Source organism: Microvirga massiliensis (genome assembly GCF_001006805.1).
Classification (GTDB): domain Bacteria; phylum Pseudomonadota; class Alphaproteobacteria; order Rhizobiales; family Beijerinckiaceae; genus Microvirga; species Microvirga massiliensis.
The window spans coordinates 103,357-205,057 of record NZ_LN811356.1; the positions used below are offsets into that span (position 1 = coordinate 103,357).

General features: G+C 62.8%; 82 protein-coding genes and 1 pseudogene. 51 read left to right on the top strand and 32 right to left on the bottom strand.

Going from position 1 to position 101,701, the window contains the following annotated elements:
* Positions 1-435 precede the first annotated feature (435 nt).
* Complete coding sequence (locus tag BN1233_RS20995) at positions 436-1,686, top strand: glycosyltransferase family 4 protein (protein WP_063776662.1); 1,251 nt, start codon at positions 436-438, stop codon at positions 1,684-1,686.
* Between the two features lie 72 nt (positions 1,687-1,758).
* Here BN1233_RS20995 and BN1233_RS21000 read toward each other — a convergent pair whose 3' ends face one another.
* Both BN1233_RS21000 and BN1233_RS21005 read right to left on the bottom strand, forming a co-directional pair.
* A complete protein-coding gene (locus tag BN1233_RS21000; RefSeq protein ID WP_046865578.1) occupies positions 1,759-2,520 on the bottom strand; it encodes an ABC transporter permease in 762 nt (253 codons plus the stop codon).
* The gene (locus BN1233_RS21005; protein WP_046865579.1) at positions 2,517-3,443 is read right to left on the bottom strand and encodes an ABC transporter ATP-binding protein; all 927 of its coding nucleotides are present in this window, start codon (positions 3,441-3,443) and stop codon (positions 2,517-2,519) included. The genes BN1233_RS21000 and BN1233_RS21005 overlap by 4 nt, the downstream gene beginning before the upstream one ends.
* Positions 3,444-3,859: 416 nt before the next feature.
* Here BN1233_RS21005 and BN1233_RS43130 point away from each other — a divergent pair, with 416 nt between their 5' ends.
* The 8 genes from BN1233_RS43130 to BN1233_RS21045 all read left to right on the top strand — a co-directional run bounded on the left by BN1233_RS43130 (position 3,860) and on the right by BN1233_RS21045 (position 10,581).
* Positions 3,860-4,687 (top strand): hypothetical protein, encoded by an 828-nt coding sequence (locus BN1233_RS43130; RefSeq protein ID WP_048708594.1) that lies wholly within the window; start codon positions 3,860-3,862, stop codon positions 4,685-4,687.
* A 368-nt stretch (positions 4,688-5,055) separates the two neighbouring features.
* Entirely contained in the window at positions 5,056-5,208 is a 153-nt protein-coding gene (locus BN1233_RS21020; RefSeq protein ID WP_154678282.1) for a hypothetical protein, read from the top strand.
* A 208-nt stretch (positions 5,209-5,416) separates the two neighbouring features.
* Complete coding sequence (locus BN1233_RS48490) at positions 5,417-5,590, top strand: hypothetical protein (RefSeq protein WP_187144335.1); 174 nt, start codon at positions 5,417-5,419, stop codon at positions 5,588-5,590.
* A 108-nt stretch (positions 5,591-5,698) separates the two neighbouring features.
* On the top strand, positions 5,699-6,295 hold the full coding sequence (locus tag BN1233_RS21025; RefSeq protein ID WP_046865582.1) for an SCO family protein: 597 nt from the start codon (positions 5,699-5,701) through the stop codon (positions 6,293-6,295).
* A gap of 76 nt (positions 6,296-6,371) precedes the next feature.
* The gene (locus tag BN1233_RS21030; RefSeq protein WP_046865583.1) at positions 6,372-7,244 is read left to right on the top strand and encodes a transporter substrate-binding domain-containing protein; all 873 of its coding nucleotides are present in this window, start codon (positions 6,372-6,374) and stop codon (positions 7,242-7,244) included.
* A gap of 177 nt (positions 7,245-7,421) precedes the next feature.
* Positions 7,422-9,155, top strand: a complete 1,734-nt coding sequence (locus BN1233_RS21035; RefSeq protein WP_046865821.1) for a lysine--tRNA ligase — start codon at positions 7,422-7,424, stop codon at positions 9,153-9,155.
* On the top strand, positions 9,152-9,496 hold the full coding sequence (locus BN1233_RS21040; RefSeq protein WP_046865584.1) for a DUF952 domain-containing protein: 345 nt from the start codon (positions 9,152-9,154) through the stop codon (positions 9,494-9,496). The genes BN1233_RS21035 and BN1233_RS21040 overlap by 4 nt, the downstream gene beginning before the upstream one ends.
* Positions 9,493-10,581: a quinone-dependent dihydroorotate dehydrogenase gene (locus tag BN1233_RS21045; RefSeq protein ID WP_046865585.1), complete on the top strand. Its 1,089-nt coding sequence runs from the start codon at positions 9,493-9,495 to the stop codon at positions 10,579-10,581. The genes BN1233_RS21040 and BN1233_RS21045 overlap by 4 nt, the downstream gene beginning before the upstream one ends.
* A 19-nt stretch (positions 10,582-10,600) precedes the next feature.
* Here the strand turns inward: BN1233_RS21045 and BN1233_RS21050 are convergent, their stop codons facing one another.
* Positions 10,601-11,950: an MATE family efflux transporter gene (locus BN1233_RS21050; RefSeq protein WP_046865586.1), complete on the bottom strand. Its 1,350-nt coding sequence runs from the start codon at positions 11,948-11,950 to the stop codon at positions 10,601-10,603.
* 89 nt (positions 11,951-12,039) lie between these two features.
* Complete coding sequence (locus BN1233_RS21055; protein ID WP_052763868.1) at positions 12,040-12,300, bottom strand: DUF6460 domain-containing protein; 261 nt, start codon at positions 12,298-12,300, stop codon at positions 12,040-12,042.
* An 83-nt stretch (positions 12,301-12,383) separates the two neighbouring features.
* Between BN1233_RS21055 and BN1233_RS21060 the strand changes: the two genes are divergently transcribed.
* Positions 12,384-13,373 carry an alpha/beta hydrolase gene (locus BN1233_RS21060; RefSeq protein WP_046865822.1) on the top strand — a complete coding sequence of 330 codons (990 nt, stop codon included), beginning with the start codon at positions 12,384-12,386 and terminating at the stop codon, positions 13,371-13,373.
* A gap of 128 nt (positions 13,374-13,501) precedes the next feature.
* Here the strand turns inward: BN1233_RS21060 and BN1233_RS21065 are convergent, their stop codons facing one another.
* The 7 genes from BN1233_RS21065 to BN1233_RS21095 all read right to left on the bottom strand — a co-directional run bounded on the left by BN1233_RS21065 (position 13,502) and on the right by BN1233_RS21095 (position 20,025).
* Positions 13,502-14,542, bottom strand: a complete 1,041-nt coding sequence (locus tag BN1233_RS21065; RefSeq protein WP_046865588.1) for a C45 family autoproteolytic acyltransferase/hydrolase — start codon at positions 14,540-14,542, stop codon at positions 13,502-13,504.
* Positions 14,532-15,260 carry a glutamine ABC transporter ATP-binding protein GlnQ gene (glnQ, locus tag BN1233_RS21070; RefSeq protein WP_046865589.1) on the bottom strand — a complete coding sequence of 243 codons (729 nt, stop codon included), beginning with the start codon at positions 15,258-15,260 and terminating at the stop codon, positions 14,532-14,534. The genes BN1233_RS21065 and glnQ overlap by 11 nt, the downstream gene beginning before the upstream one ends.
* A 66-nt stretch (positions 15,261-15,326) precedes the next feature.
* Positions 15,327-15,983, bottom strand: coding sequence for a glutamine ABC transporter permease GlnP (gene glnP / locus BN1233_RS21075; RefSeq protein WP_046865590.1), 657 nt, complete (start codon positions 15,981-15,983; stop codon positions 15,327-15,329).
* Between the two features lie 151 nt (positions 15,984-16,134).
* Positions 16,135-16,881: a glutamine ABC transporter substrate-binding protein GlnH gene (gene glnH / locus BN1233_RS21080; RefSeq protein WP_046865591.1), complete on the bottom strand. Its 747-nt coding sequence runs from the start codon at positions 16,879-16,881 to the stop codon at positions 16,135-16,137.
* Between the two features lie 56 nt (positions 16,882-16,937).
* The gene (locus tag BN1233_RS21085) at positions 16,938-18,269 is read right to left on the bottom strand and encodes an aspartate aminotransferase family protein (protein WP_046865592.1); all 1,332 of its coding nucleotides are present in this window, start codon (positions 18,267-18,269) and stop codon (positions 16,938-16,940) included.
* On the bottom strand, positions 18,266-19,156 hold the full coding sequence (locus BN1233_RS21090) for a MurR/RpiR family transcriptional regulator (RefSeq protein WP_046865593.1): 891 nt from the start codon (positions 19,154-19,156) through the stop codon (positions 18,266-18,268). Before BN1233_RS21090 ends, BN1233_RS21085 begins: the two co-directional genes overlap by 4 nt.
* A gap of 203 nt (positions 19,157-19,359) precedes the next feature.
* Positions 19,360-20,025, bottom strand: coding sequence for a response regulator (locus BN1233_RS21095; RefSeq protein WP_046865594.1), 666 nt, complete (start codon positions 20,023-20,025; stop codon positions 19,360-19,362).
* A 213-nt stretch (positions 20,026-20,238) separates the two neighbouring features.
* Here BN1233_RS21095 and BN1233_RS21100 point away from each other — a divergent pair, with 213 nt between their 5' ends.
* Together BN1233_RS21100 and BN1233_RS21105 are read left to right on the top strand one after the other, a co-directional pair.
* Complete coding sequence (locus BN1233_RS21100; protein ID WP_244470796.1) at positions 20,239-21,936, top strand: MFS transporter; 1,698 nt, start codon at positions 20,239-20,241, stop codon at positions 21,934-21,936.
* A 427-nt stretch (positions 21,937-22,363) separates the two neighbouring features.
* Positions 22,364-22,723 carry a hypothetical protein gene (locus BN1233_RS21105; protein ID WP_046865595.1) on the top strand — a complete coding sequence of 120 codons (360 nt, stop codon included), beginning with the start codon at positions 22,364-22,366 and terminating at the stop codon, positions 22,721-22,723.
* Between the two features lie 24 nt (positions 22,724-22,747).
* Here the strand turns inward: BN1233_RS21105 and BN1233_RS21110 are convergent, their stop codons facing one another.
* From BN1233_RS21110 to BN1233_RS21120, 3 genes are read right to left on the bottom strand one after another with little or no spacing between them, the layout of a single operon-like run.
* Positions 22,748-23,203 (bottom strand): secondary thiamine-phosphate synthase enzyme YjbQ, encoded by a 456-nt coding sequence (locus tag BN1233_RS21110; protein WP_046865596.1) that lies wholly within the window; start codon positions 23,201-23,203, stop codon positions 22,748-22,750.
* Positions 23,200-24,903, bottom strand: a complete 1,704-nt coding sequence (locus tag BN1233_RS21115; RefSeq protein WP_046865597.1) for a cisplatin damage response ATP-dependent DNA ligase — start codon at positions 24,901-24,903, stop codon at positions 23,200-23,202. Before BN1233_RS21115 ends, BN1233_RS21110 begins: the two co-directional genes overlap by 4 nt.
* Positions 24,900-25,946: a ligase-associated DNA damage response exonuclease gene (locus BN1233_RS21120; RefSeq protein ID WP_046865598.1), complete on the bottom strand. Its 1,047-nt coding sequence runs from the start codon at positions 25,944-25,946 to the stop codon at positions 24,900-24,902. Before BN1233_RS21120 ends, BN1233_RS21115 begins: the two co-directional genes overlap by 4 nt.
* Before the next feature lie 222 nt (positions 25,947-26,168).
* On the opposite strand from BN1233_RS21120, the gene BN1233_RS21125 reads away from it, so the two are divergent.
* Genes BN1233_RS21125 through pdeM form a run of 3 tightly spaced genes read left to right on the top strand, consistent with a single transcriptional unit; the run spans position 26,169 to position 30,025 of the window.
* Positions 26,169-26,747, top strand: a complete 579-nt coding sequence (locus BN1233_RS21125; protein WP_046865599.1) for a pyridoxamine 5'-phosphate oxidase family protein — start codon at positions 26,169-26,171, stop codon at positions 26,745-26,747.
* Positions 26,748-26,792: 45 nt separating this feature from the next.
* Positions 26,793-29,327, top strand: coding sequence for a ligase-associated DNA damage response DEXH box helicase (locus BN1233_RS21130; protein WP_046865824.1), 2,535 nt, complete (start codon positions 26,793-26,795; stop codon positions 29,325-29,327).
* Entirely contained in the window at positions 29,324-30,025 is a 702-nt protein-coding gene (pdeM, locus tag BN1233_RS21135) for a ligase-associated DNA damage response endonuclease PdeM (protein ID WP_046865600.1), read from the top strand. Before BN1233_RS21130 ends, pdeM begins: the two co-directional genes overlap by 4 nt.
* 405 nt (positions 30,026-30,430) lie before the next feature.
* Here the strand turns inward: pdeM and BN1233_RS21140 are convergent, their stop codons facing one another.
* Positions 30,431-31,255 (bottom strand): SapC family protein, encoded by an 825-nt coding sequence (locus BN1233_RS21140; RefSeq protein ID WP_046865601.1) that lies wholly within the window; start codon positions 31,253-31,255, stop codon positions 30,431-30,433.
* Complete coding sequence (locus tag BN1233_RS21145; RefSeq protein WP_046865602.1) at positions 31,252-31,989, bottom strand: SapC family protein; 738 nt, start codon at positions 31,987-31,989, stop codon at positions 31,252-31,254. The genes BN1233_RS21140 and BN1233_RS21145 overlap by 4 nt, the downstream gene beginning before the upstream one ends.
* Before the next feature lie 310 nt (positions 31,990-32,299).
* On the opposite strand from BN1233_RS21145, the gene BN1233_RS21150 reads away from it, so the two are divergent.
* From BN1233_RS21150 to BN1233_RS47130, 5 genes are all read left to right on the top strand, one after another.
* The gene (locus BN1233_RS21150; RefSeq protein ID WP_046865603.1) at positions 32,300-34,027 is read left to right on the top strand and encodes a type I secretion system permease/ATPase; all 1,728 of its coding nucleotides are present in this window, start codon (positions 32,300-32,302) and stop codon (positions 34,025-34,027) included.
* A 1-nt stretch (position 34,028) separates the two neighbouring features.
* Positions 34,029-35,348 (top strand): HlyD family type I secretion periplasmic adaptor subunit, encoded by a 1,320-nt coding sequence (locus BN1233_RS21155; RefSeq protein ID WP_046865604.1) that lies wholly within the window; start codon positions 34,029-34,031, stop codon positions 35,346-35,348.
* A 340-nt stretch (positions 35,349-35,688) separates the two neighbouring features.
* A complete protein-coding gene (locus tag BN1233_RS21160; protein ID WP_046865605.1) occupies positions 35,689-36,555 on the top strand; it encodes a hypothetical protein in 867 nt (288 codons plus the stop codon).
* A gap of 39 nt (positions 36,556-36,594) precedes the next feature.
* Positions 36,595-37,683 (top strand): calcium-binding protein, encoded by a 1,089-nt coding sequence (locus BN1233_RS50580; protein WP_052763869.1) that lies wholly within the window; start codon positions 36,595-36,597, stop codon positions 37,681-37,683.
* Positions 37,684-37,743: 60 nt separating this feature from the next.
* Entirely contained in the window at positions 37,744-38,844 is a 1,101-nt protein-coding gene (locus tag BN1233_RS47130) for a Hint domain-containing protein (RefSeq protein ID WP_048708592.1), read from the top strand.
* Positions 38,845-39,031: 187 nt separating this feature from the next.
* On the opposite strand, the gene BN1233_RS21175 is transcribed toward BN1233_RS47130, so the two are convergent.
* On the bottom strand, positions 39,032-42,352 hold the full coding sequence (locus tag BN1233_RS21175; protein WP_082145568.1) for a glycosyltransferase: 3,321 nt from the start codon (positions 42,350-42,352) through the stop codon (positions 39,032-39,034).
* Between the two features lie 257 nt (positions 42,353-42,609).
* On the opposite strand from BN1233_RS21175, the gene BN1233_RS21185 reads away from it, so the two are divergent.
* The 10 genes from BN1233_RS21185 to rfbA all read left to right on the top strand — a co-directional run bounded on the left by BN1233_RS21185 (position 42,610) and on the right by rfbA (position 58,079).
* On the top strand, positions 42,610-43,698 hold the full coding sequence (locus BN1233_RS21185) for a hypothetical protein (protein WP_046865608.1): 1,089 nt from the start codon (positions 42,610-42,612) through the stop codon (positions 43,696-43,698).
* A gap of 55 nt (positions 43,699-43,753) precedes the next feature.
* Positions 43,754-45,013, top strand: coding sequence for a polysaccharide pyruvyl transferase family protein (locus BN1233_RS21190; protein ID WP_187144337.1), 1,260 nt, complete (start codon positions 43,754-43,756; stop codon positions 45,011-45,013).
* 52 nt (positions 45,014-45,065) lie between these two features.
* Positions 45,066-48,794, top strand: coding sequence for a glycoside hydrolase family 99-like domain-containing protein (locus BN1233_RS21195; protein WP_048708584.1), 3,729 nt, complete (start codon positions 45,066-45,068; stop codon positions 48,792-48,794).
* Positions 48,795-48,834: 40 nt separating this feature from the next.
* Positions 48,835-49,617, top strand: coding sequence for a class I SAM-dependent methyltransferase (locus BN1233_RS21200; protein ID WP_082145569.1), 783 nt, complete (start codon positions 48,835-48,837; stop codon positions 49,615-49,617).
* Positions 49,614-52,205 carry a glycosyltransferase gene (locus BN1233_RS43140; protein WP_048708582.1) on the top strand — a complete coding sequence of 864 codons (2,592 nt, stop codon included), beginning with the start codon at positions 49,614-49,616 and terminating at the stop codon, positions 52,203-52,205. Before BN1233_RS21200 ends, BN1233_RS43140 begins: the two co-directional genes overlap by 4 nt.
* Positions 52,202-54,523 carry a glycosyltransferase family 2 protein gene (locus BN1233_RS21210; protein WP_048708580.1) on the top strand — a complete coding sequence of 774 codons (2,322 nt, stop codon included), beginning with the start codon at positions 52,202-52,204 and terminating at the stop codon, positions 54,521-54,523. Before BN1233_RS43140 ends, BN1233_RS21210 begins: the two co-directional genes overlap by 4 nt.
* A gap of 106 nt (positions 54,524-54,629) precedes the next feature.
* The gene (gene rfbB, locus BN1233_RS21215) at positions 54,630-55,691 is read left to right on the top strand and encodes a dTDP-glucose 4,6-dehydratase (RefSeq protein WP_046865610.1); all 1,062 of its coding nucleotides are present in this window, start codon (positions 54,630-54,632) and stop codon (positions 55,689-55,691) included.
* Between the two features lie 32 nt (positions 55,692-55,723).
* Positions 55,724-56,299 carry a dTDP-4-dehydrorhamnose 3,5-epimerase gene (gene rfbC, locus BN1233_RS21220; RefSeq protein ID WP_046865611.1) on the top strand — a complete coding sequence of 192 codons (576 nt, stop codon included), beginning with the start codon at positions 55,724-55,726 and terminating at the stop codon, positions 56,297-56,299.
* Positions 56,296-57,198 (top strand): dTDP-4-dehydrorhamnose reductase, encoded by a 903-nt coding sequence (gene rfbD, locus BN1233_RS21225; protein ID WP_046865612.1) that lies wholly within the window; start codon positions 56,296-56,298, stop codon positions 57,196-57,198. Before rfbC ends, rfbD begins: the two co-directional genes overlap by 4 nt.
* Positions 57,198-58,079 (top strand): glucose-1-phosphate thymidylyltransferase RfbA, encoded by an 882-nt coding sequence (gene rfbA / locus BN1233_RS21230; RefSeq protein WP_046865613.1) that lies wholly within the window; start codon positions 57,198-57,200, stop codon positions 58,077-58,079. The genes rfbD and rfbA overlap by 1 nt, the downstream gene beginning before the upstream one ends.
* Before the next feature lie 15 nt (positions 58,080-58,094).
* On the opposite strand, the gene BN1233_RS21235 is transcribed toward rfbA, so the two are convergent.
* From BN1233_RS21235 to BN1233_RS21250, 4 genes are all read right to left on the bottom strand, one after another.
* Positions 58,095-58,601 carry a helix-turn-helix domain-containing protein gene (locus BN1233_RS21235; protein WP_046865614.1) on the bottom strand — a complete coding sequence of 169 codons (507 nt, stop codon included), beginning with the start codon at positions 58,599-58,601 and terminating at the stop codon, positions 58,095-58,097.
* A 678-nt stretch (positions 58,602-59,279) separates the two neighbouring features.
* On the bottom strand, positions 59,280-60,119 hold the full coding sequence (locus BN1233_RS21240; RefSeq protein ID WP_082145570.1) for a TIGR02186 family protein: 840 nt from the start codon (positions 60,117-60,119) through the stop codon (positions 59,280-59,282).
* Positions 60,116-61,042, bottom strand: coding sequence for a sulfite exporter TauE/SafE family protein (locus BN1233_RS21245; RefSeq protein WP_046865615.1), 927 nt, complete (start codon positions 61,040-61,042; stop codon positions 60,116-60,118). Before BN1233_RS21245 ends, BN1233_RS21240 begins: the two co-directional genes overlap by 4 nt.
* A 389-nt stretch (positions 61,043-61,431) precedes the next feature.
* Complete coding sequence (locus BN1233_RS21250; RefSeq protein ID WP_046865616.1) at positions 61,432-65,160, bottom strand: SEL1-like repeat protein; 3,729 nt, start codon at positions 65,158-65,160, stop codon at positions 61,432-61,434.
* Positions 65,161-65,539: 379 nt separating this feature from the next.
* On the opposite strand from BN1233_RS21250, the gene BN1233_RS21255 reads away from it, so the two are divergent.
* From BN1233_RS21255 to BN1233_RS21290, 8 genes are all read left to right on the top strand, one after another.
* Positions 65,540-65,941: a MerR family transcriptional regulator gene (locus BN1233_RS21255; protein ID WP_046865831.1), complete on the top strand. Its 402-nt coding sequence runs from the start codon at positions 65,540-65,542 to the stop codon at positions 65,939-65,941.
* A 173-nt stretch (positions 65,942-66,114) separates the two neighbouring features.
* Complete coding sequence (locus BN1233_RS21260; RefSeq protein ID WP_046865617.1) at positions 66,115-67,908, top strand: acyl-CoA dehydrogenase C-terminal domain-containing protein; 1,794 nt, start codon at positions 66,115-66,117, stop codon at positions 67,906-67,908.
* Positions 67,909-67,995: 87 nt separating this feature from the next.
* Entirely contained in the window at positions 67,996-69,204 is a 1,209-nt protein-coding gene (locus tag BN1233_RS21265; RefSeq protein WP_046865618.1) for an acetyl-CoA C-acetyltransferase, read from the top strand.
* A 31-nt stretch (positions 69,205-69,235) separates the two neighbouring features.
* A complete protein-coding gene (locus BN1233_RS21270; protein WP_046865619.1) occupies positions 69,236-71,446 on the top strand; it encodes an FAD-dependent oxidoreductase in 2,211 nt (736 codons plus the stop codon).
* 83 nt (positions 71,447-71,529) lie between these two features.
* Entirely contained in the window at positions 71,530-71,994 is a 465-nt protein-coding gene (locus tag BN1233_RS21275; RefSeq protein ID WP_046865832.1) for a DinB family protein, read from the top strand.
* A gap of 219 nt (positions 71,995-72,213) precedes the next feature.
* Positions 72,214-72,738, top strand: a complete 525-nt coding sequence (locus BN1233_RS43145) for a hypothetical protein (protein WP_048708577.1) — start codon at positions 72,214-72,216, stop codon at positions 72,736-72,738.
* 174 nt (positions 72,739-72,912) lie between these two features.
* Positions 72,913-73,536, top strand: a complete 624-nt coding sequence (locus BN1233_RS21285) for a 2-hydroxychromene-2-carboxylate isomerase (RefSeq protein ID WP_046865620.1) — start codon at positions 72,913-72,915, stop codon at positions 73,534-73,536.
* A 221-nt stretch (positions 73,537-73,757) separates the two neighbouring features.
* Positions 73,758-74,477, top strand: a complete 720-nt coding sequence (locus tag BN1233_RS21290) for a Crp/Fnr family transcriptional regulator (protein WP_046865621.1) — start codon at positions 73,758-73,760, stop codon at positions 74,475-74,477.
* 19 nt (positions 74,478-74,496) lie between these two features.
* Here the strand turns inward: BN1233_RS21290 and BN1233_RS21295 are convergent, their stop codons facing one another.
* The 7 genes from BN1233_RS21295 to BN1233_RS21325 form a co-directional block, all read right to left on the bottom strand.
* On the bottom strand, positions 74,497-74,727 hold the full coding sequence (locus BN1233_RS21295; protein WP_046865622.1) for a DUF6894 family protein: 231 nt from the start codon (positions 74,725-74,727) through the stop codon (positions 74,497-74,499).
* A 200-nt stretch (positions 74,728-74,927) separates the two neighbouring features.
* Positions 74,928-75,137, bottom strand: a complete 210-nt coding sequence (locus BN1233_RS21300; protein WP_048708573.1) for a type 2 periplasmic-binding domain-containing protein — start codon at positions 75,135-75,137, stop codon at positions 74,928-74,930.
* A 136-nt stretch (positions 75,138-75,273) separates the two neighbouring features.
* Positions 75,274-76,368: an ABC transporter ATP-binding protein gene (locus tag BN1233_RS21305; protein ID WP_046865624.1), complete on the bottom strand. Its 1,095-nt coding sequence runs from the start codon at positions 76,366-76,368 to the stop codon at positions 75,274-75,276.
* A gap of 9 nt (positions 76,369-76,377) precedes the next feature.
* Positions 76,378-77,280 (bottom strand): ABC transporter permease, encoded by a 903-nt coding sequence (locus BN1233_RS21310; RefSeq protein ID WP_187144338.1) that lies wholly within the window; start codon positions 77,278-77,280, stop codon positions 76,378-76,380.
* Positions 77,277-78,119 (bottom strand): ABC transporter permease, encoded by an 843-nt coding sequence (locus BN1233_RS21315; protein ID WP_147707412.1) that lies wholly within the window; start codon positions 78,117-78,119, stop codon positions 77,277-77,279. The genes BN1233_RS21310 and BN1233_RS21315 overlap by 4 nt, the downstream gene beginning before the upstream one ends.
* Positions 78,120-78,243: 124 nt before the next feature.
* Positions 78,244-79,386: an extracellular solute-binding protein gene (locus tag BN1233_RS21320; RefSeq protein WP_046865625.1), complete on the bottom strand. Its 1,143-nt coding sequence runs from the start codon at positions 79,384-79,386 to the stop codon at positions 78,244-78,246.
* A 117-nt stretch (positions 79,387-79,503) separates the two neighbouring features.
* Positions 79,504-80,421, bottom strand: coding sequence for a LysR substrate-binding domain-containing protein (locus BN1233_RS21325; protein ID WP_046865626.1), 918 nt, complete (start codon positions 80,419-80,421; stop codon positions 79,504-79,506).
* A gap of 102 nt (positions 80,422-80,523) precedes the next feature.
* Here BN1233_RS21325 and BN1233_RS21330 point away from each other — a divergent pair, with 102 nt between their 5' ends.
* From BN1233_RS21330 to BN1233_RS21360, 6 genes are all read left to right on the top strand, one after another.
* Positions 80,524-81,300, top strand: a complete 777-nt coding sequence (locus tag BN1233_RS21330; RefSeq protein ID WP_046865627.1) for a creatininase — start codon at positions 80,524-80,526, stop codon at positions 81,298-81,300.
* A gap of 133 nt (positions 81,301-81,433) precedes the next feature.
* Complete coding sequence (locus BN1233_RS21335; protein ID WP_046865836.1) at positions 81,434-82,654, top strand: M24 family metallopeptidase; 1,221 nt, start codon at positions 81,434-81,436, stop codon at positions 82,652-82,654.
* Positions 82,655-82,987: 333 nt separating this feature from the next.
* Positions 82,988-84,034 carry an ABC transporter substrate-binding protein gene (locus BN1233_RS21345; RefSeq protein WP_244470795.1) on the top strand — a complete coding sequence of 349 codons (1,047 nt, stop codon included), beginning with the start codon at positions 82,988-82,990 and terminating at the stop codon, positions 84,032-84,034.
* Positions 84,035-84,058: 24 nt separating this feature from the next.
* Positions 84,059-85,201 carry an ABC transporter ATP-binding protein gene (locus BN1233_RS21350; RefSeq protein WP_046865629.1) on the top strand — a complete coding sequence of 381 codons (1,143 nt, stop codon included), beginning with the start codon at positions 84,059-84,061 and terminating at the stop codon, positions 85,199-85,201.
* 3 nt (positions 85,202-85,204) lie between these two features.
* Entirely contained in the window at positions 85,205-86,434 is a 1,230-nt protein-coding gene (locus tag BN1233_RS21355) for an ABC transporter permease (RefSeq protein WP_046865630.1), read from the top strand.
* 5 nt (positions 86,435-86,439) lie between these two features.
* Complete coding sequence (locus BN1233_RS21360; protein ID WP_046865838.1) at positions 86,440-87,255, top strand: ABC transporter permease; 816 nt, start codon at positions 86,440-86,442, stop codon at positions 87,253-87,255.
* A 110-nt stretch (positions 87,256-87,365) separates the two neighbouring features.
* On the opposite strand, the gene BN1233_RS21365 is transcribed toward BN1233_RS21360, so the two are convergent.
* The gene (locus BN1233_RS21365; protein ID WP_046865631.1) at positions 87,366-88,412 is read right to left on the bottom strand and encodes a GlxA family transcriptional regulator; all 1,047 of its coding nucleotides are present in this window, start codon (positions 88,410-88,412) and stop codon (positions 87,366-87,368) included.
* A gap of 109 nt (positions 88,413-88,521) precedes the next feature.
* Here BN1233_RS21365 and BN1233_RS21370 point away from each other — a divergent pair, with 109 nt between their 5' ends.
* The 7 genes and pseudogenes from BN1233_RS21370 (at position 88,522) to purU (ending at position 97,281) form a co-directional block, all read left to right on the top strand.
* Complete coding sequence (locus BN1233_RS21370; RefSeq protein WP_046865632.1) at positions 88,522-89,775, top strand: sarcosine oxidase subunit beta family protein; 1,254 nt, start codon at positions 88,522-88,524, stop codon at positions 89,773-89,775.
* 8 nt (positions 89,776-89,783) lie between these two features.
* Complete coding sequence (locus BN1233_RS21375) at positions 89,784-90,080, top strand: sarcosine oxidase subunit delta (RefSeq protein ID WP_046865633.1); 297 nt, start codon at positions 89,784-89,786, stop codon at positions 90,078-90,080.
* Positions 90,080-93,067: a sarcosine oxidase subunit alpha family protein gene (locus tag BN1233_RS21380; protein WP_046865634.1), complete on the top strand. Its 2,988-nt coding sequence runs from the start codon at positions 90,080-90,082 to the stop codon at positions 93,065-93,067. The genes BN1233_RS21375 and BN1233_RS21380 overlap by 1 nt, the downstream gene beginning before the upstream one ends.
* A complete protein-coding gene (locus BN1233_RS21385; RefSeq protein ID WP_046865635.1) occupies positions 93,060-93,644 on the top strand; it encodes a sarcosine oxidase subunit gamma in 585 nt (194 codons plus the stop codon). Before BN1233_RS21380 ends, BN1233_RS21385 begins: the two co-directional genes overlap by 8 nt.
* A gap of 21 nt (positions 93,645-93,665) precedes the next feature.
* Positions 93,666-95,027, top strand: coding sequence for an L-serine ammonia-lyase (locus BN1233_RS21390; RefSeq protein ID WP_046865636.1), 1,362 nt, complete (start codon positions 93,666-93,668; stop codon positions 95,025-95,027).
* Positions 95,028-95,097: 70 nt separating this feature from the next.
* A pseudogene (glyA, locus tag BN1233_RS21395) lies at positions 95,098-96,345 on the top strand (serine hydroxymethyltransferase); the annotation flags it as partial.
* 72 nt (positions 96,346-96,417) lie between these two features.
* Positions 96,418-97,281, top strand: coding sequence for a formyltetrahydrofolate deformylase (purU, locus tag BN1233_RS21400; protein WP_046865638.1), 864 nt, complete (start codon positions 96,418-96,420; stop codon positions 97,279-97,281).
* A 170-nt stretch (positions 97,282-97,451) separates the two neighbouring features.
* On the opposite strand, the gene BN1233_RS21405 is transcribed toward purU, so the two are convergent.
* From BN1233_RS21405 to BN1233_RS21420, 3 genes are all read right to left on the bottom strand, one after another.
* A complete protein-coding gene (locus tag BN1233_RS21405; RefSeq protein ID WP_046865639.1) occupies positions 97,452-98,540 on the bottom strand; it encodes an FAD-binding oxidoreductase in 1,089 nt (362 codons plus the stop codon).
* A 15-nt stretch (positions 98,541-98,555) separates the two neighbouring features.
* A complete protein-coding gene (locus BN1233_RS21410) occupies positions 98,556-99,821 on the bottom strand; it encodes an aromatic ring-hydroxylating oxygenase subunit alpha (RefSeq protein ID WP_046865839.1) in 1,266 nt (421 codons plus the stop codon).
* A 543-nt stretch (positions 99,822-100,364) separates the two neighbouring features.
* Positions 100,365-101,390: a GlxA family transcriptional regulator gene (locus tag BN1233_RS21420; RefSeq protein WP_046865641.1), complete on the bottom strand. Its 1,026-nt coding sequence runs from the start codon at positions 101,388-101,390 to the stop codon at positions 100,365-100,367.
* Between the last annotated feature and the right edge of the window lie 311 nt (positions 101,391-101,701).

The window sequence follows — 101,701 nt, forward strand, 5'->3', positions numbered from 1 at the left end:
ACCCCACATACCCAGATCCAATCATCGCAATACGCATTCTGACCCTCCGCCGAAGAAGCGGGGCTGGATGCGCCCCACCTCTCCAAAATCTCTCGCCCGAGCTTCGCCATAAAGCTTGGCTGGCCCGGATGGTTCCATGCCGGTGTGGTGAAGAAGATCGAGCCGGCTATCGACCCGAGCCTGGAGCCCGAAGAGTTCCTCGCCGCGCGAGGGCCCGATCACGATTTGTTGTAAGTGAAATCGAATTCGGGCCTCGGCCTATCACCTCGCTATGGGAAGGACCGCTGTGGTGTGCGCATCCAGTGCGCATGCTTGTCGCAGCGGTGCGACCGACGGTTGCAGCCACCGTATTGAACGATCCGAAGGGGGAGCTAGTTAGATCGTAGTGCGCAATCCGCTGGATTGCACCCAGTCACTGCGAGGCGTTTTTCCCGCATGCCGTCATGTCTGATTATCGTTGAGAATTTGCCTGTCCCCCTCGATCGACGTGTATGGCAGGAGGCGCGCGCTCTGAAGGCGGCAGGCTGGGACGTAACGATCATCTGCCCGCGCACCGAGTGGCATCCCGAGACCGAAATGGTTCTCGATGACATCCAGATCTATCGGCACAGCATGCCGATCGAGGCCCGTGGCGCATCAGGATACTTGCTAGAATATGGCGCCGCGCTGTTCCACGAACTCCGCCTAACCCTGAAGGCTTGGCGGCGGCATGGATTCGACGTCATTCACATCTGCAATCCACCGGATCTTCTCTTTCTCGTTGCCGCTCCCTTCAGGCTCCTTGGTAAGCGCGTGATCTTCGACCATCACGATATCTGCCCGGAACTCTATGTATCGAAATACGGGCGCAAGGACTTTCTCCACCGAGTGCTCGGATGGGTAGAGCGCCTCACGTTCCAATCGGCGAACGTGGTGATCTCGGCAAACGAGACCTTTCGTTCGCTCGCGATCTCCCGGGGCGGCAAGCGTCCCGAGGACGTATTCACCGTCTACAGCATTCCGGATACCTCTCGCTTCTATCGCATCTCGGAAGCACGGGACCAGGAAACGGATCTGGTGCTGGGTTATGTCGGAATCCTGGGTAAGCAGGATGGAGTGGATCACCTGATCCGGGCCGTCGCCGATCTCAGGGACCGGCACGCCTTGTCGCAATTCAAATGTCGCATCGTCGGTGACGGCCCGGAAATGCCGTTCCTGCACTCGCTTGCGAGCGAGTTGTCGGTGGACGACATCGTCGAGTTCACGGGGTTCATGACGGGCGAAGATCTGCTGAGAGCGATTTCAGCCTTCGACATCGGCATCATTCCCGATCCATACGACGAGTACAACGACAAGATCAGCATGAACAAGGTCTTCGAATATGCGACCCTCGGGATCCCGATGGTCTCCTATCGCTTGACCGAGACCATGCGTCTGATGGGCGAGGCCGGCACCTACGCGTCCGAGAACACCGTCGAGGCTCTGGCGGACGCGATCCATCATCTCGCCGTCGACCCATCCTTGCGCGAGGAACGCGGCGCGGCCGCTCTCGCTCACGCGAGACGGCGCTTCCACTGGACGGGCGAGGTGGAAAAGCTCATTGCCGCCTATGATCATGCTCTCGGCATCGCGAGGGAGACGCAAAGGGCCGACGCGGATCTCCCGATCGGGGACAGCAGGACGGTCGTCTCGAATTCCCGAGAGTGACCGAATCGGCCGATTTATTCTGCGACCGATCCTGCCTCACCGCAGGCTGGGCGGTGCCTTGCTGAATTTGGTTCAGGTCTTCAGGCGGTAGCCGGTCCGGAAGATCCATCCGATGATCGAGAGGCAGGCCGCGAGAAACACGATCGTCATTCCGAGGCTGACGCCGACGCTCACGTCGGCGAATCCATAGAAGCTCCAGCGAAATCCGCTGATCAGGTAGACCACGGGATTGAACAGCGACACCTTTTGCCAGAAGGGCGGCAGCATCTCGATGGAATAGAAGCTGCCGCCGAGAAAGGTGAGGGGCGTCACGACGAGGAGCGGCACGAGTTGCAGCTTTTCGAAACCGTCGGCCCAGATCCCGATGATGAACCCGAAGAGGCTGAACGTCACGGCCGTGAGCACGAGGAACAGAAGCATCCAGAACGGGTGCTCGATCGTGAGAGGCACGAACAGGCTTGCGGTAGCGAGTATGATCAGTCCGAGCAGGATAGCCTTCGATGCCGCTGCGCCGACATAGCCGAGCACGATCTCCAGCGCAGAGACGGGCGCCGACAGCACTTCGTAGATGGTGCCCGTGAATCTCGGGAAGTAGATCCCGAAAGAGGCGTTCGCAATGCTCTGCGTGAGAAGCGACAGCATGATCAGGCCCGGGACGATGAACGCGCCGTAGCTCACGCCGCCGACCTCGTCCATGCGTGAGCCGATCGCCGCCCCGAACACGACGAAATACAACGAGGTTGAGATCACGGGGGAAACGATGCTCTGCAGGAGCGTGCGAAACGCTCGCGCCATCTCGAAAAGATAGATGGCCCGGACTGCACGGAAATTCATGCTCGCCCCCTCACCAGGTTCACGAAAATCTCTTCGAGGGAGCTCTGGTCCGTGTGCAGATCCTTGAACCTGATTCCCGCATTGGCAAGATCTTTGAACAGAGCCGTGATGCCCGTCCGTTCTGCTTGCGTGTCATAGGTGTAGATCACCTCGGTTCCGCCTGCGGAGAGGTCCAGCCGGTAGGGGGCCAGGGCTTCCGGGATGGCATCGAGCTTCGCCAGCAGATGGAGGGTCAAGCGCTTCTTGCCGAGCTTGCGCATGAGCTCGGCCTTCTCTTCGACGAGGATGATTTCACCCTTGTTGATCACACCGATCCGGTCGGCCATCTCTTCGGCTTCCTCGATGTAATGTGTCGTCAGGATGATCGTGACGCCGGAATCCCGGAGGGCTCTGACGACCTGCCACATGTCCCTCCTGAGCTCGACATCGACGCCGGCCGTCGGCTCGTCGAGGAACAGGATCTGCGGCTCGTGCGATAGCGCCTTCGCGATCAGCACGCGGCGCTTCATGCCGCCGGACAGCGTCATGATCTTGCTGTCCCTCTTGTCCCAGAGTGACAGATCCTTGAGTACCTTCTCGATATGATCCTCGTTCGCGCGCTTGCCGAACAGCCCTCGGCTGAAGCGCACCGTTGCGAGAACCGTCTCGAAGGCGTCGGCCGTCAATTCCTGCGGGACGAGTCCGATCTTCGAGCGTGCAGCACGGTAATCCTTGACGATATCGTGACCGTCGACTTGGACGCTCCCCTTGCTCGCCTTCACGAGGCCGCAGATGATGCTGATCAGCGTCGTCTTTCCGGCCCCGTTCGGGCCAAGGAGCGCAAAGATCTCGCCCCTGCGGATCTCCAGATCGATAGTCCGGAGAGCCTCGAAGCCGGAGGCATAGGCTTTCGACAGTCGCGAGATGGAGATGACGGGTGGCATGGAGCAAGCAACCACAGTGCATGTGTCCTGGATGCGGCGTATCGCGAGCCCGATAGCACGTCTCGAGCATGCGGTCCTCATCGGCTTCAGGACGGTCGTCATGAACGATTGCGGGTTCGAATCGTCTCGCTCGGATCGCGTATCCTTTTCGGGAACTCCGCTCGCCGCATCAATTCCGGGTCGGTGTCCCCTGACCGGTTGAAGCGCGGTCGAGGGTTCAGGGCTGTTTCCCGCCGGCCGGCAGGCTCGATGAGGTCACGGGATCGCTCTGATGAGCAGGTCCCGACGAGTTCTATCTGTCGATCCATGCGACGAGAGTGCTCGACGTTAACGATTTATTAACCATTCTGTCACGCACTGAAACAGTATTGGGATGGCTGACGATACGATTCGTACACGAGTCTTTGGGGGCTGATATGCAGCGGATCATCGGTCCGGCGCGCGGGTTCCTCGCGCAGACCGGAGGGAAGCTGGCCGGTTTAATCCTCCAGCTTTCAGGTTGGGCCGGCCCGACTCGCTCGGGGCGGCGGATCAATTCTTTCGTGATTCCGGCCAATTTTTCATCCGGCAACTCGGTTCTTTCGCTCAGTCTTGCCATCATCGCGATCCTCGCGTGCTCCGTAGCGGCAATGGGTGGATATCTGGCATCGATCTCGGCCAGTTCGCACGAGGATGCTCCTGCGCCCGTCACGGTGATGCTGGCCACGACACAACCAGTGCCCGAGCCCTCCCGGGTTGAACCGGCAGCCAAGGAGAGAGTCGCCATCGGAGAGGCGCATGGCACCACTCCGGAGGGGAGCGAGGCGCTGGCTTCGATTCGAGGCACGCCGTCGATGCTGCTGCAGGCACCCATGGACTGGGCATCGAGCGCTCCGGAAACCCCGGTAAATCCGCCGGACAGTCTTGCAGCGGCGTCGGTTGAGGATTCCTATGAGGGAATCTGGGCACCCGAGCGCCGGGCCTGTTCGCCCCGTCTCAATCGCAAGCGGCTTCTCCCGGCTGTAATCAACAGCGACGGGGCCTGGGCCGGAGACACGTCCTGCTCTTTCACGAGCAACAAGCGGACAGGCAATACATGGTCGTTCGCAGCCATGTGCTCGAATTCGCGCACGAACTGGAAGACGACAGTCAATCTTACGGTTACCGGCAACCGCCTGACGTGGAAGAGCGCACGGGGAATACAGATATATGTGCGCTGCGAGGAGAACCTTCAGCAGGCGGACGGGATGCCGCCGCGGGTTTGATCTCGCGAGAGTCCTGGTCGGGTAACAGTCCGGGTCTCTATCCGCTTGGCGACAGGATCGTGCACGGCAGTGCCGTGTCGTCGGTCACTCACCGTCATCTCTGCGCGATCGTCAGGAAGCGAATGCGGTCGCGCCCGCTCCGCGATCGACGCAGACGGATGACCGCTTACGCTCGAGCGTTCCTGGAAGTGTTGTAGAGAAGACTCACTCGCCGACCATCCGCATGTCGTGCACCGATTTTGATTTGCGACGCGAGTGCTCCTGCGTAGCTTCTGCTCGGGGCAAATAACGGGGCAATCATGAAAACCGGCGAACGGGAAGGTTTGTCGTCCGACACCGAGCTACTTCGTGCAATACAGGATGGGCTCGTGGCGACATACCGCGATGTGTTGCGACAACCCATTCCCGATAGCGTCAGGATTCTGCTCGCACGTCTCGACATGAACTGTTCCGAATTGTCCTTGCGGCTTTCGACGGATCGCGACGGTGGAACGCCCGTCGACGATTCTGCGCGCATCTGATCGAGCGCGCACTCGGCGCAGGGGCGGCGCGATCAGACAGACGGCGCTTCCGGTTGCGAACCTCTCTGGCCAGGATGGAAGAAGCGGGCTCCATGCATCCCGATACTCCGCATCGTCTTGGCGATCCCGTCGCGGCGGGGGCACTGGAGCCAACCGGTCGCGTTGACGCAGGCTGGTTGTCTCTCTAGCTCAGAGGCGGGAGACACGAATGGGCACCGAGGTTCACACGGAAAGGACGGAGAGCGGGCGGGCATTTGCCGCGGCCGCCCTGACCGGTGCAGCGCTTCTCCTGCTGGTCGCTGTCGGCGGGTTCCTGTGGGCCCACCAGGGAAGCGCGGTCTTCACCGACCTCGTCACCTCTGCGCTGGCCTGGTGCTTCTAGAGCGGTCTCGTCTCGGGTCGATGCCGCTCCTAGCTCGTCGTTGAGCATGATCCTGTTGGAAAACCAGTCTCTCCTTTTCCGGATCGTGCTCCAGGTCCGGAGTGTTCGATGGCCTTGTCGCAACGCGCACGGCAGCTAGCCGTACCCCTGGCTGCTCTCGTTTTCTCCGTCGCAGTGACTGCGGTAGCCCTCGTTCTCGTGCTGGCGCCGCCAAAGAACTCGGGCGCACCGGCCGTCGGAGGTCCGTTCTCGCTCGTGAGCCAGGAGGGGAAGCCCGTCACCGAGCGGGATTTCGCCGGGCGACCGTATCTCGTCTTTTTCGGCTTCACGCATTGCCCGGATGTCTGCCCGACGACCTTGTTCCAGATGTCGGAGATGCTCGGGAAAATGGGGGAGAAGGGACGCGACCTGCGAGCCCTGTTCATCACCGTCGACCCGGAGCGTGATACGCCCGAGGTCCTGAAGGACTATCTCTCTTCGTTCGATGACCGCATCATCGGTCTCACCGGAGACCAGGCCTCCGTCGAGGCGGCGATCCGCAGCTTCCGCGGTTTCGCCCGCAAGGTTCCCGGTCAGGACGGCGATTACACCATGGAGCACACCTCCTTCGTCTACCTCATGGGGGCGGACGGCAGCTTCCTCGGCACGGTGAACATGACCCGTCCGCCCGAGGAAACCGCCAAGGACGTGCTCGCGAAGCTCTGACGGCTCCCGATAAGGGACCCCGATCGCCTTGCCTCGCCGCCTTGACCCTCCGGTGCCGTCAGGCATAGCACCGCGCATGATCGTACGCTCGTTGCGTCTCTCCATCGTGCCCGTGAAGCTGGCAGCGCTGCTCCTTGGAGCCCTTGTGGCGCTGCCGCTTCTTGCCTCCCTTTCATGGGCCCAAGGGGTCATGATCCCAAATTTCTGGGATCCGAAGGCGCGGTTCGAGCGCCCGGATCTGACCGGGCTGCGGCCGATCCGCTTCCTCGTCGACGACGAGTTCCCACCTCTGCATTTCACGGGCTTCGATGGTATTCCGACCGGTTTTTCCGTGGAACTCGCCCGTGCCGCATGTGAGCGTCTCGCGATTACCTGTACGGTCCAGGTGAGACGCTTCGATACGCTCCTGGATTCTCTCGCCGAGCGGGGCGGCGACGTCGTCGCTGCCGCGATCCCGACCACCGCCAGCCTGCGCCAGCGCTTCACGATCACGAACCCCTATTTCAAGATTCCGGCCCGTTTCGTGGTCCGGAAAGACAAAGGCTTCTCCGAACCGCGCGGGCAAGCGCTGACGGGACGGAGCGTGGCCGTGGTGCGCGAAACAGCCCACGAAGCCTTCCTGAAGCTGCTCGCTCCTGGCGCCGAGCTCCGGAGTTTCGCCGATCTCGGCGCCGCCGAGGCGGCTCTGCGCGCCGGCGAGGTCGATTACCTCTTTGGTGATGGGCTTTCCCTTGCGCTCTGGCTCGGCGGGCCGGCCGGGAGCACCTGCTGCGCCTTCATCGGAGGCCCTTTTCTCGAGAACCGATTCTTCGGGGAGGGGATCGGCTTCATCGTCCGGCGGGATGACGTCATCCTGCGCCGGGCGCTCGACCATGCCCTGCAGCGGCTCTGGGACGAAGGAAAATACGCCGAGCTCTATCTCCGCTTCTTCCCGGTAAGTCCGTTCTGAAGGAGCGGGCTCCCGCTCCAGTCCTGCAGTAGCTCGAGGGTCCTGTCCGCGAGTCATGCCATGCGATAGGGAACCACGCGCAGGGTGCCGCACGTGGATGCTGCGCCGCAAGCGCAGGGTTGACCGTCCGGGCCCACCTTCCTACAGCCTGTGCTCCCCTTTCGACCAGCGATCATCATGCCCACAGGACCCTTCGATCCGGCTCTCGTCGAGGCCGCCCAGACTGCCACCGCCTGGCCCTTCGAGGAGGCGCGCAAACTGATCGAACGGCTGAAAAGGACGGGCAAGAAGGAAATTGTCTTCGAGACGGGCTACGGACCGTCCGGCCTTCCCCATATCGGCACGTTCGGGGAGGTCGCGCGCACGAGCATGGTGCGCCATGCCTTCAGGATTCTCACGAACGACGCGGTTCCGACCCGTCTCGTCGCCTTCTCGGACGATCTCGACGGTCTCAGGAAGGTCCCCGAGAACATCCCGAACAAGGAACTCGTCGCCGGCGCGCTCAACAAGCCGCTCACGGAGGTTCCGGATCCGTTCGGCACGCATGAGAGCTTCGGGCATCACAACAACGCCCGGCTGCGCGCCTTCCTGGATGCCTTCGGGTTCGATTACGAATTCCTGTCCGCAACCGAGTGCTACAGGGCGGGCCACTTCGACCGCACGCTCCTCACGGTCCTGGAGCGCTACGATGCCGTGATGGCGATCATGCTGCCCTCGCTACGGTCCGAGCGGCAGCAGACCTATTCCCCCTTCCTTCCGATCCATCCCCGCACCGGGCACGTGATGCAGGTGCCGATCGAGGAGCGCAAGCTCGATGGGGGCACGATCGTCTGGCGCGATCCCGAGAGTAGGGAGCTTTTCGAAACACCGGTCACCGGCGGGCACGCCAAGCTGCAGTGGAAGCCGGATTGGGCCATGCGCTGGGTGGCGCTTGGCGTCGACTACGAGATGGCCGGCAAGGACCTCATCGATTCTGTGAAGCTTTCGGGCGAGATCGCCCGTGCCCTCGGGGGCATGCCCCCGGAGGGGTTCAACTACGAGCTCTTCCTCGACGAGCACGGCTCCAAGATCTCCAAGTCGAAAGGAAACGGACTCACGATCGAGGAGTGGCTCGACTACGGAACCCAGGAAAGCCTCGCGCTTTTCATGTTCTCGAAGCCGCGCGAGGCGAAGCGCCTGTACTTCGACGTGATCCCACGGCAGGTCGACGACTATCTGACGTTTCTGGAGAAATTCCCGGGCCAGGATGTCAAGGCGCGCCTCGCAAACCCTGTTTGGCACATCCATGCCGGTGCGCCGCCTGCGCCCGAACTCATCTCCTCGGGCAGCGGTGGTCAGCCGGGCACCTCGATCTCGTATTCGATGCTGCTCAACCTCGCGGCCGTCGCAAATTCGGAAGATCCCGCGGTGCTCTGGGGATTCTTCCGGCGCTATGCGCCGGGTGTGTCGCCCGAAACCCATCCGCGCCTGGACCAGCTCGTGCACCGCGCGATCCGCTACTATCAGGATTTCGTAAAGCCGCAGAAATCCTATCGGCTTCCGGACGAGGTGGAGGCTACCTCCCTCAAGCGTCTCTCGGATGCGCTTGCGGTCTTTGAAACCGGGCAACGCGAGGCAACGCCCGAGGCGATCCAGGAGGAGATCTATAATGTCGGGCGCACCGAGTCCCGATATCAGGACCTCAAGGCGAAGGGCGCGACGCCGGAACGCCCGGGCGTCTCGATCGAATGGTTCAACACGATCTATCAGGTCCTCCTGGGAGAGCCGCGCGGGCCGCGCTTCGGGTCCTTCATCGCGCTTTATGGCGTGCCCGAGACTCGGCGCCTGATCGAGCAGGCCCTCGCGGGCGATCTCGTGCGCGAGCATGAGGCGTTCCGCGCCGAGCGCCTCGCAGGAGGCCGACGGGCATGATGCTGATCTACAAGATCTGCTCCCGCGCGTTGTGGGACGACGCGGAGGCGGCTGGCGTCTTCACCGGCGCGCCTGTCGATCACAGCGACGGGTTCATCCATTTCTCCACGGCGAAGCAGGTCGGGGAGACGGCCCGGCGTCACTTCGCGGGAGAACGGGACCTCGTCCTTGTTGCGGTGGCCTGCGAGGATCTCGGCGACGCCCTGCGCTTCGAGCCCTCGCGCGGCGGCGATCTTTTCCCGCATCTCTATGGCTCCTTGCCGCTTTCCGCCGTGCGATCGGTCCGTGAACTGCCGCTCGGGCCGGGCGGGGAGCATGTCTTTCCCAGGCTCCCGGCGTGATCGGCCGGCTTTTTCCGTTCGCCAAGCCCGTGCTGAACGGGTTGGACCCTGAGACTGCCCATGCTCTGACGATCCGCGGCTTGTCGTTTCTGCCGGCGCTGTCCCCGCCGCCCGACGATCCGCGTCTTCATATGGATGTGCTCGGCCGGCGGTTTCCCAACCCGGTCGGCTTGGCCGCCGGCTACGACAAGCAGTGCGAAGTTCCGGATCAGTTGTTCGCTCTGGGATTCGGGTTCGTGGAACTCGGAGGGGTGGTCCCCGAGCCGCAGCCGGGCAATCTGCGGCCACGGGTGTTCCGCCTGCTGCGCGACGAGGCCGTGATCAACCGCATGGGCCTCAACAGCGATGGCCTTTCAGTCGTCCGGCAGCGACTGGAACGGCGCCGGGGGCGCACCGGGATCGTCGGCGTGAACATCGGCGCCAACAAGGACTCGACGGACCGAATCAGGGATTATGTGATGTGTATCGAGGCTCTTTGCGGCCTCGTGGATTTCCTGACCGTCAACGTCTCGTCGCCGAATACACCGGGACTCCGGGATCTCCAGGGCGAGGCGTTTCTGGATGAAATCCTGGCGCGCGCCGTCGAAGCGCGCGCCCGGCGTGAAGCCTCTGCGGGCAGGACTGCGCTTCTCCTGAAGATCTCCCCCGATCTCGCCCTCGATGCGCTCGATGGGATCGTCGCGACGGTCCTGCGTCGCGGCCTCGATGGCCTGATCGTGTCGAACACGACGGTGACCCGTCCCGTGACTCTGCGGGAGCATGATCTCGCGACGGAGGCCGGGGGGCTTTCCGGACACCCTCTGTTCCGGCTCTCGACGAGGATCCTGGCCGAAACCGCGCTGCGCGTTGAAGGCCGCGTGCCGATCATCGGAGTCGGCGGCATCGACTCCGCGGAGGCAGCCTGGACCAAGATCCTGGCCGGGGCGAGCCTCGTGCAGCTCTATACCGCCCTTGTCTATCGGGGACCGGACCTGATTTCCACGATCAAGGAAGGTCTTGTCCGACAGATCGAGCGGGAGCACCTTCCGGGCCTTGCTGCGGCGGTTGGCCGTGACGCGATGATCATCGCGCGCGAGTTCGCCTGACCTCGAACCGGAGCGTCGCTCAGGCCTGCTGCGCGACAGGATCTCGCGGGAACTCGGCGTGCATGGCACGGAAAGTCCGGCGCGTCAGTCGCTGATAAAGGAAGGCCTGACCCAGCCCCCGTGCGCTCAGGAAAACCAGAAAGGCGATCCACAGGCCGGTATTATTCAGGGACGCGCCGAAGTAGAGCACGGCCGCATAGAGTCCGAAGGCGATGAGCATGAGGTCCCGCGTCGCGCGGGTCCAGGTAGCTCCGATATAGATGCCGTCGAATGCGAAGGCTGCGGCTCCGAGGATCGGAGTCAGCGCGGCGTAGACGAGGAAATCCCGAGCCGCTTTGCGCACCTCGGGGCTCGTGGTGACGAAATCGATGAAGTGTTCGCCCCCGGCGAGGAACAGAGCCGATACGACAAGGCCTGATGCCAGGCTCCAGAGCAGGCTCAGACGGACGGCCTTGCGGAAGCCGCGCTCGTCGCGGGCGCCGACCGCCTGGCCGCAGAGAGTCTCCGCGGCGGTCGCGAAGCCATCGAGACAATAGCCGCCGATCAGGAACAGGTTGTAGAGCACGGCATTTGCCGCGAGAGTGACATCCCCCGCTCTGGCCCCGGCGGAACTGAACAGGACGAAGGCGAGCACGAGCGCGATCGTGCGGATCATGATATCCCGATTGACGGCGAGCATGCGCAGCAACGCCGTTCGATCCACCACCTCGGCAATAGGCATGGCAAACGGATTCGAGCCGAGTCGGCGCAGGATGATGATTCCCAGGATGACGCCGACCATCTCGGCGATGGTAGTCCCGATTGCTGCACCGGCGACTCCGAGTTGCGCGAACACCACCAGCGCGATCGTCAGGACCACGTTGGTGAGATTGATGCTCACCTGGAGCACGAGGCCCAGATCGGTCCGGCCGCGCCCGAGTGTCGACCCGAGGATCGCATAATTCGCCAGCGTGAAGGGCGCGGACCAGATCCGGATGTAGAAATAGAGTGCGAGCGGTTCCTGGACCGCGGCGCTCGCGCCGCTGATGGCGAAGGCCACGCTGCCGATCGGAACCTGCAGCACCAGCAGCACGAAGCCAATGGCGGCGCCGACACACAAGGCGCGCACCAATGTGCGATCGATCTCCGCCCGATCTCCTGCACCGGTTGCCTGCGCGGTGAGACCTGCGGTCGCCATCCTGAGGGAACCAAAGCTCCAGAACAGGAAATCGAAGATGACGGCGCCGAGGGCTACCGCACCGAGCAGATGTGCTTCGCCGAGGCGACCGATCACTGTCGCGTCCACGAGCCCGAGCAGGGGCGTCGTGACGTGCGACAGCATCATCGGGACCGCAAGGGTCAGGATCCGGCGGTTGTTCACCTCGAGCATCGATCTGGACTCTATACGGCCGGCGGGCCGGGGCCCTCACGCTGAGACGGGGGTGACGCGGAGAAAAGCGAACGGTGCCGGCGTGCCTCTCACCTGCGCCCGAAGAGACGTGACAGGAGCCAGAGCGGGACGACGACGACGGCCCCGTAGAGGATCCAGCGCAGGACGTCCCGGACACTCTCGAAGCTGATGTCCAGGATGGAGCGGAGCCAATTGAAGAGCCCCTCGAACAGTGCAAAGGGCGTCAGGTCGAGATACGCCATGAAGGCGCCGACGAGGAGTGACAGGAACAGGAGCTTGACGAGGACCGAGCCGGGCGAGCCGCCCATAAAACGGTTCAGGTTCGACATGCTCCTCCTCCACCCCGTGCCTCGATGGCGTGATATGGGGGTCTTTGCAGGCTGCCGCCATGAAGGCAACCCTCGGGAAGTGCATGGCTCTTCTCAGCCTGCGGAAGAGCCGAAGAGGATTGGAAGTCTTGAACCTGAACCCCGCCCTGTTCGATCCGGCTGCCATTGACGAGGAGATCGCCGCGCAGAACGCCGAGATCGTCGCCAAGCTTTCGGCCCTGCCGGACCAGTGGTCCGTGCCGCCCGCCGTCATTCGCGAGCGGCGGCGCCAGGGACTCGGACCATTCCCACCGATGCCCAAGAGTGCACGAGCCGAGATCTTGACGATCCCGGGTCCGGCTGCGCCGCTGGACCTGCGCATCATCGCGCCGGAGGAGCCGCGGGGTGTCTATCTCCACATTCACGGCGGCGGATGGACCTTCGGCACCTCGGAGGAGCAGGATCCCTGGCTCGATCGGATCGCGAGCAATGGCTTCGTGTGCATCTCCGTCGAATACAGGCTCGCTCCGGAACATCCCTATCCTGCGGCGCCGGACGATTGCGAGGCGGCCGCTCTCTGGCTCCTGCGGGAAGGAAAGAAGCGGTTCGGGACGACATTGTTCACGATCGGCGGCGAATCCGCCGGAGCGCACCTCTCCGTCGTGACCTTGCTGCGGCTCCGGGATCGTCACGGCATTCGGCCCTTCGCGGGCGCCAACCTGTTTGCAGGATGTTACGACCTCTCGCTGACGCCGAGCGCAGCGCGCTGGGGCACCGAGAAGCTCATCCTGAACACCCGCGATATCCAGACTTTCGCGGACAATTTCCTGAGTCCCGACGTGGATCGCAGAAATCCCGACGTGTCGCCGCTCCATGCAGATCTTGAAGGAATGCCGCCGGCCTCGTTCAGTGTCGGAACGCGGGATCCGCTCGTGGACGACACGCTTTTCATGCAGGCGCGCTGGATTGCGGCCGGGAATGCGGCCGAACTCGCTCTCTGGCCCGGCGGATGTCACGTGTTTCCGCGCTTCGAGAGTGCTCTTACGGAGCGTGCGCTCGCCCGAATTGACGCATTCATGAGCGGTTTGGTCTGAAGGCGATGAGCAAATATGCCATCGTGTGCGGGATGGAGCTCATGCGCTTTCAGTTGCGCATTTCCGGAGAGTGCAGCGGTTCACCCCTCACCCGCCGCCCGCAAGGGCGGCAGCGCTAACGTCCAGGATTAATATTCGCTCTTCGCCCATCTTTCGCGGATGTGGAACCGCGCCGGCTCGTCGGCACGGTCGTACACAAACCAATTCAACCTGTCCGCCTCGATGAAGAAGACCGCACTCGCGAGCGTGTTCTCGTTGTCCGGATCCTCGGGATCATCGCGTCGGATCGGAAGACCGGGACCAGCCGTATCCCGGAGGATCGCGAGCGGATCACATCCCTCAGCTACGAGAGCGTCACCCCGCTTCTGGCGCGATCCGGAAGAATCCGTAATGACCTGGGGAACGCTCGCCGCCTCCTCGTGAACGAGATGGTTGGCGTGGAGAGCGGGCGCTGAAATTTCGCGGACCGAGCAGATCCCGGACGTGAACTCGACGCTGAGCAGTCGAGGATCGCCGACCTGTGCAAGCGTGAGATGAAACGCGCCCGAACGCTTCGCTGAACGGATCAGCTCCGTGGCGGAATCGAGGGTAGGGCAGTCGAGCACCGCACGTGTCAGGACCATGCGGGGAAGGCCCTCGGCGGCATCCCGCACCCGGATGTTGTTGACCGTCTGCACCAGGCCATGATCCGTCGCCGCGAAAGTGTGTCCCGGGATCGAGCCCGGATAGACGAAGGCCGTGAAGGGAACGCCGCCGCTCGAGTCGATGCGGGCGAGGGCGCAGAACCCATTGAGGCCCGGATCCCCGTCCTCGTTATGGGCGACCACGCGGCGCTCGCCCGGAATCTGGACCGTGGTGCAGCCATCGGGCGCCATGGCCCAGAGGTCGCCGCGGCAGTTCCAGGCGAAGACCTCGTCGAACGGCAGTTCGAGACCGTCGGCGAGCCCGCGCAACTCGGCGAAGTAGCGCGGGAATTTAGCCTCCACCTCACGAGCCATGGCGAGGAGCCGTGCATTCGAGCGATGGGCAGCGACGCTCGCCCAAGCGGGTGTCGACTTGAGATACTGATGAACGATATGCGCTCCGAAACGGCCGAGCGCTGCGCCGGCCTCGTATGGTTCTCCCGAAATCTCGAGGAGCTCGAGGTGGGCGCGTGTGTCAGTGGACATGCTGAAGAAAGTCCCGGAGGCGGGGATTGTCGGGATTGTCGAGGAGGCCGGAGGGTGGGCCGTCGACGGTGATCTTGCCCTTCTCCATGAAGATGAGCCGCGTGCCGACCTTGCGCGCGAAGGCCATTTCATGAGTCACGACGATCATCGTCATGCCCTCATCCGCGAGACCCTGCATCACGCGGAGCACTTCGTGGCGTAGTTCCGGGTCGAGGGCGGAGGTAGGCTCGTCGAACAGCATGAGCTTCGGCTTGACGGCGAGTGCCCGGGCAATCGCCACCCGCTGCTGCTGGCCGCCGGACAGCTCGCTCGGCAGATGGCCGGCGCGATCCGCGAGTCCGACCTTGGCGAGAAGCTCCCGCGCGAGTTCCTCGGCCTCCTGCTTGGAGGCCCCACGCACACGTCGAGGCCCGAAGGCGACATTCTGCAGTGCCGTCATCTGCGGAAACAGGTTGAACTGCTGGAAGACCATGCCGGCTTCCTGGCGGATCAGACGGACCTGCCGTGCACCATCGCGGACGCTCAGACCATCGACGATCAGATCACCGCCATCGATCGCCTCGAGCGCATTGATGCAGCGCAGGAGCGTGGATTTGCCCGAGCCCGATGGACCGATGAGAACCACCTTCTCGCCGACATCGATCGACAGGTCGACTTCGTCGAGGATGGTCGTCGAGCCGAATCTCTTGGTGACCTGCTTGAATTCCACGATGCTCATGGATTGCGCATCCTCTCTTGGATCAGCCCAAGGACCGGGATTGCAGAACACGACATGCTGAAGTGCTCACAGGATACGCATTCTCTTCTCGGTCATCCTGAGGATCAGCGTCAGCGTACCCGTCATGATGAGATAAAAAACGGCCACCGCGGACCAGATCTCGACGGCCCTGAAGTTGGCCGCCATGATCTCCTGGCCCTGGCGGGTCAGCTCTCCGACCCCGATGACGATGAAGAGCGACGTGTCCTTCAAGCTGACGATGAATTGATTGCCGAGCGCCGGGATCATCCGGCGGAACGCGAGCGGACCTATGATGTAGAGCAGGACCTTCCAGAACGGCAGGCCGAGGGCGAGGCCTGCCTCGCGCAGGCCGCGATGCACGGAGAGAAACGAGCCGCGGACGATCTCGGCAATATAGGCACCGGAATTCACGACAATCGCCGTGATCGCGGCCGAGAGGGGATTAATGCGGATCTCCGCCAGCAGCGGCAGGGCGAAGTAGATGAACATCACCTGAACGACGATCGGCGTGCCGCGGATCACTTCGATATAGACGAACGCGATCGCATTCAGGATGGCGTTCCCGTAGGCGCGCATCAGGCCAGCCAGCACCCCGATGACGAAACCTCCCACCAGCCCTGCGAGCGCGATCAGAACCGTCAGCTGAGCGCCCTGCAGCAGCGCGGGAATCGCATCCCAGACAACCGACCACTCGAAATCCATCGTTCTCATCCTTCGCCCGCGCCGGTGCTATGCCAGACACGTGGGTGGGCTAGAGGCGGCCCATCGGCAGGTCGCCTCTTTTGGTGGTTTCGAACGCGTGCCTCGCAGTGAGGCAGCCTGTCTCACTGCGAAGAATTGCGACCCTCTGCGCTCAGCTCTGCGGCGGCTCTGTTCCGAACCACTTCTTGTAGAGCTCGACGTAGCGCCCATCGGCTTTGATCTTCGCCAAAGCCGCGTTCACCTTGGGAACGAGCTCGCTGCCCTTCGGAAATCCGAAGCCGTACTGATGAGCCATCATCTGGCTGCCGACGGCCTTGACTCTGCCTTTTCCGGCATTTGCAACGTAATAGAGAACATTGGGCGTGTCGTGCATGGCGGCGTCGACCCGGCCGGTCTGAAGCTCGAGATAGGCGTTGTCGATATTCGGGAACTGACGCAACTCGGTCTGCTTGAAGTTCGCCTTTGCGTAATCGGTCGCCGAGGTACCGGTCTTGACCGCAAGCGTCTTGCCGGCAAGGTCATCGGCTCCCTTGATCGGGCTGTCGACAGGAACCATGATCAGGAAGCCGCTGTCATAATATCCGTCCGAGAAGTCGATGGCCTTCTTTCGCTCGTCCTTGATCGTGATGCCGGCGAGCGCAACATCGACCTGCCTGGTCTGAAGCGCGGGAATGATGCCGTTGAAGTCCATGGGCTGCAGCGTGTAGGTGACGCCGATATCCTTGGCGATCATGTCCCACAGGTCGATATCGAAACCGACATACTTGTCGCCCTGCTTGAACTCGAAAGGAACGAAGGCCGTATCGGTCGCGACGACGAGGTCCTTCGCCTGCCCGGGCTGAGCGAAGAGCAGCGTGGAGGCGAGCGCTGCAAAGGCCAGTGTTCGAAACTTCAGCATAGTCTTGTACCCTCTGTCTGGTGACGCACCTTTGGGACGACGTTGCAGCGTCACCCTCATCTCATCGATGCAATTGCGGCATCGACGGCATCGCCAAGGCGCTCGACGATGGTATCGATTTGCTCCCCATTCACGATGAAGGGCGGGGCGAGCAGCACGTGATCCCCGCGCACGCCGTCGATGGTTCCTCCCATGGGATAGACCATCAATCCGCGCTGCATCGCCTCGCGCTTGATGCGGGCATTCAGCTTGAGCTCGGGTGCGAAAGGTTCCTTGCTCGAGCGGTCGGCAACGAACTCGAGTCCGCGGAAGAGGCCGCGGCCCCGAACGTCGCCGACGTGATGATGGTTGCCGAAGCGATCCTCGAGGCGTCGCTGGAGGTGGTCCCCCATTGCGACGACATTGGCGAGGAGATTGTCGCGCCGGATGATCTCCTGCACAGCAAGGCCGGCGGCTGCAGCCATCGGGTGGCCCATATAAGTGTGGCCGTGCTGGAAGAAGCCCGAGCCCTTCGAAAACGCTTCGAAGATGTGGCGCCCGAGAAGAACGGCGCCGATCGGCTGGTAGCCGCCGCCGAGCCCCTTCGCGATCGTCATGAGATCGGGAATGACGCCATCCTGCTCGCAGGCATGCAGCGTGCCGGTGCGGCCCATGCCGCACATCACCTCGTCGAGGATCAGGAGGACACCGTAGCGGTCGCAGATTGCGCGGATGCGCTTCAGATAATCCGCAACGGGTGGTACGGCGCCGGCCGTTGCACCGACGACGGTTTCGGCCACGAAGGCGATAACCTGATCCTCGCCGAGTTCCAGGATCTTGTCCTCGAGGGCCTGTGCGGCGCGCGCCGCATAGGCTTCGTCGCTTTCGCCCGCCTTCTGGAGCCGGTAGGCATAGCAGGGATCGATGTGATGCGTTTCGATCAGCAGGGGGCGAAACTGCGCCCGACGCCACTCGTTGCCGCCGGTTGCGAGCGCGCCGAGGGTGTTGCCGTGATAGCTCTGCCGGCGCGCAATGATGTGCCGGCGCTGGGGCTGTCCCGTCTCGACGAAATATTGCCGCGCCATCTTGAGCGCCGCTTCGATCGCCTCCGATCCGCCGCTCACGAGATAGACATGGTCGAGGACCGCAGGAGCATCCGCGACGAGACGGTCGGCCAGTTGCTCCGCGACTTCGGTCGTGAAGAAGCTCGTATGGGCGTAGGCGAGCTTGTCGAGCTGCGCGTGCAGAGCCGCGATCACGTCCGGATGACCGTGGCCGAGGCAGGAGACAGCGGCTCCCCCAGATGCATCGATGTAGCTTTTCCCCGTCGAGTCGAACAGCTCGATCCCTTTGCCGCCGACGGCGACGGGAAGTGTCGAGTTGGCCTGGCGGTGGAGAATGTGCGTCATGATGATTTCTTTGCGGAGCGGGGTTTGAGATGAGTGTTGAGCACGGACATGTGCCGGTCGGCATGGCGGAGCGCCGCGAGCGCATCGTCGCCGGCGCGGCCGGCAACGAGGGCGCTGAGGACTTCGGCTACCGCGAATGCGGGCGACATGGCGTGGAAGAAGGAGGGGCTGTCGGTCGGCACGAAGACCACCCGCTCGGCGACCTGGGCGAGGGGAGCGACCTCGCTGTCGGTGATCGCCACCACAGGGATGCCGCGCTCCGATGCATATTCGGCGAGTTCGATGGTCTGGCGCGTATAGGGAAAGACGCTCGCAACCAAGAGAACGTCCCGCTCCGTCGCATTCCGCAGCGGGTCCGCACCCGTGCCGGCGATTCCGTCGAGATGGATCGCGCGTTCGCTCATCAGGCTGAGAACGTAGTGTAGATGCCAGGCGACGGAATGGCTCGATCGCAGGCCAAGGCTGTAGATCCGACGCGCGGATGCGAGCAGTTCCGCTGCGGCGGTCAGGCGATCTAGCCCGTCCTCGCTCGCCAGACGCTCGATCTGATGGCCGATCGACCTGAGCATGTCGGCCGCGAGCGCCTTCTCGCCCTTGAGCTTCTGGCTGACGACCTGGACGCCGGCCTTGACGGCAAAGCCGAGATCACCTCCACGCACCGCCTCCGCATGAATTTCCCGGACTTCCTCGTAACCCGACAGCCCGAGGTGCTTGGCGAAACGGGTCATGGTCGCAGGTTGAACGCCAGCCTGGCGGGCCTGCTCGCGCATCGACAGCAAAGCCACCTCGCGCGGATGATCCAGGACATATCGCGCCGCCGTCTGAAGCTGCGCCGACATGGTCTCGTAGGCCGCGACGATCCGTTCGGTCAGAGGGCTGGCGTCCATGGCCCCTGGTAGTTCGTTTTTGCCGCCTCTGCAACATATGTTTCACAATCGGATGGTTTGGTTCTAGTGTTTCAAAATGTGCCCATACCCGTCATGGGGAGCCGCAGTGAAGCGACCCAAGTCTGCGAGGCCAGTCTGGATTGCCTTGCCTGCGGCTCCCCATGACGCGGCGGAAAATCCGAAACGAGCCGGGCAGACGGTACTCAGTCGGCCCCGGTCGGTGACCGCTGCGTCGCGCCGATCCGGCTGGCGACGATGACGGCCTGGGTTCGGCTGTCGACACCGAGCTTGTCGAGGATCGCAGAGACGTGCGCCTTGACGGTCGCCTCGGACACGCCGAGCTCGTAAGCGATTTGTTTGTTGAGGAGACCCTCGGAGAGCATCATCAGGACGCGCACCTGTTGGGGGGTCAGGGTTGCGAGGCGGCGGATCAGGTCTGCGGACTCGGCGTCCTCGCTGCCGGAGAGATCGATGTCCGGTGGAATCCAGGTATCGCCGGCGAGCACGGCCTGGATGGCCGCCCCGATCTGATCCACGTCGAGAGACTTCGGGATGAATCCGGATGCGCCGAATTCCAGGGCGCGCCGGATCACGGTCGGCTCTTCGCTCGCCGAGACGATGACGACCGGGAGCTCGGGATGCTGGGCGCGAAGGTAGATCAGCCCCGAGAAACCTTGAACGCCGGGCATGGTGAGGTCGAGCAGGATCAGGTCGACCTCCTTGGATGCGGCAAGAAGCGAACCCACTTCGTCCATACCGCTCGCCTCCATGACACGGGCCTCCGGCATCAAGGTTCCGATGGCCTGACCGAGCGCCCCGCGAAAGAGCGGGTGGTCATCCGCGATGAGGATCGTGGTCTGGGCCTGCAATATTACATCCTCCCGGGTCCCGATGGACACGTCTCTGGGCATAGCACGATGCGTCCGGAGCGAAGAGAGGGCGGCTCCGGCCCTTTCGTCTACGACTAACTTCTAGGATGCCATCGGGCCATGTCTGCTGCACTTTGCCGGGCGATAGAGAGAGCCTTGCGCCTCCGGGGCATATTGCACTCGGGAAAGGACAGGCATCGCGGAGGAAACTTCATGAGTACGATGACAGCAGTGTCGTCGACGGGAACTGCCGCCCGTCCGATGAGCCCGGAAGAGAAGAAAGTCATCTTCGCCTCATCCCTGGGCACAGTCTTCGAATGGTATGACTTCTATCTGTATGGTTCGCTGTCTGCCATCATTGCGGCACAGTTCTTTTCAGGTGTGAACCCGACGGCTGCCTTCATCTTTGCCCTGATGGCGTTTGCGGCCGGCTTTGCCGTTCGCCCATTCGGCGCGCTGCTGTTCGGTCGCCTCGGAGACCTCGTAGGTCGCAAATACACATTCCTCATCACCATCATGCTCATGGGCGTGTCGACGTTCGTCGTCGGTCTTCTGCCTTCCTACGCTTCGGCCGGCATCATCGCCCCGGTGATCCTGATCGTCCTGCGCCTCGTCCAGGGTCTCGCCCTCGGAGGCGAATATGGCGGCGCAGCGACCTACGTGGCGGAGCACGCTCCACAGGGGCGTCGCGGATTTTACACCAGCTTCATCCAGACGACGGCGACGCTCGGCCTGTTCCTGTCGCTCCTCGTGATCCTCGGTGTGCGCACCTATCTCGGTGAGGCCGAGTTCGCAGCCTGGGGATGGCGTATTCCGTTCCTGCTCTCGATCGTGCTGCTCGGGATTTCCGTCTGGATCCGTCTCCAGCTGCAGGAATCTCCGGCATTCAAGCGCATGAAGGAGGAGGGCACTGGTTCCAAGGCTCCGCTCCGGGAGGCTTTCGGTACGTGGCGTAATGCCAAGATTGCGATCTTCGCCCTCTTTGGCAGCACCGCCGGCCAGGCTGTCGTCTGGTACACGGGTCAGTTCTATGCCCTGTTCTTCCTGACGCAGACATTGAAGATGAACGCGACGACGGCGAACATCCTCATCGCCGTCTCTCTCGCGATCGGCACGCCCTTCTTCATCTTCTTCGGTTGGCTGTCCGACAAGATCGGTCGCAAGCCGATCATCCTCGGTGGCTGCCTGCTGGCCGCGCTCACCTACTTCCCGCTGTTCTCGGCCCTGACGCAGGCCGTGAACCCGGATCTAGCCGCTGCTCAAACGGCCGCGCCGGTCACGGTCGTCGCGGATCCGGCGAGCTGTTCGTTCCAGTTCAACCCCGTCGGCACCTCGCAGTTCACGTCGTCCTGCGACATCGCCAAGGGTTTCCTGGCCCGCAACTCGGTGAACTATCACAACGTGGCCGCTCCGGCAGGAACCGTTGCGAAGGTGAAGCTCGGGGACAAGGAGTTCGCCTCCTTCGAGGGCACCGGTCTACCCGCAGACGCTCTGAAGGCCCAGACCGCTGCGTTCAACAAGTCGATGACGGAAGCGATCCGCGCTGCCGGATATCCGGCAGCGGCCGACCCTACCAAGGTGAACACGGTCCTGGCCGTGGCGATCCTGACTTTGCTCGTGATCTACGTCACGATGGTCTACGGCCCAATCGCCGCGCAGCTCGTCGAGCTGTTCCCGACCCGGATCCGGTATTCCGGCATGTCGCTGCCCTACCACATTGGCAACGGCTGGTTCGGAGGCTTCCTGCCGACGACCGCCTTCGCCATGGTGGCCGCGACGGGCGATATCTACTACGGGCTCTGGTACCCGATCGTGGTCGCGCTTGGGACCTTCGTGATCGGTCTCCTGTTCATTCCGGAGACGAAGGACCGCGATATCTTCACCTATACCGGAGAAGAAAAGCTCGGCTGAGCCGACACGAATGCGGGAGGCCCGATCCTCATGTGATCGGGCCCTTGCAAGGCCGGTCGCCACAGTCGGCAAGATCAGGCAAGGCGCTTCCATCTCGAAGGGTGGCGGCGCCTTCACCATTTCTGGGTCACTGACATGCAATCCTGCCGGATGGTAGTGACGCGTCTCGGCTCGTTCTCCACAAGGAAGCGGCTCGGCGGGACCACTCGCTTTCTTCGGGCCAGTCGCGTCCGAAGCGCTCGAGGGGCGACCATCATCCCTGTGCGCCAGAACTGGTGTGGCGCTGCCGGACTGGCCTATCGGAAGCGCGTGTAGGGCGTGACAAGGTCGGCGCGTCATCACGCCCGCCGTTGCCTCCGTGACAGCGGCAGGGCGAATCCTTAACTTTGACGCAACAACACTTAACTTACTCGTGGGGGTCCCCGGCATGTCGGAGCAGAGCGAGGCGGCCGTTCAGCAAGCAGTCGGCCGCAGCTGTGGTTTTGCGGCGCTTGTCATCGGGAGCGTCGTGAACGCGCTGGCATTCATGCCGATTCCGGCCATCAAGGCTGGCGGATATCTGTCGCTGATCACGGCGTTGTTCCTCGTGCTGCAAGCCAGTCGGGCCGAGCAGGCCTTACGGCCCGCAGCTCCGGCGCGACGCACCGGCAGGGTCCGGTCCGAACCGATGCTCGGTGCGGTCAAGCGCAAGGCCCTTCTGCGGTACGCCTATCTGTTCGCCTTGGCTGCGGCGGTGTGCCTTTCAATCGGCCTCGCCGGCGATCTGAACCTGACCCTTCGCTCGTAGGGCTGGCGCAGCGCGGCACGTGCCTCACGTGCCCGTCAGGTGGAGCAGGATCTCCCGCCGGTGTGGCGCATCGCGGTGCTCGACGAAGTAGAGTCCCTGCCAAGTGCCGAGAGCCGGCCGCCCGTCCTGCACCGGGATCTGGACTGAGACATCGGTCAGCATCGTGCGAATATGGGCCGGCATGTCGTCCGGTCCCTCGAGATGGTGCCGATAGGGCGCAGCACGCGGCGCGAGCCGGTCGAGCGCCGTCATCAGATCCCGGCGTACATCCGGATCGGCATTCTCCTGAATTGTCAGGGAGGCCGAGGTATGGCGGCAGAACGCGACGAGGAGCCCGGTTCGGCAGTTTGCTTGCGCGACCCATCGCGCGACGGGAGCCGTGATGTCGGTAAAGCCGGGTCCCGGCGTATCGACAATGAGATGGCCCTGAACCTGCAGGGTCACCGGACCTTTCGCGAGAGTTTCGACAGCGCCGCTCATTTCCCGGTCTCCCGCATGGGGAAGATCTCCTTCTCGCCCCGTTCTAGAATCTTTTCGAGGGTCTCGATCCGATCGGCCTCGGCAGATGGCTTGTCCCAGCGGATCCGGTTAATGCGGGGAAAACGCATGGCCACGCCGGACTTGTGCCGCGTCGAGCGCTGCAGTCCTTCGAACGCGACTTCGAGCACGAGTCCTCTCGTTATGCCGTGCTCGACCTCACGGACCGGACCGAAGCGCTTCACGGTGTGATTGCGGACATAGCGGTCGAGCTGCACGAGCTCCTCGTCCGTGAAACCATGATAGGCCTTCCCGACCGGCACGAGCTCGTCGCCATGCGCTCCCGCACGCCAGACCCCGAAGGTGTAGTCCGAGTAGAAGGACGAGCGTTTCCCATGGCCGCGCTGCGCATACATCATCACGGCATCGACGAGGTAGGGATCACGTTTCCATTTGAACCAGTGCCCCTTGGGCCGGCCTGGCAGATAGGGGCTATCGGCGCGCTTCACCATGCACCCCTCGATCGCGCCGGCATCGGGGCCGGCACCGACCGAGGCTGGATCCGCGCGCGCCGCCGCAAGCTCGTCCCAGCTCGTGAATGAAATGAGCGGCGACAGGTCGATCCGGGGATCGTCGAGCCTCATGATGAAGCGTTCAAGGCGCTGGCGCCGCTCCCGGAAGGGCAGGTCACGCAGATCTGCTCCCTCTTCGGTGAGAATATCGTAGACCCGCAAGTGAGCCGGAAACTCGGCCAGGAGTTTCGGCGTGACGGTCTTTCGATTGAGGCGCTGCTGAAGCACGTTGAAGCTCTGCACACGCCCATCGCGGACGATCAGCAATTCGCCGTCGAGCGCGGCATCGAATGTGAGGGCCTCGACCAGATCCGGGAATGCGCGCGACACATCCTCACCGGTGCGGGAATAGATGCGGCTGTCCGCACGGCCATTGTCCGTTCGCCCGGACACGGCCTGGAGCCGGATTCCATCCCATTTCCATTCGGCCAGGAACTCGGATGGGTCGAGCTTCTCGAAATCCTCGTCTTCCAGCGGGTGCGAGAGCATCGGTGGACGGAAGGGAGCCGGGTTTTCCGAGGAGGGTTTCTGGCCACGCCCTTCGACCCAGGCGAACAGATCCAGATAAGGCGGAGCAAGCCCATGCCAGACGAGTTCGATCTCGTCCGGCTCATACCCGCCCAGCTGGGCAACGGCCGTCTTGGCGAGCCGGGCCGAGACGCCGACCCTCAACTCTCCGGTGATCAGCTTCAGGAGCGCCCAGCGCCCGGATTCGTCGAGTGCATCGAGCCAGCCGGCGAGCCGGGCCGGGAGGTCGGCCTTGCCGGTCCGAGCGAGACCCTCGACGACCTCCGTGATCGTCGGAGCCGAGAGGGGAGGCCGGTTGTGGCCGATCACTCCCGGGCTCGCGGATGATCCGGGTGCAGGCCAGATCAATGCGGTTGCTTCCGCGAGATCGCCCACATAGTGATACGACATGCGAAACAGCACCGGATCGACCCGCTCCTCGGCGAGACCCCGGATGACGTTGGGCTTCGCCTCACGGAAGCTCAGCGCGCCCGTCATAGCGGCGAGCGCGAAACCCCGGTCCGGGTCGGGCGTATGGCTGAAATAGTCGGCGAGGAGCCGCAGCTTCGCGTTGCGGCGCGGCTCGTAGACCAAGCGATCGAGGAGGGCCGCAAAGCGGTTCACGGCGTCGGTCCTGTATGGGGCGCCTGCTCCTCGATCTCACCCTCGTCCCCGTATCCAAGCATATGCAGAGGCCGTGCGGCGATTCTGCGGGTCGAGCACCAATGCACCAGCGCATCCTCCTGGCCGTGGGTCACCCACACTTCACCGGCGCCCGTCTCGAGAATGGTGCGGCACAGATCGTCCCAATCCGCGTGATCGGAGATGATGAGCGGAAGCTCGACGCCCTTCTGCCGTGCGCGGGCCCGGACGCGCATCCATCCGGAGGCGAAGCAGGTCACCGGATCGGGGAAGCGCCGGGACCAGAGGTCCTGGATCGCGCTGGGGGGGCAAATCACGATCGCGCCGCCGAGCCGGCCGCGCTCGGCTGCGATCACCTTCGGGGTCTCGCCGAGAGGGATGCCTTCGCTCTTGTAGAGCGCAGTGAGCCGCTCCATCGCACCGTGCAGGTAGATCGGCGCCTCATAGCCCGCCTCGCGAAGCAGGGCGATGAGTCGCTGCGCCTTGCCGAGGGCGTAGGCGCCCACGATATGCGTGCGCTCCGGAAACAGTGCGGCGGATTGCAGGAGCTTGCGTACCTCGCTTCGGCTGTCCGGATGACGGAAGACGGGCAACCCGAAGGTCGCCTCGGTGATGAAGACATCGCAGGGGACGACCTCGTAGGGCAGGCAGGTCGGATCCTCGGTGCGCTTGTAGTCGCCCGAGATCACGACCCGTGTGCCACCGGCCTCGATGACGATCTGGGCGGAGCCCAGAACATGTCCGGCCGGTGTGAAGCGCACCTCGACATCGCCGATCTTCTGCCTGAGGCCGAGCCGCGCTTCCTGCATCACTCCTGCGAACCCCTCGCCATAGCGCGCCGCCATGATCCGGAGCGTCTCGCCGGTCGCCATGACCGCACCGTGGCCGGCCCGGGCGTGATCGGAATGCCCGTGCGTGATCAGCGCCCGGTTCGTCGGGCGTGTCGGATCGATGTGGAAGTCGCCGAGCGGGCAGTAGAGGCCCTGGGGCGTCTGGGTGAGGATATCCGTGGAACGCAACGCCATCGGATCCGATATAGGGCCGAAAGGGCAGCGTCGGCAGAGCCAATGCGCCGGGCTCATGGCTGGATCGCGGTCCAGTGTTGCCTTGTCCGACCAGAGATTTCCGCAGATTCGGTGCCGTTGACCGGGAATGCGCCGAACGTTGATGGTTGCCCCGCAGAACCGCTACAGATCGTTCGCGACACGGCCCGATATTGCCGGCGACAGAGAGAAAGTGAGGACCGTTTGGCCAAGCAGTTTCAGTCCATAGAGCCGGCGCTGCGCGAATTCATCGAGCGGCAGCACGTCTTCTTCGTCGCCTCTGCGACTCCCGACAGCCGCGTGAACGTATCCCCGAAGGCGCTGAATGCCCTGCGTGTTCTCGGGCCGAACACGGTCGCCTATCTCGACCTGACCGGGAGCGGAAACGAGACCGCTGCGCATATGCTGGCGAATGGACGCCTCACGATCATGTTCTGCGCCTTCGAAGGACCGCCGATGATCCTGCGTCTCTATGGTCGTGGCCGGGTGCTGAGGCGATCGAGCCCGGAATACACCAATCTGCTCGCCGAGGCCTTCGAGGGGCACGGGCCCCTCGGCTCCCGTCACATCGTGGTGCTCGACATCGACCTCGTCCAGACTTCCTGCGGCTTCGGGGTGCCGTCGTTCGAGTATAGGGGTGAGCGGCCGAGCCTCCCGCGTTGGGCCGAGGCCAAGGGGGAGGCTGGTCTCGAGGCCTACTGGCTCGAAAAGAACGCGCGCAGCATCGACGGTCTTCCGACCGGACTCGTGGATGAGACCGCTGCCGCGGAGGCCCTCGACTGAATGCCTGGACCGGACGGGTGGCGGCGCTAGACTCGGCTTGTGCAGGTGTCCCCCGTCTCTCTCCTTCCTCCACCATTCGAGGCCTGGTTCGCGAGCCGCGGATGGTCGCCTCGCCAGCATCAGCTCGATCTCGTCGAAAAGGCTCGCCAAGGCCGTTCGGTTCTGCTCGTCGCGCCGACCGGGGCCGGCAAGACGCTGGCGGGCTTTCTCCCGAGCCTCGTCGAGTTGACGGAGAGGGACCGCACCGCTGAGGGCTCGCCACCGGCCGGATCGCGCCGGCGATCGGAAGGAGGGGCCCTGCACACGCTCTACGTCTCGCCCCTGAAGGCTCTTGCGGTCGACATTGCCCGAAATCTCGAGGCGCCGATCCGCGAGATGGCGCTCAATGTGCGGGTCGAGACCCGTACCGGAGATACCTCTGCGCACAAGCGGGCGCGGCAGATCGAAAAGCCGCCGGACATTCTCCTGACGACACCGGAGCAACTCGCGCTTCTTCTCGCTCATCCCGATGCTCGGGAACTCTTCTCCGGGCTGCGCCGGGTGATCCTGGACGAACTGCATGCCCTCGTCACGTCGAAGCGGGGTGATCTGCTCTCCCTCGGCCTGGCACGCCTGTGGGCGATGGCGCCGGATCTCACCACGATCGGGCTATCCGCTACCGTCCGGGAGCCGGGCGATCTGCGCCGCTATCTGGTGCCGCAACGGAGCGGTACTAACGCACTCGCCGATCTCGTCGTCGTGGAGGGAGGCGCGCGACCGATGATCCGCCTGCTTGATGTCGATGCTCCGCTTCCACTGGCCGGGCATACGGCGTCCCATGCGATGTGCGCGATCTACGAGTTGATCCGCAAACACAGGATGTCGCTCGTCTTCGTCAATACGCGGATGCAGGCGGAGTTCGTGTTCCAAGCGCTGTGGTCGCTGAACGAGGATGTGCTTCCGATTGCACTTCATCACAGCTCGCTCGATGTCTCGCAGCGCCGGCGCGTCGAGGAGGCGATGGCGTCGGGTCGTCTCAAGGCCGTCGTGTGTACGGCGACGCTCGATCTCGGGATCGACTGGGGAGATGTCGACCTCGTGATCAATGTCGGCGCTCCCAAAGGAGCGTCCCGCATCATGCAGCGGATCGGGCGATCGAACCATCGCATGGACGAACCGTCCGAGGCCTATCTCGTGCCGGCAAACCGCTTCGAGCTCCTGGAATGCCGGGCCGCTCTCGATGCCGTGGAGGCGGCCGCACAGGACACGCCCGATGCCAGGATCGGCGCGCTCGACGTGCTCTGCCAGCACGTTCTCGGTGTCGCCTGCGGCGAGCCCTTTCGGCTGGAGGACCTTTACGACGAGGTCCGGTCCGCCGCGCCTTATTCGAACCTCGCCTGGGAGGATTTCGAGGCCTGCGTGGCTTTCGTGGCGACCGGCGGCTACGCGCTTCGGTCCTACGAACGCTTCGCGAAGATCGTCAAAGGCAAGGACGGACTCTGGCGCGTGCGCGACGGGCGTGTCGCCCAGCAATACCGTCTGAACGTCGGAACGATCGTCGAGGCGACCATGCTGAAGGTGCGCCTCGGGCGCAGCGCACGCACGAAGCCCGGGTCGGTGCTCCCGCGCGGCGGCCGCGTGCTCGGCGAGATCGAGGAGTATTTTGCCGAGACGATGTCGGTCGGCGATACCTTTCTGTTCGCCGGAGAGGTGCTGCGTTTCGAGGGCATCGTCGAGGATTCGGTGCTCGTGACCCGGACGAGCGCGGGCACGGATCCGAAGATCCCGTCCTATGCGGGCGGCAAGTTTCCGCTCTCGTCGTTCCTCGCCGCGCGGGTCCGCGAGATCCTCGCCGATCCCTTCGAATGGGACCGCCTCCCGCGTCAGCTTACCGAATGGCTTCTCCAGCAGCGGCGGCGCTCGATCGTGCCGGGCGCGCGGGATCTGCTCGTCGAGACCTTTCCGCGGTCCGGGCGCCACTACCTGACCTGCTTTCCGTTCGAGGGGCGGCTGGCCCATCAGACACTCGGCATGCTCCTGACCCGCCGTCTCGAGCGCGCCAGGATGCGGCCCCTCGGCTTCGTGGCGAACGATTACGGCTTGGCGATCTGGGGCCTTGGCGATCTGACCGCCGCCGCAGGCCGCGAGCCAGGTTTCATGGATCGGCTGTTCGACCAGGATATGCTCGGCGACGATCTCGAGGATTGGCTCGCCGAGTCGGCCCTGATGAAGCGCACCTTCCGGACCTGTGCGATCATCGCCGGCCTGATCGAGCGGCGATTCCCGGGACAGGAGAAGACGCGACGCCAGGTCACGATCTCGACGGATCTGGTCTACGACGTGCTGCGCAAGCACGAGCCGGATCACGTCCTGCTCCGGGCTGCACGGGCCGATGCGGCAACGGGACTCCTCGACGTGAGGCGCCTCGGCATGATGCTCCAGCGCATCCGCGGGCGAATCATTCACAAGCCCCTGGATCGTGTGTCTCCTCTGGGCGTCTCCGTCATGCTCGAGATCGGGCGGGAGCGGGTCTATGGCGAAGGGGCGGACGAGATCCTGGCCGAAGCGGAAGCGGTGCTGCTCGAAGAGGCTCTGGCGTGACGGCTTTGCTGAAGACCAAGAGAACGACCGACGAGACCGAGATCGCGGGCGTTCATGCCCAGCTCGATCTCTCGGGGGCTCTCTATCTCCCGGAGGAGCGGGTCCTGCTCGTCGCCGACCTGCACCTCGAGAAAGGCTCCTCTCTCGCGCGGCGCGGCATGTTTCTGCCGCCGTACGATACCCGCGAGACGCTCATGACCTTACGGGAGGTCGTGGCCCGCTTCGATCCGCATACCGTCATGGCTCTAGGCGACAGCTTCCATGACATCGACGGGCCGGAGCGTCTCGGCACGGAAGAGCGGGACATGCTCGCTGCTCTGCAAGCCGGGCGCGATTGGCTCTGGGTCACCGGCAATCACGACAACGAGCTGCCGCCGTCGATCGGCGGATCCGTCGTGACCGAACTGAAGCTCGGAAACCTTGTATTGCGGCATGAGCCGCTTGCGGGCGCGGCAGGAGAGATCGCCGGTCATCTGCATCCGGTCGGCAAGGTCGCGATGCGAGGGCGTTCCGTTCGCCGGCGCTGCTTCGTTGTCGACGGGAACCGCTGTGTCATGCCGGCATTCGGTGCTCTGGCGAGCGGCTTGAATGCATGCGACGTGGCCTTCAAGCCGCTCTTCCCGAACGGCTTCACCGCGCATTTGATCGGCACAGGCCGCATTTACGCAATCGGTCGTGGCATGCTCTGCCGCGATTGAAGGCAGTCGGAAAGCGAATGCACGGCGTAGAGTGCATGGATTCGGATCCCGCGAGTGCGCGGGATCGCAACGAAACTACCGATTTGCGCAAAGAACTCGCAAACTTCTGTCAGGAGCCAATTATGGTCTACTTGACGGCTGGATCATCGCGCAATGAGTTTGCTGTGTCCAGCGCTCTTCGGTGAATCAGGTCTTGCGATGGCACTGAGGTGTTCTACGCTGTTTCACACACTTGCAGCGCCGGTTGGAGATCCTACCGTTTATGCTTTCGTTCACCAGTCAAAGTGGATATGAGCGCAGGCATCACTCATTGAATCGATGACCTGGAGCCCTCGCGTAGGGATACAGGAAAAGCCGGCACCGATCGGCAATCGCCAACCGATTATGCACCCGCGGTGATGTGCATCAATTGAATGCATCGATCGAGAACAACTCGCTGTCGTCGATCCGCATGTCCACGTCATTCACGTGTCGAAGCAGATCATTCACCTCGGTGGCAATAGTGCTGCGATCAGCTGGGTCTGTGCGCTTCGGTGCGGAGGTGAGGCGTGCGACAGCATCAGTCAATAAGCGACGCGAAAATAGGCACGCTGCGACAAGATCCAACGGCAGAAAGTGATCCCGAGCCAGGAACGCACAGTGTTCCGGCGCGAGGCTCTCGAATGCCTCGGGGTCGACCGTAAGGTATCGGCCCTTGTCCGTCGGGATCCCTTCGAGCTTGGCGAGAGCGCCCGCCAGGAAGAGACGCTCCGCCGCAAGGTTGAGACGCCTGTGCCCCGCTTCGAGTCGTGTCAGAAGAGATGCCAGCGGTTGCAGATCGGCCTGAAGGGAATCCGCCGTCGTCATGAGTGGCGCACCCTGAGCATCGGGGGGCGCGATCCCGAGTTCTGGAGCAATCTCGAGCTTCGGAACTGCTCCCAGTGGTAACGCCAAGCGGAACGGCAGACAGCGAAGCGCGATCGGCATGTAGCTGCGCCGCCAGCGGCCATCCTCGTCGACTGCAGGCACCCGAGTCAGTCCGGCCTGCAGCAATGTCACGACGTGAAGTCCATCCTCTGTCTCCGCGATGACAATCGGCAGGTGGTGCGAACTCTGGAGCAGTTCCGAATCGGCAAGAGGAAGATGTGTCAGGGCCGACGCGAAAGCGAAGGACGGCGGGCGCCTCCAGTTCTGGCCCGAGACACTCTCCAGGGGAACGAACCGGAAGGCGGAAAATGGGTTGAGGCTCATTGTGCGGTGCTCGTCAAACGACCGGCTTCGTTTGCGGCGCGCACCAAGCCGGCGATGCGGAACAGCGAAATACGATGCGCACCCAGAAATATCCCGCTGATAGAGCCGAGCCGCCTCAGGACTTGGTAGAGCCGATCGGACACCTTTTCCACGGGGCCGACGACCAGCATGTCGGGTACGTGGGCCCCAGGCGGCAAGGCTTTGGGGTCTACGACCCACGGGACGAGGCAGTCCACCTCGACAAGGGCTTCAGTAATTCTTTCCGTCTGTGGAAGATCGGTGCGGAAGAAGGCGGCTGCGCGCAGGCGTGTTTCAGCCCCACGTGTCAGTCCGCCCTGGGTGGTGAGGATAGGTGATCCTATGTCGGTCGGCTCGTCCGCGATGACATTGTCGATCAGGATCGGGCTTTCGCCCCCTTGTTCGACAGGCGCATCGGCGACGAAGGGATAGGCCTGAAGCGACAGCGGCAAGGCAGAGGGAATGCGAGCGAACTCGCGCAGATGCCCATGCCCGTCCGGCATGAGGCTCCTCAAGGCGACCAGCGTGGGCCGTGCGCCGCCTGCGATCCAGCAGATCGGATAGAAGGCTGCGAGGTTCAGGGCCTCCGTATGGACCACCGGGCAGGTCTGTGCCTCCCGCACCGCGCGGTAGGATTCTGGCGCGAAGATGCGGGTGCCGCTATGGACTGCGCTCGGCGAAACAGGATTCTCATAGAGCGACGCGCCAACTGTCATTAAGTTTTCACCAGTCATGCTGACATCTCGCGGCCGACTCACTAGCCCTTTCGAGCGTTGCCCTTAGGGAACCGAGGTGCGTCACCCCGCCGCTTATCCGTGCCGCAAGACAGCCCGAGGTTGTGGCACCATTAAGTCCGCGCCTGGACCCTCGTCAATTTCTCAGGCTTCTGGTAGTTGTCAGTGATGCTGAATTTTTCCGAACTCAGGATTACCCGCATAACGCATATGTTTTTGGGGCCGCTTCCAGGTCCGTTCTGCTGCCGCGGCCCCATCATGGCACCGGCCCATCTTTAAAGAGGCAGTGCCGATGAACGCGGCCCGGAACATTTTGCGACTCGAGCTCAGGTCCTTCTATCCCGCCTTCGGGTCGCTGTTTCTCTTCAGTTTTTTCACGACACTCCTCGGCCTGGTTCCGACGGTCTTCATGCTGCAGCTCTCCGAGCGCGTGCTGGCAAGCCGCAACGAACTGACATTGCTGTTCCTGGTGATCATCGCGGCCTTCCTGATCGCCGTCGGCGGGCTTCTCGACAGCCTTCGACAGCAGAGCCTCACGCGCATCAGCCTCAGCCTCGACGAGCGGATCAGCGGGTCCGTCTTCGACGCAATGAACCGGCGCGCCAACACGCTCTCTGCCAAGATGCGTAGCCTCGTGCTCAACGATCTAAACATCGTGCGCGACTTTCTCGGCGGTCCGATGCTTCTGCAGATGTTTGATCTGCTCTGGACCCCTCTTCTGCTGCTGGCTCTGTTCATCCTTCATCCGGTGCTTGGGCTCACGATGGTGGCGCTCCTCACCCTCAACGTCGTGCTGACTGCCATTAACCAGATGATCACGCGGTCCGTTTCGCGGGCAGCCGCGGAGGCTTACAGCGAGTCACAGCAGTTCGCTGCCGCCGTGAACCGGACGGCGGATGCAACACGCGCGATGGGCATGCTGCCCGATGTCGGTCACCGTTGGGCGCAGCTCCACCGGGCCATGCTTGGGTGGCAGTCGGCGGCCTATCGGCGGGCCGGAATCGTGTCAGGAGTCCTCAAATTTTTCCGGACGGGCCAGCAGGTCATTATCCTGTCCGTCGGTTCATTGCTCTATCTGGAGCAGTCGATCAGCATGGGCTCGATGTTCGCGGCGATGATCGTGGGGATGCGAGCCCTTCAGCCCGTCGATGCGGTTGCCGCCGGGTGGCGCAGCATCTGGAATTTCTCGGCGTCCGCGGATCGACTCGGCCAGCTTCTTGCCGGTGATCAGGACGAGAGCAGCCGCATGCAACTGCCCCGTCCGAGCGGTGCCTTGTCGGTCGACCGCGTCGTCCTGACCCCTCCGGATCAGGACACGGTTCTTCTGAACGACGTCTCCTTCGACCTCATGGCCGGGCGCGTGCTCGGTGTCGTCGGGCCTTCGGGCGCCGGCAAATCGTGCCTGGCGCGCCTTCTCGTTGGCGTCTGGGCGCCGCGGCGCGGATCAGTGGCGCTGGACGGCCATGACCTGCCCCACTGGAACCCCGACCAACTCGGCCGCTTCGTCGGTTACGTGCCCCAGGAGGTTGAGCTTCTGCCCGGCACCGTTGCAGAGAACATTGCTCGCTTCCGCAGTGATGCGGACCATGAATCGATCATCCGCGCAGCGGAGGTGGCAGGCATCGAGGATCTGATCCAAAGCCTGCCCCAGGGCTACAACACGCGGCTCGGTCCCGATGGACATGTCCTGTCGGGTGGCCAGAAGCAGCGCATCGCGCTCGCACGGGCCGTCTATGGTGATCCCCGCCTTCTGGTGCTGGACGAGCCGAATTCTAATCTCGATGCTATCGGCGAACAACGACTTGCGGCCGCCCTGTCGGCCATGCGCGACCAGGGCGCGAGCGTCGTCATCATCACGCATCGTCTCAACATGCTGATCTATTGCGACGACGTGCTCGTGATGAACGCCGGAACGGTCCATGCCTTCGGCCCGCGTGACCGGATCATGAACCGTCTCTCGCCGAATCGGCTGACCCCACAGCCCATCCTTGAAGCCGGGCTCGACAGGAAGGCTTCGTGACATGCAGAAGGCGCTGACTCAGAAGGCTCCCGAGCCGAGCACCGATTGGCGTACAACGCTCAGACTCGGCTACCTGACGCTCATCGTTGCCTTCGGGGGCTTCTTGGCGTGGTCCATGACCGCCCGGCTCGACGGGGCAGCCGTTGCGGCTGGCGTGGTGGCGGTCGAATCCAACCGAAAGACGGTTCAGCATCTCGAGGGCGGCATTGTCCGGGAAATCCTCGTGCGAGAAGGGGACAGGGTCCAGAAAGGGCAGGTGCTCCTCCGCCTCGACCCGACGCGGGTCGAGGCCGTCGGGGATCTTCAGCGCAATCAGTTGGCCATTCTTCTTGCTCAGGAAGCCCGGCTCCTCGCCGAGCGGGAATGGGCCGAGACGGTCACCTTTCCGGCCGAAGCAATCGAGCGCAGCACAGCGCCGATCGTTGCCCGCGCCATTAGTGATCAGAGACAGCAGTTCGAGGTCAGGCGCGGCACCCTGAAGCGCACCCTCGAGGTTGCCGACGCCCAGATCGCACAGGCCCAGAGGGAGATCGAGCAGGCCAGAAACGAGGGGCAGACCGCCCGCGATACCCTGAAGAACATCTCCCGCGAGCTCGATTCGTTGATGCCGCTCTACGAGAAGAAACTCGTTCCCATGACGCGAATCACCACCCTGCAAAGGGAGAAATTGCGGCTCGAAGGACAGATCTCCAATTCGGAGATCTCGATCACCAAGTTGACCGAGCGCGTCCAGGAGTTGACGCTTCGTCGCGAGCAGGCCCGCCAGGATTATCGCCAGGAGGCGTCTGCCAGCCTTGCGGAACTTCAGAAGTCCCTGAACGAGATTAGGCAGAACGTGATCGTTGCCGAAGATACACAGAGGCGGAGCGAAGTGCTTTCGCCAACCGAGGGTGTGGTTCAGCAGATGCGCATCTTCACGGTCGGAGGTGTCGTCGGCGCGGGTGACCCGATTCTCGATGTCGCGCCCACCAGCGAGGACCTTGTCGTGCGAGCGAAGGTCTCTCCGCTCGATATCGACCGCGTCTATCCCGGCATGAAGGCGGAGATCCGCTTTCCCTCACTTCGCAGCTTCGGGGCCAAGATTACCATGGGTAAGCTTCGCTCCGTCTCTCGAGATCGCTTGCTGGACGAGGTCACCCGAGATCCGTATTTCGCTGCAGAGGTCGAGGTGCATCGGGACAGCGTTCCGCCCGAATTTGCCGAAAAGCTTTCGGCCGGCATGCCAGCCAACGTAGTAATTCCCACCGGTGAACGCACCGCGCTGAACTATCTTCTGACACCGGTCTTCGAGCGGTATCACTCTGCGATGCGGGAGCGCTAGAGCTACCTCGGTGCCAGTGAAACGAATGGCGGGTTCCGCACTTCCTGAGATTACGCTTCTCCCTCGATATTTCGACCGAAATCACAGCGACGGCGGCCGAAGCTCGGACCGCCGACCTGCCGGAACGGCAACGACCTGACTGTCCTGAAATTAAGCGTCAGAGATGATTTGTGCGGCCACGTGCCGGGCGTTCGTGCTGTCACGCTGCTTTCATAATATTTGGGCACTGACAGATTGCAACGCCAATTGACAAGCTTTCGGTCGGCGGCTTATCAAATGTCAGCAAATCTGTCAGCACTAATGTCAGTGCATTGAGCCTCGACGAGCGGGAGTTTCGGAGATGTCCGATCCAACATCAGGATTCTCGGGGCGTGAGGGCCGGCGAATCGTCAGCGCTTCTCCAGGCGTCTACATCCTGCGCTACACGTCGACTGCTTCGAGCCAGGGCGCTCCCTCGGCGCGCGTCGCTGCGTTGGCGACGGCGGATCAGGCCGTGAACATCGTTGCAGCCCCGGGAATGCGGGACGCGACGCTGCGCGGACCCGGGGATTACATCCTTGTCCGCGTCGAGCGGTCTACGCGACTCGAAATGGTCCTGACCCCGCACCGTGCCGGCGGTTCACTCGACGCACAGTTCGAACTGGAACTCATTGCGCCGCCGGTCACCTGGCGCGAGGAGAGATTGTTGACCGACCTGAGTGTTGGGTGCGAGACGGCTATCGATGTTCTCGCGCACGTGGCGCGTCGTGGCGATGTACACGTGGTTTCAGGACAATGGGTTTGCGGCCCGGATGCTCCGGCGGCTATCGAGGGTATCGAGGTGCGGTGGCCCGGCAGGCCGCCCGCGGTCTCGCTGGCCTACAGTGTCATCATCGGCCAAGCGCGCCGCTCCCTGCCGGAATGCATGGAGGGCGAATTCGCCGGGACGCGCGGTCAGGCAACGCCCGTCGTCGGGCTGAGGATGCGCTTGCACGGTCCCGGTGCGAGCCAATTCGAAATCCACGCGAAGGCGCTGTTCCGCGGGTCACGGATCACCTTGGAGAGAGGCAAGGATGTCGAGCTGTCCGGCCCCACGGGTCGCGAACCGCTCGTCGGGCTTCGGCTCTCGGTCGAGCCAGTCGAGATCCCGAAGGCAATCCCCCGCTCCCGGCGGGGAAAACACGTCCAAGTCTTCCGCAACGGAGGTTTTCAGCCAGCAGTGTCGTGAGTTCCATAAGCACGGTGGAAGCTAAGGAGAGCCTTTTTCATGAGCTATAATTTATCACGAAGCGATTTGAACGCAGAACTGCGAAATGATGGTTTCACGGCGCAGTATCGCCAGGAAATCCTGAATGGCATCGAGAGCGTCGGTGTCTTCAACGACGGCGTCGCAGAAACCGAGTTTGTTGGCCCGGATGATGCCCTGCCGGGCGAGGGTGCAGCTTTCTCGGACGATTCCTCGGCAAACAGGATCGCCGCGCTCGCGGAGGCTCCCTCCAATTCTGGGGCGGAACTCTACTACTACCGCGACATCGAGGGATCCGTGACGGTTCCGGCCGATGCGCATGGAGCTATCTTCGCGACCGATGCGGACATCGAGGTCACAATCGACGGGGCGGGACAGAATTTTGTCGCGACTCATGTCGGTGATGACTCGGTCATCTCAGTGGGCTCGAGTTCCGACTACATCCTGACCGGCGAAGGCGACGACTACGTCGAAGCCGGGGCGGGGGCGGACACGGTCTACGGTGGCGCCGGGGACGACGAGATCTCCGGCCAGGGCGGCAACGACCTGCTCTTCGGGGAGGCCGGCGACGACCTTCTGCGGGGCGGCGCGGGCAACGATACGCTGTATGGCGGTACCGGAGACGACGTTCTCCGCGGCGGGCTCGGCAGCGACACCCTGTATGGCGGTGCCGGAAACGATACGCTCTACGGCGGGGTTGGTAACGATCTTCTCGAGGGCGGATCCGGCGACGACCTTCTACGGGGCGGCGCGGGCAACGATACGCTGTATGGGGGCGGCGGCGACGATGTCCTGTATGGCGGCGTGGGCAACGACACGCTTTACGGCGGCGGCGGCGATGATACGCTCTACGGTGGCGCCGGCGACGACGTCCTGTATGGCGGTAGTGGCGCCGACATGTTCTTCGTGGGCGGCGGCAACGACACCGTCTTCGGCGGCGGCGGCAACGACATCCTCGACCTCAGCGACCGTGCTTCGAGCGACTTCGATAGCGCGATCAAGGCGACGCAGGGCAATGTCACGACCATCCAGTTCACGGATGGCCAGACGCTCACGATCCAGAGCATCGAGAAGATCATCTTCAGCGATAAGGACGTCACGAGCTGGTAACGTTCGGGGCGGCTTGAAACAGGTAGCGTGACCGCACCTATTCAGTTCAGAGGTGAAAGCGTGGCTCTCAGGTCAGGAACAAGTGACGATGACATTCTCCACGGAACAAGCGAGGGGGACGTCATCGTCGGTGGGAGCGGTGACGACAGACTGTTCGGCCACCGCGGAGACGATTGGCTCGAAGGCGGGGATGACAATGACGTCCTGCGCGGCGGGCAAGGCTCGGACACGCTGCTCGGCGGATCCGGTGATGATCGGCTCAGCGGTCATGGCGGCAACGACGTCCTCGACGGCGGCGCTGGCGACGATCTTATAAGAACGGGATCCGGTTTCGACCGGGTCCTCTTTTCCGGCGATGATATCGGTGACGATCGCATTGTCGATTTTGATGTGAATTCTGACAAGATCGACCTGACCGAACTCACCGGTGTCGAGAGTCTGTCCGACCTCGCGTTTGCCGAGGTCGGACAGGACGTCGTCATCACGAGCAAGAACGGGACTTTCTCGGGGTCGATCACCGTGAAGGGCGTTACCACGCAGCAATTGCTCGACAACAATGCGATCGATGTGGCGTGCTTCGTGCGCGGCACGCTGATCCGCACGACTCGGGGTGAAATGCCCGTCGAAAGCCTGATGATGGGTGACGAAGTCGTCACGCTCGACGGATCGGCTCATACCATCAAATGGATCGGCCGCCGGACGTTTTCGACGCGGTTCGTCAAGGCGGCGTCCCGCGTAGTGCCCGTGCTCATCAGGGCAGGGGCCATCGCGCCGGGCGTACCCTGCCGGGACCTGCGCGTCTCACCTGAACATGCGCTCTGGGTCGACGGTGTCCTCGTCCCGGCGGTGAATCTCGTGAATGGCCGGACGATCGTCCGTGACCTGAACGGGGAGACGATCGACTACTACCATATCGAACTTGATGAGCAGAACCTCATCTTGGCCGATGGTGCTCCGGCTGAAACCTACGTGAACCATGACAGCCGCAAGATGTTTGCGAACTGGCGTGACTACGTTGCACTCTACGGTGAAGACGCGCCGGCTATCGATGAGGCGGGCCGTCACGTTCGCGCCTATCCCGTTGCTACTGCGGCACAATGCGCGGCAATCCGCCGCCGACTGGATGAGCGCGCAGGCGTGAACAGCGCATTTGCGGCTTGAGCCCTAACAACGTCGGCGACGAACCGAAGTTCTGACGAGGAAGACCGCCGTTGCATCAGCAACGGCGGTCTTCGCGTTCTCCGGAGCCTGTCCGGCGGTGAATTTACCTCAACCCGCCGAAGGAGCGTCGGCGGCGCAGTGGTAGTTACGAACCGGCTCCGGCTTGGCCAATGGCGCCCGAAATCCTTTATGCAAGAGGGGGGATGACGCTTCTGCAGGCGAGCGCGGTCCCTTCCCGGGGTGCGAAAATGTCGACACGCTCCAGTGCGGCCCTCATGGCGTGGAGAGCCTCCGGGAAGGAATAAGAGTCTCGCACGAGGTTCAAGGCTGAATTGGAGAGACTCGTCCAGAGCTTCTCGTTTCCATATGCATCCACGATCGCATCGACCCATTGAGCCGGGCTTTCGGCCAGAAGGAAATCGGTTCGCGGCTTCGCGGCGATTCCCTCGACGGCGATCGGGGACAGGATCGTCGGGATTCCCGCGGCCATGGCGGCGAGGACCTTGCCCTTGATCCCGGCTCCCGATCGGAGCGGCGCGATGAAGAGACGGGCTCGGTCGAATACCTCGCGGAGATCCTCTACATGTCCATGGACTACGAGACCGTCCTGCTCCAGCTCCGCGACTTCCGCGCTCATCTGGCTGCCGAAGATATTCACCTGAATGCCAGGCATCCTGCGTCGTAGAACCGGGAGCACCTCGGCGGCGAAGAACTTCACGGCCTCGACGTTGGGACGGTGACCGAAACTCCCCAGGAATGCGATATCGCGGCGATTTTCAAAAGCAGGTACGTCGCTGGTGGGCTCGACAATCCAAGAAACCCGTGCGACGTTCGCGTCACCCAATTGGTGACTGAGGATGATCGCCTGCTCGGTGTCGCTATAGCTGAGCGTAAGATCGACCTGCCGGATGACTTCGAACTCGGCGTCACGAGTCAGTCGGCTGCGACGGATCTGATCGTCACGCTTCTCGGCAATTCCCGCCCGCAATTCGCGAAGGAAGTGGAGGTCAGCAACGTTGAAAACGATTTTGGTATCAGGCTGATAGCGCCGCACCAGGGGAATTACGCTCTGCGCGACGTTGTAGCGCGTGATGTAGACGACATCAAACTGACCTGCCCGTGCAGCGAGGGCCTGTTCCAACGAGGTGCAGAACGGCGCGTGCAACGCCTCGACGCCCATGCGCAGCAACGCTTCCGTGTAGGCTCCGAGGTGAAGGAGGTTCAGGGGCAGAAAGCTCACCCTGAAGTTCAGAGCCTGGAACAGCCTCATCTCCTGGATGGCCGCATAGCTCCCGGCATCGATGTCGATGCGAGGCAACTGCTGGTCGATGAACAGGACACGACGGGAGCCGTCCGGATCGGGGCGCCTAATACCATTGCCAGTGCGGCTCGGCGCTTCCCTAAGCAGGCCCGCCCACTTTCGCTTGAACCAGTTGTCATCGCCGAATGGAAGAGGCTCGGACGCGGCCCATGACGCCGAGAGAATCGAAATGGAGGATAGCGGCGCGACGCAGATCCTCAGCCCGGCCGCTCGCACTTTCAGGCAGAGATCCGCGTCGATCTGGTTATCCGTTGCAAATGCCTCGGAGAAGCCACCAACCTGTTCCCAGACGGATCTTGCTATGAGGAGCCCGGACCGGGACACGGCGTCGATCTGACGAGTATGAGAGAACTCGGGCGAGTTCGGATTTCCGCTGCCTGTGATCGCCTCGAGCCGACCATCAACGAGAAAGCGCGCGCCCGTCTCCCGGAGGCGGCCATTCCCGTCGAGGACCTGCGCGCTGACTGCACCAATGCGATCGAAGAGTTCGACCGGATATATCAGCTCATCGAGCCATCGACTGGCCGGTTCGCTCTGTCTGCCGAGAAAGGCGATGAAGCGGCCCTTGCTCGTGAAAGCCGCGCGATTGAGCGCCGCAGAGCGAGGTTCTCCGGGTAATACCTCGAGGAAGGTAAGCCCGTCCAGGAGCGGCTGTAATCGATCGCGGTCCTCTTGCAACAGCGAATGGACGAGAGTGATGTCGAAAGTGGCCCGGTTGAACGCGAACAGGATTGCGGCAACCGAACGATAGGCATCGGTCGCGCTTTCACCTGCATCCACCACGATCGAAACGTCAGGTTGAGCAGACTCCGGGACCCTCAGCGGGAGGAGGTCACTGAGCTGAAAATTGCTCTGCCGAAGGACAGAATGGCACTGCTGCAACTGAACGAGAGCATCGTTTCCCCCGTGCTCATCGGCGGCTTCTATGTGCAAAGCCAGCGAGCGGTAGCGCTCCCGCGCCAACGGATTGTGTCCACTGAGCCATGGCGCCCATCCCTGCTCCCCAAGCATCGCCCAGTCGGTGGTTAGCGGCTTCAGGACCTCTGCGACCTGATAGAGGATCTGTCCAGTCTCGCGCTCCGACACTTCTACGAGGCGGGGAGAGCCGTCGAGGAATCGATCGGCAATGCGAAGCGCAATTTTTTGCGCTCCCATGTCAGTGGGTGACGGAACGGCCAAGGTGGCGGCGGGCTCCGAATCGACGAGAAGGTCTAATACCTCGCCCCCGGCCGCACCCGACAACGCGCCCGATAGCGTTACTCCGTCAAATCCGTAGGGGTGGAATGAGAGGCCGGGTGAGCCGCGCAACAGGATCGGTGTGGGCGTCAGCGGCTTTCCGGTATGACGATCGACAGCATTGACCTCCACGTCCTTCCCGAATTCGCCACTCGTCATGCGGGGAAGGCGGAACTGGACGACATGGGCCCCATGCCGCACGCGCTCGACGGCGTCCCTGTTCAGGAGATAATTGCGCCAGGAAACCGGGCTCTGCTCGCATGCGCCAAAGGCCAGTCCCGTCATGAACAGGACGGCGGGTTCGGCACTTCTGATCTGTGCTTCCTCATCCCGACGGATGGTCAGGCCGATGCGGACCGACGCGGCGCCCCGAGGGGCACGGAAGCTGAAATTCACCTTGGCATAGCCGCTCGGAACGTTGCCTCCAGGCTTTTTCTCGATCGACCGCCGATGATCTGCAATGACATCGCCGTCAACGTCGAAAACGGTCAGCCGCAGATCGGCTCTGCACCGGTGCGAGCCGAACAGGCCTTCGAAAGCGTAACGCTCTCCGGCAGCGATAGAAAGATCACCCGGAGCACTCGAGTCTGAGTAGAGGACCTCGATACTTTCGACATGGCTGGGGACGGACACGAAACCGGTGTGTCCACCCGAGAGCGTCCATTGTGGTGCAATATCACGACCCGTCTGCACGAGTGTGTCGGCCACACCGATGGGATGCCAGTCCGAGCACTCGTCGTCGAAACGGCCGTTCCGCAGCAGATTGAGCTGACGGAGAAAGTCGCGCGAGTGAAGGTGTACTATGGAGGCCGCTACCGGTTGACCATCAATATCGAAAGCAACCCGTTCAGTAGGTGGATCGACCGTATCGATGAGTACCAGAGCATTGCGCCCCTCGACTTGAAGTAACTGGGGACCGAACCGATCCGGTGGTGGATGAAGAAGCTGCATGACGGAAGCTATTCAGGTGCCGATGCGTCAGGTGTCGACGCGTAACTTACTGTTAGGACGCCAAGTCGCACGGGTAAAGTCACCAAATTCAGTGCGACTGTCTGGAAATTGTCAGGATTCTGCCGCAGAAAGCTCCCACCGAGGCAAATGGTCGAGCCTGTGCCCAAACGGCGGAAAGGCAGCGAACAAGCATGAAACCCGCGACAGGAGCTGTGCTGCTGGCGTTTACGTCAGCAATGCCGAACGGAGCAAGTGCGATGCCGGACACGCCGATGCTGGCGATCGAGAATGTCTCGCAGGAGGAAGTGATCTTCGACAGCCGCAGGGTGCCCTGCGGTCTGGAGCAGTTTCCAGATTCCCCGGCGCGAGCCATCAGGGAGGCGGGAGGCGAGATCATCCTGTTCGCGACATTCGAGACGAACTGGTTCATGGCTGGCCCTGATTGGGCTAGCCTCCGGCCGACCTGCGTCTCGGCCGGGCGGGGCGCCGAGAACTCGGATCCGGAGGCCACGGACGACAAGTTCTGGATCCAGGCTCTATACTCGAAGGACGGGCGCGACGTTCTGGCCCTCGGGAGCCATGAGTATCTCGGGACACGTCACCCAGGGCAGTGCGTGGTGACGGAGCCGGAGGGACAGCGGCCTCCATGCTGGTTCAGTTCTATCACGCAATACGTCTCGAGGGGAGATGCTCGGCACTTCAAACCCGCTGCGGCTGCGCCAATTGTCGCCGCACCGCAGGAGTCCTACTCTCCCAGGAGCGCTCGTAGGGTAGGCTTCTTCACGGCTTCCAATATCATTGCGGATCGCGATCACCTCTACGTGCTCGTTTACGGCGAGGGCATGGCAGGGCAGCCCCAAGGGAACTGCCTGTTTCGAACCGAACGATCCGGGGGCGCTTCGCGCTGGCTCGGCTGGGATGGCACCGACTTCACGGCCGACCTCTCCAAGCTCGGCGCCGCTCCGAATAAAGCCTGCAGACCGGTCGAGGGCCTTCACCATGAAGCGCGCAGCCTTGTGCGGCATCGAGAGAGCGGCAAATTCGTGACCATCTTCACGAGCCGGGACAGGTCTACGACGGGTGTTTTCTATTCCGTATCGGACGACATGAAACACTGGGGGCCGCAGAAATTGCTGCTCGAGGCGCCGCTGACACGCCAGGAACCCGGTTGTGAGCCCGTCTACCGCTATCCCTCGCTGATCGACCACGACGCACCCGAGCAGGCCTTCGAGAGTGTTGGAAACCGTGCGTTCCTCTATTCCGTCAAGATCATTCTGGATGGCTGCCGCCAGTCGGGCCGGCTGATTACGCGCATTCCGGTCACGATCACAACCAGCGGTACCTGAGGCTCGGCGGCTGACTACCAAAGTGCGAATTGCAACGGGCAACGGAAGCTGACATTTGGCCGGCGAGTCTGAATTTTGGAGATCCGACACCCTTGCGTGGGTGTCATATTGCTGTAACCAGGATCATGTTCAGGAAGCGATCGGAGCAGAAATTTTCATGAGAAAACAGCGTGTTCTCTACATCGGCGCTCCCTACAGGCTCAGTAATCCGTCTCGGGCTGACATGATGGACGTTTTTGAGCAGAGTGGTCGAAATTCAGGCAATTTGCTGATCGGACACTCACTCCGGAGTCAGCTTAATGCCGATGTGACATCAATCTCGCCGGAATATCCCCCGCGCGACGGCGGATATGACTACATCGCGGTAGCTGCCGCGAATTTCCTGTTTTCCGGTTTCGACTTCGGCGCTTTCGCCGATCTGATCGAAAAGATTGATCTGCCCTGCGTCATGGTCGGTCTCGGAGCTCAGGCTCCGAAATCGGGCCACATGCCCGATATTGCTCCCGGCACGAAGCGATTCGTGCAGGCGATAGCTGATCGGACCTACCGGATCGGCGTGCGCGGCGCCTATACCGCGGAGGTGCTGGAGAAGCTCGGTATCCGAAATGTGCAGATCACCGGGTGCCCTTCATTTTATCTCTACTCGCCCGAAACCATTGCTGAGCGCCACGCCGGCAAGCGCGAGACGGGCAGGGTCTCGTTCAACGGGTCGAGGAATGTCATGTCGCATTCAGGCGATCCGGCGCGAATGCAGAGACTCGAGGCTGCCGTCTATCAGGCTTGCCGAGAAACCGACTCCCAATTCATCCTGCAGAGCGAACTCGAGGAACTCGCCATACTCACCTCCTCTGATCCAGCGCAGGATTTGCAGAACGCTGCGCGGATTAGAGAGAGCCTCGCGCTGGAACTGTCGGACGAAGAGGTTCGCGATTTGGTGAGGTCCAAGTTCAAGATCTACTTCGATATCGAGCACTGGGCCGAGGGGCTGAGCGATGTTGACTTTTCTCTCGGCACCCGCTTTCACGGGAATCTGATAGCACTCCTGAGCGGCGTTGCGGCACATGTGATCTGCCACGATTCCCGTACGCAGGAACTGTGCGAGTTTAGTGGGATTCCCCATTCAACGCTCGGCGAAGTGGACCTGGACACCGATATCCTTGGTCTCAGGAAGCAATCCGATGTCGGGCCGTTTCTTGCACGTCAGTCGGCGAACTACGAGGCTTACCGGACCTTCCTCGAGAAGAACGGTGTCTCGCATACTCTTCAGCCTACTCGCGTCGGGTCCGAAGCTGAACACGCGATAATGCCTGCGTAGTTTCAACTGTTTTTTCTAGTCAAGATTATTGTTTCCGTCGTCGGGATTGAACATGACCAATGAGGATTGGATCGAACTGATTCGCGCGTCCGGATTGTTCGATTTGGATTGGTACCTCGAGCGAAATCCCGACATCCGCGCTGCCGGGATAGATCCGGTCCAACACTGGTACTACAGTGCGTCCGCGGAGAAGCGGGACCCCAACTTCCTGTTCTCGGTCTCCTATTACCAGGCGCAGAACGGGGATGCCCTCTCGAGAGACATCAATCCGCTCGTGCACTACATCACGGTCGGTGAAAAGGAAGGGCTTAATCCCTCTCTGTATTTCGATGCACAGTGGTATCGGAGTGCTTACGGGACCGAGATCGACGGCAGCATTCATGCCACGGCACTTGGCCACTACCTTTCCTATGCTCGGAACGTCGAATTCTCCCCAAATCCGTATTTCTCTGGAAAATTCTATCTAGAGACCTATCCTGATATCGCTGCGGCTGGCCTGCGTCCTTATGAGCATTTCCTGCAAAACGGCGGAAGCGAAGGTCGGAACCCCAGCGATCGGTTCGTTACGACCTTCTATCGTCAGCGGCACAGGATCGGCCCGGCGACGGATGCGTTTACGCACTTCCTCAGGGAGGGGCTGAAGAACGGTCTCGTCACTCATCCGGATGACGAAAAGACGGTTTTCAGCGAGGCGGCGAAGTGGACGGCACCCGGGCCGCAGTTCAAGCGCGAACTGCAGCCGTTACCCAGGCGGGAGACGAAGACTGCGTCGACGGTCGATGTCTTCGCCTACTACCTTCCGCAGTTTCATCCAATCCCGGAGAATGATGCCGCTTGGGGAAAGGGCTTCACGGAATGGCGCAACATCGCACGCGGCCTGCCAAGATTCGAAGGGCATTTCCAGCCGCGCATTCCGCGCGATCTCGGGTTCTATGACCTTCGTGCCCCGGCCTCGCTGGATGACCAGATCGCCCTCGCGGAAGCGGCTGGGCTGCGCGGCTTCGGGTTCTACTACTACAATTTCGACGGCGACCGCGTCCTGGACCTCCCCATCGAGATTTTCATGGAGGCGCAGACCAGTCTCGACTTCTTCCTGATCTGGGCCAACGAGAACTGGACCAAGACCTGGGACGGGTTCGACCGAGACGTCATCAAGGAGCAGCATTTCAGCCTCGATTCGCTGGATGTCATTGCGGCCGATATCGGCCGGCACATGCGGCACGAGAACTATTACCGCATCGATGGACGACCGTTCTTCGTGCTTTATCGACCAGGCATCATTCCGGAGCCGAAACGATACATTGCACGATTGCGCGAGGCCATCGCGCGAGCCTGCGGCCAAGCACCTTTGATGTTCATGGTGCAAGGGTTCGGGGATACCGATCCGCGTGTTTTCGGGCTCGATGGCGCGATCGAGTTCCCGCCTCACAAGATCGGCCAGGGACTGCAGCCGATCAACGACAAGGTCACGATGCTCGATCCGGGATATCGAGGCATGATCTTCTCGTACGCCGACTACATCGCGCGGTCGAAGGAGGTCGGCCGCGAGCCGTTTCCGCTCGTGCGGACCGCCATGCCCATGTGGGACAACGAGGCGCGCCGGCCTGGCCGCGGGACCGTCATTCACGGCTCGACGCCGGACAAGTATCGGGATTGGCTTGCGCATCTCATCCGATATGCGAAGCGCTATCCGGTCTTCGGCCGGTCAGTCGTGGCAATCAATGCCTGGAACGAGTGGTGCGAGGGCACCTATCTCGAGCCCGATGTCCATTATGGCATGGCCTACTTGCAGGCGACGAGCGAAGCCATACACCTCGCACATGCTAAGCGCCCGAGTGGCTCGGTCCTGCTCGTGGGGCACGATGCCTACCGGCACGGTGCGCAGTTGCTGCTCCTGAACGTCGCGCGGCAGCTTAGAAGCTTCGGTTTCAGAGTGGCGATCCTGCTTTTGCGAGGCGGGCCCATGGAGGACCAGTATCGGGCCGTCAGCGACTACTTCCGGATCATCGATGGCCCCCGGATGCTCGAGGAAACGCTGGGTAGCCCTGAACTCTCGGCCTATCAGGTGGCGATCACCAACACGGTCGTCTCAGGGCGTGTCGTCCCCGCGCTCAAGGCGCGATCCTACAAGGTCGTCTCTCTCGTCCACGAGATGGCGAATCTCGTTCGAGAGCGGAACCTTGAGGAAAACTGCAATGACATCGCGAGGTTCTCCGACGCCGTCGTATTTGCCGCGGACCGCGTGAAGCGCGACTTCGAGGCTGTCGTTGGCAAACCCGTCGCAAGCGGGAGGGTATTCCCGCAGGGCATCTACAAGCCGCCGGTCGAAACCGCGGCGGCACCCGCGAAGGCGCCGCGCCGGAAGGCGCCCGTCATCACAAATCTTGGCTATGCGGACATGCGAAAAGGCTACGATCTTTTCGTGTCTCTGGCGGATTATTTTGCGGCCAATGGAATTCCAGGCGAATTCGTCTGGATCGGCAATGTCGATCCGAGCCTGAAGGAATGGGTCAAGCCCGCCGGGGCGAACTTCAAGCATGTGCCGTTCACGGATGACGTTTACGGTCATCTGCGCCATGCGGACGTCTTTTTTCTGACCTCACGCGAGGACCCTTTCCCGACGGTGGCCCTTGAGGCGCTTGCGGTCGGTGTGCCGGTGGTCTGCTACGCCGGAACAGGGGGGATCGCCGACCTGGTCGGGAGCAATGAAATCCTGGGGGCCTGCGCCCGCCCGTTCTCGCTAGAGTCCGCCGCTCTCGAGTTGCAGCGCCAGATCGCCTTGGACACGGCTGCGAGCCGCTCCGAGAGAGCCGATCTCATGCGCCGAGATTTCTCTTTCTCGCATTACGTCTACACCCTTCTCGAAGCGCTCGACGCGGCCGGGCCGGCTGTTTCGGCAATCGTGCCCAACTACAATTATGAGGCATATCTAACTTCACGGGTGGAAAGCGTCCTCGACCAGACGTACAAGCCGTCGCAGGTTCTGCTTCTCGACGACCGCTCGAAGGACGGGAGCGCAGCAATCATTGCGGAGCTCTGCGAAACCCATCGACCCTGGATCGTGCCGCGGCTGAATACTCAGAATTCAGGCTCACCGTTTGCACAGTGGAGCGCCGGCGTCCGTCTGGCACGCGGCAAGTATGTCTGGATCGCGGAGGCCGACGACCTCTCGGAGCCGACATTCCTGGAGGAGACGATCGCCTTCATGGAGGCGAATGACTGCCTCCTCTGCTTCACGGATTCGAAACAGATCGATACCGACGGGAAGCTCCTGGCAGACAGCTATAACTACTACTTCAAGACGGTTCATGGAGAGGCCTTCGACAAGCCCTTCGCGATGGAAGGTCAGCAATTCCTCGCGGAGTTGCTGAGCACCAAGAATCTCATCCTCAACGTCAGCTCGGTCCTGTGGCGGCGTGACGCTCTGGAAGACGCGCTCGCCGCGCTGGAGGCAGAGCTCCCCAAATACAAGGTTGCCGGCGACTGGAGAATTTACGCGCATGTGAGCGCTCGGGAGGGGGCGCGGATCGGCTTCATTCCCAAAAGCCTGAATGTCCATCGGCGCCATGCGGCGAGCGCGACGCACTCACAGGCGCGCAATGCTCAGCTCAACGAGATCGGGCAAATCCATGCAGTCATCAAATCGCTGATCAAGGTCCCCTCGCGCGACGTGCAGACGAAGCAGCAGGCCTATATTAGGGAGCTCAGGGATCAGTTCGGGCTCACGGTCCCGCAGGCGGAGAGCGCCCCGCAGCGAGTTCTCGCGAATATGAACCAATAGACTGCATGAGATCGCCTGGTCGGAACTACAGAGGGCAAGAATGAAGGTTGATTCGTCCTCCCTGGAAGGGAGAGTTCGGCCGTTCCGTTCCAACAGGACAGCGCGCGCGACCGATGAGTCGTCCGGCCTGTCTCGACCGGAAGGTGCCGCTTTGAAGAACCCAAGCATCCGGGGCCCATCGGGAGCGACTCGGCGGCGGGTTCTCCATGTCGGCTCGGGCGCTGCCTCGGACGGCCGACTGCACGCGATCTTCCGCAGCGACCAATGGGCGGAGGTTCGCCTCGACGTCGATGTTGCGACCGATCCCGATCTGGTCTGCTCGGTGACGGACATGTCGGCGGCGGTGGAAAATGCCGCCTTCGACGGGATCTGGAGTTCGCACAATCTCGAGCACGTCAGAGGGCACGAGGTTCTCCCGGCCCTGCGGGAGTTCGTTAGGGTTCTCAGGCCCGACGGCTTTGCCCTGATCCGTTCGCCCGATCTTGAATCGGTCGCCGAACTGATCCTGCGGGACGGAATCGATTCAGTCGTCTATCAGTCGCCGGCCGGTCCAATCACCCCGCTCGACATGCTGTACGGCCATCAACGCTCGATCGAGCAGGGCAACGAGTTCATGCGGCATGGTACCGGCTTCACCCAGGACCGGCTCGGGCGTCTGCTGATCGAGGCCGGCTTCGAGGAGGCACGAACCACGCGGACGCCGCAACTCGAGGTCTGGGCCGTCGCATTCATGCCGGCGGCTGACGTAGGGGGCATCGTCGACGTGCTCGCGCGAAGCGGTCTCAACTTCTCGCTCGACGAGGAGACGAGGAAGGCATCGTGACCACGGAGTTCGAGGTCGGCGGTCCGCTTTTTGCGCCGGCCCTGTCCCTGGATCCGGTCCAGCATGCGGGATCTCTCGAGCGGGAGGCCCTTTCGGCCTTGCGCCAGTCGCGTTTCGTCGATGCCTATGCGCTGGCAGATCGCCGGTGCCGGATCAGACCCCTTGCCTCCATCGAAGCATTTCTGCTGCGCGCCTCGGCCTTGGCCGGGCTTGGGGAGAGCGATGCCGCGCGCGAGGACCTTCGGCTGGCTTTGTCCATCGATCCGGACAATCTTGCCGCCAACCGTCTGCTCTTGAGATCCGGTGAGATTGGCGAGCGCCTCGAGGCAGCCCGGAGGATTCTTGCTCGTGAGACGGACTGGAACAATCTCCAGCAGGTTCTGCGATTCCTGAACCGTACGGGTCAGGGCCCCGTCGGATCGTGCAGGCCGGGTATCGAGGCCATCGAGGGCTGGGTCGCTTGGGTGGATGGCGATGAGCCTACGCTGATCGTCGAGGGAGATATCTGGTCGGGTCAGATTTGCCTTCAGCGGGACGAAGGGCATCCCCTCACCGACCCGCAATACGCTGCCGCCATGGTCAGGATCCCGTGGTCACAGGTCGGGGACCATGTCACCCTGCACTTTGCGGGGAGGCGGGGTGCTCTCGTCGGAGCGCAGCACACGAGAGCGCGGCGTACGCCGCGCGTCGTGCCCCCCTTGACCACCTGGACCGAAGGTGTGCGGCAATATACGAGGCGGCGCGTCGCCGTGATCGTTCCGGTCTATGATGACTTCGAGGCGACACGTCAGTGTTTCGACGGTCTCTTGGCCGATCGTCCGATGCTCGTCGAGCGTCGCATCGTGGTCATCGACGATGCTACTCCGGACTTGCGTATCGCAGCCTATCTCGACAACCTGCATGAGCAGGGTGCGATCGAGCTCTTCCGCCATCGCCGGAATCTCGGATTCGCGGCGAGCGTCAACACTGCGCTCGATACCGTCGGTGACGAGGACGTATGTCTCCTGAATGCGGATACGCTCGTGCCGCCGGGCTTCCTCGACGCTCTCAGTCGGTCCGCAAACGTGGCTCCGGACATCGGAACGGCGACCCCCCTTTCCAATAACGGCGAGTATACGAGCTTCCCGGCTGCGTTCCGGAGCAACGACTTGCCGGACGCCACTATGGTCGAGCGACTGCACCGGGCCGCCGCGAGGGCTAACGCCGGATTGAGCATCGAACTGCCGAACGGCATCGGCTTCTGCCTCTACATTACGCGTTCGTGCCTGCGCGACGTGGGGAAGTTCAGCTACCACTTTGGACGCGGCTACTACGAGGATGTGGAATTCTGCTTGCGTGCAAAGGTAGTCGGCTGGCGGAGCATCTGCGCTGCGGATGTATTCGTTGGACATGCCGGAAGCAGGTCCTTCAAAACCGAGAAGGCGCCGCTCGTCCATCGCAACGCCAAGGCGATCGCGGCAGCCTATCGCGGCTTTGACGCCGCCGTAGCGGCCTTCGTCGACCAGGATCCCCTGAAAGGGGCGCGGCAGGCACTGGAACGAGATCTCCTTCCCGGCTCCGAACCCTTCATTCTGCTGGCTGTGCCGGAAGACACGGACCGTTCGTCCGTGGAGGAGCTGGTCGCATCCGAAGAGGCGGCCGGCGAACCCGTTGTGGTCGCGCGTGTCGGAACAGGGGCTGGGCGGATATCTGTGCGCTTGCGCAACAGCAAAGGGCAGGTTCCGCAGAACTTGACCTTCTCATACGCATGGCAGGACGCGACACGGGGCTTCGGGCAGGATCTCGCGACAATTCCCGTGAGCCGTTGTGTTGTGTGCGATCCGTCGCGAATCCCATCGGAGGTCCTGACAATCCTGCCGTCCGCAGGAAAAGCTCTGACGGTGCATGTGCATGATCGGGGATTGCTGTGCACGATCGCGCGCACCGAGCGCGGCTGTCCGGTCTGCCAGGGGCCATGTATCTGCGACATCGAGGGTCTTCATCGGGCTCGTCGCCCCGCCGACGCCAAGTCCGATCAAATCGCGCTGGTGACACTCCTGCGGTGCGCCGAATCGATCATCGTTCCCGACCGTCGCGTGAAATTCGCGCTCGAACGCCGGATCCCTGGCCTCGCGAATGCGATCAGGGTCGTGGAACCGGCGCCGGTTCCTCCGACCGTCCGCGAGCATTCGACGCTGCCCCGCGTTGGCGTCTGGGGCGACGGAGCCCAACCCGCCGTGGTCGACCTCGTTATCGAGATTGCGAACGTCTTCCAGCAGGAGGACGATGGCGCGAGCCTGATCTGCTTCGGCGAGACGCTGCGAGATCTCGTGCTGAAGGCCGCCGGCCCGGTGTTCGTAACGGGCGAGGCGGAGTGCGGCGACGCGCTCCATCTGGCGCGCCGGCTTTCGGTCAAGAAGATGTTCTTTCCATCGCGCCGTCTCGAGCCGCCCGCTGCGATGACGCGGCTGTGCAGCAGTCTCTCACTCCCCGTCGCACGCTTCGGCGAACCCGAGAACAGAAGAGACCGGGACAATCTCTATTTGCCACGCTCCATGAAGGCACGTGAGGTTGCGCGGGCGCTCCATGCCTGGGCTCATGCCGCATGAGCAACCGGGCCGGACAGCGTGCCATGCAGGCTTATGGGACGATTCCGCTTCTCGACATGGTTCGGGCGAGTGAGCGCTACTTTACGGGGCATGTCTTCGACCCGGTCAATCCCGACTCGCGGTACGTTGTGGAAATCTGCGCCGACGGAGAACCACTGGCGCTCGTTCGCGCAGACCGCTTCGTGCGGACCCTTTTGGACCGGGGCTGCGGCGACGGGTGCTACGGATTCGTATTCGAGCCGACAGCAAGGCAGCTCGAGGGACGCACGCTACTCCACGCCCGTCTGGCCAACTCGGATGTCGCCGTTGGGGAGCCCATCGACCTGCAGCTCGATCCTGCCCAACTCAGCACACCGACTCTCGGCCGTGTCGAGTGGGTGGGCGGACTTCGTCTCGTGGGGCAGGTGCGCGCTCAGCAAGATCGGTTTCCACCCGTCGTCAGAGTCTATGAGGGTCTCGATCTCCTGGCCGAAGTCTTGCCACAACAGTGGACTTCGTCGGAACGTGCCCGGAACCCGACCGAGCAGCCGTTCGACGTGACATTGCCGACCGATCTTGCAGACGGGCGCGTCCACGAACTGCGCATTGAGACCACGTTCGGTGATGAGCTAGAAGGCAGCCCACTCTTCGTTCTCGCCTTCGAGGACGGGCTCGTCCGATACCTGGAGTCGCATGGCGGGCCCGTCTGTGAAATGCAGCGCGCCCGATGGTTCGAGCGCCTCTTCCCGATGTCGCTGCCTTTCTCTTCCTATGACGAGTGGTGCGGTCGGTTTCCGCCCAATCTGACGGAACCAATGCCCGAGACGCCCGTGCGTGTCGTGATCATCGGTGGTGAAGACGACGGCTCCGAAGCCTTTGAGAGACTCGCTGAGCAAACCCATTCCGCATGGAGCGGAGCGCTCGTGATCTCGCCGGGATCCGATGGAGAATTCGGGTGGGCCGACGTAGGAGAGGCGCTGAAGGCCGACCGTGAGGGCGAAGAAATCGCGATCCTGACCACGAGCGATGTGCACCTCTATCCGGATGCGATCGCCAAGCTGGCCAGGACCCTGCGAGACGCACCGCAGGCGAGAGCCGCCTATTGCGATCTCGTCGCCGACGATGGTGATGGCGAAAAGCCGCTCTTCTTCGGCTCCTTCGACTACGAGCGGATGTTGGAGCAGGGCTACGCGGCCCGTCTCTTCGCCGTCAGGATCGACGATCTGAACTTAGGTTCTACCGAGAGCCTGTCGCTTCCGCGGCTTCTGCTTTCACTGTTCGACCAGTCCGGTTCCGATATTCAGGGCAAGGTCGTCCATGTGCCGGAATGCCTCGCTCGGGTGCCGCGCAGGATGCTATGGGACGGAGATACGCTGAAACGCGCGGTGGCGGATCACCTCACGGTGCGAGAGGTTCCAGCTAAACTCTCGCTCGGGACGGAGGCCTTGTTCTCGCAGGTCCGCGTGAGCCGCTCATGGGAGGCATCCGAGAGGGTCTCCATCGTCATCCCGACTCGGGACCGGCCAGGGTTGCTCAAAGCGTGTGTGGAATCCATCCGAGCGCAGACACGCCATGTCCAGTACGAGATCGTCCTGGTGGATAATGGATCGGTCGATCCGGAAGCACAGGCTTTCCTCGATGAGCTTGCAGCAGCGGAGCACGGTGTCGTGATCCATGCGCCCGGGCCGTTCAACTACTCCCGTCTCAACAATCTCGGAGTGGCAGCCGCCAGTGGATCGTTCGTCTGTTTCCTGAACAACGATACGGAGATTCAGGATCCTGATTGGCTTCTGGAGCTTGCCTCCCGGCTGGTCGAGCCTTCGACGGGAGCGGTGGCTCCCGTGCTGACCTGGCCAAACGGGATGGTTCAGCACGGCGGGGTGGTGCTCGGTCCGAATTTCTCGGTCGCGCATGCCTTCAATGATTGTTCCCGGGAGGATGCCGGCTACGGCGACCTGCTGCGATCCGCTCACGAAACCAGCGCCGTGACCGGTGCTTGTCTCATGATGCGCCGCGCCGATTTTCTATCCCTCGGAGGGTTCGACGAGACGGCGTTTCCTGTCCTGTTCAACGACGTCGATCTCTGTCTGCGCTTGCGCGCGCAGAACAAGCGAATCGTGGTGACGCCGCATACCCGGTTGCTGCATCACGAGGCTGCTTCGCGCAGCCAGGATGAAAGTAAACAGCAGGTGAGCCGCTTCCGACGGGAAAGCAATCTGCTTCGCCAGCGCTGGGGAGCGGTGCTGGCAGATGATCCCTACTACAATCCCAATCTTGCTCTCGACATCTACCCGTTCTCGGGCCTTGCTTGGCCCCCGCGTGCTCGGTCAGCACGATGAGCGAGATCTCCAAAGCCGTGCCAGCAATCCTGTAACGTGCAGGACGATTTCGCCCCGCGCGTCGGCAGTTCGACGCGTTCCTTATTCATTGCGAGGTTATACTGGAATGTCGAAAAAGTTCATCGTAACCGGTGGGGCCGGGTTCATCGGCTCTGCCGTGGTCCGCAAGCTCATTGCCGAGACACCCCATCGCGTCCTAGTCATCGATAAGCTGACCTATGCGGGTAACATGGAATCCCTGCATCCGGTCAGTCAAAGCGATCGGTTCAGCTTTCATCGCGTGGACGTCGCCGATGCACGGCGTATCCAGCAGCTGGTGGGGTCGTTCGAGCCCGACGTGATCATGCACTTGGCTGCAGAGAGTCATGTCGACCGCTCGATTGATGCGCCTGGAGAGTTCGTTCAGACCAATGTGGTTGGCACCTTCACGATGCTGCAGGCGGCGCTCGCCTATTGGCGCGGGCTCGATGCAGAGCGCCGCTCGACTTTTCGCTTTCATCATATCTCCACGGATGAGGTGTTCGGGAGCCTCGGTCCGGAAGGATTTTTCCATGAAACTTATCCTTACCAGCCGAACTCTCCCTATTCCGCATCGAAAGCGGCCTCCGATCATTTCGTGCGTGCGTGGCATCACACCTTCGGATTGCCCACGCTGGTGACGAACTGCTCCAACAATTACGGTCCATATCATTTCCCCGAGAAGCTCATTCCGCTGATGATCATCAACGCGCTCGAAGGGAAGGCATTGCCGGTCTACGGACGTGGAGAGAATGTCCGGGACTGGCTCTATGTCGAGGATCATGCGGATGCACTCATCCTGGTAGCGGAGCGTGGGCGTGCCGGAGAGAACTACAATATCGGAGGATGGAACGAGCGCAGGAATATCGACGTCGTATCGGAGATCTGCACTTTGCTCGACGAACTGGCCCCCAGTTCATCGATCGGACCTCGCCACCAGCTCATCGAGTATGTCACCGACCGGCCGGGGCATGATCTGCGCTACGCGATCGACGCCAGCAAGATCGAGCGGGAGCTGGGCTGGCGCCCTGCCGAAACTTTCCAATCCGGCCTTCGCAAGACAGTCGAATGGTATCTGGAAAACCGGGGCTGGTGGCAGCGGGTCCGGTCCGGCGTTTATCGCGGAGAGCGTCTCGGCATCGCCGTTTGAGACGGAACAGACATAGCTGAAAGGAGATCCCAGTGCTCGAGGTCGAAGAGACGGCAATTCCCGACGTCAAAATACTGACGCCAAAGCGGTTCGGTGACGAACGGGGCTTTTTTTCCGAGACTTACAATCAAGATCGTTTTGCTCAGGCGGGCATTTCGATTGCCTTTGTTCAGGACAATCATTCCTGGTCCGCCAAGGCAGGCGTTGTTCGTGGACTGCATTTCCAGTCACCACCCTTTGCCCAGGACAAACTGGTGCGCGTGGTTCGTGGCCGTGTGCTCGACGTGGCGGTTGATATCCGCCGCTCCTCGCCGACATTCGGCCGGCACGTGGCCGTTGAACTCTCGAGCGAGAATTGGCGGCAATTGCTGGTGCCAGTCGGCTTTGCCCACGGGTTCTGCACGCTCGAGCCTGACTGCGAGGTCGTCTACAAGGTATCGGGCTATTATTCCGCGGCCCACGATCACGGCCTGGCGTGGGACGATCCTGCGCTGGCGATCGACTGGCCCGTTGCTGCTGATGCGGCCATCCTCAATGACAAGGACCGGAAGCATCCGCGGCTTGTTGATCTCGAATCTCCCTTTTCCCAAAGACGGGTGGCGCAATGAGAATGCTTGTAACGGGCGTCGCCGGGCAGGTCGCACGGGCGCTCGCGGAGCGCGGTCCAGAGCACGGCATCGCGGTGAGCACGATTGGTCGTCCCGTGCTCAACTTGGCCGACCCGGACAGCGTGATGGATGCGCTCAGGCCGATCGAGACGGACATCATCGTGAACGCGGCAGCCTATACAGCCGTCGACGGGGCTGAGACGGACCCGAAGACCGCCTACGCCGTAAACGAGATTGGCGCCGGAGCGGTGGCCGCCGCGGCACGCCACAAGAGCGTGCCCATCATCCATCTGTCTACCGACTACGTCTTCAATGGCCAGAGCGACGAGCCATATCGTGAGGATGATCCCGTCAGCCCGCTCGGCATCTACGGTCGGTCCAAGCTGGCCGGCGAATACGCAGTGGCGGATGCGCAGCCCGACCACGCCATCCTTCGCACCGCCTGGGTGTTCAGCCCATTTGGCAAGAACTTCGTCAGGACGATGCTCCGTCTCGCCGAGGAGCGGGACGAGGTCGCCGTGGTTGCAGACCAGCATGGCTCGCCCACGGGCGCTTACGATATCGTAGACGGCATCATCGCAGTTGCCCGCAACCTTCTAGCTTGGCCGGATGATCCTCGTCTGCGAGGCGTGTTCCACATGACGGGAACAGGCCACACCACATGGGCCGAATTCGCGCGCTTCATCTTCAAGGTCTCCGCAGAATCCGACGGACCGAGTGCACGGGTACGATCGATCACGACGGCTGAATATCCGACTCCAGCGGTCAGGCCCGCGAATTCGTGCCTCGACTGTTCCAAGCTCGCGGCGAACCATGCGGTCGTGCTACCGCGGTGGGAAATTGCCGTTTTTCAATGCGTCCAACGGCTCCTCCGGGAGCGCCTCGAGGAGACTGTATAATGAAGGGCATTATCCTGGCCGGGGGCTCCGGCACGCGGCTGCATCCGATGACGCATGTCACCTCGAAGCAGCTGTTGCCGATCTACGACAAGCCGATGATCTACTACCCCCTGACGACGCTGATGCTCGCAGGCATTAGGGAGATCCTGATCATCTCCACGCCGGATGACCTGCCGCGGTTCAGGCAGCTCCTCGGCAGCGGTGATCAGTGGGGCATTCGGCTATCCTATGCTGAGCAGCCCAAACCGGAGGGGCTCGCGCAGGCCTACATCATCGGCGCCGAGTTCGTCGCCGGCGGGCCGTCCGTTCTCATTCTGGGCGACAATGTCTATTACGGTCACGGCCTGACCGACCTGCTTCGCTCTGCTTCGGGACGTCGGACCGGAGCCTCAGTCTTTGCCTATCATGTAAACGATCCGAAACGGTATGGCGTCGTCGAGTTCGACTCCCAGGGGCGCGCGATCTCGATCGAGGAGAAGCCGTCAAGTCCGCGCTCGAATTGGGCCGTGACGGGCCTGTATTTCTACGACGAGCAGGTGGTGGACATCGCAGAGGGCTTGCGTCCGTCGGCACGCGGCGAACTCGAGATTACCGACGTGAACCGTGCCTATCTCGAGCGAGGACAGCTACAGGTTGAACTCATGGGACGTGGCTATGCCTGGCTCGACACTGGTACGCCGGACAGTCTCGTCGAAGCTGCGGAGTTCGTCCGGGCTCTCGAGAAGCGGCAGGGATTCCGGATCGCCTGTCCCGAGGAAATTGCCTTCACAGCCGGCTGGATCGACCGGACACAACTCGCCAGTTTGGGAGCCGAACTCGCCAAAAGCTCCTATGGCCAATATCTGCTTCGGATCGCCGCGGAGGCGGCGACTAGGGCCTGACAACAGGAGAGAGCGTTATGGCGTTGCTGCATGCGGGTCCTTCAACAACTGAAGGATTCGCATCGCGACCGGCCAGGGCACGAACTGCTCGATCCGCAGAAGAACGTTCTCTCCATAATCTTCCATGGCCTGAATCATTGGGGCAGCGTGCTTGGCTTCAATATTCTCAGGCTGAGGCGAATGCCTGAGGCGAGCCACGGTCCCCCTCTGCTTAGCACCACTGAGTTTGGCGCTCATCTCGGTACCCAGGAGGTCGGACGCAGATACTCCCAAGGCGCGGCCGAGCGCCTCGAGATGGCCTGGACGCGGTAATGAACGCCCCTGACGATAATGGATCAGGTTTGTATCGTCGAATCCCTCGCCGTTCGGCAATTGCTGCCGGACGCGCCGAGCTGTTTCTGCGATCGTCAAGCCCTGGTGTTCCATGATTGCCCGCAGGCGCTCGGCAAATTGAGCCTTCTGGAGCTTGCTGCGCGCTTCTCGCGGCAACGCAATCTCAGAAGCGCTGTTGCTTGCCATCATCGAGTTTCCTCTCCGTCACCAACTCAATAATTCTACTTCAAGCTCTTAGGGTCAATCGTGAAATCTGGCTGCTCCCACTCGGGACAACAGGATGATTGCCTGAAAGCTCGCACCCGTGCCTTGCATCGGCCGTAAACCGCGACTACGAACCGCGTTTCAGTCCAACACTCAGTCGTGTCTCGCAGATTCTGCGGTCATGCCCATCTTTGATCCTGAGATCCTGAGTTTGGTCTCAAGGCCGCCAAAGAATTGTCACGATTTGTCAGGGATTGAAATCAGCCGATTGGCCTATCGATGTAACTGTTCAGGATGGGAAAACTCGGCCAAATGGCCTATATCATGGATGGCCCGTGGTAAGGCTGAGGTTCTCACGGGCTTGGGGCGTATCCTGCAGAATGGAAGTGCGTGAACTGAATGGATCGCCCCGGCATGACGTGCCCATGAAGCCAACCACGAGCTTGCCCAGCCGCGGAAAGTCAAAAATCTCCTGACACTGCGGAAACCGCACGGTCGATCCCGTGTCTGCATGCCTCCGGGCAGGGTTGCTCAGGTTGAACCGTGAGTCCTGACTGGGTCAGCTCGAGAGCACAGAGCGCGTGATTTTGGAGGCCAACAGAATTCTACTCAGAAGAATCGCCAATGCCGTGAAGGTAAGCACGGATATTGCGCTATTCCGTCTCAATCCCGCCGGAACACCATGTTGGCCAGATACCCGAAGAGCAGGGCGACAAAGGCCGTTGAAACGCCGTAGATCAGCGAGTTGTCGCGCGCGATTTCGCCGACCCGCTGTTCGAAGCCGGTCTTCACGAGCTCGAAATGCGTCTGTGTTCTAGTCAGGACGACGGAGTCGGCGAACAGGACGATCTCGATATCGTAGTTCCCCGGCGGGGCGATGGCCGGCAGGGGGATGCTCGCGCGAAAGATCGTGGGCGTCAGGAAGGCGACGCCGCGCTCTTCCTCGACATAGAGCCCGTCCTCTGACTTGAGGCGCAGAAGGGCCTCCCGGAACGGCTCGTCGAGGGTCCCGCGATCATTCGTGAAATCGGGGGCGCGAACGATGGCTTGGAGCCCGATGCGCTGGCGCATCTGGATTTCGGGGCTCGCGATCTCCGCGAGCGGGCGGGACGTGAAGACGCCCAGATAGGACGGCGCCTCCGGGAACTTCTGCTGGTCGCTGTTGATCCAGACCGGCCCCATCCGCTCCTTCTCGCGGACAACGAGATACTGGCGGGGGCCGCGCACGGTGATGACGAGGTCGTATTCCGCGGCCCGCGGGACTGTCTGGGCGTCGCGCTCGATCGCGCCGAAGATCGCGATCGCCGCCCCCGTGTAATTCGACGTGATCGCCACGCGGTGGCTCGAGAGCGAGGTCACGAGGTTCTCCGCCTCGGCCCCGGGTGCACCGAGCAGGGCGGCCGCAAGCAGAAGCGCTCCGATGATCCAGCCGGTGAACAAGCCGCGATGCCTCTCGGAACGGAGAGGGTTCCCCGCCAAGAGCTTCCTGACCCCGCGGATCATGTGCGGCTCTCCTGGACGGTTAGCGCGAATGGCTCGTTGGGCTGCAAGATCAGCTCGACGGCGAAGCGCAGGCCGACGCCGAGGAGCAGAATGGCGAGCAGGAAGCGGAAGAGCTCTGCCCGCAGGTTGCGGCCTGCCCGGGCGCCGAACTGGGCGCCGAAGACACCGCCCACGATGAGAAGGATCGCAAGGACGATATCGACCGCCTGGTTGGCCACGGCGTGCAGGATGAGCGCAACGATGGTCGTGCAAAGGATCTGGAAGTGCGAGGTTCCGACGACGACTGCCGTCGGAACACGAAATACATAGAGAAGCGCCGGGACCATGATGAAGCCGCCGCCGATGCCGAGCAGCGCGCCGGCAAACCCGACGAACAAAGCCGTGCCCAGAATCGGGATTACGCTGGCGTAAAGCCGTGAGCGGGGGAAGCGCATCCGGATCGGCCACCCCAGAAAGGACGCATGGCTTCCGGCCCGGCGCCGCGGCAGCCTGACGCCGCGGCGGGATGACCAGAACTCCCGGATGCTCTCCTTCAGCATCAGCGAGCCGACGACCGTGAAGAGGCTGACATAGGAGATGACGATGACGAGGTCGAGCTGTCCGGCGCGCCGCGCCGCGGCGAAGAACCAGACGCCGAGTGCCGATCCGACAAAGCCGCCGACCACGAGCATCATGCCGAGCTTCACGTCGAGCGCCTTACGGCGCACCGCGGACAATGCATTCGTCATCGAGGACGCAACGATCTGTGCGGACTGAGTTGCGACCGCGACGGCCGGTGGGATGCCGAGGAAGATCAGGAGCGGCGTCATCAGGAAGCCGCCACCGATTCCGAACAATCCCGAAACGAACCCGACCGCAGCGCCGAGCCCAAGGATCAGGAGCACACTGACCGGCATCTCGGCGATGGGCAGATAGACTTGCACCCCAGGGCTCCTCGCGGGTGACAGAGGAATGTCAGGACCCGACCACGCGATCCGGAATCCCCCTGTACTCCCATCAACACACGATCCCGACCTCCGGGCAGGGATCGCCCAGGTGGGGCCGTATAGAACGGAATGGAGCCGGCAATTCACCAAGCCGTGAGGTCCGGGAAAATACCCCTGGCCACACGAACGGATGAATTCCGGCCATGGCTGGTCTTTTGCCTCATCGACCCAACAGGCGCGAATCGGCGTTTCGAAGCATGGAGAATCGAGTGTGAACGGCGGTTGACTGCCGCTCGGGATCAGAAGCAAGGCGACATTCTGCTCCGGGGAGCAAGTCTCCCCGTCAACGTCTCTCGCTCAGCCCGCGGCGAGTGTGCCCGAGAGGATCATACGCCAGCGCCCAGGACTTCCTGAGAGCGGGCCGGAGCCTTCGCCTGCAGAGATCCCTCGTTGGCGTCCGGCTCGGCGGGTTTCGGATGCCAGGTTTCGGCCTGACTGCGAGCGGTCGCGAGTTCGGCAGGCTGAAGGCGGGTGGCGACCTCATCGCGCTTGCGAGCGGCCTCCTCATCGCCCTGAGCTGCCGCCAGGGCGAACCAGAGATACGACTCGGCGAAATCCGGCGAGGTGCCGAGGCCGCGCGCCAGAAGAACACCGAGGTTGAACTGGCTGTCGCGCAGGCCGTGCTCGGCGGCGCTGCGGAACCAGTGAAGGGCCGCCGAATAGTCTGGCTTCCCGTCGATCCCTTCAGCCAGGAGCACGGCCAGATTGTGCATGGCGCGGGTGTTTCCGCCTTCTGCGGCCTGCTCGTACCAGTGGCGGGCGAGTGCGACGTCACGCCCGACCCCCGTTCCCTTTTCGAAGAGGTTGCCGAGGCGGAACTGGGCGGGGGCGTAACCGATCTGAGCAACTCGTTCGAACAGACGAGCGGCGAGCGCTGGGTCCCGCGTCATCCCGCGGCCGTCGAAGAGTCGCGATGCGAGGTCGTGGACGGCGTCGGGCTCTCCCCTGAGGACCGCGTCCCGGCTCGATTCCGGAAGAGGGCTCGGGAGCTCGACCGCGGCGAGGTCGGCCAGCCTGGCAGGCGGCTCGACGAGCGTGCCAGTCGCGGCCGGAGACTCCTTGGAAGGGATGGTCCGCACTTCGGAGCTGTCATCCGATATGGCCGGGCGGGACGCCAGCGTCGCCGCTGCCGGAGTGCCCTCCGGCACGGCATCGGCGGTCGTGCTTTCGCCGGTCGGGTCGGCTTTCAGCCCGTTCGTGATCTGCACCGCGCCGCCGGCGAGCGCCGCCGCAACGAGGCCGAGGACGAGGGGCTTGCGGCCATGATCGAAGGTCTGGCGGATGCGCTCGATCAGGGTCTGGTTGGGAATCAGCGGTTCCCGGGGCGCATCTACATTCGGCTCGGCAGGGGGCGCCTCCTGCGTCCGCTCCGGGCTGTTCCGGCGCGATCGCCGGGCGGCCGCAATCAGGCCGGCGCGCAGGGTGCTGGGGCCGGCATCATCCGGGACCGCGACCGCCGAACTCGGGATGGGCCGTTCACCCGGCTCGAGCAGAACATCGCCCGGATCGTCCGCCCGAGGTGTCGAATCACGCAATGATTCCGCCTGCGCCATGGCTGCTGCGTGGAGTCGGCGGACGGCAGTCTCGAGACGGACCGCTGGCGGCGCATCGGCTCCGGCCAGCTCGCCGGGCAGGCCGGCTGTGCCGAGGCCGGGTTGGCTGCGCAGGACCAGCGTCTCGAGCGCGTTGTGCACCGCCTTGAGCGTATGCTGCGTGCGCTGCTCGGATTCGGCATGAAGGGCCTTGAGGGCTGCGAGCTCGGACCGGATGGTCTCGAACTCGGGCGGCAGGCCTCCCGTGCCGAGAGCGGTCTCCTGGATCGCAGTGCGCGCGGCCCGTTCGGCGATCGCAACGGCGTCCTCGTGCATCCGGCGGGACGCATCGGTAATCTCGGCCACGGCGCCCTGGAGCGATTCTCCCGTCGGGGTGCGGGCGAGATAGGCCGTCATGGCACCGATCTGCTGAGACATGTGGTCGAGAGCTGCCCGGGCCTGGGCCGGATCGAACTTCTCGTCCAGGCTGCGCAGCGCCTGCTCGACGGAGGCCAGGGCATCGCGGCCGACGCGCTCGCCGAATTCCCGTAGAAGATGTTCGACAGCCTCCGCGTCGAGCCTCTCGCTGATGCGTTCTCCGATGCTCCTGAGCATCAATTCGAGTGCGGCCGTATCGGCCTGCTGACCCGCACGGGCGACATCGTCCGCGATTCGGTCGAGCCGCTCGAGCAGTCGTGACGACGGACTCGTCAGCTCGCTCGCGATCTGATCGATATGAGACGTGAGGCCGTCGAGGGCCGCCGCAGGCGGTTGAGCCTCGAGCGTGGAAAGGATCCGGTCGGCCTTCGCAGGAAGGGATGCGAGCTGATTCAGGCTTTCGAGAACCGGGCGGGAGGTCGCCTCTACCTGTGCCGCGACCTGGTCTATTCCGGACGACAGGCCGGCGAGGCCGGCATTGAGGGCTGCGCCCTGCTGGTCGAGCTTCTCCAGAACCGGGCGTGAGGCCGCCTTGACCTCCGAGAGGATCCGATCGGCCTTCGATGAGACGCCGGCAAAGCCGATTTCGAGAGCTGCTCCGTGCTCGTCGAGACGCTCCAGCAACGGCCCGGGGGCAGCTGCCACCTCGGCCAGGATCCTGTCGGTCTTCGACGAGAGTCCGGCGAAGCCGACATCGAGGGCCGCGTCGTGCTGAACCTGCCCGGATGCCAGACCTGCCACGCCCTGTTCGAGCCTGGCGAGCGTCGCGAGCAACCCTTCCGGGACCTTCACGTCCGGGCGGGCGAGGAGTTCTTGGATGCCGTTTCGGAGGCCGTCGAGGCGGGCCGGCAGGCCGGCCGACATGGCGCCGACGCGCTGCTCCAAGCGCCCGAGGCCAGCTTCGAGGGAGGCGGTGTCGGAAGGGCGTTCGAGCAGTTCCTTGACGGAAGCCTGGACCTGGTCGAGCCGGCCGGGCAGGTCGGCCGTGCCGAGGGCCTTGATCGAGACCTGAACCTGATCGAGCCGCGCCGGGAGGTTGGCCCCGTTCAGCGTCTTCACGGCATCGAGGCGGGAGAAGATCTCCTCCAGGCCCTTTGCGAGCCCTGCAAACTCCTTGCGTCCGACCTGATTCAGCCGGAGCTCGGCTAGGTGCCGGCCGATCGTCGCGACTTCCTGGGAGAGGGCATCGATCCGGCCGGGTTCGGCGAGCTGAGCAATCTGTGCCCGCAATGCGAGCAGGCTGGCGTGCAGGTCGGAGAGCCCGGTGTCGTTACCGGCCGGGGCAGCGAGCTCTTCGATCCGGGTCTGCAATGCACCGAGTTCGGCTGTGAGATGCTCGCGGAGGCCTGCGCCGCTCTGCTCCGCCAAGATGGCGAGTTCCCGCTTCAGGTCCTCGGTCTTCTGCGTGAGGGCAAAAAGGTCCCCTGATCGTGAGGCGATGAGGTCGGACGTGATCTGGCGCAGGCCGGCCTCGAGTTCCTGGAGGGCGTCGTGGGTCGCGAGACCCTCGATGCTCGCGCGCAAAACCTCAACGTCGGACCGTAACGTCGCGACGGCATTGGCCCAAGCCTTGTCGCGGCCGGGATCGAGCTTCGCAGACAACGAGGAAAGGTCGTCCCTCACCGTTTCGAGCGCGACGCTGACGCCATGATTCTCCTGGAAGGCTCGTGCCGCCGTTTCCGACGACCGTTCGAGGCCGGTCTCGACCGCTTCCAGGCGGTCGCCGATGACCGAAAGCACTGCGGCGAGGCTCGTGGCCAGCCGATCCTGCTGCTCGACGGCCGTCACCGAGAATTCCCGGGCCTGATTCTCCGCGGAGGCAAGCCGATCCATGACCGCGTCGAGGGCTGCGGCGAGACGGTCGAGATTCGGGCCACCCTGGCGCACGGGGTCCGGAGCGGCACCGGGCATGGAGGCCGGCCGGGTCATGCGGGCGACGATGGCCTCGAGCGGAGATGGCGCCTCGTGAGCGCTCTCGCGGGATGGCATCTCGGCCCATTCGTCCCGACTCGCCCCCGGTCGGCGTGCGGCTGGCCGCAAGGCCGGATCGAGGTGTTCGATGTTTGGGGGGGCGTTGCGTCTCATGCCGCCGCTCGGACTGACCTGACCTGCGCAGCGTCGGATGACCTGCGCCCGTGCCCAGCAGATCCACCGAAAGCGGGGAGATCCGGCGCCGGGTCGACAGGGGAGGTTTCGCGGATTGTGGTAAACGCGAGGTTAAGCTCGGCCATTTGGCCGTACGAGTTTTGCCCTCGAGGGCTTTATTTTGGGTCCATATTACCGTTAGTAACATGCCCCAATGGTCGTCTTACTCCCGCTGCGGCATCCGTTGCGTCAGGTATCGGCCCGTTGCGGCGGCTACCTCGAATCATCCGAATGACCAAAGCACAGATGACTGAACAGGCCGGAAAAACCCGGCGATTTGAAACACGGAACCATTAAGGTGGGCAGAATGAACCTTGAGATGATCGAGAACACCGAACCCGTAGCATCTCCTTCCCGGGACCGGATCCGGACCTATACCATCGGCGACCTCGCCCGCGAGTTCGGCGTAACGCTTCGCACCTTGCGCTTCTACGAGGATCGTGGCCTCCTCTCGCCGCGCCGCGAGGGGCTTGCGCGTATCTACGATGCTCAGGACCGCTCGCGACTCGCGGTCATCCTGAAGGGCAAGCGTCTCGGATTTACCCTCACGGAGATCCGCGCGATGCTTGCCGAGGAGGAGCAGGCCGACCAGAGCGCCGCGAATCTGAAGCTCTCCCTGAGCCAGATCGAGGACCAGATCACTCATCTCGAGCAGCAGAAGCTGGAGATCGAGGAGGCCCTGGTTGAGCTTCGGGCCCGGCGCGAGGCGCTCGCCGCCTGATCGAACGTTTTCGGGGGCTGATCCGGCATTCGTCCGGGTCCGGTGTGAGGCGGACGCCCGCAGGGTGCGTCCGCCTCTTTCGTTTTGGGCCTGAAAACACCATGCCCTTCCGTTCGGCGGCGCGATAGTTTATATATGAACTATCTGGCGGAGCGTATCGATGGAGGAAGGGGATGCCGGCCTACAAGGCTCCAGTGGAAGATGTCCTGTTTCTCCTCAATGACGTCTTCCAACTCGAACGCTACAACAACCTGCCGGGCTTTGCGGACGCGACGCCGGACACGATCGAGGCTGTCCTGGCGGAAGGCGCAAGGCTTTGCGAGGAAGTCTTCGCTCCCCTGAACCTGACCGGCGACCAGGAAGGATGCCGGCGTAACCCGGATGGCTCGGTGAGCACGCCGAAGGGATTCCGCGAGGCCTATCGGGCCTATGCCGAAGCGGGCTGGATGGGATTGTCGGTCCCGGCCGAATGGGGCGGGCAGGGGCTCCCGACGGTCCTGAACTCGGCCATCCAGGAATTCATTTCGTCGTCCAACCTCGCTTTGGGGATGTATCCCGGCCTGACGCAGGGCGCCATCGCGGCGCTCATCGTCCATGGCAGCGAGGAGCAGAAGCGGCTCTATCTGCCGAAAATGGTGGAGGGTAGCTGGTCCGGGACCATGAACCTCACGGAGCCCCATTGCGGGACGGATCTCGGGCTCCTGAAAACCAAGGCCGTTCCCAACAGTGATGGCTCCTATGCGATCACTGGCACCAAGATCTTCATCTCGGCCGGTGAGCACGATCTGACTGAGAACATCGTTCACCTCGTGCTGGCGCGCATCGAGGGCGCTCCGGCCGGAACGAAGGGAATCTCGCTTTTCGTCGTGCCCAAGGTCCTCGTGAAGCCCGACGGCTCGCTGGGCGAGCGAAATGGCGTCACCTGCGGCTCGATCGAGCACAAGATGGGAATTCACGGCAACGCGACCTGCGTCATGAATTATGACGGAACTACGGGCTGGCTCGTCGGCGAGGAGAACCGCGGGCTCGCCGCGATGTTCGTCATGATGAACGAGGCGCGGTTGGCCGTCGGCGTGCAGGGCCTCGCCCAGGCCGAGGTCGCCTACCAGAATGCCGTTGCCTATGCCCGCGAGAGGCTACAGGGGCGCTCTCTGACGGGCCCGAAGGAACCCGACAAGCCCGCCGATCCGATCATCGTCCATCCCGACGTCAGGCGAAACCTACTCTCGATCAAGGCTTTCAACGAGGCTGCCCGGGCGCTCGTCCTCTGGACCGCCCTGCAGAGCGACATCGCCCACCGGTCTGGCGACGCCGCCGAGCGCCAGGCTGCAGACGATCACATGGGTCTGCTGACGCCGATCGTGAAAGCCCTCCTCACGGATCTCGGCTTCGAGAGCACGGTCAAGGCTCAGCAGATCTTTGGCGGGCACGGCTACATCGAGGAATCGGGCATGTCGCAATTCGTCCGCGACGCCCGGATCACCATGATCTACGAAGGCGCCAACGGTATCCAGGCGATGGACCTCGTCGGCCGCAAGCTCGGGAAGAACGGCGGCCGCGCCGTGATGGCCTTCTTCAACGAGGTCTCGGCCTTCTGCAAAGAGAATGCCTCCGATGCGGCCCTCGCACCGTTCGTCGCTCCGTTGGGCCAGGCTCTGCAGCATCTCCAGCAGGCCACGATGTGGTTCATGAACAATGCCATGGCGAAGCCCGACAACGCCGGCGCCGGGGCCTACGACTACATGAATCTCTTTGGGCTCGTGGCGCTGGGCTACATGTGGGCCAGGATGGCAAAGGCAGCCGAGGTCCGGAAGGCCTCAGCCAACGGGATCGCCGCCCGCATGGATGCGAAGCTCGTGACCGGCCGCTTCTTCATGGAGCGGATGCTCCCCGAGACCGGGACGCTCGTGGCTCGGGTAGCGGCTGGTGCCGACACCGTGATGGCTCTGCCCGCCGAGGCGTTCTAGCATTCCTCTGACGAGCGCGGTTCCGCGCTCGCTCGGTCAATCCCCCGGCAGCCATGCCGGCGCAAAACAACGAATCGGGAGGTCGCGATGTCCGATGCCTTCATCCTCGATGCCGTACGGACCCCGCGGGGGCGGGGCAAGCCCGACGGCTCCCTCCACGAGGTGCCGACCGTCGATCTCGCCGTCACGACCCTGAACGCCCTGCGCGAGAGGAACGATCTCGATCCGACGCTGGTCGAGGACGTGGTGCTCGGCTGCGTCGATCCCGTCGGAGAGGCCGGCGGGGACATTGCCCGGGCGGCCGTTCTGAAGGCCGGGTTCGGCAAAGAGGTCCCCGGCGTCCAGATCAACCGCTTCTGCGCCTCGGGGCTCGATGCCGTGAATCTCGCCGCGGCCCAGGTGATGACCGGCATGAAGGACATCACGATCGGCGGCGGCGTCGAATCCATGAGCCGGGTCGGAATGGGAGCCTCGGGCGGAGCCTGGCCCGTCGATCCCGGCATCGCGATCCCGAACTATTTCCTGCCCCAGGGGATCTCCGCAGATCTCATCGCGACGAAATACGGCTTCAGCCGTGACGACGTGGATGCCTACGCGGTCGAATCGCAGAAGCGCGCTGCCCGATCCTGGGAGGAGGGGCGGTTCGCGTGCTCCGTCGTGCCTGTGCGCGACGTCAACGGCCTGATCATCCTCGATCGCGACGAGCATATGCGTCCCAGCACCGACATGCAGTCGCTCGGACAGCTGAAGCCCTCCTTCGTGCAGATGGGGGAGATGGGCGGCTTCGATGCGGTGGCGATCGCGGCACATCCGGATGTCGAGGCCATCAATCACGTCCACCACGCCGGCAACTCCTCCGGGATCGTCGATGGGGCGTCGGCGATCCTCATCGGCTCACGGGAAGGTGCCGATCGCGCCGGCCTGAAGCCGCGCGCCCGCATCAGGGCCTTCGCATCGATCGGCTCCGATCTCGCCCTCATGCTGACCGGGCCGGTTGATGTAACCGAACTCGTCCTGCGCAAGGCCGGCATGACGAAGGATGACATCGATCTCTTCGAAATCAACGAGGCCTTTTCGGCCGTCGTGCTCCGCTACATGCAGGCCCTCGATCTCGATCCCGCCCGGGTCAACGTCAATGGCGGGGCGATCGCGATGGGCCATCCGCTCGGCGCGACCGGCGCGATGGTCCTCGGCACCGTGCTCGACGAGCTGGAGCGGACCGGAAAGGAGATCGCGCTCGTCACCCTGTGCGTGGCGGCCGGCATGGGCACAGCCACCATCATCGAACGCGTCTGAGTAAGGCCGTAGCGGCTCGGGAGGAGCTTTCATGTCGGATTTCAGGAATTTCGGTTTCGAAGTCGATGGTGACGGCATTGCGCTCGCAACCTGGGACATGGCCGGGCGCTCCATGAACGTGATCACCGTCGAGGTCATGGAGGACCTGTCCCGGCTGATCGACAGGGTCGTCGAGGACCCGATCATCAAGGGATGCGTGATCACGTCGGGGAAGAAGGATTCCTTCTCCGGCGGCGCGGACCTGACGATGCTGCAAAGCCTCTCGGCCGCCTATGAAAGCCTCAAGAAGGCCAAAGGCGAAGAAGAGGCCATGCGGGTCTTCTTCGAGGAGTCGCAGCGTCTGTCGCTTCTCTACCGGCGCCTCGAAACCTGCGGCAAGCCGTTCGCCGCCGCCATCCATGGCGTCTGCCTCGGTGGCGCCTTCGAACTCGCGCTCGCCTGCCATTTCCGTGTGGCCTCCGATGCGGCGGTCACGCGGGTGGGGCTGCCGGAGATCAAGGTCGGGCTTTTTCCCGGCGCGGGAGGCACGCAGCGCGTCGCGCGCCTGATGCCGACCGGGGACGCCCTGCAGATGCTCTTCAAGGGCGAACAGATCCGGCCCCTCATGGCGCGCAACATGGGGCTCCTGCATGCCGTCGCCCCCGAGGGCGAGATCGTGCAGACCGCGAAAAGCTGGATCCTGAACGGCGGATCGGCAACGTCGCCCTGGGACCAGAAGGGCTACAAGCTCCCGTCCAATAAGGTCTATTCGGCAGCAGGGATGCAGATCTGGCCTGCGGCCAACGCGATCTACCGGCGCGAAACGCAGGACAATTACCCGGCCGCCTATGCGATCCTCGAGGCGGTCTATCAGGGGCTGCAGCTCCCGATGGACTTGGCGCTGCGCGTCGAGTCGCGCTGGTTCGCGAAGATCCTGCGCTCGAAAGAGGCGGCAGCGATGATCCGCACGCTCTTCATCTCGATGCAGGATCTCAACAAGGGAGCCCGCCGCCCGAAGAGCGAACCGGCGACGTCCCTCAAGCGGATCGGCGTCGTCGGTGCCGGCTTCATGGGAGCGGGCATCGCTTATGTGAGCGCTCTCGCCGGACTCGACGTCGTGCTCATCGACCGCGATACCGAGTCGGCCGAGCGCGGCAAAGCCCATTCGCACAAGCTCATGTCCGACCAGATCATGAAAGGGCGCGCGAAAAGCGCCGATCGCGATGCCCTGCTCGCGCGGATCACGGCGAGTGCCGAGTACCGCTCCCTCTCCGATTGCGATCTCGTGATCGAGGCGGTCTTCGAGGATCCGAGCGTGAAGGCCGATGTGATCGCGAAGATCCAGGAGGCGGTTCGCCCCGGAACGATCATCGCCTCGAACACATCGACGCTGCCGATCAGCGGGCTTGCCCGCCATGCCGCCGATCCTGCCGGTTTCATCGGCATCCATTTCTTCTCGCCCGTCGAGAAGATGATGCTCGTCGAGATCATCAAGGGCGCCGAGACGGGTGATCGGGCGCTCGCGACGGCTCTCGATTTCGTGCGGGCGATCAAGAAGACGCCGATCGTCGTAAACGATGCGCGCGGCTTCTTCGCCAATCGCTGCGTTGGTGCCTATATCCTCGAAGGGCACCTGATGCTTGTCGAGGGCGTGCCCGCGGCGATGATCGAGAATGCCGGCAAGCAGGCCGGCATGCCGGTCGGCCCGCTCTCGCTAAACGACGAAGTCGCGCTCGACCTGGCGCTGAGGATCGTCAGGGCAACGAAGGCGCAGGTTGGGCCAAACGCCATCAACCCGTCCCAGGAGGAACTGCTCACGCGGCTCGTGGAGCAGGAGGGACGCCTCGGTCGGAAGAACCGCAAGGGCTTCTACGATTATCCGGAATCCGGCCCGAAGCGCCTCTGGCCTGGGCTCGCCAATCTCCAGAAGCAGCACCTTCTGGGTGAAACAATCGACATGGAGGAACTGAAGCAGCGGCTCCTCATCTCCCAGGCGCTCGAGGGCGCGCGGACGGTCGAGGAGGGCGTCATCACGGATCCGCGCGAGGCCGATGTCGGATCTATCCTCGGCTTCGGTTTTGCGCCGTATACGGGCGGTGTGCTGAGCTACATCGATATGATGGGCGCGAAATCCTTCGTTGCGCTCGCTGATGGCCTGCGCGACAGGCACGGGGAAAGGTTCGTGGCTCCAGCGCTCCTTCGCGAGATGGCCGCTGAGGGAAAACGCTTCTATAACGGCGAGACCAGCCGGGCTGCCGCCTGAGGTTGGTGGACAACCACCCCTCGAAAGGGTCGAGAGACGCTCGTACGTAAAAGGGCAGACCGGTGACGAAAGCCTATTTCTCGATGATGGCAGGCTATAATGCCTGGGCGAACAAGCGGGTCTACGATGCCGCGGCAAGCCTAACCGATTCCGACTACCGGGCCGATCGCGGCGCGTTCTTCAAATCCGTGCACGGCACGCTCAACCATCTGCTCGTCACCGATCGCATCTGGATGCGGCGGTTTACCGGCACCGGTGACGCTCCGACCCGTCTGGATGCCATTCTCTTCGATGATCTATCGGACCTGCGTGCCGCGCGTCGAGCCGAGGATCAGCGGATCGAATCTTACGTCGCGGAACTGGACGAGACTCGGCTGAACGGCCTGCTGCGCTACTGCACCATTTCGAATCCGACCGATTTCGAGCAGCCGCTGGCATCGACTCTGATCCATTTCTTCAACCACCAGACCCATCATCGCGGACAGGTTCACGCTCTGCTGACGGGTCTCACCGGGACTGCACCGTCGCTGGACCTCATTGTGTTCTAAAGGCAGACTGGCATCGGCTTGGCATAGTTTCCGGCCCATACCGGCCCCAACACAGCCTCGCAAGCGGAAGCGTCCGGAGCCGGCGCTCCAGACACACCCCTGTGCCCGATCGCTCCCAAATCGCGAGCCCATTCGGCCGGTCGAAGGGATGGCCCTGGTCTTTCCTCGGAACTTCGCCGTTGTCCGGGAATTGCTCCTACCCGGTCCATGGAGGCACTGATGGCAAAGAACACGACCTTGGCTTGGGCATCGTTCCCGACGCGGGAGGAGGCTGAACAGGCCCGCATCCGCCTCGAGGAGAACGGCTTTGCCCGCAACAGCATCGACCTCGATCGCCGTGACGACGGTTCTTACACGGTCGAGGTGCATACGCGCGAAGAGAATCTCCCTCGCGTGGAGGACCTGCTCCACACGTCGGCGTCCATGTATGCGGCACGGCGATTCACGTCGAATCTGATGACGACAGCGACCGCAAATCCGCTGGTCATTGCCGGCGCTGCGGCGCTTGGCGCCCTGGTGATCTACAATCTCCTGCCGCGGAACCGTCGACCCACGGTCTATTCCATCCGCGAATTCCCGAGCAGAATGCGCGAGACGATGCGGGATCTCCCGGAAACCGCGCGTGAAGCCATGCAATCCGTGCAGCAGGCGGCGCGCGATCTTCCGGGCGCCGTCACGGAGACCATGTCCGGTCTGGCGGGTGGAAATCAGGATCAATCATCGCAGCAGTCACGGCAGCACTGACGGACGCTTCATTCTACGGTTGGCTACCGCCCCGCACGGCACGGCCCGTGCGGGAGCTCCTGCATGACGCAGGAGGCGGCTCGATTTCGGAAGAGATGAGGTGCCGAAGGCAGGTTGGCATCTGCGCCGCGAGGCTTTAGTCCTGACAGTCGCGGACTCTCGAGGACTGCTTCCATGTCGCGTGCCATCGACTATTATTTTTCCCTCGTCAGCCCCTGGGCGTTCATCGGCCATGCGACCTTCATGGAGATCGCCCGGCGGCACGAACTCGACATCAACTACAAGCCCGTCTTTCTCGGCCGCGTCTTTGCGGAAACCGGCGGGCTTCCTCTCGACAAGCGCCACCCCGTCCGTCAACGCTACCGCTTGGTCGAGTTGCAGCGATGGCGCGAGAAGCGCGGGCTGTCGTTCGAACTCAAGCCGAAACACTGGCCCTTCGAGGTCAACCTCGCAGATCGCACCGTGATCGCGATTCAAGCGATGCACAAGGATCCCGACCCCTTCATGCGCGCCGCCTTCGCGGCGATCTGGCAGGAGGAGCGAAACCTGAGCGACCGCGCCGTGCTGCGCGAGATCATCGCCAGCGTCGGGCTCGATGCGCAGGCCGTGCAGGACTTCGCCCTGAGCGGGGCGGCGGAGGCGATCTATGCGCTCAATCTCGAGAATGCGATCGCAGGAGACGTGTTCGGCTCGCCCGCCTACGTGCTCGACGGCGAAGTCTTCTGGGGGCAGGATCGGCTCGAACTTCTCGATGACGCATTGCGGGCGGGCCGGCAGGCTTATCGTCCGGTGGCGTAGACCCGGCTCGGCCCGATGAAACAATCGCATCGGGTTGGTGGTTGATTCTCACCGGAAGGCTGGAGTTCGTGCGTTTTATGTCGCTCCCCCCGCCCGGAGGCGGACATCGAGCTGACTCGCGAGGACCGCCTCGCACCATTCGTGAATTTGTCGTCCCTTGCAGCCCTGGGAACCGGTAACACCGATGATGCGACCGCTGGTGCTATGAGCTAAGTCTCCCCATGACCAATCCTCTCATCCGAAAGCTCGAGCGTCGCGACTTCCTGTCTGAAGCCGAGAGGGAAGTGCTGGAGGGCGCGGTCGCGAGGGTCAAGGAGATCGGGGCAGACGAGGATATGGTGCGCGAAGGTGACCGCCCGACCGAGAGCACGTTGCTCCTGGAGGGGTTCGCGGCCCGCTACAAGATCCTGGCGAGTGGCAAGCGCCAGATTACCGCGATCCATATCGGCGGCGACTTTATCGATCTGCACAGCTTTCTCCTCCACACGATGGATCACTCCATTCTGGCGCTCACACCCTGTAAGATCGCCGTCGTTCCACACGGTACGCTTCGTGAAATTACAGAGCGCCATCCGCATCTCACGCGGCTGCTGTGGCTCAGCACGCTCATCGATGGCGCGATTCATCGCCAATGGCTCGTCTCCATGGGCCGCCTTCCTGCGCTTGGTCAGTTGGCTCACCTCCTCTGCGAACTGCTTCTGCGCTTGCAGACAGTCGGGCAGGCCGACGGAAATGGTATCCGCCTTCCTTTCACCCAACCGGAACTCGGGGACGTGCTCGGCCTTTCGACGGTTCATGTGAATCGGGTCATTCAGGAGTTGCGCAATGAAGGGCTCATCACATGGCGCGGCGACACCGTGACCATCACCGATTGGGAGCGCCTAAGCGAGATCGCGGAATTCGACCCCACTTACCTGAATCTGGAGCGCGAGCCACGCTGATCTTGTACTAAAGGTCCGCCTAATACTCGACCGTCAGTATAAGCCTCGCCGTCAGGATCCGCCGCCCGGCATTATCCTTGGCTGTGACCACGACCTCCCTTCTGTCGTTTTCCGGCAGGATATCCTGCGCAATCTCCGGTAAGGCCTTGATGGCCTCATGGCGAACCGCTTCGACGTCATCCAGCTCCAGGCCGGTCTCATCCGGTGTGAGAGTCTGACCGTCATCGATATCGAAGAAATAGCGTGGCATTGCTCCTGCCGATCCCGAATGGACAACAGCTAACGCCTGGGCGCTTTGGAATGTTGCACCGTCAGTGCATGAGGGGAACGGCCTCCCATTTGGCCAGGGCTCGACGGCGGCATCTTCCAGATCAGGACCGGCTCGAGCTGTTCGATGATAGGGTGTGGAGGAGATCGCGGACTGATTATCCAGCGCGCGACCTGCATACCTCATTTTCCTGACAACTGACGACAGGTCTCCACAAAATGAAGCACGCGCTTAGAAGGCGCATTCCGCTCCCATGCGACGAGCGTCTCGATCTGTACATCGCAGTCTTCGATCTCGCGCATGATGACGTGGTCCGGTTTGAACCGCCGCAGTCCTTCAGGTTGAAGTACCTCCAACTCTTCCAGGATCTCGGCATGCATTTCGTTGAGCATTCGCATCGAAGGTGAGGGGCGGCAACTGGCTCCAACTCCTCACCGATATCTAGCGGAGCTAGCCTCGACGCCCGATCGCTTCGACAGCGTCAGCTCGATCGGAGCTCCGGTCCGGAGCAGTCAGCGTGGATCAGGCTCAGCCCGCCGGGAGCACATAGGCGCTGCGCGTATCCCAGGCGAGCTCGACGCGACCGCCGCTGCGGATCTCGCCCGCACGATATTCAGCATCGGGCACCAGGACTTTCACCTCCCGCCGGTCATCGGTCTCGACATAGACCCGGATCGCCGCTCCGACGAACTCTTCGCCAAGGACCTTTCCGGCAATGGCGTTCAGCGACGGCTGTGATCCTGCGGGGCTGATGCGGACCCGATCTTCGGGGACCACGAAGGTGATCTGGTCTCCGGGCGAGGTCGGCCGATGCGGGTTGGTCGGGGCTTCGAACCGGGCGGCCGCGGTCTCGATCGAAATCGCGGTCGGGCTGACTCCGCGGACGGCGCCCTCGAAAATGTTCGACGATCCCAGGAACTCCGCAACGAACCGGTTCCGAGGAGTCCGGTAGATCTCGACCGGCTCACCGATCTGCTCGATCCGCCCCCGGCTCATGATGATGACGCGGTTGGCCATGGAAAACGCCTCCGATTGGCTGTGCGTCACATAGACGAAGGTGATGCCGAGCTCCTTCTGCAACTCCGAGAGAACGGCCTGCATGCGCACCTTCAGGTGCGCGTCAAGGGCACTCAACGGCTCGTCCAGCAGGAGGATCTTCGGCTCCGTGACAAGGCACCGGGCGAGGGCGACGCGCTGGCGTTGTCCTCCGGACAAATTGGCGATGTTGCGATTTGCGAAATCTGCGAGGCCCAGGCGATCCAGCCAGAGCAGGGCCCGCCGCCTCCGCTCCTTCGCAAGAACCTTCCTCATCTTGAGACCGAACTCGACATTCTCGACCACGGTCAGGAACGGGAACAGAGCGAGACTCTGCCACACCATCGGCGTCTCGCGCTGCCAGGGCGGCAGATCGTTCGTCCGGCTGCCCTCGATGCGAATCTCGCCCTCGGTCGGCGTCTCGAGGCCGGCAAGCATTCTGAGCGTCGTCGTCTTGCCGCAGCCGGAGGAGCCCATGATCGCGAGGAACTCCCCGCGCTTGATGTCGAAGCTCGTGCGTTCAACGGCCGTCACAGCACCGTAGCGCTTCACCACGTTGTCGACGACGACGAGCGGAGTTTCGGACATGGCGACCTCTCATTCCGCGCGTTCAGACGCGTCGGACGTGTTGCGGTTGACGAGGAGCAACTGGGCGACGGCGACGAGGGTGATCGTTGCGGTGAACACCACCGTCCCGATGGCGTTAATCCGCGGGCTGACCTGGCCCTGCAGGAATCCCAGGACACGAACGGGCAGCGTCTCGTTCAGACCCGAAATGAACCAGGCCACCGCGAACTCGTCGAACGACACCGCCATGGTGATGAACAGGGCCGCGAGGATGGATGGCATCGTGAAGGGAATGATAACGCTCCGGAGAGCCGTCCACTCGTTTGCACCGAGGTTCCAGGCCGCCGCTTCGAGGCTCGGATCCATCTGGGACAGGCGCAATCTGATGATGGCCATGGCAAAGGGAGCGCACATCACCACATGAGCGAGAACGACCGACCAGATCTCGCCTGAAAGATTGACCCTCGAGAAATAGGCCAGCATGGCCAATCCCAGGATCACGACCGGGATCGTCGGGGGCAGCAGGGCGAGGGCAAGGTAGACGTTCTTTCCGAAAAAATGGAATCGATAGTCGGTGTAGGCAGCGCCGAAGCCGAGCGCCGTCGACAGGATCGATGAACAGAAGCCGACGATCAGCGTGTTCTCGAATCCGGCGATGACGAGCGGATCGGTGAAAATCGCTTCGTACCATGCCGTGGTGAAATGGCCGAGCGGCAGGGATGGGAAACGGTCTGAGTTGAACGAGAAGACGAAGCTCGCGGCGATCGGCGCAAACACGAAGGCGAAGACGAGGATGACATAGAGCTTCAGTCCAATGGAAATGGCCCTGTCGGGGTTCACTGCCCGCTTTTTTTGCAGGCCCGCGCGATCGAGAACGAGGTTCTCTTGCGCGGAGGGACCGTCGTGGACGGCAATCGTGTCGTTTGCGCTCATTGTCCACGCTTTCTGTATGCGAAAGCGACCGAAGCGAAGGCGGTCAGGAGCAGGGTGACGATCATGACGAGGGCGATCACCGCAGCCCTCGGCCATTGCTGCCCCGACTTGGTCGTGTCGGTGATGAGAATCGGCAACGTCGGATCCGTGCCGCCACCGAGATAGAGCGGGCTGACGAAGTCGCCGAAGGTGAGAATGAAGCAGAACAGCGCGGCAATGGCGAGGCCGACCTTCGAGGCCGGGATGATGACCTCAAGGACGGTCCGGATCCGACCGCAATTCAGGTTGTGCGCTGCCTCCACCAGTGTGCGGTCCACGAACATCAGGCTGAACAATTGTAGAAGGATGACGAGCGGAAGAGCCAGCGTCAGGTACCCGACGAGGGTACCGAAGAAATTGTTGATCAGCGGGATCGGCGCGAGGCCAGCCTTCCCAAGCAGGGCATTGATGATGCCGTTGTCGGTCAGGAAGATCTGCCAGGAATAAACCCGGACCAGATAGCTGGTGAAAAACGGGATAACCAGCAGGAAGATAGCAAGGCGTCGCGTGTTGTCACTCAGCTTGAATGCAATCGCGTAGGAACAGGGGAAAGCAAGGGCGCTCGTGACGATCATGGCGATGAGCGAATATAACCATGAGCGCGAATATGTGGACCAGAAGATGTCGCTCGTGAGAATGTATTCCCAATTCGCGGATATGAATGCGGGCTGAAGGCGGAAATTGCGCACCTGCCAGAAACTGAGCGCGACGAGGAAGAGCAGGGGGGCAAGAAAGAAGACGAGCTGCCAGATCAGCATCGGCAGCGCGAGGGTTAGCCCGAAGACTCGGATCGAACGCATTTGATCTCCGATTTCGCGGGTTCTGTTTGCAAACTCGCCGAGCGGGGAGCAGCGCCCGAGGGCATATGGCCGGGGCGGACGGTGCGAAATCACTCCGCACCGGCCGCCGGCGGCCAAGATAGCGCTACGCCTTCTGACTCTTGTAGCGTGTCCAGAAGTCGTTCCAGGTCTCCAGGTCCTGTTGTACCGGCAGCTCGCGGAACTGAATCTTGCCGGACCGGATGTCATCCATCACGTTCGGCTTTCCGAGTTCCATCCGCTGACGCTTTGCCTCCTCGGGCTTCTCCTTTGCAAGGATCTCCCACCCCTTCTTGTTCGGGATCAGGGCCGGGTAGGCCGCCATATCGGCCGACTTCGCCTGCCCCTGCGGGGACGTGATGTACTGGATCCACTTCTTCGCAAGGTCCTGCTTCTTGGAGCCCTTGCCGATGCAGAACGACTCGGTCCATTGCAGCCCGCCCTCGTCGGGGATGACCGTGCGGATCGGGGCGCCGGCTTTCTCGAGCACGCCGGTGATCCAGTCCCCAATGCCGCAGAACGCGAGCATCTGGCCATTCTTCAGGGACGCGAAGGTGCCGCCGTAATCGAAGAAGCCGCCGACCTGGGGCCGAAGGGACATGGTGGTGTCCTGGACCTTCTTCCACGCGTCCGAACCGATGTCGTAGGGCCGCTTGTTGCCAGCATAGAGGCTGATCTGCCCAAGATTGGGCAGGTGCCAATCGAAATGACCGAGCTTTCCCTTCAGCTTGTCGTTCCAGAAGATCTTGTATGAATGAGCCTCGGCCTCGGTCACTGCATTCGTGTTGAATGACACACCAAGGAAGCCGAAGCGGGTGATCACCGAGTAGAGCTTGTCGCCAACCCAGTGCCCGGGAAAACGGTGGAACTCGGGGAAGAAATCGTCGAAGGCATAATCCTTCGGATCGAGCTGCTCGACATAGCCCGCCTCGCGCAGCTGCTGCACGTATTCGGCATCCGACAGGATGATGTCATAGGTGCCCGGGGGTGACTGCGAGATCAGGGCCAGCATATTGTCGCCGCCCGTGTAGTATTTCGGGACGAACTTGACGTTGTTGGCCTTCTCGAACTCCTGCACGACATCTGGCTCGGCATGGCCGTACCAGGCCAGCATCGTGAGCTGGACCGGCTGCGCCGATGCCGGTCGGATCAGGTAGGGGGTCCCGAGCGCAGCCGCGCCAAAGGCCGTCGCCTTGACGAAGCTTCGCCTTGTGATCGAAGAGTTGCCTTGTATGGGTTTGATCGACATATGGTTTACCTCCCCGGGTGGGCTGCACGAGAGCAGTGGCAAGTGCGCCCGTCTACACGCTATCGGGTGCAAAGCGATTTGGAAAATTAATCCATCAAATGCACCGATCAGCCCGTCTTATCGCCGAGACGGAGCGCCGATATTGCGGTCGATACGGACCACGTCGGTCTGTCCGGAATCGTGGAGGCACTCGATAATGTGGCTCACGAGCAGCAGGCCTGCTGTCGACAGCTGCGAATGCTTGTAATGCAGTCCAACCCGGATATCGGCCATGGAAGGGAACCCGTCGACCTCGGAGAGGACCCTCATGCCGGATTGCAGGGTTCGCCGGGTCATGGCGCTGACGCCGAGGCCGTTCCGGACCGCCGCCTGCAACCCCGAGACACCCGGGCTCGCATAGACGATGCGCCACGGGCGGCCGATGGCATCGAGAGCCTGAATCATTCTGTTTCGGTATTCGCAACCCTTGTTGTGTGCCGCGAGCGGTACGGGCGTGACCGTATGAACGGTGCTGCCCTCGGCGGCCACCCAGATGGGACGTTCGGCCCAGGAGAATGCAAGCCCCGCTGCCGGCTGACCGCCGTGCATGGCGATGATGATATCGAGCTCGTCGGCGTCCAGTTGCGCCAGGAGGTGGGCGCTCAGACCGCATTGGATCTCCAGCTGAACGTCCGGGTGGGCCTGAATGAAGTTCGTCAAGGCCAGCTGGAGGAACGCGACCGCGTAATCGGTCGGAAGTCCGATCCGCAGAGTGCCGTCGAGCTGCCGCCGCTGGAGGAGCGTCGCAGCCTCGTCGTTCAAGCGCAGGATCTGGCGAGCGAAGCGCAGAAGGACTTCCCCAGCCTCAGTCAGCGAGATCTCGCGACCCGCGCATTGAATCAACTCGCGGTCGACCAACTCCTCGAGCCGCTGGATCTGCAACGTGATGGCAGGCTGCGTCCGTCCCAGCAACTGCCCCGCCTTCGTATAGCTGCCCAGGTCGGTAACGGTCACGAATGCGCGCAGATTGTCGATCGGAAGGTTCGTCAGCCGCATGGAATATGCTCTCGCTTATGGAAGCATAATCCGAATTAATTTTTCTAATCAAGAGAGCCGGATCTAGGATTGCACCTGTCCCCACGCCTGCCGGAGGATTGCGTGTCAACCCGAAGCGTCTTCGCCGCAGAACTGCCTTGGCCGGATTATGATGCCGCGGTGCGCGATGGTCGCCGCCCCATACTCGTGCCGATCGGCTCCATGGAGCAGCATGGACACCACATGCCGCTGCACGTCGACGTGCTGCTGCCGACGGAGTTCTCGAGGTGCGTCGCAGAGCGGATCGATGCTCTCGTCGCGCCTCCATTCACTTACGGCTACAAGTCACATCAGAAATCCGGCGGTGGGAACCATCTCCCCGGGACGACGAGTCTCGACGGCGCGACGCTCGTGAGCGCTCTGAAGAACGTGATCACCGAATTCGTCCGCCATGGCGTCCGGAAGATCGCGTTCATGAACGGTCATTTCGAGAATTCCTGGTTCATCGTCGAGGGCGTCGATCTCGCCCTGAAGGAGCTGCGCTGGGACGGCATCACGGATGTCAAGATCGTCATTCTCTCTTATTGGGACTTCGTGACCGAAGAGACCATCAAGCGGCTCTACCCCGATGGCTTCCCGGGCTGGGCGGTCGAACATGGTGGCGTGCTCGAGACGTCGCTCATGCTCGCTCTTCACCCGCAGCTCGTGCAGTTGGAGCGGGCGGTCGACCATGCCCCGGCGAAGTTTCCGCCCTACGAGGTGTATCCCGTCAGGGCCGAATGGACACCGCCGAGTGGGACATTGTCCTCGCCCAAGGAAGCCAGTGCCGCAAAGGGCGAAATTCTTCTGGAAGTCTGCACGAAAGGGATCGTCGACGCTCTCCGCGTCGAGTTCGGCTGAGCCGATCCCCGCATCGGGCGACTGTTACGGGCACCGGATGCCCACTGCCCGGCCGGTAAATCCACCGTTGAAAGGGAGAGAACCTATGGATGATCTGAATCTCAGGAACGGCTCTGCAGGAAAGGGCGTGGCTATGATAGCCAACGGCGACCTCCTGCACGTTATGAAGTGGCATAATGGAGAGAAAGAGTGGTCTCCGTTCTCCGAGGCGGAGATGACGAGACGCCACAACGACCTGCGCGGCTACATGGCGAAGAACGACATCGATGCGGCGCTTCTGACCTCCTACCACAATATCTGCTATTATTCCGGATTTCTGTACTGCTACTTCGGCCGGAAATATGGCATGGTGATCGATGCCGGCAACGCGACGACGATCACGGCCGCGATCGATGGTGGCCAGCCCTGGCGGAGAACCTTCGGGGACAACATCACCTATACGGACTGGCGTCGGGACAACTTCTTCCGCGCGGTCGCGTCGCTCACCAAGGGCGTAAAGCGGCTCGGCATCGAATTCGATCATGTGTCGATCGATTACAGGAAGCTGATCGAGGACGCGCTCCCCGGGGTCGAACTCGTCGATATCGCCCAGCCCGCGATGTGGATGCGCACGATCAAGTCTCCTGAGGAGCATAAGCTCATCCGCGAGGGAGCGCGTATCTGCAATGTCGGCGGTCGGGCCGTCATGGAGGCCGTGCGCGCAGGAGTCCCGGAATACGAGGTCGCGATTGCGTCCACCAACGCCATGATCCGCGAGATCGGCAAGGGTTTCCCCTTCGTGGAGCTGATGGATACCTGGACCTGGATCCAGTCGGGCATCAACACGGACGGGGCGCATAATCCGGTCACGAACCGCACGGTGCGAGCCGGCGACATCCTGTCCCTCAACTGCTTCCCGATGATCTTCGGCTACTACACCGCTCTCGAGCGAACGCTGTTCTGCGAGTATGCGTCCGACACGCACCTCGACTACTGGCAAAAGAACTGCGAGGTGATGCGGGTCGGATCGGACCTGATCAAGCCCGGGAATAAGTGTTCGGAGATCGCGCTCGAGCTCAACGACATGTATCGGGAGTGGGGACTCCTCAAGTATCGGTCGTTCGGATACGGGCACTCCTTCGGCGTACTCAGCCACTATTACGGCCGCGAGGCCGGGGTCGAGCTCCGGGAGGACATCGAAACCGAACTGAAGCCTGGCATGGTCGTCTCGATGGAGCCCATGATCATGATTCCGGAGGGGCAGCCCGGGGCTGGAGGCTATCGCGAGCACGATATCTTCATCGTGACCGAGACCGGTGCGGAGAACATCACCAACTTCCCGTACGGGCCGGAACACATGATCATCAAAGGCTAGGGGCTCCGATGTGAGGCGGCACGGCATGCGCCTCTCCAAACGCATGCCGCTGCTCGCAGCTCTGCGAGCGGGAGGCCGCAAGCGCTCCTTGCTCAGAGCGATGATCTCCCCGAAATCCGTGAGGGGGACGATGAACGGCTGGCTTTCCCGCCTATCGGATCCGAGCGAGCAGTTGTCTGCACAATCGGTGCATTTCACGGGTTAATCGGCGCATTACGCCTTTTAATTTCATGCTGCCAGCAGTGGCGATTACCGTGAGGTGCAAGGTCCACCGTAGCGGGCCGAGACGTCGACGCACAGGAACGCGTCGACGCAACAACGGGAGGAGTTCAAATGATGATCCGCACTCGCATTGCAGTCGCGTTCGCAGCAAGTGCCGTGCTGGCCTCTGCAACAGGTGCACTAGCGCAATCGTCCTTATCGATCATGAGTTTCGGAGGTGCCTACCAGGCAGCCCAACGCAAGGCAGTTTTCGAGCCCTTTACTGAAAAAACCGGCATCAAAATCAACGAGCAGGAATATGGTGGAGAGATCGCAAAAATCAAAGCGATGATCCAGGCCGGGAACACCACTCTCGATGTCGTCGATGTGGATGCGCCGACGCTGCAACAGGGGTGTGACGAGGGCATCTACGAGACGATCGACTGGTCACGGATCGGCAACAAGTCGGAGTGGCTCGAGGGCACCGCTTCGGAATGCGGAGTCGGCACCATCGTATATTCGACGATGCTCGCCTATGATGGGGCACGCCTCAAGGACGGTCCGACATCGATCGGAGATCTGTTCGACACCAAGAAATTTCCCGGCAAGCGGGGTTTGTGGAAAAACCCGGCAACGAACTTGGAGTTCGCCCTTCTCGCCGACGGCGTCAAGCCGGCCGAGGTCTACAAAGTTCTTTCCACCAAGGATGGCGTTGACCGAGCATTCAAAAAGCTCGACACGATTAAGAAAGACATCGTGTGGTGGGAGGCGGGAGCGCAGGCCCCGCAAATCCTGGCGTCTGGTGAAGTCGTCATGACGACGGCGTGGAACGGACGCATCGCGAGCGCCAATCAGGAGGGTAAACAGTTCAAGATCGTTTGGGACAATCAAATCCTGGACTCGAACTTCTGGGTCATCCCCAAGGGCGCCAAGAACATTCCTGCTTCTTTGGAATTCATTCGCTTCGCCGTCGAGCCAAAGACTCTCGCGGGAATGACCAGGTATATCGCCTACGGACCAGTCCGTTCCACGGCATCGCAGTACATCGCCCCCGAAGATTCTGCCAACTTGCCGACCAGTCCGCAGAATCTGACCACATCCCTGACACTCGATAACGGCTTCTGGGCCGATAAGGGGGACGAGATCCGCAAGCGGTTTACGACCTGGCTGTCGCAATAACCAAAGTCCCGTGGGAGCACCCCGATGTCACTCCTCGACCAGGTTGAGCTCCGCTCCGACCGCCTGACGGTAGCGGCGGACTTGGGTGCACCGGACTTGGTGCGTTTCGAGGGGGTCCGGAAATCCTACGACGGCATCCACTTCGTCGTCGATAACTTGGATCTCCAGGTGCGTCACGGAGAGTTTCTCACGATGTTGGGGCCATCGGGGTCGGGGAAGACGACGACCCTGATGATGTTGGGAGGATTCGAGCGTCCTACCCTGGGCCGCATTCTTCTGGGTGGCAGATCCGTAGAGCGTCTGCCACCCGAAAAGCGGAACATTGGCTTCGTCTTCCAGAACTATGCGCTATTCCCGCACATGACCGTTGCCGAGAACATCGCGTTCCCGCTTCGCTATCGCGGAATTACCGGAGCGGCGGCGGCACAGAAGGTCGCTCTCGCGCTGGATATGGTGCGCCTCGGCAGCTTCGGGGATCGCCGGCCTGCCCAGCTGTCCGGCGGCCAGCAGCAGCGGGTCGCGCTCGCCCGAGCTCTCGTCTTCGAGCCCTCACTGGTTCTCATGGACGAGCCGCTCGGTGCACTCGACAAGCAACTGCGCGAGCGTATGCAGATCGAGATCAAGCATCTTCAAACGTCGCTCGGCATTACCATGGTCTATGTCACGCATGACCAATCCGAGGCGTTGACGATGTCCGACCGGGTTGCCGTGTTCCACGAGGGACGCATCCAACAGATAGCCGATCCTCGGACACTGTATGACCGTCCTGAAAACCGCTTCGTCGCCGAGTTCGTAGGCGAGAACAACGTGATGGCTTGCACGCTCGTTTCGGTGGAGGGTGAGCGCGCGACCGTACGCACGGAAGGCGGAACGATCCTCCAGGGAATGCTACCCAAGGCACTCGATCGAGAACAGGACATGATCCTCGCGATACGCCCGGAGCGGCTTGCCCTCACGGAGGGAGCAATACCCAACTTCCACAATGCGATCCGTGGCCAGGTCGAGGAGATGTTCTTTCTGGGCGATCACGTCCGACTCTCGGTTTCTATGACGGGCGGTGGGCGCATCGTCGCGCGGATTCCTGCTTCTGAGACGCGTGCGTTCTTGCCTGGCGAGTCGGTTACCCTTGCCTGCCGCGTGGATGACTGCCGCCTGCTCGGGAGTTGAGACATGGCTACCGCTCTCGAAAGCGTCGACGTCTTCATGGCGGTTCGGCGCGCGGCCAAGCCGGCGCGCAGGGCTGCGGTCTCCTTGTCCCTTCCGGTCCTGCTCTTCCTTCTCCTGACGTTCGTGGCTCCGATCGGCCTCCTGCTTGCTACATCGGTCGACAATCCCGAGGCCGCCGCGGTGCTGCCCAGGACGTATTCTGCACTCGCGACCTGGAACGGGCGAGACACGCCGGATGAGGCAGTCTTTGCTGCGCTTGCACGGGACTTGACGACTGCGCAGAAGGAGCGGACCGCCGCATTGCTCGGAAAGCGGCTGAACTACGAACTACCCGGCATGCGCAGCCGTGTCGTCTCCGCGGCACGAATGGCGGCCGGGCTCGAGGGAGGGCCCTACCGCGACCGCTTTCTCTCGGCCGATCCCGTATGGGGTGACCCGGCGGTCTGGTCGGTCATCCGGCGCAATCAGGCGCATCTCACACCCTATTACCTGCTTACGGCTGTGGACCTGGAGAGAAGTCCCGAGGGGTCGGTGCGCCGTGTGCCTCCTGATCAGGCAGTCTTCCTGATCGTTCTGGGTCGAACGCTCCTCGTTGCTGCTACCGTCACGCTCTTTACGCTTCTGCTCGGGTATCCGGTCGCATACGTGCTCACGATTGCACCACCCGGCATCGGCCGCTTCATGATGCTGATGGTGCTCCTTCCTTTGTGGACCTCGCTGCTGGTGCGCACGACGGCCTGGGTCGTCCTGCTGCAGACGGATGGCGTCATCAACGATATACTGATGACGCTCGGGCTGACGTCCGAACGTCTGCAACTCATCTTCACCCGATTCGGCACGGTGACTGCGATGACCCACATCCAGTTGCCGTTCACCATTCTCCCAATTTACAGCGTCATGCGGGCGATTCCGGGAACCCAGCTTCGTGCTGCACGGTCGTTGGGTGCACCGCCGCTATCCGCATTCTGGCGGATTTACGCTCCGCAGACCGTGCCGGGTGTCATGGCGGGCACGCTCATGACCTTCATCCTGTCGCTCGGATACTATATCACGCCGGCGCTCGTCGGCGGGCCGAGTGACCAGATGGTATCCAATCTGATTTCGACCTATATCAACCGCGATCTGAATTGGGGCTTGGCAAGCGCGCTCGGGGTGGTGCTCCTGAGCGTTACGCTCGGAATCTACTTCGTGTTCCTGCGTCTCCTCGGCGCGGAAAAAATCCGCCTCGGGTGATCGTCATGTGGCTGCCATCCTACGCGACTCCGTCGGAACGAATCACCCGGACGCTCGTCGTGCTCTTCGCCGCCCTAGTCCTTGTGTTTCTGATTGCCCCGCTTTTCGTGGTGGTTCCACTGTCGTTCTCCGACGACCCGTTCTTTACGTTTCCCGTCCCACGCTACTCACTACGCTGGTATCGCGATTTCTTCGGCAATGAGCGCTGGATTTCGGGCGTGGTCAACAGTTCGATTACCGCCGTGCTGACGACGATCCTGGCCACGATTCTCGGAACGACCGCAGCTCTGGGCTTGGCACGCGAGGAGTTTCCCTGGCGTCGGCTTGCGATGGCGCTCCTCATCTCGCCCATGATCATCCCGATCGTCATCGTAGCGGTAGGCGCCTACCTGTTCTTTGGTAGATTGGGGCTGACAAATACGAGGACGGGGCTGGTGCTCGCTCACACCGCGTTGGCGGTGCCGTTCGTCGTCATCACGGTGACGGCTACCCTGACAACCTACGACACAAATCTCACGCGAGCTGCGAGGAGCCTTGGTGCTTCGCCCACATCCTCCTTCTTCCGGGTCACCTTGCCGGCAATCCTGCCTGGGGTGATTTCGGGCGCGATATTTGCTTTTGCAACGTCCTTCGACGAGGTGGTCGTTGCCTTGTTTCTCACGGGTGCGGAGCAGCGTACCCTTCCGGTCCAGATGTTTTCCGGCATTCGAGATCAGATCAACCCGACGATCATGGCGGCGGCCACCCTGCTGCTCGCACTCTCGGTCACTCTTTTCCTTACGCTGGCATGGCTCTCGCGGCGGGCTCAACGCACCGCATGATATCCACTCTCCATCGGTACTGCCGGCATTCGTGGTGCAATTTCGCAACGTCCATGTTCCCGCTACTGCGATAAAGGCCGTCCTCCGGTGGCCTGGCCCTGGATAGCAGGCTACTCGAACACGCGCCGATCCGCATTGTCTCCCGGGAAGGCGCCGGCAACCGGTCGCTCCGGCTCGCGCATCTTGGCTTCGCGGGCAGTCTGGCGGAACTGAGCCGGCGTGGTGCCGTAGCGCGCCTTGAAGCTGCGGCCGAAATGCGAGCTGTCGGAGAAACCGAGCTCCGCGGCGATCAGCCCCGTCGATAGCGTGCTGTGCTCAAGCATCCACCGCGCGTGCTTTAGACGCAGAGCCATGTAGCTCTCCTGAGGACTCTCGCCGAGCCGGTTGCGGAAATGGCGCTCGAGCTGGCGCACGCTCAGCGACAGCGTTTCTGCAATGGCATGGATGGGCAGCGGCTCGAGAAGGTTCTGCTCCATGAGGAGCAGCGCCCGCGACACGAGCCGGTCCTCGCTTCGCGCTGCCATCGTGGGTGCCGGCTGGGCGGCATCGCCGGATCTTGGCCGCTCGATCAGGAGAATGTGCAAGGCCTTATGGGCCTGGGCCGGCCCGACATGATCGCTCACCAGGCGAGCTGCGAGATCCGCCACGCCGGCGCCCCCGGAGCAGGTGATCCGGTCGCCGTCGATCACGTAGAGACGGTCCGCGATCGGAACGAGATCGGCGAATTCCTCGATGAAGTCCCGGTAATGGTACCAGCTGACGCAGCACTTCCGATCCTGCATCAACCCGAGGCGGCACAGGACGAAGCTCCCGGTGCAGACGCCGACCAGGCTTACTCCGGCCTGCGCCGCCTTCTTGAGGTAGGCGGCGACCTCCGGGGAGACGCCCGAGGCGCCGTGCAGGAGGCCGCCGACGACGACGATGTAGTCGAAGGCTCCGGGATCGACGAGGTCCGAGGACGGCTGGATCTCGATGCCGCAGCTCGCGCGGACCGGCTGGCGGTGCGGGCTCATGACCTCCCAGGCGCAAGCGATCGGCCGGCTGAGGTCGCCCTCGTCGGCGGCGAGGCGCAGGACGTCCAGGAAGGTTGAGAATGCCGTGAGGGTGAATCTGTGCATGAGCACGAAGCCGACCCTCAGCTTGGGGCCTGTCTGCAACGGACCTCATCCTCCCGCGCTGTCGCAATCATTCTAATCCGGTGTCGCAAGGATGCGAGATATCAAAGACGGGACAGGGCAGAAAGAGGCAGATACCGCGAGGTCGACCATGCGCCGTTTTTCGCTGCGATCGCTTCTCATGGAGGCAGTGAACGCCCACCAGGGCTGGGGCCGCCAGTGGCGCGCGCCGGAGCCGAAGGGAGCCTATGACGCCGTCATCGTCGGCGGCGGCGGGCACGGGCTGGCGACGGCCTATTACATGGCCAAGGAGCACGGCATGCGGAACATCGCCGTGCTCGAGAAGGGATGGATCGGGGGCGGCAATACGGGCCGCAACACGACGATCATCCGGTCGAACTATCTCTACGACGAGAGCGCCGCGATCTACGAACATGCACTCAAGCTCTGGGAAGGGCTATCGCAGGAGCTCAACTACAACGTCATGTATTCGGCGCGCGGCGTCATGATGCTCGCGCACAATGTCCACGACGTTCAGAGCTTCAAGCGGCACATCTATGCCAATCGGCTCAACGGCATCGACAATGAATGGCTGACGCCCGAGGAGGCTAAGGCATTCTGCCCGCCGCTGAACATCTCGCCGGACCTTCGCTATCCGGTGATGGGCGCAGCCCTGCAGCGCCGGGGCGGCACCGCCCGTCACGACGCGGTGGCCTGGGGGTACGCGCGCGGTGCCGACGCGATGGGCGTCGACATCATCCAGAACTGCGAAGTCACGGGCATTCGCCGCAATCTCGGCGGCACCGTCGAGGGGGTTGAGACCAGCAAAGGTTTCATTCGCACGCCGCGAGTCGGCGTGGTCGCAGCAGGCCATACCAGTGTCATCATGGAGCGGGCCGGCGTCCGCATGCCGCTTGAGAGCTTCCCCTTGCAGGCGCTCGTCTCGGAGCCCGTCAAGCCGGTCTTCCCCTGCGTGGTGATGTCGAACGCCGTGCACGCCTATATCTCGCAATCCGACAAGGGCGAGCTCGTCATCGGGGCCGGCACGGACCAGTACGTGTCCTACAGCCAGCAGGGCGGCCTGCACATCGCCACGCATACCCTCGACGCCATCTGCGAATTGTTCCCGCAGTTCACGCGCATGCGGATGCTGCGCAACTGGGGCGGCATCGTCGACGTGACGCCCGATCGCTCGCCGATCATCGGCAAGACGCCCGTGCCCGGCCTATTCGTGAACTGCGGCTGGGGCACCGGCGGTTTCAAGGCGACGCCGGGTTCGGGCCACGTCTTCGCGCATACGATCGCCAAGGGTGAGCCTCACCCGATTGCCGCCCCGTTCACGCTCGACCGCTTCCGCACCGGTCGCCTCATCGACGAGGCCGCGGCGGCAGCCGTCGCGCATTGAGGTGTCCCATGCTGCTCGTGAATTGCCCCTATTGCGGCCCGCGCCCCGAAATCGAGTTCCGCTGCGGCGGCGAGGCGCACATCGCGCGTCCGGCCGATCCTTCCAAGCTCGATGATGCGGCCTGGGCCGAGTACCTGTTCGTGAGAACCAATGCCAAAGGCGTGCTCGCCGAGCGCTGGAATCATGCGCATGGCTGCCAGCGCTGGTTCAATGCGCTCCGGGAAACCGCGAGCGACCGCATCATCCAAACATACCTGATGGGTGAAAAGCGGCCCGACCGCGCACCCGCGCAAGGGAGGCTCTGATGGCACAGGCCTATCGACTTCCAAAGGGCGGCCGGATCGACCGCGCGAGGCCCATCGGCATACGGTTCAACGAGCAGGTTGTGGATGGCTACCAGGGCGATACCCTGGCCTCCGCACTCCTCGCGAACGGAATTCATCTCGTTGCCCGCTCGTTCAAGTATCATCGGCCGCGCGGCATTCTCAGCCACGGCTCCGAGGAGCCGAACGCTCTCCTCGACGTCGATCGCGGACGGGGACGCGCGGACCCGAACAACCGCGCCACGGTGGTCGACGCCTTCGATGGCTTGGTTTCCGCCTCGCAGAACCACTGGCCATCCCTCGATTTCGACATCGGCGAGGTGAACGACCTGCTGTCGCCGGTGATCGTATCGGGGTTCTACTACAAGACCTTCATGTGGCCGCGCTCCTTCTGGACCAAGGTCTACGAGCCTCGGATCCGGGCGGCGGCAGGCCTTGGCCGGGCGCCGACGATTCCGGACCCGGACCGCTATCAGAACCGCCACGCCCATTGCGATGTTCTCGTGGTCGGCGCTGGTCCGGCAGGGCTCGCGGCGGCGCTCGCCGCCTCCGAGAGCGGCCAGCGGGTCATGATCGTGGACGAGCAGGCCGAACTCGGCGGCTCTCTTCTTCACGACGTGACGTCGACGATCGACGGTGTCTCCGCGCAGGCTTGGGCCGAACAGGCGATCGCCACTCTCGATGCGCGTGAGAACGTAATCGTCCTGCCGCGGACAACGGCCTTCGGCTACTACAACCACAACCACGTCGCGCTGGTCGAGCGGGTGACGGATCATCTGTCGGATCCCTCGCCCAATCTGCCGCGAGAGCGGATGTGGCAGGTGCGCGTCAAGGAAGTCGTGCTGGCGACGGGATCTCACGAGCGCCCGCTCGTCTTTGCCGACAACGACCGCCCGGGCATCATGCTCGCGGAGAGCATCCGCGTCTTCGTCAACCGCTATGCCGTTGCACCGGGGCGGCAGATCGTGTTCGCGACGAGCGGCGCCTCCGCCTATTCCGCTGCCGCCGATGCCAAGGCGGCCGGTCTCACGGTCACCGTCGTGGACACACGGATCGAAGCCGATTGCGGTCCCGAGGTCGCGGACCTGCGCGCCCGCGGCTGCGAGGTTCTGACCGGCCATACGGTGGTCGGGTCGACCGGCCGGAAGCGGGTCACCGGCCTCATCGTGGCGCCGATCGGGGTCGACGGATGCATCGGCACGCGCCGGACGCTTGCCTGCGACTGCGTCGGCATGTCGGGCGGATGGACCCCGGCAGTCCACCTGTTCTCGCAATCCCGCGGCAAGCTGCGCTTCGAACCGGCGATCGATGCCTTCGTGCCGGGGACGTCCGTCCAAGCGGAGCGCTCCGCGGGTGCGGCCAACGGGGAGTACGATCTGGCGGCGTGCCTGCGCGAAGGGTGGGCTGCGGGAGCACAGGCCTCCGGAGGTTCCGGCGAACGGGCCTTTGAGGCCACGCCGAGCCTCGCCGGGTTCCAGCCGGTCCGCGTCCTTCCCACGGATGGCAATCCCGGCCGGGTGAAAGCCTTCATCGACTTCCAGAACGACGTGACGGCGAAGGACATCAAGCTCGCCGTCCGCGAGGGTTTCGAGTCGATCGAGCACGTGAAGCGCTACACCACGACCGGCATGGCGACCGACCAGGGCAAGACCTCGAACATGAATGCCCTGGGCCTCGTCGCGGGCGTCCTCGATCGGCCGATTCCGACGGTCGGGACGACGACGTTCCGGCTCCCCTACACGCCAACGACCTTCGGCACTTTCGTCGGCCCGAACCGCGGCGAGCTGTTCGACCCGATCCGCACCACGCCGATCCACGAATGGGCAGTCGCTCATGGCGCCGTATTCGAGAATGTCGCGCTCTGGAAAAGGGCCTGGTATTTCCCGAAAACGGGCGAGGACATGCATGCGGCGGTCGCGCGCGAGTGCAAGGCCGTGCGAAACAGCGTCGGGATCTTCGATGCCACGACCCTCGGCAAGATCGAGGTCGTCGGGCCGGACGCCGCCGAATTCATGAATCGCATCTACACGAATGCGTGGCTGAAGCTCGAGCCGGGCAAATGCCGCTACGGCCTGATGCTGAAGGAAGACGGCTACATCATGGATGACGGCGTCGTCGCACGCCTCGCCCATGACCGGTTCCACGTCACCACGACGACCGGCGGCGCCCCCCGGGTGCTCGCGCAGATGGAGGACTACCTCCAGACCGAGTGGCCGGATCTCAAGGTCTTCCTGACGTCGATCACCGAGCAATATGCGGTGATTGCGGTTCAGGGGCCGAAGGCGCGGGAGCTGATCGCGCCCTTCGTGTCGGACATCGATCTCTCGAGTGACGCTTTCCCGCACATGGCGGTCCGGACCGGGTTCATCTGCGGGGTGCCGTGCCGGCTGTTCCGCGTCTCGTTCACCGGCGAGCTCGGCTTCGAGATCAACGTGCCCGCCGATTACGGGCAAGCCGTCTGGGAGGCGATCTTCGAGCGCGGTCAGGCCTTCGGGATCACGCCGTACGGCACCGAGACGATGCACGTACTGCGGGCCGAGAAAGGCTTCATCATCGTCGGGCAGGACACGGACGGCACCGTGACACCGGACGATGTCGGGCTGTCGGGACTCGTTGCGAAGACAAAGCCGGATTTCGTCGGCAAGCGCTCGCTCGCGCGGCCGGATCTCGTAGGGCAGGGGCGAAAGCAGCTCGTCGGGCTGGTGAGCGAGGATCCGAACGAGGTGCTGGAGGAGGGCGCGCAGATCGTGTCGGATCCCGACCAGGCGATTCCGATGCGCATGATCGGCCATGTGACATCGAGCTACTGGAGTTCCAACTGCGGACGGTCGATCGCCATGGCGCTCGTTGCCGGCGGGCGCTCCCGTATCGGCCGCCGCCTCTATGTTACGACGCCGGCCGGATTTACGGCGGTGAAGGTCTGTGAGCCGGTTTTCTGGGATCCCAAGGGGGAGCGCATCCATGCTTGAGACAAAGCACGCCGCCCGACGCATTACGGCGCTGGGCAAGCCGCCGATCGCCGAGCCCCATCCTGGTGCCGGCATCAGTACTCGCCCGCTTCCCGGTGAGGCACGCTTTTCACTTCGGCTGAATGAGGCCGCGGCGGAAGCCGTCGGCGAGGCCGCGGGCTTTCGACTGGATATCCCGCTCAACAGCCGCGCTGGCGCGGCCGATCGATCCGCTGCCCGCCTCGGGCCGAACGAATGGCTGCTCATCGGGCCGGAGGGCGATGCGGAGATCATTCCGGGCCAGATCGAGGCGGCGCTCGCCGGGCATTTCCACACGCTCGTCGATGTCGGGCATCGCAATGTGGCGATCGAGGTGTCCGGCCGCCACGCGGCCGAGGTCCTGAACAGCGGATGTCCGCTCGATCTCGATGCGAGTGCGTTTCCGACCGGCACCGCGACGCGAACGCTGATGGGCAAGACCGAGATCGTGCTCATGCGGCTCGACGATGGGCCGACCTACCGCGTCGAGTGCTGGAGGTCCTTTGCACGATATGTGCTGGGCTTCCTGAACGAGGCTGCTTGCGAATTCGAGCGCTGATCCAGTGCGGGGGCCGCTGCGATGATCAGCACGTTCGAGCTTTTCAAGATCGGGATCGGGCCGTCAAGTTCGCACACTGTCGGTCCGATGGTCGCGGCCAAGCGGTTCCTCGAGGAAGTGAGGGATGCCCGTGAGACCGAGATCGGACGCATCACTGTGGAGATTTACGGGTCCCTCGCCTGGACGGGGCGCGGGCACGGAACCGATACCGCCATCTGCCTCGGGCTTCTCGACGAGGTTCCGGCTTCGGTCGACCCCGACAGCGTTGCTGCCCGGATTCAGCATCTGCGCACCAGTAGGCAGGTTCAGGTCGGCTGCGGGGCCCCGGCCAGCTTCGATCCCGAGACGGATATCATCTTCAACAAGTCCGACGTGCTGCCGCTTCACTCGAACGGCATGCGCTTTCGTGCATGGGCCGGCGACGGCTCGGTCGCTCGCGAGAGCGTGTTCTACTCGATCGGCGGCGGCTTCGTGGTACGTGAGGGCGAGATCAACGACGGCCAGGTCGCCGTCGCGGAACTCCCCTTCGATACGGCGGCCGAACTCCTGCGGATTTGCAATCAGAGGGCCATCTCGATCGCCGACGTTCAGTTCATCAACGAGCTTGCGTCGCGATCGGACGACGAGATTCGCCAGGGCCTCGACGCCATTCGCGACGCGATGTTCGCCTGCATCGATCGCGGCCTGCGCATGGAGGGGGAACTCCCGGGCGGCCTCAGGGTCAAGCGCCGCGCGAAGGGTCTCTTCGAGCGGCTTCAGAATGGACGCCAGCGCAACCAGCGGGCGGCACACGAGGTGATGGACTGGGTGAGCACCTATGCGATCGCGGTCAACGAGGAGAACGCCTCCGGAGGGCGCGTGGTCACCGCCCCGACCAATGGTGCAGCCGGAATCATACCGGCAGTGCTCCGGTATTTTCGCGATTTCTGCCCCGAATATTCAGAGGAGCGAAGCCATGTCTTCCTCCTCACCGCGGCGGCCATCGGAAGCCTGATCAAGCGCAATGCGTCGATTTCGGGCGCCGAGGTCGGTTGCCAGGGAGAAGTGGGCTCGGCGGCTTCGATGGCCGCGGCCGGACTGGCGGCCGGATTGGGCGCCACGCCGGCACAAGTTGAAAACGCTGCCGAGATCGCCATGGAGCATCATCTCGGCATGACCTGCGACCCGATCGGCGGATTGGTGCAGATCCCCTGCATCGAGCGCAACGCCTTCGGAGCCAACAAGGCGATTGCGGCGGCTTCGCTCGCGATGTGCGGAGACGGGACACATCGCGTGTCGCTCGACGAGGTGATCGAAACGATGCGCCAGACCGGTTTCGACATGCAGTCGAAATACAAGGAGACGTCGCAAGGCGGGCTCGCCGTCAACGTCGCCGAATGCTGAGGAGGATCCCATGTCAACGCAGACGCTCGCCAGACCACTTTCCAAGACCCGGTTGCCGGGGGCGGGTTATTCAGACCGCGCCGTGTTCGAGGCCATCGCTGCCGAACTGCACCGCCAGCAGGATCAGATCGAGCTGATCGCCTCCGAAAACATCGTCTCCGAGGCAGTCCTGGCCGCGCAGGGCTCGGTCTTCACCAACAAATATGCCGAGGGGTATCCGGGCCGGCGCTATTACGGCGGCTGCGAGCATGCCGACGTGGTCGAGCGGCTCGCGATCGAGCGCGTCTGCGAACTGTTCGGATGCAGCTTCGCCAACGTGCAGCCCCATTCGGGCGCGCAGGCCAACGGCGCCGTGTTCATGGCGCTGCTGCAGCCGGGAGATACCATTCTCGGCATGTCGCTGGCGGCCGGCGGGCACCTGACGCATGGCGCTCCGCCCACCATGTCCGGCAAGTGGTTCAAGGCGATCGGCTATGGGGTGCGTCGCGAGGATGCTCTCATCGACTACGACGAGGTCGAACGCCTGGCGCAGGAACATCAGCCGAAGCTGATCATCGCCGGCGGCTCGAGCTACCCACGCATCATCGACTTCGCCCGGTTCCGGGACATTGCGGACAGCGTCGGCGCCTATCTATTCGTCGACATGGCGCATTTCGCGGGGCTCGTCGCGGCCGGGATCTATCCGTCGCCCTTCCCGCACGCGCATGTCGTGACCACGACGACCCACAAGACCCTGCGCGGCCCGCGCGGTGGCGCCATCCTGATCAATGACGAGGCCATCGCCAAGAAGATCAACTCGGCGGTGTTTCCCGGGCTGCAGGGCGGGCCGCTGATGCACGTGATCGCCGCCAAGGCGGTGGCGTTCGGCGAGGCCCTGGAGCCCGGCTTCCGGGACTATGCCATGGCGGTGGTCGCCAACGCCCGCGCTCTGGCGGCGCGCCTCGTGCAAAGAGGCGCAGCGATCGTCTCGGGCGGGACCGACAGCCATATCGTCCTAGTCGACCTGCGGCCGATCGACGTCACCGGCAAGGCCGCCGAGGCGGCGCTCGAGCGAGCCGGGCTGACCTGCAACAAGAACGGCATTCCCTTCGATCCCGAGAAGCCGGCCATCACGTCGGGCATTCGGCTCGGGACGCCTGCGGGCACGACGCGCGGGTTCGGCATCCAGGAGTTCGAGCAGATCGGCGACATGATCGCACGTGTGCTCGTCGGACTGGCCCAGGCGGGCGAGGACGGCAACGGAGCCACCGAGAGGAGCGTGCGCCAGGAGGTGAAAGCCCTCTGCGATCGTTTCCCGATTTATGGCGGCCTCGCATAGTGAGGCCGCCTGGCTCCGGGCAGGATCGAAGCTTGTTCGAACGACGCGGAGAACGTCTGTCCGGAGCATGCGATGAAGCTTGAGGATCCGCGTTACGTTCTGAAGCTTTCCTGTGTCGACACGATCGGCATCGTGAATGCCGTGTCGAGCTTTCTCACGCAGAACGGCTGCAACATCATCACGAACGCGCAGTTCGGTGATCGTGAGACGGAACGCTTCTTCATGCGGGTGGCCTTCGCGCCAGTAGATCCGCGGACGGAAGTCTCGGCGCTGGCCGGTGTTTTCAGGCCCATCGCCGAGCGATACCAGATGGACTGGAGCTTGCACGACATCACCAGCAGGGCGAAGGTCCTGATCATGGTGTCGCGCTTCGGGCACTGCCTCAACGATCTTCTGTATCGGCAGCGCATTCGTGCGCTCAACATGGATGTGGTCGGAGTGGTGTCGAACCACGAGATCTTCGAGGATCTCGTGACCAGCTATCGGATTCCGTTTCACTATTTGCCGGTCACCAAGGACACCAAGCGGCAGCAGGAAGCGCGCCTGCGGGAGCTGATCGAGGCGGCTGGGGCAGACCTCGTCATCCTGGCCCGCTACATGCAAGTCCTGTCGGATGAAATGTGCTCCTACCTGTCGGGCCGGGCCATCAACATCCATCATTCGTTTCTGCCGAGCTTCAAGGGAGCCGCGCCCTACACGCAGGCGCATGTGCGTGGGGTCAAGCTCATCGGCGCGACGGCCCATTACATCACGCCGGATCTCGACGAGGGGCCGATCATCGAGCAGGAGGTGCAGCGCGTCAGCCATGAGCACTCGCCGGACGACCTGACCGCCATCGGCCGTGACGTGGAGAGCATCGTCCTCGCCCGGGCGGTCAAGTTCCACACCGAGCACCGCGTCCTTCTGAACGGAAACCGGACCGTTGTGTTCCGGTGAGCCACGACGGCTTCGTCGGAGCGTTCAGCGAGAGTTAGGCTGTGCTTGCAAGGATTGCGCTGCCGCCCTCACCCGGTGCTGTGCAACCGACCTCGCCCGTCGAGGGCGAGGTGATGGGAATGCACTGCTTTCAGGAATTCCCGCTCATGAGGGAGTGACATGATGGCGTCTCAGCGGTCGACGACGATGTCGCCACGCGGCTTGCTGCAGCAGAGCAGAATGAAGCCCTGATCGATCTCCCGCTGGCGAATTCCGCCATTATGCGCCATCTCGACTTCGCCGGAGAACTTGCGGGTCTTGCACGTGCCGCACAGGCCCTTGGTGCAGGACGAGGGCAGGCGAAGGCCGGCCGCGCGTGCAGCGGCGAGAATGGTCGTGTTCTCGTCGCACGGAATACTACGACCCGTCTTTCCGAACGTGATGTTGTGAGTGCGGCTCGCACTTTCCACCGGCTGCGGCTCTTCGGCGGCGGGCGCGAGATCCTCGAAAAGGAAGCTCTCCTCGTGATAGCGGGCCATATTGAACCCGGAGGCTTCGAGGATCTTTCTGACCGCCGCCATGAATGGCGCCGGTCCGCAGCAGAAGATTTCCCGTTCGTGCAGATCAGGCACGATCAAATCAAACAGGGCCCGCGAAACGCGCCCGCGATAGCCGCTCCAGCCGTACTCGCCCGTCACGCTCTCGACCACATGCGCGACCTGCAGGCGTGAACGCCGCTGGGCGATGACGTCGAGTTCCTGTCGAAACACGATGTCCTTAGGGGTCCGTGCGCAATGGACGAAGATCGTGTCGTAATCCTCCGCCATATCGCTTTCGTGGCGGACCATGGACATCAGCGGCGTCACACCGCTGCCGCCAGACAGGAAAAGGCGCTTCTCACAGGGGTGGAACGCCGTCGAGAACTCACCCATCGGACCGATGGCGCGGATAATGTCGCCGACTCGCAGGTGATCATGAAGCCAGTTGGAGACCGGGCCGCCCACAGTGCGCTTGACGGTGATCGAGACCATGTGCGGTCGCGCCGGTGACGACGAGATCGTATAACAGCGGTTCACCGGTTCGCCGCCGATGGGAAACGTGAAAGTGAGGAATTGACCGGGAGCGAAGTGGAACAGCCGTGGGGCCGGCGCCGAGAACGTGAAAGTCTTCACGTCGTTCGTTTCGTCGACGATCGAACGACAGATCAGACGGTCGTCCTCTTCGCTATTCCACAGCGGTGGAAGAGAGTCCGGCTCGATATGTGGAAGCTTGGTCAGCACGACGGATGCGCTCCGTTACCGGGGCTGTGGCAGGTGGGCCGAGATACGCTTGATGTACCAGTTGCAGAACTTGTCGACCAAACCCTCCGTATAGGGCGAGTAGGGGCCTGGCTCATAGGCACGGCTGCGAACACCGCATTGGGTATAGCCGACGAGAGTCCCATCCTGCTCATTGGTCATCTGCCAGACCTCGGTCAGCTTCTTGAGATCGTAGTCGATTCCTTCGACCGCATCCTTGTGGACGAGCCACTTGGTGCGAAGCAGGGTCCGCTCGGGCGAAAGCGGGAAGACCGCGAAAGTGACGACATGGTCACTCATGAAGTGGTGCCACGAATTCGGCTGCGTCCAGAAGGACAGGCCGCCGAGCCGCTTCGTCTTGAGGGCACCCAGCAGCTTCTTCGAGGCGACGGTGGTGTCCATCGTCTGCGACTCCCCCGCCTGGTCGATCGCGAGCCGTTGCGTGCGAAACCCGGTCGGACGGCCATCAAGATGGTCGATCTCCTGCCACGGCAGCCCCTCCGCATTCCAGGTCTGCTCGAAACCAGCGACGATGTTCTCGTAATGGGCAAGCGCCTGGCGCCGGTCCTCGTCGAGCTCCTCGGGCGCAAACCCGAATCCATATTCGAAAAGCGAGATCGTCAGCTCGGGATGATTGCTCGCGCAGTGGTAGCACTCGCGATTGTTCTCTATCGTGAGCTTCCAGTTGCCCTCCTCGATCAAGTCCGCCGCGAACGCGACCTTGCAGTCGCGCACGGCGTGCGGCGCGATATAGGGCTCCATGGTCCGCTGCATCTCGTCGAAATCGGAAGGCGGCTCGTCGGCGAAGCACACGAACAGGAGGCCCGCCAGGCTTCTGAGATGGACGGGCTTGAGGCTGTGGCACTTGCGATCGAAGCCGCTTGTCATGTGCTCGGCATGGAGGAGGCTGCCGTCGAGATCGTAGGTCCATTGGTGATAGGGACAGACAAGCTTGCCGACCGACCCCTGCGCGTCATTGACGAGCCGTGACCCACGATGCCGGCAGACATTGTGGAAAGCACGCACCTGCATGTCATCGTCGCGGATGATGATGACCGAGTTCGCCCCGAGCTCCAGGGCAATGTAATCGCCGGGTTCGGGCACGTCCGGCTCTACCCCTACGAAGATCCAGTGGCGGCCGAAAATGACCTCGAGATCGAGGTCGTAGATCTCGCGGCTTAGATAGAACGGCGCATCGAGGGTGTAGCCGGGTCGCCGCTTGGCGATCAGAGACGCAATATCCGGCGAGGGCTTGGTCAACATCGGCGCATCCACGTGCAGGCCTTCGATGCCGGGAATTTTGCGCCAGACGCCAATTGGGCCTTTCGCGCCAGCGACAGTCTCTGTCGGTTTCGCGCCATCCATCATTCGCGATACCCGCGGAGGAAGGGATCCCGCCCAGGTCACCGCAAGTCGTCCCAAGTCAACTCGGGGAAAAGGGCACTCGGTGTACTCGTGGCCGGGGCGAACGACCGACCAGCCTCCGAAGTTGCCGCCAAGCTTGAGAGTGTCGAAAAGGTGCTGCTGGCCGAGGCTCCGGCCTATGAGTATAGGCTCGCCGAGCTGCAGGCAGCGCTGATCGCCTCGTTGGCTGGACCCTGTTGGGCTATCCTTCACTCCCGCGACGAGGCCGCCGCACTCGCTTGGCCATGATCTTCCGGCGACTTGGCGCGTCGGGTGCACGAAGGACCGCAGAGCTTATCAGCAGAGAGGCGAAAGGCCACGGCTTTTCCCAGACGCCTGCCGGGCCGCATTCGGCAGCTCTCGTTCCGCGGCGAGGGATCAGAATTGTGAGATGGCTTGATTTCACGCGGCGTCCGCGCCGGCGGAACCGCCGAACGTTGCCAAGTAGTCGGTTCTGCGCCGTTCCGCACTGGGGGTGCGGCCGAAGTACTCGTTGTAGCTCTTCGAGAAGTGCGACGCGGAGAGGAATCCGCAAGCCATGGCGACCGAGAGGATTGGGATGCTGGTCTGCTTCAGCAGGTATCGTGCGTATTCGAGGCGGATCATCAAGTAATGCTTGGTCGGTGAATGCCCGAGATACTTGCAAAAAAGCCTCTCGAGCTGCCGGGTCGAACATCTCGCTTCTGCTGCGAGCTCGGCACAGCTCAGAGGGTTCTCGATCGTCTTCTCCATCAACGCGACGACGTATAGAAGCTTTGGATGAGCAACGCCGAGGCGCGTCCTCAGGTCCATGCGCTGTCGCTCGCCGGCCTCGCGTATGCGATGGTGGATGAGCTGGTCCGTGACCAGGGAGGCGATTTCCGGGCCGTGATCTTTCGTGATCACCGACAGCATCATGTCAACCGCTGCCGTGCCGCCGGCGCAGGTCAGGCGGTTGCGATCGATCTCGAACAGCTCCTGGCTTACGTCGAGATGAGGGAACTCGGAAATAAGGCCGGAATGGTTTTCCCAGTGGATCGTCGACTGGTAGCCGTCGAGGAGACCGGCCTTCGCCAGCACATAGGTGCCGGTGCAGACTGCTCCGATTGCCGCTCCGAACGATGACAAGCGCCGCAGGGAGGCCATGAGATCGCGATGATTGAAGGTCTGCACGTCGAGGCCGGCGCAGACGATAGCGGTATGCAGCCCACGGGCATCGGCATATGAGCCGCCGACCGAGATCTCAACCTCGTTGGACGCGCGGATCGGTCCGCCGTCGCCCGAAAACAGACGCCATTCATAGAGGGTTCTTCCGGAGACCCGGTTCGCCAAGCGGAGGGGCTCGATCGCCGATGTAAAAGCGATCATCGAAAATCGCGGCACCAGCAGAAACCCGATGACGCGGGTGTTCTCGGGGCGCGTAGACGGCACCGATACCGGCTTGAGCATTTCCTTATCCTCGCGGAAGCCTTGCCACGTGTTACTGTAGCAAACTCTTGTCTTTTTCCGACATGATTGCCGTAGGAGGCCGCGATCCGTCAACACTGGAGCGCAGCACGGACGCGTGGAGAGCCGGCATTTGGCCGCAGAGACACCAGATCTGATCCGGCTCGCCCGGTAGCTTCCAAACTGGGAATGACTTGGCATGCAACCAAAGCGGAAGTTCGGCCAACTCCAGCTTCGTGCCAAAAGGCAACGCTTCCTGTTTGTCGCGGAAGTAATGGCTTCCTCATTGACCGGCTTTGGTCAACTTCTCCTAC

Bases quoted from the DNA above. Each gene is read 5' to 3' on its own strand.
- BN1233_RS21300 (WP_048708573.1), bottom strand. From the start codon at position 75,137: ATGCTCAACGAAATGCATGCCGAGATCCTGGAAGAGTTGGAGGTACTT.
- BN1233_RS21350 (WP_046865629.1), top strand. From the start codon at position 84,059: ATGTCACTCCTCGACCAGGTTGAGCTCCGCTCCGACCGCCTGACGGTA.
- BN1233_RS21315 (WP_147707412.1), bottom strand. From the start codon at position 78,119: ATGCGTTCGATCCGAGTCTTCGGGCTAACCCTCGCGCTGCCGATGCTG.
- BN1233_RS21200 (WP_082145569.1), top strand. From the start codon at position 48,835: ATGAAGGTTGATTCGTCCTCCCTGGAAGGGAGAGTTCGGCCGTTCCGT.
- BN1233_RS21025 (WP_046865582.1), top strand. From the start codon at position 5,699: ATGGCCTTGTCGCAACGCGCACGGCAGCTAGCCGTACCCCTGGCTGCT.
- BN1233_RS21285 (WP_046865620.1), top strand. From the start codon at position 72,913: ATGTCGCGTGCCATCGACTATTATTTTTCCCTCGTCAGCCCCTGGGCG.
- BN1233_RS21105 (WP_046865595.1), top strand. From the start codon at position 22,364: ATGTCGGAGCAGAGCGAGGCGGCCGTTCAGCAAGCAGTCGGCCGCAGC.
- BN1233_RS21150 (WP_046865603.1), top strand. From the start codon at position 32,300: ATGAACGCGGCCCGGAACATTTTGCGACTCGAGCTCAGGTCCTTCTAT.
- BN1233_RS21255 (WP_046865831.1), top strand. From the start codon at position 65,540: ATGATCGAGAACACCGAACCCGTAGCATCTCCTTCCCGGGACCGGATC.
- BN1233_RS21145 (WP_046865602.1), bottom strand. From the start codon at position 31,989: ATGACAGTTGGCGCGTCGCTCTATGAGAATCCTGTTTCGCCGAGCGCA.
- BN1233_RS21290 (WP_046865621.1), top strand. From the start codon at position 73,758: ATGACCAATCCTCTCATCCGAAAGCTCGAGCGTCGCGACTTCCTGTCT.
- BN1233_RS21250 (WP_046865616.1), bottom strand. From the start codon at position 65,160: ATGAGACGCAACGCCCCCCCAAACATCGAACACCTCGATCCGGCCTTG.
- rfbD (WP_046865612.1), top strand. From the start codon at position 56,296: ATGAGAATGCTTGTAACGGGCGTCGCCGGGCAGGTCGCACGGGCGCTC.
- BN1233_RS21090 (WP_046865593.1), bottom strand. From the start codon at position 19,156: ATGGACGCCAGCCCTCTGACCGAACGGATCGTCGCGGCCTACGAGACC.
- BN1233_RS21420 (WP_046865641.1), bottom strand. From the start codon at position 101,390: ATGCTCAAGCCGGTATCGGTGCCGTCTACGCGCCCCGAGAACACCCGC.
- BN1233_RS21155 (WP_046865604.1), top strand. From the start codon at position 34,029: ATGCAGAAGGCGCTGACTCAGAAGGCTCCCGAGCCGAGCACCGATTGG.
- BN1233_RS21385 (WP_046865635.1), top strand. From the start codon at position 93,060: ATGCTTGAGACAAAGCACGCCGCCCGACGCATTACGGCGCTGGGCAAG.
- rfbA (WP_046865613.1), top strand. From the start codon at position 57,198: ATGAAGGGCATTATCCTGGCCGGGGGCTCCGGCACGCGGCTGCATCCG.
- BN1233_RS21085 (WP_046865592.1), bottom strand. From the start codon at position 18,269: ATGACGCACATTCTCCACCGCCAGGCCAACTCGACACTTCCCGTCGCC.
- BN1233_RS21260 (WP_046865617.1), top strand. From the start codon at position 66,115: ATGCCGGCCTACAAGGCTCCAGTGGAAGATGTCCTGTTTCTCCTCAAT.
- BN1233_RS21140 (WP_046865601.1), bottom strand. From the start codon at position 31,255: ATGAGCCTCAACCCATTTTCCGCCTTCCGGTTCGTTCCCCTGGAGAGT.
- BN1233_RS21235 (WP_046865614.1), bottom strand. From the start codon at position 58,601: ATGATGGCAAGCAACAGCGCTTCTGAGATTGCGTTGCCGCGAGAAGCG.
- BN1233_RS21175 (WP_082145568.1), bottom strand. From the start codon at position 42,352: ATGCAGCTTCTTCATCCACCACCGGATCGGTTCGGTCCCCAGTTACTT.
- BN1233_RS21270 (WP_046865619.1), top strand. From the start codon at position 69,236: ATGTCGGATTTCAGGAATTTCGGTTTCGAAGTCGATGGTGACGGCATT.
- BN1233_RS20995 (WP_063776662.1), top strand. From the start codon at position 436: ATGCCGTCATGTCTGATTATCGTTGAGAATTTGCCTGTCCCCCTCGAT.
- BN1233_RS21305 (WP_046865624.1), bottom strand. From the start codon at position 76,368: ATGTCCGAAACTCCGCTCGTCGTCGTCGACAACGTGGTGAAGCGCTAC.
- BN1233_RS21050 (WP_046865586.1), bottom strand. From the start codon at position 11,950: ATGCTCGAGGTGAACAACCGCCGGATCCTGACCCTTGCGGTCCCGATG.
- BN1233_RS21390 (WP_046865636.1), top strand. From the start codon at position 93,666: ATGATCAGCACGTTCGAGCTTTTCAAGATCGGGATCGGGCCGTCAAGT.
- BN1233_RS21275 (WP_046865832.1), top strand. From the start codon at position 71,530: ATGATGGCAGGCTATAATGCCTGGGCGAACAAGCGGGTCTACGATGCC.
- BN1233_RS21320 (WP_046865625.1), bottom strand. From the start codon at position 79,386: ATGTCGATCAAACCCATACAAGGCAACTCTTCGATCACAAGGCGAAGC.
- BN1233_RS21370 (WP_046865632.1), top strand. From the start codon at position 88,522: ATGCGCCGTTTTTCGCTGCGATCGCTTCTCATGGAGGCAGTGAACGCC.
- BN1233_RS21375 (WP_046865633.1), top strand. From the start codon at position 89,784: ATGCTGCTCGTGAATTGCCCCTATTGCGGCCCGCGCCCCGAAATCGAG.
- BN1233_RS48490 (WP_187144335.1), top strand. From the start codon at position 5,417: ATGGGCACCGAGGTTCACACGGAAAGGACGGAGAGCGGGCGGGCATTT.
- BN1233_RS21005 (WP_046865579.1), bottom strand. From the start codon at position 3,443: ATGCCACCCGTCATCTCCATCTCGCGACTGTCGAAAGCCTATGCCTCC.
- BN1233_RS21325 (WP_046865626.1), bottom strand. From the start codon at position 80,421: ATGCGGCTGACGAACCTTCCGATCGACAATCTGCGCGCATTCGTGACC.
- BN1233_RS21210 (WP_048708580.1), top strand. From the start codon at position 52,202: ATGAGCAACCGGGCCGGACAGCGTGCCATGCAGGCTTATGGGACGATT.
- BN1233_RS21310 (WP_187144338.1), bottom strand. From the start codon at position 77,280: ATGAGCGCAAACGACACGATTGCCGTCCACGACGGTCCCTCCGCGCAA.
- BN1233_RS21065 (WP_046865588.1), bottom strand. From the start codon at position 14,542: ATGTCCACTGACACACGCGCCCACCTCGAGCTCCTCGAGATTTCGGGA.
- BN1233_RS21345 (WP_244470795.1), top strand. From the start codon at position 82,988: ATGATGATCCGCACTCGCATTGCAGTCGCGTTCGCAGCAAGTGCCGTG.
- glnH (WP_046865591.1), bottom strand. From the start codon at position 16,881: ATGCTGAAGTTTCGAACACTGGCCTTTGCAGCGCTCGCCTCCACGCTG.
- BN1233_RS21100 (WP_244470796.1), top strand. From the start codon at position 20,239: ATGAGTACGATGACAGCAGTGTCGTCGACGGGAACTGCCGCCCGTCCG.
- BN1233_RS21035 (WP_046865821.1), top strand. From the start codon at position 7,422: ATGCCCACAGGACCCTTCGATCCGGCTCTCGTCGAGGCCGCCCAGACT.
- BN1233_RS21110 (WP_046865596.1), bottom strand. From the start codon at position 23,203: ATGAGCGGCGCTGTCGAAACTCTCGCGAAAGGTCCGGTGACCCTGCAG.
- BN1233_RS43145 (WP_048708577.1), top strand. From the start codon at position 72,214: ATGGCAAAGAACACGACCTTGGCTTGGGCATCGTTCCCGACGCGGGAG.
- BN1233_RS21240 (WP_082145570.1), bottom strand. From the start codon at position 60,119: ATGATCCGCGGGGTCAGGAAGCTCTTGGCGGGGAACCCTCTCCGTTCC.
- glnP (WP_046865590.1), bottom strand. From the start codon at position 15,983: ATGGATTTCGAGTGGTCGGTTGTCTGGGATGCGATTCCCGCGCTGCTG.
- BN1233_RS50580 (WP_052763869.1), top strand. From the start codon at position 36,595: ATGAGCTATAATTTATCACGAAGCGATTTGAACGCAGAACTGCGAAAT.
- glnQ (WP_046865589.1), bottom strand. From the start codon at position 15,260: ATGAGCATCGTGGAATTCAAGCAGGTCACCAAGAGATTCGGCTCGACG.
- purU (WP_046865638.1), top strand. From the start codon at position 96,418: ATGAAGCTTGAGGATCCGCGTTACGTTCTGAAGCTTTCCTGTGTCGAC.
- BN1233_RS21335 (WP_046865836.1), top strand. From the start codon at position 81,434: ATGATAGCCAACGGCGACCTCCTGCACGTTATGAAGTGGCATAATGGA.
- BN1233_RS21040 (WP_046865584.1), top strand. From the start codon at position 9,152: ATGATGCTGATCTACAAGATCTGCTCCCGCGCGTTGTGGGACGACGCG.
- BN1233_RS21060 (WP_046865822.1), top strand. From the start codon at position 12,384: ATGGCTCTTCTCAGCCTGCGGAAGAGCCGAAGAGGATTGGAAGTCTTG.
- BN1233_RS21265 (WP_046865618.1), top strand. From the start codon at position 67,996: ATGTCCGATGCCTTCATCCTCGATGCCGTACGGACCCCGCGGGGGCGG.
- BN1233_RS21360 (WP_046865838.1), top strand. From the start codon at position 86,440: ATGTGGCTGCCATCCTACGCGACTCCGTCGGAACGAATCACCCGGACG.
- BN1233_RS21120 (WP_046865598.1), bottom strand. From the start codon at position 25,946: ATGGCGTTGCGTTCCACGGATATCCTCACCCAGACGCCCCAGGGCCTC.
- BN1233_RS21055 (WP_052763868.1), bottom strand. From the start codon at position 12,300: ATGTCGAACCTGAACCGTTTTATGGGCGGCTCGCCCGGCTCGGTCCTC.
- rfbB (WP_046865610.1), top strand. From the start codon at position 54,630: ATGTCGAAAAAGTTCATCGTAACCGGTGGGGCCGGGTTCATCGGCTCT.
- BN1233_RS21030 (WP_046865583.1), top strand. From the start codon at position 6,372: ATGATCGTACGCTCGTTGCGTCTCTCCATCGTGCCCGTGAAGCTGGCA.
- BN1233_RS21355 (WP_046865630.1), top strand. From the start codon at position 85,205: ATGGCTACCGCTCTCGAAAGCGTCGACGTCTTCATGGCGGTTCGGCGC.
- BN1233_RS21160 (WP_046865605.1), top strand. From the start codon at position 35,689: ATGTCCGATCCAACATCAGGATTCTCGGGGCGTGAGGGCCGGCGAATC.
- BN1233_RS21410 (WP_046865839.1), bottom strand. From the start codon at position 99,821: ATGTTGACCAAGCCCTCGCCGGATATTGCGTCTCTGATCGCCAAGCGG.
- BN1233_RS21185 (WP_046865608.1), top strand. From the start codon at position 42,610: ATGCCGGACACGCCGATGCTGGCGATCGAGAATGTCTCGCAGGAGGAA.
- BN1233_RS21380 (WP_046865634.1), top strand. From the start codon at position 90,080: ATGGCACAGGCCTATCGACTTCCAAAGGGCGGCCGGATCGACCGCGCG.
- BN1233_RS43130 (WP_048708594.1), top strand. From the start codon at position 3,860: ATGCAGCGGATCATCGGTCCGGCGCGCGGGTTCCTCGCGCAGACCGGA.
- BN1233_RS21195 (WP_048708584.1), top strand. From the start codon at position 45,066: ATGACCAATGAGGATTGGATCGAACTGATTCGCGCGTCCGGATTGTTC.
- BN1233_RS21295 (WP_046865622.1), bottom strand. From the start codon at position 74,727: ATGCCACGCTATTTCTTCGATATCGATGACGGTCAGACTCTCACACCG.
- BN1233_RS21000 (WP_046865578.1), bottom strand. From the start codon at position 2,520: ATGAATTTCCGTGCAGTCCGGGCCATCTATCTTTTCGAGATGGCGCGA.